This is a genomic window from Mesorhizobium sp. WSM4830 (genome assembly GCF_055811495.1).
On sequence record NZ_JBVVQI010000022.1, the window covers coordinates 1 to 114225 of the forward strand.

Annotated in this window: 101 protein-coding genes and 5 pseudogenes; 64 read left to right on the forward strand and 42 right to left on the reverse strand. The window is 61.3% G+C overall.

All coding sequences use genetic code 11. The features are described from left to right. The 4 genes from AC0L2Y_RS24135 to AC0L2Y_RS24150 form a co-directional block, all read right to left on the reverse strand. The coding region (locus AC0L2Y_RS24135; RefSeq protein ID WP_473559949.1) for an ATP-dependent DNA ligase at nucleotides 1–254 on the reverse strand (254 nt) is incomplete at its 3' end. Between the two features lie 119 nt (nucleotides 255–373). Then, nucleotides 374–601, reverse strand: coding sequence for a DUF6894 family protein (locus AC0L2Y_RS24140; RefSeq protein WP_473560103.1), 228 nt, complete (start codon nucleotides 599–601; stop codon nucleotides 374–376). Between the two features lie 16 nt (nucleotides 602–617). Next, on the reverse strand, nucleotides 618–1343 hold the full coding sequence (locus tag AC0L2Y_RS24145) for a Crp/Fnr family transcriptional regulator (RefSeq protein ID WP_473559951.1): 726 nt from the start codon (nucleotides 1341–1343) through the stop codon (nucleotides 618–620). Between the two features lie 200 nt (nucleotides 1344–1543). Then, nucleotides 1544–1870: a hypothetical protein gene (locus AC0L2Y_RS24150; protein ID WP_473559952.1), complete on the reverse strand. Its 327-nt coding sequence runs from the start codon at nucleotides 1868–1870 to the stop codon at nucleotides 1544–1546. A gap of 1056 nt (nucleotides 1871–2926) precedes the next feature. Between AC0L2Y_RS24150 and AC0L2Y_RS24155 the strand changes: the two genes are divergently transcribed. The 12 genes from AC0L2Y_RS24155 (at nucleotide 2927) to AC0L2Y_RS24210 (ending at nucleotide 30031) form a co-directional block, all read left to right on the forward strand. Beyond that, nucleotides 2927–3352: a YidB family protein gene (locus AC0L2Y_RS24155; protein WP_473559954.1), complete on the forward strand. Its 426-nt coding sequence runs from the start codon at nucleotides 2927–2929 to the stop codon at nucleotides 3350–3352. Between the two features lie 2716 nt (nucleotides 3353–6068). Next, nucleotides 6069–6782 carry an SOS response-associated peptidase gene (locus AC0L2Y_RS24160; protein WP_473560104.1) on the forward strand — a complete coding sequence of 238 codons (714 nt, stop codon included), beginning with the start codon at nucleotides 6069–6071 and terminating at the stop codon, nucleotides 6780–6782. A gap of 295 nt (nucleotides 6783–7077) precedes the next feature. Continuing rightward, a complete protein-coding gene (locus tag AC0L2Y_RS24165; RefSeq protein WP_352566612.1) occupies nucleotides 7078–7677 on the forward strand; it encodes an Lcl C-terminal domain-containing protein in 600 nt (199 codons plus the stop codon). 538 nt (nucleotides 7678–8215) lie between these two features. Beyond that, nucleotides 8216–9289 carry a hypothetical protein gene (locus AC0L2Y_RS24170; protein ID WP_352493284.1) on the forward strand — a complete coding sequence of 358 codons (1074 nt, stop codon included), beginning with the start codon at nucleotides 8216–8218 and terminating at the stop codon, nucleotides 9287–9289. Next, a complete protein-coding gene (locus AC0L2Y_RS24175; protein ID WP_473559956.1) occupies nucleotides 9286–10614 on the forward strand; it encodes a hypothetical protein in 1329 nt (442 codons plus the stop codon). The genes AC0L2Y_RS24170 and AC0L2Y_RS24175 overlap by 4 nt, the downstream gene beginning before the upstream one ends. Next, nucleotides 10611–14459 (forward strand): coiled-coil domain-containing protein, encoded by a 3849-nt coding sequence (locus tag AC0L2Y_RS24180; RefSeq protein ID WP_473559957.1) that lies wholly within the window; start codon nucleotides 10611–10613, stop codon nucleotides 14457–14459. The genes AC0L2Y_RS24175 and AC0L2Y_RS24180 overlap by 4 nt, the downstream gene beginning before the upstream one ends. Then, the gene (locus tag AC0L2Y_RS24185; RefSeq protein ID WP_473559958.1) at nucleotides 14456–15796 is read left to right on the forward strand and encodes a hypothetical protein; all 1341 of its coding nucleotides are present in this window, start codon (nucleotides 14456–14458) and stop codon (nucleotides 15794–15796) included. Before AC0L2Y_RS24180 ends, AC0L2Y_RS24185 begins: the two co-directional genes overlap by 4 nt. Beyond that, a complete protein-coding gene (locus AC0L2Y_RS24190; RefSeq protein ID WP_473559960.1) occupies nucleotides 15793–17838 on the forward strand; it encodes a hypothetical protein in 2046 nt (681 codons plus the stop codon). Before AC0L2Y_RS24185 ends, AC0L2Y_RS24190 begins: the two co-directional genes overlap by 4 nt. Nucleotides 17839–17857: 19 nt before the next feature. Next, nucleotides 17858–19978, forward strand: coding sequence for an RICIN domain-containing protein (locus AC0L2Y_RS24195; protein ID WP_473559962.1), 2121 nt, complete (start codon nucleotides 17858–17860; stop codon nucleotides 19976–19978). Between the two features lie 52 nt (nucleotides 19979–20030). Continuing rightward, nucleotides 20031–22868 (forward strand): leucine-rich repeat domain-containing protein, encoded by a 2838-nt coding sequence (locus tag AC0L2Y_RS24200; protein WP_473559964.1) that lies wholly within the window; start codon nucleotides 20031–20033, stop codon nucleotides 22866–22868. 25 nt (nucleotides 22869–22893) lie between these two features. Further along, nucleotides 22894–29352: an RHS repeat-associated core domain-containing protein gene (locus AC0L2Y_RS24205; RefSeq protein ID WP_473559965.1), complete on the forward strand. Its 6459-nt coding sequence runs from the start codon at nucleotides 22894–22896 to the stop codon at nucleotides 29350–29352. A 31-nt stretch (nucleotides 29353–29383) separates the two neighbouring features. Continuing rightward, nucleotides 29384–30031, forward strand: a complete 648-nt coding sequence (locus tag AC0L2Y_RS24210; RefSeq protein WP_473559967.1) for a hypothetical protein — start codon at nucleotides 29384–29386, stop codon at nucleotides 30029–30031. A 263-nt stretch (nucleotides 30032–30294) separates the two neighbouring features. Here the strand turns inward: AC0L2Y_RS24210 and AC0L2Y_RS24215 are convergent, their stop codons facing one another. Further along, nucleotides 30295–30555 carry a hypothetical protein gene (locus tag AC0L2Y_RS24215; protein ID WP_473559969.1) on the reverse strand — a complete coding sequence of 87 codons (261 nt, stop codon included), beginning with the start codon at nucleotides 30553–30555 and terminating at the stop codon, nucleotides 30295–30297. Between the two features lie 134 nt (nucleotides 30556–30689). Here AC0L2Y_RS24215 and AC0L2Y_RS24220 point away from each other — a divergent pair, with 134 nt between their 5' ends. The 7 genes from AC0L2Y_RS24220 (at nucleotide 30690) to AC0L2Y_RS24250 (ending at nucleotide 33806) form a co-directional block, all read left to right on the forward strand. Beyond that, nucleotides 30690–30905 (forward strand): hypothetical protein, encoded by a 216-nt coding sequence (locus tag AC0L2Y_RS24220; RefSeq protein ID WP_352493294.1) that lies wholly within the window; start codon nucleotides 30690–30692, stop codon nucleotides 30903–30905. Then, nucleotides 30880–31089, forward strand: a complete 210-nt coding sequence (locus AC0L2Y_RS24225) for a hypothetical protein (RefSeq protein ID WP_352566596.1) — start codon at nucleotides 30880–30882, stop codon at nucleotides 31087–31089. Before AC0L2Y_RS24220 ends, AC0L2Y_RS24225 begins: the two co-directional genes overlap by 26 nt. 162 nt (nucleotides 31090–31251) lie before the next feature. Next, nucleotides 31252–31578 carry a hypothetical protein gene (locus AC0L2Y_RS24230; protein ID WP_473559971.1) on the forward strand — a complete coding sequence of 109 codons (327 nt, stop codon included), beginning with the start codon at nucleotides 31252–31254 and terminating at the stop codon, nucleotides 31576–31578. A 155-nt stretch (nucleotides 31579–31733) separates the two neighbouring features. Then, nucleotides 31734–32024, forward strand: coding sequence for a hypothetical protein (locus tag AC0L2Y_RS24235; RefSeq protein WP_473559972.1), 291 nt, complete (start codon nucleotides 31734–31736; stop codon nucleotides 32022–32024). Nucleotides 32025–32688: 664 nt separating this feature from the next. Beyond that, the gene (locus tag AC0L2Y_RS24240; protein WP_473560105.1) at nucleotides 32689–32889 is read left to right on the forward strand and encodes a type II toxin-antitoxin system HicA family toxin; all 201 of its coding nucleotides are present in this window, start codon (nucleotides 32689–32691) and stop codon (nucleotides 32887–32889) included. Between the two features lie 4 nt (nucleotides 32890–32893). Beyond that, on the forward strand, nucleotides 32894–33295 hold the full coding sequence (locus AC0L2Y_RS24245) for a type II toxin-antitoxin system HicB family antitoxin (protein WP_473559974.1): 402 nt from the start codon (nucleotides 32894–32896) through the stop codon (nucleotides 33293–33295). A 193-nt stretch (nucleotides 33296–33488) separates the two neighbouring features. Next, nucleotides 33489–33806, forward strand: a complete 318-nt coding sequence (locus tag AC0L2Y_RS24250) for a YMGG-like glycine zipper-containing protein (protein WP_292654509.1) — start codon at nucleotides 33489–33491, stop codon at nucleotides 33804–33806. A gap of 25 nt (nucleotides 33807–33831) precedes the next feature. On the opposite strand, the gene AC0L2Y_RS24255 is transcribed toward AC0L2Y_RS24250, so the two are convergent. The 3 genes from AC0L2Y_RS24255 to AC0L2Y_RS24265 form a co-directional block, all read right to left on the reverse strand. Beyond that, nucleotides 33832–33999 carry a hypothetical protein gene (locus AC0L2Y_RS24255; protein ID WP_473559975.1) on the reverse strand — a complete coding sequence of 56 codons (168 nt, stop codon included), beginning with the start codon at nucleotides 33997–33999 and terminating at the stop codon, nucleotides 33832–33834. 283 nt (nucleotides 34000–34282) lie between these two features. Further along, nucleotides 34283–34522: a hypothetical protein gene (locus AC0L2Y_RS24260; RefSeq protein ID WP_473559977.1), complete on the reverse strand. Its 240-nt coding sequence runs from the start codon at nucleotides 34520–34522 to the stop codon at nucleotides 34283–34285. Between the two features lie 462 nt (nucleotides 34523–34984). Beyond that, nucleotides 34985–36166 (reverse strand): acyltransferase family protein, encoded by a 1182-nt coding sequence (locus tag AC0L2Y_RS24265; RefSeq protein ID WP_473559979.1) that lies wholly within the window; start codon nucleotides 36164–36166, stop codon nucleotides 34985–34987. A gap of 137 nt (nucleotides 36167–36303) precedes the next feature. Between AC0L2Y_RS24265 and AC0L2Y_RS24270 the strand changes: the two genes are divergently transcribed. Continuing rightward, nucleotides 36304–36894 (forward strand): HigA family addiction module antitoxin, encoded by a 591-nt coding sequence (locus AC0L2Y_RS24270; RefSeq protein ID WP_473559981.1) that lies wholly within the window; start codon nucleotides 36304–36306, stop codon nucleotides 36892–36894. A gap of 142 nt (nucleotides 36895–37036) precedes the next feature. On the opposite strand, the gene AC0L2Y_RS24275 is transcribed toward AC0L2Y_RS24270, so the two are convergent. Beyond that, the gene (locus AC0L2Y_RS24275) at nucleotides 37037–39427 is read right to left on the reverse strand and encodes a transketolase-like TK C-terminal-containing protein (protein ID WP_473559983.1); all 2391 of its coding nucleotides are present in this window, start codon (nucleotides 39425–39427) and stop codon (nucleotides 37037–37039) included. A gap of 129 nt (nucleotides 39428–39556) precedes the next feature. Between AC0L2Y_RS24275 and AC0L2Y_RS24280 the strand changes: the two genes are divergently transcribed. Further along, complete coding sequence (locus tag AC0L2Y_RS24280; RefSeq protein ID WP_473559985.1) at nucleotides 39557–40030, forward strand: Lrp/AsnC family transcriptional regulator; 474 nt, start codon at nucleotides 39557–39559, stop codon at nucleotides 40028–40030. 558 nt (nucleotides 40031–40588) lie between these two features. Here the strand turns inward: AC0L2Y_RS24280 and AC0L2Y_RS24285 are convergent. Continuing rightward, a complete protein-coding gene (locus AC0L2Y_RS24285) occupies nucleotides 40589–41035 on the reverse strand; it encodes a pyridoxamine 5'-phosphate oxidase family protein (RefSeq protein ID WP_473559987.1) in 447 nt (148 codons plus the stop codon). A gap of 489 nt (nucleotides 41036–41524) precedes the next feature. Here AC0L2Y_RS24285 and AC0L2Y_RS24290 point away from each other — a divergent pair, with 489 nt between their 5' ends. The 8 genes from AC0L2Y_RS24290 (at nucleotide 41525) to AC0L2Y_RS24325 (ending at nucleotide 46645) form a co-directional block, all read left to right on the forward strand. After that, complete coding sequence (locus AC0L2Y_RS24290) at nucleotides 41525–41674, forward strand: hypothetical protein (protein ID WP_473559989.1); 150 nt, start codon at nucleotides 41525–41527, stop codon at nucleotides 41672–41674. A 574-nt stretch (nucleotides 41675–42248) separates the two neighbouring features. After that, on the forward strand, nucleotides 42249–42791 hold the full coding sequence (locus AC0L2Y_RS24295; RefSeq protein WP_473559991.1) for a sigma-70 family RNA polymerase sigma factor: 543 nt from the start codon (nucleotides 42249–42251) through the stop codon (nucleotides 42789–42791). Continuing rightward, nucleotides 42788–43621 (forward strand): anti-sigma factor family protein, encoded by an 834-nt coding sequence (locus AC0L2Y_RS24300; RefSeq protein WP_473559993.1) that lies wholly within the window; start codon nucleotides 42788–42790, stop codon nucleotides 43619–43621. The genes AC0L2Y_RS24295 and AC0L2Y_RS24300 overlap by 4 nt, the downstream gene beginning before the upstream one ends. Nucleotides 43622–44002: 381 nt before the next feature. Then, nucleotides 44003–44200, forward strand: a complete 198-nt coding sequence (locus AC0L2Y_RS24305) for a DUF680 domain-containing protein (RefSeq protein WP_473559995.1) — start codon at nucleotides 44003–44005, stop codon at nucleotides 44198–44200. A 110-nt stretch (nucleotides 44201–44310) separates the two neighbouring features. Further along, nucleotides 44311–44532: a DUF680 domain-containing protein gene (locus AC0L2Y_RS24310; protein WP_473559997.1), complete on the forward strand. Its 222-nt coding sequence runs from the start codon at nucleotides 44311–44313 to the stop codon at nucleotides 44530–44532. A gap of 80 nt (nucleotides 44533–44612) precedes the next feature. Beyond that, nucleotides 44613–45584 carry an MBL fold metallo-hydrolase gene (locus tag AC0L2Y_RS24315; RefSeq protein WP_473559999.1) on the forward strand — a complete coding sequence of 324 codons (972 nt, stop codon included), beginning with the start codon at nucleotides 44613–44615 and terminating at the stop codon, nucleotides 45582–45584. Between the two features lie 28 nt (nucleotides 45585–45612). Continuing rightward, nucleotides 45613–46092, forward strand: coding sequence for a tetratricopeptide repeat protein (locus tag AC0L2Y_RS24320; RefSeq protein WP_473560001.1), 480 nt, complete (start codon nucleotides 45613–45615; stop codon nucleotides 46090–46092). Between the two features lie 52 nt (nucleotides 46093–46144). After that, nucleotides 46145–46645 (forward strand): DoxX family membrane protein, encoded by a 501-nt coding sequence (locus tag AC0L2Y_RS24325; RefSeq protein WP_473560003.1) that lies wholly within the window; start codon nucleotides 46145–46147, stop codon nucleotides 46643–46645. 166 nt (nucleotides 46646–46811) lie between these two features. On the opposite strand, the gene AC0L2Y_RS24330 is transcribed toward AC0L2Y_RS24325, so the two are convergent. Continuing rightward, nucleotides 46812–47054, reverse strand: coding sequence for a hypothetical protein (locus AC0L2Y_RS24330; protein WP_473560005.1), 243 nt, complete (start codon nucleotides 47052–47054; stop codon nucleotides 46812–46814). Between the two features lie 931 nt (nucleotides 47055–47985). Between AC0L2Y_RS24330 and AC0L2Y_RS24335 the strand changes: the two genes are divergently transcribed. The 12 genes from AC0L2Y_RS24335 (at nucleotide 47986) to AC0L2Y_RS24390 (ending at nucleotide 58142) form a co-directional block, all read left to right on the forward strand. Beyond that, nucleotides 47986–48135: a hypothetical protein gene (locus tag AC0L2Y_RS24335; RefSeq protein WP_473560007.1), complete on the forward strand. Its 150-nt coding sequence runs from the start codon at nucleotides 47986–47988 to the stop codon at nucleotides 48133–48135. 113 nt (nucleotides 48136–48248) lie between these two features. Further along, the gene (locus AC0L2Y_RS24340) at nucleotides 48249–48431 is read left to right on the forward strand and encodes a hypothetical protein (RefSeq protein WP_352464053.1); all 183 of its coding nucleotides are present in this window, start codon (nucleotides 48249–48251) and stop codon (nucleotides 48429–48431) included. Nucleotides 48432–48649: 218 nt separating this feature from the next. Continuing rightward, entirely contained in the window at nucleotides 48650–49582 is a 933-nt protein-coding gene (locus AC0L2Y_RS24345; RefSeq protein WP_473560009.1) for a sugar ABC transporter substrate-binding protein, read from the forward strand. Nucleotides 49583–49647: 65 nt separating this feature from the next. Beyond that, nucleotides 49648–50703 (forward strand): ABC transporter permease, encoded by a 1056-nt coding sequence (locus AC0L2Y_RS24350; RefSeq protein ID WP_473560011.1) that lies wholly within the window; start codon nucleotides 49648–49650, stop codon nucleotides 50701–50703. Nucleotides 50704–50706: 3 nt separating this feature from the next. Beyond that, nucleotides 50707–51486: an ATP-binding cassette domain-containing protein gene (locus AC0L2Y_RS24355; RefSeq protein WP_473560013.1), complete on the forward strand. Its 780-nt coding sequence runs from the start codon at nucleotides 50707–50709 to the stop codon at nucleotides 51484–51486. Then, complete coding sequence (locus tag AC0L2Y_RS24360) at nucleotides 51483–52442, forward strand: cyclase family protein (RefSeq protein ID WP_473560015.1); 960 nt, start codon at nucleotides 51483–51485, stop codon at nucleotides 52440–52442. Before AC0L2Y_RS24355 ends, AC0L2Y_RS24360 begins: the two co-directional genes overlap by 4 nt. Before the next feature lie 23 nt (nucleotides 52443–52465). Further along, nucleotides 52466–53941 carry an amidase gene (locus tag AC0L2Y_RS24365; RefSeq protein ID WP_473560017.1) on the forward strand — a complete coding sequence of 492 codons (1476 nt, stop codon included), beginning with the start codon at nucleotides 52466–52468 and terminating at the stop codon, nucleotides 53939–53941. Nucleotides 53942–54042: 101 nt separating this feature from the next. Continuing rightward, the gene (locus AC0L2Y_RS24370; RefSeq protein ID WP_473560018.1) at nucleotides 54043–54462 is read left to right on the forward strand and encodes a winged helix-turn-helix domain-containing protein; all 420 of its coding nucleotides are present in this window, start codon (nucleotides 54043–54045) and stop codon (nucleotides 54460–54462) included. A gap of 551 nt (nucleotides 54463–55013) precedes the next feature. After that, nucleotides 55014–55613, forward strand: a complete 600-nt coding sequence (locus AC0L2Y_RS24375; protein WP_473560020.1) for an OsmC family protein — start codon at nucleotides 55014–55016, stop codon at nucleotides 55611–55613. An 89-nt stretch (nucleotides 55614–55702) separates the two neighbouring features. Next, the gene (locus AC0L2Y_RS24380) at nucleotides 55703–56944 is read left to right on the forward strand and encodes an NAD(P)-binding domain-containing protein (RefSeq protein WP_473560022.1); all 1242 of its coding nucleotides are present in this window, start codon (nucleotides 55703–55705) and stop codon (nucleotides 56942–56944) included. Between the two features lie 124 nt (nucleotides 56945–57068). Further along, on the forward strand, nucleotides 57069–57299 hold the full coding sequence (locus AC0L2Y_RS24385) for a YjiS-like domain-containing protein (RefSeq protein ID WP_473560025.1): 231 nt from the start codon (nucleotides 57069–57071) through the stop codon (nucleotides 57297–57299). Between the two features lie 15 nt (nucleotides 57300–57314). Further along, nucleotides 57315–58142 (forward strand): alpha/beta fold hydrolase, encoded by an 828-nt coding sequence (locus AC0L2Y_RS24390; RefSeq protein ID WP_473560026.1) that lies wholly within the window; start codon nucleotides 57315–57317, stop codon nucleotides 58140–58142. Nucleotides 58143–58205: 63 nt separating this feature from the next. Here the strand turns inward: AC0L2Y_RS24390 and AC0L2Y_RS24395 are convergent, their stop codons facing one another. The 5 genes from AC0L2Y_RS24395 to AC0L2Y_RS24415 all read right to left on the reverse strand — a co-directional run bounded on the left by AC0L2Y_RS24395 (nucleotide 58206) and on the right by AC0L2Y_RS24415 (nucleotide 68891). Next, the gene (locus AC0L2Y_RS24395; RefSeq protein ID WP_473560027.1) at nucleotides 58206–62921 is read right to left on the reverse strand and encodes an alpha/beta fold hydrolase; all 4716 of its coding nucleotides are present in this window, start codon (nucleotides 62919–62921) and stop codon (nucleotides 58206–58208) included. A 233-nt stretch (nucleotides 62922–63154) separates the two neighbouring features. Then, nucleotides 63155–64648: a pyridoxal-phosphate dependent enzyme gene (locus AC0L2Y_RS24400; RefSeq protein ID WP_473560028.1), complete on the reverse strand. Its 1494-nt coding sequence runs from the start codon at nucleotides 64646–64648 to the stop codon at nucleotides 63155–63157. Nucleotides 64649–64772: 124 nt separating this feature from the next. After that, entirely contained in the window at nucleotides 64773–66047 is a 1275-nt protein-coding gene (locus AC0L2Y_RS24405) for an MFS transporter (RefSeq protein ID WP_473560031.1), read from the reverse strand. Between the two features lie 107 nt (nucleotides 66048–66154). Next, nucleotides 66155–67441: an ROK family protein gene (locus tag AC0L2Y_RS24410; RefSeq protein WP_473560033.1), complete on the reverse strand. Its 1287-nt coding sequence runs from the start codon at nucleotides 67439–67441 to the stop codon at nucleotides 66155–66157. An 871-nt stretch (nucleotides 67442–68312) separates the two neighbouring features. Continuing rightward, complete coding sequence (locus AC0L2Y_RS24415) at nucleotides 68313–68891, reverse strand: TetR/AcrR family transcriptional regulator (RefSeq protein WP_473560035.1); 579 nt, start codon at nucleotides 68889–68891, stop codon at nucleotides 68313–68315. Nucleotides 68892–68963: 72 nt separating this feature from the next. Between AC0L2Y_RS24415 and AC0L2Y_RS24420 the strand changes: the two genes are divergently transcribed. Both AC0L2Y_RS24420 and AC0L2Y_RS24425 read left to right on the forward strand, forming a co-directional pair. Continuing rightward, nucleotides 68964–69395, forward strand: a complete 432-nt coding sequence (locus AC0L2Y_RS24420) for an SRPBCC family protein (RefSeq protein ID WP_473560037.1) — start codon at nucleotides 68964–68966, stop codon at nucleotides 69393–69395. A gap of 717 nt (nucleotides 69396–70112) precedes the next feature. After that, nucleotides 70113–71060 (forward strand): DUF5996 family protein, encoded by a 948-nt coding sequence (locus AC0L2Y_RS24425; protein ID WP_473560038.1) that lies wholly within the window; start codon nucleotides 70113–70115, stop codon nucleotides 71058–71060. Between the two features lie 935 nt (nucleotides 71061–71995). Here the strand turns inward: AC0L2Y_RS24425 and AC0L2Y_RS24430 are convergent. Next, a pseudogene (locus AC0L2Y_RS24430) lies at nucleotides 71996–72265 on the reverse strand (ATP-binding cassette domain-containing protein); the annotation flags it as partial. 103 nt (nucleotides 72266–72368) lie between these two features. Between AC0L2Y_RS24430 and AC0L2Y_RS24435 the strand changes: the two are divergent. Continuing rightward, nucleotides 72369–72680: pseudogene (locus AC0L2Y_RS24435) on the forward strand (Lrp/AsnC family transcriptional regulator); the annotation flags it as partial. Between the two features lie 144 nt (nucleotides 72681–72824). Here the strand turns inward: AC0L2Y_RS24435 and AC0L2Y_RS24440 are convergent. Together AC0L2Y_RS24440 and AC0L2Y_RS24445 are read right to left on the reverse strand one after the other, a co-directional pair. Beyond that, a complete protein-coding gene (locus AC0L2Y_RS24440) occupies nucleotides 72825–73457 on the reverse strand; it encodes an acyl-homoserine-lactone synthase (RefSeq protein ID WP_473560040.1) in 633 nt (210 codons plus the stop codon). A 73-nt stretch (nucleotides 73458–73530) separates the two neighbouring features. Beyond that, nucleotides 73531–74280 carry an autoinducer binding domain-containing protein gene (locus AC0L2Y_RS24445; RefSeq protein ID WP_473560042.1) on the reverse strand — a complete coding sequence of 250 codons (750 nt, stop codon included), beginning with the start codon at nucleotides 74278–74280 and terminating at the stop codon, nucleotides 73531–73533. 127 nt (nucleotides 74281–74407) lie between these two features. Between AC0L2Y_RS24445 and AC0L2Y_RS24450 the strand changes: the two genes are divergently transcribed. Beyond that, the gene (locus AC0L2Y_RS24450; protein ID WP_473560044.1) at nucleotides 74408–74620 is read left to right on the forward strand and encodes a helix-turn-helix domain-containing protein; all 213 of its coding nucleotides are present in this window, start codon (nucleotides 74408–74410) and stop codon (nucleotides 74618–74620) included. 28 nt (nucleotides 74621–74648) lie between these two features. Here the strand turns inward: AC0L2Y_RS24450 and AC0L2Y_RS24455 are convergent, their stop codons facing one another. After that, on the reverse strand, nucleotides 74649–74909 hold the full coding sequence (locus AC0L2Y_RS24455; RefSeq protein WP_473560046.1) for a helix-turn-helix domain-containing protein: 261 nt from the start codon (nucleotides 74907–74909) through the stop codon (nucleotides 74649–74651). Between the two features lie 146 nt (nucleotides 74910–75055). Between AC0L2Y_RS24455 and AC0L2Y_RS24460 the strand changes: the two genes are divergently transcribed. The 6 genes from AC0L2Y_RS24460 to AC0L2Y_RS24485 all read left to right on the forward strand — a co-directional run bounded on the left by AC0L2Y_RS24460 (nucleotide 75056) and on the right by AC0L2Y_RS24485 (nucleotide 80699). Beyond that, a complete protein-coding gene (locus AC0L2Y_RS24460) occupies nucleotides 75056–75829 on the forward strand; it encodes an IclR family transcriptional regulator (protein ID WP_473560048.1) in 774 nt (257 codons plus the stop codon). After that, nucleotides 75819–77012 (forward strand): M24 family metallopeptidase, encoded by a 1194-nt coding sequence (locus AC0L2Y_RS24465; protein WP_473560050.1) that lies wholly within the window; start codon nucleotides 75819–75821, stop codon nucleotides 77010–77012. Before AC0L2Y_RS24460 ends, AC0L2Y_RS24465 begins: the two co-directional genes overlap by 11 nt. After that, nucleotides 77009–78301 (forward strand): threonine synthase, encoded by a 1293-nt coding sequence (locus AC0L2Y_RS24470; protein WP_473560051.1) that lies wholly within the window; start codon nucleotides 77009–77011, stop codon nucleotides 78299–78301. The genes AC0L2Y_RS24465 and AC0L2Y_RS24470 overlap by 4 nt, the downstream gene beginning before the upstream one ends. 160 nt (nucleotides 78302–78461) lie before the next feature. Continuing rightward, nucleotides 78462–79208, forward strand: coding sequence for an ABC transporter substrate-binding protein (locus AC0L2Y_RS24475; protein ID WP_473560053.1), 747 nt, complete (start codon nucleotides 78462–78464; stop codon nucleotides 79206–79208). A 106-nt stretch (nucleotides 79209–79314) separates the two neighbouring features. Then, nucleotides 79315–79971, forward strand: coding sequence for an amino acid ABC transporter permease (locus AC0L2Y_RS24480; RefSeq protein ID WP_473560055.1), 657 nt, complete (start codon nucleotides 79315–79317; stop codon nucleotides 79969–79971). Next, nucleotides 79968–80699 carry an amino acid ABC transporter ATP-binding protein gene (locus AC0L2Y_RS24485; RefSeq protein ID WP_473560057.1) on the forward strand — a complete coding sequence of 244 codons (732 nt, stop codon included), beginning with the start codon at nucleotides 79968–79970 and terminating at the stop codon, nucleotides 80697–80699. The genes AC0L2Y_RS24480 and AC0L2Y_RS24485 overlap by 4 nt, the downstream gene beginning before the upstream one ends. A gap of 45 nt (nucleotides 80700–80744) precedes the next feature. On the opposite strand, the gene AC0L2Y_RS24490 is transcribed toward AC0L2Y_RS24485, so the two are convergent. Together AC0L2Y_RS24490 and AC0L2Y_RS24495 are read right to left on the reverse strand one after the other, a co-directional pair. Further along, nucleotides 80745–81791, reverse strand: a complete 1047-nt coding sequence (locus tag AC0L2Y_RS24490; RefSeq protein ID WP_473560059.1) for a pyridoxal-phosphate dependent enzyme — start codon at nucleotides 81789–81791, stop codon at nucleotides 80745–80747. Further along, nucleotides 81788–82753 carry a GHMP family kinase ATP-binding protein gene (locus tag AC0L2Y_RS24495; protein WP_473560107.1) on the reverse strand — a complete coding sequence of 322 codons (966 nt, stop codon included), beginning with the start codon at nucleotides 82751–82753 and terminating at the stop codon, nucleotides 81788–81790. The genes AC0L2Y_RS24490 and AC0L2Y_RS24495 overlap by 4 nt, the downstream gene beginning before the upstream one ends. Nucleotides 82754–83044: 291 nt before the next feature. Between AC0L2Y_RS24495 and AC0L2Y_RS24500 the strand changes: the two genes are divergently transcribed. Then, entirely contained in the window at nucleotides 83045–83341 is a 297-nt protein-coding gene (locus tag AC0L2Y_RS24500) for a transposase (protein ID WP_473560061.1), read from the forward strand. A gap of 32 nt (nucleotides 83342–83373) precedes the next feature. Beyond that, on the forward strand, nucleotides 83374–83844 hold the full coding sequence (locus AC0L2Y_RS24505) for a transposase (protein WP_473560062.1): 471 nt from the start codon (nucleotides 83374–83376) through the stop codon (nucleotides 83842–83844). A 446-nt stretch (nucleotides 83845–84290) separates the two neighbouring features. On the opposite strand, the gene AC0L2Y_RS24510 is transcribed toward AC0L2Y_RS24505, so the two are convergent. Both AC0L2Y_RS24510 and AC0L2Y_RS24515 read right to left on the reverse strand, forming a co-directional pair. Beyond that, a complete protein-coding gene (locus AC0L2Y_RS24510; RefSeq protein WP_473560110.1) occupies nucleotides 84291–84791 on the reverse strand; it encodes a helix-turn-helix domain-containing protein in 501 nt (166 codons plus the stop codon). Continuing rightward, nucleotides 84685–85038, reverse strand: a complete 354-nt coding sequence (locus tag AC0L2Y_RS24515; RefSeq protein WP_473560116.1) for a hypothetical protein — start codon at nucleotides 85036–85038, stop codon at nucleotides 84685–84687. Before AC0L2Y_RS24515 ends, AC0L2Y_RS24510 begins: the two co-directional genes overlap by 107 nt. Nucleotides 85039–85460: 422 nt before the next feature. Here AC0L2Y_RS24515 and AC0L2Y_RS24520 point away from each other — a divergent pair, with 422 nt between their 5' ends. Then, entirely contained in the window at nucleotides 85461–86348 is an 888-nt protein-coding gene (locus AC0L2Y_RS24520; RefSeq protein ID WP_473560064.1) for a LysR family transcriptional regulator, read from the forward strand. 397 nt (nucleotides 86349–86745) lie between these two features. Here AC0L2Y_RS24520 and AC0L2Y_RS24525 read toward each other — a convergent pair. Continuing rightward, a pseudogene (locus AC0L2Y_RS24525) lies at nucleotides 86746–86961 on the reverse strand (IS110 family transposase); the annotation flags it as partial. An 85-nt stretch (nucleotides 86962–87046) separates the two neighbouring features. On the opposite strand from AC0L2Y_RS24525, the pseudogene AC0L2Y_RS24530 reads away from it, so the two are divergent. Both AC0L2Y_RS24530 and AC0L2Y_RS24535 read left to right on the forward strand, forming a co-directional pair. Next, nucleotides 87047–87266, forward strand: a pseudogene (locus AC0L2Y_RS24530) (hypothetical protein); the annotation flags it as partial. 244 nt (nucleotides 87267–87510) lie between these two features. Then, nucleotides 87511–88428 (forward strand): hypothetical protein, encoded by a 918-nt coding sequence (locus AC0L2Y_RS24535; RefSeq protein ID WP_473560066.1) that lies wholly within the window; start codon nucleotides 87511–87513, stop codon nucleotides 88426–88428. A gap of 1018 nt (nucleotides 88429–89446) precedes the next feature. Here the strand turns inward: AC0L2Y_RS24535 and AC0L2Y_RS24540 are convergent. Then, nucleotides 89447–90376: a DUF1236 domain-containing protein gene (locus tag AC0L2Y_RS24540; protein WP_473560068.1), complete on the reverse strand. Its 930-nt coding sequence runs from the start codon at nucleotides 90374–90376 to the stop codon at nucleotides 89447–89449. Nucleotides 90377–90879: 503 nt separating this feature from the next. Continuing rightward, complete coding sequence (gene gloA2, locus AC0L2Y_RS24545; RefSeq protein ID WP_473560070.1) at nucleotides 90880–91263, reverse strand: SMU1112c/YaeR family gloxylase I-like metalloprotein; 384 nt, start codon at nucleotides 91261–91263, stop codon at nucleotides 90880–90882. Here gloA2 and AC0L2Y_RS24550 point away from each other — a divergent pair. The 5 genes from AC0L2Y_RS24550 (at nucleotide 91250) to AC0L2Y_RS24570 (ending at nucleotide 93883) form a co-directional block, all read left to right on the forward strand. Further along, nucleotides 91250–91546 (forward strand): hypothetical protein, encoded by a 297-nt coding sequence (locus AC0L2Y_RS24550; RefSeq protein WP_473560072.1) that lies wholly within the window; start codon nucleotides 91250–91252, stop codon nucleotides 91544–91546. The two genes, gloA2 and AC0L2Y_RS24550, sit on opposite strands and share 14 nt — an antisense overlap. A gap of 271 nt (nucleotides 91547–91817) precedes the next feature. Then, a complete protein-coding gene (locus AC0L2Y_RS24555; protein WP_473560074.1) occupies nucleotides 91818–92384 on the forward strand; it encodes a hypothetical protein in 567 nt (188 codons plus the stop codon). 73 nt (nucleotides 92385–92457) lie between these two features. Further along, nucleotides 92458–92781, forward strand: a complete 324-nt coding sequence (locus AC0L2Y_RS24560) for a hypothetical protein (RefSeq protein WP_473560076.1) — start codon at nucleotides 92458–92460, stop codon at nucleotides 92779–92781. A 249-nt stretch (nucleotides 92782–93030) separates the two neighbouring features. Beyond that, nucleotides 93031–93387, forward strand: coding sequence for a DUF1194 domain-containing protein (locus AC0L2Y_RS24565; protein ID WP_473560077.1), 357 nt, complete (start codon nucleotides 93031–93033; stop codon nucleotides 93385–93387). Then, complete coding sequence (locus tag AC0L2Y_RS24570; RefSeq protein ID WP_473560079.1) at nucleotides 93296–93883, forward strand: DUF1194 domain-containing protein; 588 nt, start codon at nucleotides 93296–93298, stop codon at nucleotides 93881–93883. The genes AC0L2Y_RS24565 and AC0L2Y_RS24570 overlap by 92 nt, the downstream gene beginning before the upstream one ends. Nucleotides 93884–94385: 502 nt before the next feature. On the opposite strand, the gene AC0L2Y_RS24575 is transcribed toward AC0L2Y_RS24570, so the two are convergent. From AC0L2Y_RS24575 to AC0L2Y_RS24635, 13 genes are all read right to left on the reverse strand, one after another. After that, nucleotides 94386–97811, reverse strand: coding sequence for an acyl-[ACP]--phospholipid O-acyltransferase (locus AC0L2Y_RS24575; RefSeq protein WP_473560081.1), 3426 nt, complete (start codon nucleotides 97809–97811; stop codon nucleotides 94386–94388). A 604-nt stretch (nucleotides 97812–98415) separates the two neighbouring features. Continuing rightward, entirely contained in the window at nucleotides 98416–98643 is a 228-nt protein-coding gene (locus AC0L2Y_RS24580; RefSeq protein ID WP_473560082.1) for a DUF2274 domain-containing protein, read from the reverse strand. Beyond that, a complete protein-coding gene (locus tag AC0L2Y_RS24585) occupies nucleotides 98640–99848 on the reverse strand; it encodes a TraB/TrbI/VirB10 family type IV secretion system protein (RefSeq protein ID WP_473560084.1) in 1209 nt (402 codons plus the stop codon). Before AC0L2Y_RS24585 ends, AC0L2Y_RS24580 begins: the two co-directional genes overlap by 4 nt. Continuing rightward, nucleotides 99845–100843, reverse strand: coding sequence for a P-type conjugative transfer protein TrbG (gene trbG, locus AC0L2Y_RS24590; protein ID WP_473560111.1), 999 nt, complete (start codon nucleotides 100841–100843; stop codon nucleotides 99845–99847). The genes AC0L2Y_RS24585 and trbG overlap by 4 nt, the downstream gene beginning before the upstream one ends. 62 nt (nucleotides 100844–100905) lie before the next feature. Continuing rightward, nucleotides 100906–101592 carry a conjugal transfer protein TrbF gene (gene trbF / locus AC0L2Y_RS24595; protein WP_473560085.1) on the reverse strand — a complete coding sequence of 229 codons (687 nt, stop codon included), beginning with the start codon at nucleotides 101590–101592 and terminating at the stop codon, nucleotides 100906–100908. Continuing rightward, nucleotides 101589–102959, reverse strand: coding sequence for a P-type conjugative transfer protein TrbL (gene trbL / locus AC0L2Y_RS24600; protein WP_473560087.1), 1371 nt, complete (start codon nucleotides 102957–102959; stop codon nucleotides 101589–101591). Before trbL ends, trbF begins: the two co-directional genes overlap by 4 nt. Next, a complete protein-coding gene (trbK-alt, locus tag AC0L2Y_RS24605) occupies nucleotides 102956–103312 on the reverse strand; it encodes a putative entry exclusion protein TrbK-alt (RefSeq protein WP_473560089.1) in 357 nt (118 codons plus the stop codon). Before trbK-alt ends, trbL begins: the two co-directional genes overlap by 4 nt. Nucleotides 103313–103324: 12 nt before the next feature. Then, nucleotides 103325–104074: a P-type conjugative transfer protein TrbJ gene (gene trbJ / locus AC0L2Y_RS24610; protein ID WP_473560090.1), complete on the reverse strand. Its 750-nt coding sequence runs from the start codon at nucleotides 104072–104074 to the stop codon at nucleotides 103325–103327. Next, nucleotides 104071–106578 (reverse strand): conjugal transfer protein TrbE, encoded by a 2508-nt coding sequence (gene trbE / locus AC0L2Y_RS24615; RefSeq protein ID WP_473560092.1) that lies wholly within the window; start codon nucleotides 106576–106578, stop codon nucleotides 104071–104073. Before trbE ends, trbJ begins: the two co-directional genes overlap by 4 nt. Nucleotides 106579–106588: 10 nt before the next feature. Next, nucleotides 106589–106852: a VirB3 family type IV secretion system protein gene (locus tag AC0L2Y_RS24620; protein WP_473560094.1), complete on the reverse strand. Its 264-nt coding sequence runs from the start codon at nucleotides 106850–106852 to the stop codon at nucleotides 106589–106591. Beyond that, nucleotides 106852–107115 (reverse strand): TrbC/VirB2 family type IV secretion system protein, encoded by a 264-nt coding sequence (locus AC0L2Y_RS24625; protein WP_352492921.1) that lies wholly within the window; start codon nucleotides 107113–107115, stop codon nucleotides 106852–106854. Before AC0L2Y_RS24625 ends, AC0L2Y_RS24620 begins: the two co-directional genes overlap by 1 nt. Before the next feature lie 74 nt (nucleotides 107116–107189). After that, nucleotides 107190–108155 carry a P-type conjugative transfer ATPase TrbB gene (gene trbB, locus AC0L2Y_RS24630; RefSeq protein WP_473560112.1) on the reverse strand — a complete coding sequence of 322 codons (966 nt, stop codon included), beginning with the start codon at nucleotides 108153–108155 and terminating at the stop codon, nucleotides 107190–107192. A 545-nt stretch (nucleotides 108156–108700) separates the two neighbouring features. Then, entirely contained in the window at nucleotides 108701–109912 is a 1212-nt protein-coding gene (locus AC0L2Y_RS24635; protein WP_473560096.1) for a GSU2403 family nucleotidyltransferase fold protein, read from the reverse strand. Between the two features lie 1698 nt (nucleotides 109913–111610). Here AC0L2Y_RS24635 and AC0L2Y_RS24640 point away from each other — a divergent pair. The 3 genes and pseudogenes from AC0L2Y_RS24640 to AC0L2Y_RS24650 all read left to right on the forward strand — a co-directional run bounded on the left by AC0L2Y_RS24640 (nucleotide 111611) and on the right by AC0L2Y_RS24650 (nucleotide 113278). Next, nucleotides 111611–112285, forward strand: a complete 675-nt coding sequence (locus tag AC0L2Y_RS24640; RefSeq protein ID WP_473560114.1) for a Crp/Fnr family transcriptional regulator — start codon at nucleotides 111611–111613, stop codon at nucleotides 112283–112285. Nucleotides 112286–112428: 143 nt separating this feature from the next. After that, nucleotides 112429–112657, forward strand: a pseudogene (locus AC0L2Y_RS24645) (transglutaminase-like cysteine peptidase); the annotation flags it as partial. Between the two features lie 216 nt (nucleotides 112658–112873). Further along, entirely contained in the window at nucleotides 112874–113278 is a 405-nt protein-coding gene (locus tag AC0L2Y_RS24650) for a DUF3072 domain-containing protein (RefSeq protein ID WP_473560098.1), read from the forward strand. A gap of 205 nt (nucleotides 113279–113483) precedes the next feature. Here AC0L2Y_RS24650 and AC0L2Y_RS24655 read toward each other — a convergent pair whose 3' ends face one another. Together AC0L2Y_RS24655 and AC0L2Y_RS24660 are read right to left on the reverse strand one after the other, a co-directional pair. Next, nucleotides 113484–113609: a hypothetical protein gene (locus tag AC0L2Y_RS24655; RefSeq protein ID WP_473560100.1), complete on the reverse strand. Its 126-nt coding sequence runs from the start codon at nucleotides 113607–113609 to the stop codon at nucleotides 113484–113486. A 391-nt stretch (nucleotides 113610–114000) separates the two neighbouring features. Then, nucleotides 114001–114117, reverse strand: coding sequence for a DUF2905 family protein (locus tag AC0L2Y_RS24660; protein ID WP_473560101.1), 117 nt, complete (start codon nucleotides 114115–114117; stop codon nucleotides 114001–114003). Between the last annotated feature and the right edge of the window lie 108 nt (nucleotides 114118–114225).

Consider the following 114225-nt stretch of genomic DNA (forward strand, 5'->3'; position numbering starts at 1 on the left):
AGCGCGTCGAAGTCGGGCAGGCCGGCCGCATTGGTGACCACTGCCTCACCCTCGAAGATCGCGTTCTTGACGTCAAGTTCCCGCGCGGCTTCGACGAGGCCGGTGTATTTACTCGTCCAGTCTGCGCCGGATTTGGTAAAGGCGCGGATGTCGTCGCGGCTGTTGATGACGATCTGGGTGCGATAGCCGTCGAGCTTGATCTCGTGAATCCAGTGCTCACCCTCGGGCGGCTTGGCGACCAGCTTGGGCTCCATCGGCGGAATGAACTCGAGGCGGCCGGCCGCCGGTACCTACAATTTTACCCACCCAGTCAATACTAGGTACAAAGCTATATTAGCTAGAGTGAACGGAACGTGATTCCGCATGGCTGTCTTTAAGGGCGAGGATCAACAACATCGCTGAAGGGCATTGTTAGCACGGTCCTGCCGCTCTCGTCGGTGACCTCGAAGCTGCAATCGAACCAGCTTCGGATCGTGTCCATGCGGGTCCGGAAAACGAGGTCGTGCGCGGTCGCGAGCGCATGCCCGCGCACGGCGTCGTCATTTGCCAGTTCGTCGCCTTCGTAATCAGGGATTAGGCGACCGCGGTACCGCACATTCATAAAGTAGCGCAACACATCATCGCTCGCGCCTGATTGGGAACTGGAATACGTTAGAGTATTCCTTTTCGGCAAAGCCGTAGGACTGGCCGGCAATCTGTTCCAGCTTCGCTCGATTCCTCATGATAATGTGACCACGTGTGGCCCTTATCACCCCGGCACCCTCCAGCATCTGCACCGCCAAGGTCACGCCGGGGCGACGCGTACCGAGCATGACGCTCATAAATTCGTGCGTGATAGGCATGTCGTCCTGCTCCAGCCGGTCATGCGTCATCAGCAGCCACCGCGCTAGCCTCTCCTCGGTCGAGTAGCCCGCATTTGCATAGGCTGTCTGACTGACTTGCACGATGAAGGTATGCACGAAGCGGAGAACGAGCGCGCGCAGCGTGCTGCTGCGGTCCATTGCCGAAAGAAGCTCGCCCGCCTCAATCCGCAACGCTTCGCCTGCAGCCTGGACCATGCAGGTGTGGGGCGTGCGGTCCACACCGAGCACGACAGATGTTCCAACCAAACCCTCCCATCCCACCATGCCGACCTCGAACCGTCCTTCTTCGGTGTCCGCCACGATTGAAGCAATCCCACGTTCGGGGAACGTAACATGGGTGATCTTTTGTTCGGCTCTGAACAGGTGTTCGCGCAACCCGAACGTGACGGGTTCGAGATGTGGCTGCACGAGCCCAAAGTCGTCGGGCGACAAGGACGTGAGCAGACGGTTGCGAATGCTTAATTGCTGAAGCTGAGCCACGCTCTTGCCTCCCAGTTGGGGCAAGAGCACGAGCACCTCTAGCCATCTCTCAGCCGCTTGCGCCCGTGGACGTCGGCAAGCGATGGGTATTTATCTTCCTAAGTCCCCTCGCAAGCAACGATGAAAGCTACTGTCAGGGCTTAGGTACGAATTCGAACAAACCGCCGCGAGCCGCAAGATTCTGGCGGAAGACGGGCCGGTTAGTTCAGCGCTGGCGGCTTGCCGGGTCTGAACCCCTTCAGCGCCGCCGCGATGCCCATCATCACTGATTGCTCGGGGTGATCGAGAACGCGCAGGGTGCCCGGCTCGTCGCCACCAACGCCGCAGATCGGCAGGACCTGATAATCGCCCTCGAAAGGCTCCGTGTCACCATTCGCGAAGAAGTCGTATTCGGGGAAACACCTTTTCAGGAAGGCCTCGACTTCGCGCAAGACCTGTTCGGACCGATGTCCCAACGGTGGCAGGATGATGAAGCTGTCGACCTCATCGACTGCCGGCATGCCCGAAATATCGATGCCAGAATACATCCCAGACCCCCCGAATGGATGTTCCATTTTCGTTAGATGATCACGTAGCCATGTCAAGCCACGGCGAAGGCGAAATCGCCGCACCTTTTCGGTGCGTCAATACCCACGTCTTTGCGATGGAATTCCCCGGGCGGTCTGGCAAGCTCGGTCCGAAAGGAGTTCGCCATGACGTCTCTCACCTGCAGCCTTGCCGCCGATACCAACGGAACGTGGCGGGTCGTTTTCTTGCCTGAAGAGTCGCATCTCTATGTCGAATTCGGTCAGCCCCAAGTCAGTTCAAATCCGGTCGACTGGATGAGTGCGGACGATTTCCTTGCGAGACGCCCGAAAGGCGAGCTTCACGAAAGGCCGCTCGACCGGTTAGTCTCGATCCTTCGCCACGCAATGAGGGTTCAATAAACGCAGAAAAGGCTGGCCTTTTGAGCTGCAACGCGCCCGGCCCGACGGCGGAGAAGGCTATTGCAGAGCCGGGGGAGTGGCTACCCACAGAAGCAGTGCAACCCCGATCCCATAGGGCACCAGCACGACCGCCAGCGCTATCCAAAAGCCGAGGTCCCCCAGGACTGCCATTTCACTGCGAAGCTGTTCCATCGCTTGCGTCCAAGGAGGGTGTGTTTTCAGCCTTCAGCCGCTTCTCCCGGAGCCGAGCGGTCTTTGCGTCTCGGGCCGCGCGCTCAACATCGATTAATGACCGTGCAGCATCTGACGTGCGCTGCTGTCTCTCATCTCTCTGGGTCCAAGTGGCCAACCGGCGCTCTCCTGTGCGTGGCCCGATCTGGGCGGATACTGCAGATCGAACCATCGTCACAGGCGGGTGTTCCACTCAAGAGAACAAAAAGCCCGCCGACCGAAGCCGACGGGCCAAGTGTAGCCGACAGCTAGGCACAATTGCTGTCTGGCCGGAGTACAAGGCACCAACACGCGAAAAGGCCGAAAGTTCCGCAGATGCTAATATACAACAGGTTCGCGGCTAGCCCGGAATTCCGATGGGAGACCCGAACCGTGGAACCTTTCAAAAGCGCATGACTTTTGCCTTCTTGTGGAAGGAGATACGAAATGAGCCTTGACATAGGAAAGGTCGCCATAGCCTTGCTTGGCCTGCTTGCCTACAAGAACAGGGACAAAATCGGCGAGTTGATCGCGGGCAGGAAATCGACAGATCCCAACGCTAGCGCGGGCTCCCCCGGCGGCTTCGGCGACATCCTGGACCGTCTCAGAAATGTCGGTGCGGGCGATCAGGTAGATTCCTGGGTAGGAAAGGGATCCAACCGACCGGTTCAGCGCGAACAGGTTGAGAAAGCAATCGACCCGCAAACGTTGGATGACCTGGCCGAGCAAACCGGATTGTCCCATGACGAGCTTCTCGACCGGCTCACAAGAGAACTTCCCGATGCAGTAGACAAACTCACTCCCGACGGCCAGTTGCCAGCGAGCAAAGGTCCAAATCTCCTGGACGAGGTCCCAACGACTGGTCGTACTTAGCGCCATCTCGCCATCGACAGCTAAGGTCGTCTCGGGTCGCTTTCGCTCGCAATCAGGCGGTTCGGAAATGGTTGCGAATGTGGTCGTTAAGTAGGCTGCTCAGAACACTGGCGCCCTCGCCCTTAACGTCGGATCGCTCCAGGTGCTCCACGACCCGGCACAAGACGATGTTGGAGCGGATATCGGCAATCGCCTCCTCGAGCGTACGCGCAGCTTCAGCTCACCCGGACAACCTTTCGGGCCAAAGCCTAACGTCCCGACCGATAGTTTCGGTCCGGCGGATGGCCAAGCTCGCGGCGTTGTGAGGCGGCTATTTCCCGATTTGGCACAATCGGATTGGCATCTGAGTTGCCTAGCAAGAGTCGCTGGCGTTTAGCCGCAGCGCAAACGCAGGAGAGGGAAAATGGGTTTGGCCCGGGATTTGTCCGACGTTACGCTCACGTTCGAATGCCCGAATTGCTCGCATCCGATGGTAAGGAAGGGCTCTGCGATAAGAACGATCGCGCACTTTGTATGCGACGGGTGCAAAGCCAAGGTGCGGCTCACTTATCCGCAGAAGCTAGCAATCTTCGAACGGCACAACGGACTGGCCGCGCAGCCGCGAAAGCACGCGCGCAGAGACCGTACGCTACCCACCGGGGCTCGATTGCTGCAGACAAAATGACTCAGAAACGGGCAAAGTTAAGCTACAGACCTCACTCGCGCAACGATTTACGCCGATCCGGTGGGCGATATTTTTATACGACCTATTCCGATGCGTTGTGGTCAGCTCAGGACGAATCCCGCCAATAGGACCGTAAGGAGCAGTGTCAGTGGGACGGCCAGGAGACAGCACAGTTCAAAAGTGTTGTCTTGGCGCCCGTCCATCGTGCTGATCCCGCTTTTGTGCTTTGTCATGTGACAGCAACGGGCAGTGGCAGCCGGCGGTTCCATACCTGTCGGTTCATGAATCGCTTGCCCTTCGTATATTAGCAATACCTTGACTACCACCAAGGCCGCTCCACCCTCATTCCATGGCGCGGATCAGCATTGGAGATGAGGTGGCACTAACCGCTACAGTTCGGCGTCGGGTTTTGAAGGATCGCGTAAGCGTCTCTATCCCGGGGGCTACAAATTCCCTCATTCCATCAAGGACAGCACCTCGAAGCTAAAGCGAGGCCAGCAACTCGAGCTTAAAGGAGAAGTTACCCGGATCGATGAGGAGAAAGTGACGATCGATCTGGGACCGCTGGTGACAGTTGATCTGGACAATGTCCGCCTGGCGGAGAAATACCGTCCACAGCAGCGCAGAACGCACCTACACGACAAGACAGGCTAGGCCTGTTCGTCATCGACTGGCCCTTGCGTCCTTCATTCGCATGCTTCGCTTCAATTAGCGTGAGCTAATATTTCGATAGCCGGCGCTGCCCCTCTAACCCCGCCGGTCAGGCCCGGCATCTTGCTGACAGCCCCGCCGGGTGGGTGCCGGGCCGCACCGTTCCTCTAGCACGCAGCGTTTTGTCGAGCGTGGAGGCCGTGTTTGGGCCCCTATGTGCCTCGCCCATCCACGAGCTGCCAAAAGCCACCATTGCCGCAGGACAGCGCTCATGCGCTGACCAGGGCCGCAGGCCATTGCTGGATCTGGCACGCGGACCCTTGTTTGTGCACGCTTCAGATCGAAAGCGGGTAAGCTCAGGATCACTCGTCCGGCCAGAAATCCTGAACCGAGCCATGGGCGAATGTGGCTGCGATGGCCATGAAAGATGCTTGACGCGCAGCCTTCTCACACCAGGTTTGATCCAATGGATCACCGGCTGCATCTTTAGGGCGTCTAGCCGTGGCATAGAAGGCGATTCCGCGGCTCCGCAACGAAAGTAGTTGCCAGCGTTGCCGTTGATCCAAGCTGAAGGGGGGCCAGGATGGCTGACGGCTACAGCAAGCCGGATTTCCGAGATCGCACCCACGTATCGGCGCAGAAATCCATGAGGTGAAATTTCGCCGAGCAGAATGGCCTGACGCCAGACCAGGTTCGGCAGCTCATCAGGACCCACGGCAATGTCCGAGCCCGCTGAGGGAAGCTGCCAAGGCGCAGATGGCGCGTGGACTTCGGAGGGCAAGCTTGCGCGGTGCGTCCAGCTTTTCCACCGTAAATTTTCGCCCATTCTCAAATTTTTTCCTCCATTTCGCGCGACTCAATTAGCATCTGCTGATGGAACGTCGTCACGCCCTCCGGAGAGTCACGAACGGGTTTTGGGAGGTCTATGATATAGATGACGGCGAGGTTGTCTTCACAGACGGGGTAGCTCTGACAAATTTGCAGGGAGAAGAGGCACTCGACGCCCTGGAGCTGCTAAAGGGCGGATTCCTGATCCCGAGCAAGCGAAGGCGTTCCCGATACTGACCGGCGTGAACTGCTGTCCGACAAGGTGCAGCATGGAATTATCGCGCATTACAGATGCGCGATAATTCCTATCGGCGCTCTGGTGGCAAGGTTTTTCGCGCATCTTAAATGCGCGATATTGTTGCGCAGAGATCAGACTGGGCGTGGCCCGCTCCCTTCAGATCGCGGCAGCCAACACTGCCCGGATGCATTCTAGCGCTGCCAGGAGGGGCCGCCTCGTGTACGCTTCGCCAAAGCAAGTCTTGCTAAACTTCCAGCCATTTCAAGGGAATGGAAGCCGTGCCTATTGCCCTGTGGACGTTGCGACACAGCAGCGATTGGAGCACATTCCACGCCATGTGCAATCTCTACAATATCACGACCAGCCAGCAGGCCATCCGCCAGTGGACACGCGCCCTGCGTGACATCCTCGGCAATCTCGAACCCTCCATCGACATCTATCCCAACCAGCCAGGCCCGGTGGTGCGCAACGCGCCGGACGGCGAACGCGAACTGGCCAATCTGCTGTGGGGCATGCCGACGCCACTGGAGCGGGTCAAGGGCAAGGCCGACTACGGCACCACTAATATCCGCAATCCGCAATACGGCCATTGGCAGCAATATCTCGGCATCGAGAACCGCTGCGTTGTGCCCGTCACCAGCTTCGCCGAACCCAGTCCGACGCCCGGCGACAAGGACCCCGAGACCGGCATTCAGCGCAACTACTGGTTTGCACTCGCCGAGGACCGCCCGCTGTTCTTCTTTGCCGGCCTGTGGACGCGCTGGCATGGCATTCGTAAGGTCAAGGACGGCCCTGGCGATCATCAGGTCTATGGCTTCATGACGACCCAGCCCAACGCGCTGATCGCGCCGATCCACGACAAGGCGATGCCGGTGATCCTGACCACGCCGGAAGAAACCGAGACCTGGCTCACCGCGCCGTGGTCGGAGGCAAGGCACCTGCAGCGCACGGCGCCCGATGACGCGCTGGTGATCGTCGAAAAACCGGCGACACAGATCAAGTTCGCGGCAGCGCCTGAACAGGCGCCGGCGCAAGGGTCGCTGTTTTAGGTATGGATCAACACTCGCTCCGCACTTAAGCGAACGGGCCTTGTCGCGCCGTCGCGCTCGCGCTTTGGCGCCCCCGGTGTGGTCTAGTGAGTTAGTTGTGGTCGGCTGTTCGCCAATATGCTTCCAGGCTGTTGGCATACGCCACGCAACCAGTTCCCCGTGTATGGAAAACTCTTGCAGCAGATTTTCGGCCGAGCACCAACTGGGATGTCCGTCATGGTGGCAGTAGATTCAAGGAAGTTCCTGTCCTCTTCGAAGTGCAGGAACTTTTAATTGTTCGCCGGTTCAAGTACGCTTGTTCGGATGGCACGCGGAACGCGTGTGCAGGGAGGAGGAAGGCATGCTTCGGATTGCTACCCTTGCGACTTTCAGCATTGGCTTTGCCGTTTTCGCAACCATGTCGGCGCCGCAGTCCCAAGCCGCACCTTGCGGTATTGTGCATAAGCAGGCCCGCCAGCCGCTGAATGACCAAAATTTCTGGCTGCTCGCTGAACATGGCGGCAGGGCCTTCGTTGACCAACGCACTTGCCTCGTTGCCAGGATAGACAGGCTTGATCAGCCCGCCACGCTGAGCGAAGCGATGGGCTATTGCGCTACGCTCGGACAAGGCGGGCCGTACGGCGATATGGGCTGGCAACTTCCGACGATGGCGGAATTGACGAGCCTCGATTCGGCGGACTGGCCAAGGCAGCGCGAGGCGTTCGCGCAATACAAGCTGCCACCGCTCGCGCGTAGCGAAACCGAATACTGGACGCGCACTGAATGGCCAGGGCTGGCAGGGTCCTTCGCGGTCGTCACATTCAGTGCACCCACGACGCTGGTGCGTCCGCTTGAAGCGACCAAGAAGGCAAGCGCATGGTGCGTCTTTGGGGTGACCGCCACGGGCGTTGACTAGCTGCTGGCGTCACCTATTGAGCACCATATCGCTCTTATGCGAGCTAATGTTTCGGCGATCGTGGAAGGCATCATAGAGTCGTTATGAAGTTGCCAAATTGGCGACCGCCAGGCGATTGCTGGACGTCTGCTCTTCCTCAGCGCAGTTTCTCAGGCCAGATCGTGACCTTCCGCACTCGAACGGTGGCGGAGCGACGCTTGGACGAGGCCAAGCGAGCGGAAAAGACAATTCTTTACGATGTGTTAACTGCCTCGACACTTAGGCCGGGTTTTCCGGGATGGAATGCAAAAAGCCAGGTGTGTTGACAGAGAAACTGTTTTAACTTACTTTATTGAGGCGTTTTATAGCGAATGTGAGGTTGAATTGGCCACGCCTTTGGCTGCCAATTTTCGCTGTAACGAGCAAATACCAAAAGTAGCCTGCTAGATATTGCCAGTAAAAAAGCAATGGGGCCGCCGCTTCGGCGGAAGGGGAGGCTTTTGTGCATTTTCCTTTGGTCGTTATGTTGAAGAGATGCGTCTTCAATACAGCGATCATCTTGGCCGCCGTTCTTGTGCTCGGCGGAGGAGTTGACCTCGCGGCAGCCCAGCAAATGTGCGGCTCCGCGCTATCGCAGTGCGATCTGCAGACCGACTCCGCATGTCTTGAACGCACCTATGCGTGCGGCGAATATGATACCGTTATCCAGTCGCTATTCGTCGAGCGGTTCGAACCGACGCCCGACCAGAAATACTTTGTCGGTGCGTCGTTCTACGGACGCCATATTCGTGAACGCGCCGCCGGCGTGCAGTGCGAGATGGTGAAGTTCGCGCGCGAATACCTGACCGACTATCTGTCCGGCGTCGAGGCTGCGTTCACCACCAGCGGCTCCTTCGGCACCATGCGACAGATGGATCAAATCTATCATGCCGCGCAGATGCTGAATGACCTTGGCGGCGTCACCGGCTGTCCCGAATCGGCGCTGACACGCGCTACCGTCGAGGACATTGCCCGCAGCGAAGCCGTGCGCTATGCGCGCTCGGTGTTCCTGCAGCCGCCGCCGGAAGCCCGTTCCTCGTTCGACACGCTGCAACTGGCGCTGAGGAGCTTCGTCAGTCGAGCGTCCGATCTCGAGACGGGCATCGCTCTGCGCCGCGTCGAGATCAAATCGGCCGATACGCACTTGAAGGCGATCCGCGCCATTTTTGCAGAGATATTCGGACCGGTGAGCGGTGCGGGCGCTACGCTGGTCGCCAACACCTCGATCCTCGACGGGCTGGCGGCCAAGACAACGCAGATGCTGCGCTCCGTCGAAGTCTCGGAGGGGGAGTTCAAGCGGGCGCTCGGCGACGTCACACCTGAGCAATACGCTAATCTCAATCGCAACACTGTCGCAAGCGCAGAGGACTTTCTCAAAATCTCTGCGTTCCACATCAACATGATCGGGGTGCTGCTGCCGACCGATCCGGCAAAACCCTTCTGGCGACTGGACGCCGAGGTTCATGCCGACAATGCGGCACAGGGCGCATTCAACGATCTCGCCAAAATAAAGGCTGACTGGAAGGCGCACGGCGCCGCGACCGGAATTTGCGCCCAGGCTGGCGCGGCCGACAGGGTGTGGTACTGCCGATGACAAGCATCCGAGCCCTTGCGCTGTTCCTGATCGTCAGTTGCGTCCTGGCCGGCGAAGCCGGCGCCGCATCGATCCTGGAGCGCGCTTACACGTCGGAGAAGCTCGACAGTTTCTGGAACGCGACGCTCTCTGGCGCGACGCCCGAGACGACCCGGTTCAGCCTGCTCGCCCCTGGTCCCGCCGCCGTCGAACCGAGTCACGAGGCCACGCAGCCCGATTTCGGCCTGCCCGTCGCCGGCGAGGTAATCGGTGAGGCATCGGCCCCTTCCGGCGGCAGCCGCGGCGTCGGTTTTCCGGTCATCCCGCTTTCGGCCGACGATGCTTCGGTGCTGATGCGCCGCCTCGCATGGGCGGAGATTTATCTCAGCCGCTACCGCTTCTTCGCCCCAGTTTCGACCGATAGTGCCGAAGAGCTCGCCGCCCTCGTCGGCCGACAATACGCAGCCGCCGTCGAGGCTTATCTGATCACCGGGCGACTCTACTTCTCGGGGGCCGACTTGCCGGAGAAATGCCGGCATCTGACGAGAATGAACGAGATCGATGTCGGGCCTTTGTCGGGCGCAAGCGCGGATGCGCTGCCTGCCGCCTGGCGTCCGCTATTCCCGATCGTCGAGGCCGTGCGGGCACGACTCGGCTCGGACGCCTTGGCGAAGCTGGTCTGTTCGGCCAAGCCAGTGCGCGGGCGCGCTGAGACGACTGCGCTGATCGAGACGCGGGTGCGCGGCCAGATCGTCAAGGCAGTCAGGACGAAGGTCGACGATACGCTCAACCTGATGAACACCGCTTCGACCGAATACCAGTCGCTGGTCAACGAGATGGACGTGTCGATCAAGTCGGCCGAGGTGATGGAGCTTGAGCGTGTGCTCGGCAACGCGCAGGCCAACATGGTGCTCGTCAAGGCGGATCAGCTGAAGGCAGCCGAGACGATCGCGACGCTGCAAGCCGTCGATCTCTCCAGCCTCAACCAGCCGGATTCGCTGAAGGAGTTCGAAGAGGGGAAGGCAAGGATGGCGCAGATCGTCGGGCAGATCGAAGGGGTGATGACGGCCCTGTCCGACCTCACGCATGTTGTCGACGATCCGGCGATCACGGCTGAGCTTTCTTCCTGCGCAGGACTGGGCGGAGCCTATTCAGCGCTCGACCTCACGCTCGACACTGGCGCGCTGACCGCGAAAATCAGCAGTCCCTACGAGGACTGTATCAACCATGCCCGCGCAGTGGTGGCACGGTTCCAGAATCCGTCGCTTTCCAAAGCCCAGATGGCCGAACTTGCCCGGCATGTGCGCCAGATTTCCGAGATCTTTCTGACGACGGGGCAGCCATGAGACGGTTCTTGCTGCTTTGCGGACTGGTTGCCGGCATCGTCTTCGGCACTGCGGGAATGGCGCGCGCACAAGATTGCATGGCGCTCGACGTCGACGCGGCCGCCGGCCATGCCGGCGAGCTGACGACGCTGCTCAAGATCGCCAATTTCCGAGCCGACGTGAAATATATGGGTGAAGTCGCAACCGAACTTGAACAGTTCCTGACGACCTGCGGCGACGAGACGACCGGACGACTGGCGATCGTGTGCGATTTCGACTGCCACCTGCAACTCGGACGCTATCGCCTGTTCCTCGCCGCCGACATGCCCTTCCTGTCGTCGGCGAGCGGCGTCAGCCGCAACGATACGCCGGTTTCGCCGCAGGCCGCGCAGGAATTCGGCCGGCAAGGCATCGAGATCGTCGACCGGGGCCTTCGCATTCTCGCCCGACAACAAGGCGGTGATCAGGGCACCGCGGCGGGAGAAGATGCGAGCTACCGCACCTTCGTGCGGCAGCTCACGGCGCTGTCTTCGCTGAAGATCCAACTGCTCATGAACACCGGCGACGTGTGGTATCAGACCGTCTCGGAGGCTCGCGTCAAGGCGCTCGACTTCCTGGTCAGCGATACACTGGGCGCCGTCGGAGGCGCTGGTCTCGACAGCCAACCCAACCTCTCCAAGGCCTACACCAACTACGAAGCCGCCATGTGGGTGCTGGTCGAGACGCAAATGGATATTCCGGGCGAGTCCACCTACGACGACCTTCGCGCCGACCTGCTGCTGCAGCAGAGCGACCTCGATGCGCGCATGGACAGCGTACGCAAGGGCTTCCTCTTCCTCAATATCGACCCGATGCAGTTCACGACGATCCCGTTCGAGGACCTGCAGCAGGCCCTGACCGAGAGCGAGCAGCGGTTGACCGAGGTCGAGCGCAATGTCGAGGCGCTGGTTGAACGGTGGTACGCCAACAAGGAAGGGGAAGCCACGCGCGCGCTCGACGAGGAGCGGACGATCCGTAGTCAGGAAGTCAACCTGATCGCCCACAAGATCGGCAAGCTGGAACACGAGGCGCAGACTTTCGCCACCACTGTCCAGCAGGAGATCAACGCGGTCGACGCCGAGAAGGACACGTTCGGCTATCGCCAGCAGATCAGGTCGCTGGAGATCGAGCTCGGCACGAAGATCGCCGAGTTCGAAAACCAGCGCCGTCAGATCAATGACAGGCAGGAACTCGACCTGATCGTCCTCTCCAAGGAGGCCGAAGTCGAGCGGCGCAACGAACTGCGCTGGCTGCTGAACTGGGAAATGACGCAGATGAACCTCGATCTGCAGATTTCCTCGCTCGAGAGCCAGATCACCGAATATGCCCGCCAGACCGAGCGCAACGCCAACCAGCTCGAACAGGCAGTTCGCCAGCGGCAGATCCTTCAAACCCAGATCGCCAACAACCAAGGCGCGATCGCCCGCGCCAACGACGCAATCACCGAACTGCAACTGCGCCAGACCGATCTCTATCAACGCCGCCGGGCCGTCGACCGCGAGCAGCTTTGCGGCATCGAGAATCAGCTCGCCCTGATCGGAGATACGGCCGACCATCCGTTCACGCCGTTGCTCGCGGGCGAACAGGCATGCCAGACCGTGACGCCAGCCTTCACGCGCAACCAATACGTTGCCCAGATGTGCGGCCCGGACGGTCAGTCGGGTCTCAGGGCCCAGCTCCTGAACTCGCAGACACAAGCGAAAGCATTCCTGATGAAGTGCGTTATCGGCAGCGCCGACTTCGCCGATGTCGAGCCGCTGATCGCCGACCAGCAGATGATCACATCGAATATCTCGCTGCCGCAGGAACTTGCGAACGTCGATTGCGGGTCTTTTTCCCAGACGGAAACGGACTTCGCCAAGAAACTCTACGAAGCTGAGCGGGACCTCTATGCGAGGAGAAAGGCGGACCTTGAGGAGGCGCGTGACCAGGTCGACGGCCAGTTGTCGGAAGTGATCGCTTGGTTCGTCGCGTTCAACGGCACCACACAGGCCGCGCAGGTCATCCTGACTTCGGTGCAAGGTGCATACTCGATCGGCGCTGCGGTGCCCGAGATCATCACCTGCGCCTGCGGCTTGGGCAGTGGTGTCGCGACTGTGGTGGACGTCGCCAAACCGATCAGGGCGGCCTTGGAAGCGGCCCAATCCATCCTGTCGACGATCATCAGCACCGGCCAGATCACTCAGGCGAACATAAATGAAATCAACGCGCTGAAGCAGCGCCTCACGCAGCTCCGCCAGGCGATCGCGCAACTGGATCTCGACAAGGCGCTCAAGGCAAGGGCGCTGGTCGACACCCATTTCCAATTGGCTGGCCGGCTGGCGCAAGGGGCACAGGACATCAAGGAATTGGCGCTGCAAGGCTCGATGGCGGCGGTCGATTGCCAGAGCCAAGATCTCAGCATCGACGAGCAAGTGGCGCGACTCAAGTCCGACCACGAACGCATCCTCGCCGGACTCGATCTTCAGGCCCGCGAAAACGACATGCTCAGTTTCCAGGTCACCGACCAGCAACGCACGATCGACCGGCTGACCAACGAGATCGCCATCCTCAACCTCGAACTCGACAAGCTGTCCCTCTCGGAAGCTCAGCTCAACCAGGACAATGCGCGCGTGGCAGAACTGGTCGCGGCAACCAACGGCCGCATCGAGCGCGTGCGTGCTGCGCAGACGACCGTAACCGGCCTCGCCGAGGAATCGAATGCCTCGACCAACCTGATCAACGAACTGCGCGACCGGCAGAAGGACAAGATGCTGGCGCTGAGCGAAGCCGAGCTCGCCTTCGTCGAGCAGCGCATCACACAGTCGCGCGGCAACACCGAGGAACTCGTCGCGGGCCTGAACCAGGCCAAGGATCTCGGTCTCAAGAGCCGCGCGCTGCAGGACAGCATCCTGAAATTCCAGAGCAACGTTCAGGCCGAGGTGACAAAGCAACAGGAGGACATGACGAAGCTCGTCACCCAGATTGACGATCCGGCGACGCGCAAGAATCTGTTCATCGCTACCCAGGAGACCGTCGCCGACCTGATGAAGGGCATCCCCGAATATCTGGTGACCAAGCGGCGCGTGCTCGAGACCGCCAACCGGCTGATGCACCTGATGCGCCGTCGCTTCGAAGTGGTGCAGGCCTTCACCGGCGAGGCGGCGACTGTGCCCGCGGTCTATGTGCGTAACGCAACCCAGCTCCAGGCGATGATCGACGACATCGTCGCCAAGCGCTTCTTCGACGAGCGACAGATCAATATCGATGTCGCCCAGATCGTTGTGCCCGCCAATTCCGGCTTCGCTCGCAAGCTCGCGCTTGACGAGAATGTCGAGTTCGAGGTTTCGCCCTTCGCGTCGACCGAGGCGCTGATGAAGGCAAACGGCTATTTCGCGCTGTGGGCGCCCAACAAATTCCGTGAACGCAAGAACCTGACCCTGATCGACGTCTTCGTCGGTACCGACTACCAGTGCACAGGGACGCAGTGGAACCGCTTCGCGTTGCAACACCGCGGCAGCGGCTTCGTCCTCAAGCCGCTGACCAAGGGGTCGAGCGAGGTCCGCGCCGACATTTCGGTCGGGCCGGAGCGGGTCGCTTTGCAGACCTTTTTCAACCGGGCCGACAGCGGCGACGAGATCACCCGGATCATCCGCTACTGGGTTCAGGATCGCTACCAGGCGCGCAAGTTCCCGCGGGCGCCCGGACCGTCGAACGACACGAGCCTGATCCTGCCCTATCTCGGCGCGCCGCTGATCGGTTCGTACCGATTGTCGCTCCAGCCGAGCGACTGCCCGTTCGATGGCGCTGTGTTCACTCTCTATTTCATCTTCGCGAGCGCGCCGTGAGAGCCGTCGTTGCCGCAGCAGCGCTTGCTCTGGCGCTTGGCGAGACCGGAGCAGTCGCGCGCGACCTGTTCGTCGACAATCTTGCCGGCTATACGATCGAATCGCGCGTTCTCGACGCTCCCAACTGCGAGGGGCCCGCCATTCCGGATGGCACGCTGAAGACCTTCGAGCAAGGCATCTGCGTCTTCCACCGCCCGGCCCGCAGTCCCGACGACAGCCGACGCGCGGCGAACCTGATGCGAGAGGCGCAGACACGCGGACTCCCGCCCGTTCACCAGCAGCTCGCCGGTCTGATTTCGGGCTTGGCCAACTGCGCCGAGGCGACGCGTCACCTCGACGCCTATCGCGCTTCGGGCAACCAGAGCCGGATGGAACAGACGCTGTTTTGTCGCGACCGGCGGCACAGCCAGGCTGACTTGAATGCGATTGAATGGAACCATGCGTTGTTCGAGTATGCCGAAAGGCTCGGTTCGAACCGAACGCTCGACCAGAGGCTGGCCGAGATGAGCGCTTGCGAGGCCGGCCCCTTGAGTGCCGATTTCGACGCCCAGTGCGGCCTGATCTCCAATCTGTCCGACACCGAGATCGATGCCTTCGCCGACGGGGCGGCCGGCAAGGTGATCGAGAGCTACTTCGCCAGCGTCGAGAGCCCGATCACGGCGATGTTTTCCCGAAAGCTTAAGCGCGCCGAGGGCCTGATGCAGAGTTCGCGCGCCGGCATCGACGACATCAAGGCCGGTGCCGACGCAGTGAACAAGGAGTATGCCGCGCTGAACCAGGTCTACGAGGCGGCGCGCGACACCAAGATGGGGCCGATCTACAGCGCCTACCGCGAGGCGATCCTCAGGGCGACCTCGATCCTTGACGAGTTCGACCGCTGGAAAGGCGGGCTGTTCATAACCTCGGAAAACATCAACCTGATGCCGAAGATCACGGAACGTTCGGGTGAGATCACCGGCGAGAAGACCCGCGTCGAAGGCCTCGCCTTCGAAGCCAAGGCGGGCGCGCTGGTCGCAGACATCAAGCGCATCATCAATGCTGACGCCGAGAACCGCGCCACTGTCGCCGCGCTCTGCCGGATCTACTTCTGCGAACTGACCAATCGCCGCGCGATGGCCGACGTCATCCGCACCTGCCGCCGGCCCGCGCTGGCCAACAATCCGCTGTGCGTCGGCCAAAACGGGCAGATCACCAGCGGAAATCTTACGGTCGACTTCCAGGGGCCGCACTCGATCTCGGTCAAGGAGTTGTGCCAGTCGGCTGGCCTCGATCCGTTGATGACCGAGGTCAACATGGATCCAGCCCGCGCAGCAAGCTGCCTGAGCGAATTGCGATGAAACAGGCGGCCGCCTTGCTCGCCCTGTTTCTCGCGGGCGCTTCGGTGGCCCGCGCCGAGCCGCAGCTTGCCGCTTTCGTGACCGACCAGAACAAGGACGTCTATGTCGCGCTTTTCGACGGCAAGGCGGTGGAACTCGCCGGCTGCGCCAGCCCAGGCCAGGCGAAGCGGCTGCTGCACCTGCCCGACACCGCCACCGTGTCGCAGACGACGCTCGCCAAGCTTCAAGCCGAAAGCGGCTTCGGGGCGCAGCCACGGCTGCCATGCCTTGGCACCGCATTCGATATTGACTGGCCGGCGACAACCGCGATCTGGGCCGATGTCGCGGCATCGGGCAATTATTATCTCCCCTCCCCCTCGGGCAGCGGCTATTTCGCCGTGCCCACCGCCTGCGCGGAGATCAAGGCGGCGCTCGCCATCCGCGAGCGACTGCAACTGCCGGGGGTGCTCCAGGGCTTCGTCGCGCCGCCAAGCGTGGGGACACCGTTCGTACTCGATTGCGGGCGCGGCGATCTCGGCGGCCCGTTGGACCTGGCACTGCCGAGCGCGGCCCGCTGGAGCCTGCACCGGTTTGAAACCTTCCTCAGCGCCGACAGCATCGGCGACACGGTCTATGTCGTGCGCTACACGCCGCCCGGCGAAGGGGTGCAGCCGTCCTATCTGCCCATTGTGCGCCTCGACGGCAGGGCGACGCGCGACATCATCGTCGATGCGGCTGCGGCGGAAGCGGTAGAGAAGAAATTACGGGCATTCTTCGGAATCGCCGAGGCCGAGGCCGTAACTCTACTCGGTGCCGACGCGGTCGCCGCGCTTCGTTCGGCGCCCTTCGTCGACCTGTGTCTGTCGAATTGCGAGGGCTATCAGCGCGAGCACGCGGCCTTCGCGCAACCGGGCATCGACCTCGGCCTGTCGCCGCTGCCGGCCGGCCCGTCCATCAGCTCGCTTGACTCCCTCGGCAATGCGCGGCTGGACTGGACCTTCGCGGACGGGCGAAGCCTGTCCTTCACGGGCTGCCCGCTTCTCACCTCGGCGCTCGGCCTGTCTGCCCCCGGCATTGGCGATTGGATGGGCGAGACCGATCGAGCGCTGACATCCGCTCCGGCGCCGGCTACCGGCTTCGACTGTCGCGGCTCGGCCAGCGATACGTGCATTCGCCGCATTAATGATGGTGGCACGCTGACGCTGACGCAATTCTCCGCCGAGGGCGATTGCGCCGGGCGGATCAATCTCAGGCTCGAACTGCCCGCAGCGGTCCAGGTGCCGCAGAGTCTGATCCTGAAAGGACTGCCGTTCAAGACGGTGCACATGGCGCCGGCCCCCGGCATCACCCGCACGCGGCTCGTCGGCACCGCCAACCGCATACCGGGCGGAACCTCGTCATGCATCCTGTCCGCGACGGGCGTCATCATCGTCGCGGATGGATTGCCGCGGCTCGAGCTCGAGCGGATCGATCTGGCACGGGCAGCCGATCAAACGACCGACGAGGTCGTCGCCGTGATCGCCCAGAACGGCACTGTCGCGCTCGACAATGTGACCATCGGTACCGTGGCGGACGGGTTGTCGCCGGTGGCGCGTGGCGTGTCTCTGTGCCTGGCCGATCTTTATGCGCGCGGCCTCAGGGTGGAAGCAGACATGCTGGCGATCCAAGGCGTAAGGGCACGGCTGCTGATCTCGGCCCAGACGCCCGCCCGCTCCAGCATTGTCCGCGCGCGCTTCGGCGCGGTGCTTACCTCCGACAGCCTGATGCGGGTGGAGTCTACCGACGTCTCCGCGGCCAATCCGCTGGTTCTGCGCGGGGCGATCGTGGCGGGCCGCTCGGTTGGCTTCGCACCCGCGGCCACTGGCCTTGCGGTCGGCTCTGCGATCCAGCTCGAGCGTGGTTCGTCGGCGAATTTCACCACCTCGACGGTATCCGGCTTCCGCTGTGCGGTCAGTTTCGCAGACAGCGGCTCAAGCGCCAGCTTCCTGCTGCCGGGCAACGACATCGCACGCGACAATACGAGCCGGGCTTGCGGGCCAGGCCGCTTCACCCTGGTCGAATAGAGCGGAAAGGAGAAACCAGATGAACCGCATCGCTGGCTCGCTGCTACTCCTGCTGACGCTGCTCCTGGCGATCGATGCCGGTCCGGCCCGCGCCGAGGAGCCGAAGGTCGTCCTGTTTGAGGACCCGACGCTGAACGCCAGCCGCTTGCACTATCCCCTGCTCATCACCGAGGGACGCGGCTACCGCATCCGCTGCAACGACCAGGCTGACGAAGAGGCGGTGATCCGTGGACTGGGCTTCGCCACCGTTCCGTCGCAAGTGCTGACGGCCGTCGACAATGCGGTCATCGCGGCCGACCCCGCCGCCAATCCGCTGTTGTGCCCGTCCGACGAGAACTACCCGATCAAGGTCTTTGCGCACGACGGCGGCAGTGGGCTCGTCTACTACCTTCAGTTCCCGACCGATTTCGGGTCAACATCCTTTTCCGACCAACTCTACATTCCCGGCTGCGCGGGCCTTGTCGCGGAACTCGGACTCAACCTCAGTCAGGCGATAAACGCCGATCCCACCCCATTCTTCGCCGGAAAGGTTCATACCATCGCATGCGTCGCCGGCGCGCCGCTTGTCGGCAGGCCGACGACCTTTGCCAGCTGGTGCATCAAGGATGACCTCGATCCGGCTCAGCAGACGACAGTCGAGGAATTGCTTGCCCTGACACCCGGTGGTGCCTCCGCGCTGGGCAATCCGGCGGCGTGCGCAAGCGCGCAGGATTTTCTCGCGTCTAGCACGACGCTCGACCTTGCCGGGCGACGGCTGACCAACCTTGAGCCGCTGGCGACACTCACCCATCTGACGAGCCTGACCTTGTCCGGCAATGAAATTGCCGACACGCGCGATCTCGAAAAGCTGACCGAGCTCAGCTTCCTCGATCTGTCGCGAAACAGGATCGGCAACATCAACGTAGCGGCAGCAATGAAGAAGCTGACCGACGCCGACCTCAGTTCCAACCAGATCGCCGATCTGCGACCGCTCGCCTCGGCGCGGGCTTTGACGCGGCTGGTTCTGGCCAACAACAAGGTGACGGACGTGTCACCGCTGCGGTTCCTCCAAGAACTCACGGCGCTCGACCTGTCTAAGAACCGGATCGCAGATGCGCGCGCCTTGATGGGCCTGACGAAGCTTACCGCCCTTAACCTGCGAGCGAACCGCCTGGCCACTGTGCAGTCTGTCAGTGCTATCCTGCCATTCAATCCTTCGCTGGACGGCAATGCGGTCTGCATCAGTCGGCCCGAGCACCCAACCGCGGCCTCCGGCAAGATTTTCGAAGCCTGCATTACGGCAATCAAGGAGGCTGACGTGGTGCTGGCAAACATGCAGACCGGCAAATGCCTGGCTGTTGCCGAGGGGCGCCTCGACAACAACGCGCCGGCAGTACAGTTCGACTGCGACAGCGACCGGTGGCGCCGCTGGAAGCTGGTCGAGACGGACGACGGTTTTCAGTTGCAGAACGTGCGGACTGGAAAATGCCTGACGATTGCCGGCGGGGTCAGCACCGAAAACAATGTTCCGGCCCTCCAATTCAACTGCGACCGGGACGCTTCGAGACGCTGGAAGCTGACGGCGACCGGCGACGGCTTTCAGGCCGAAAACGTGCTGACGAAAAAATGCCTGACGATCGCCGGCGGGGTGAGCACCGACGACGACATCCCCGCCCTTCAGTTCAACTGCGACCGCGATCCGGCACGGTTCTGGAGCATACGGGCGGCCGACCCCGAGGTCGTACTGGTGAACAGGCAGACCGAAAAGTGCCTGTCGGTCGCGGAAGGAAGAACCGACAATAACGCGCCGACGGTGCAATTCGACTGCGACGGCAGTCAATGGCAGCGCTGGAGGCTGGTTGAAGCAGGGGACGGTTTCCGGATGGCGAACGTGGAGACCGGCAAGTGCCTCACGATTGCCGGCGGGGTCAGCACCGACAACAACATTCCCGCCCTGCAGTTCAACTGTGACGACGATCCTTCCCGCCGCTGGAATCTGGTCGAGACGCGCGACGGAGTTCAGGCAGAGAACGTCCAGACGGGCAAGTGCCTCACGATTGCCGGCGGGGTTAGCAACTTGAACAACATCCCGGCCCTCCAGTTCACCTGCGACCGCGATCCGTCTCGCTATTGGACCATCAAGCCGGCAGACGCGAGGTAGCGTCGCTGGCGGCTCGCTTGATCCGCATCTGAGCCTCGAAAGGAGAAACCAGATGAACCGCATCGCCCGATCGCTGCTCCTCCTCCTCCCGGTCCTGCTCGTGACCGCGGCCGCCGGCCCGGCCCGCGCGGACGAACCGAAGGTTGTGTTGTTCGAGGATCCGGCCCTGGAGGCAAACCGGTTGCACTATCCGCTGCTTATCTCGGACGGGCGCGGCTACCGTATCCGCTGCAAGGACCAAGCGGACGAGGAAGCAGTGATCCGTGGACTTGGCTTCGCGACGGTTCCCTCGGAGGTGCTAACTGCCGTCGATAGCGCGATCGTCGCGGCTGATCCCGCCGCCAACCCGCTGCTGTGCCCATCGGGTGAGACATATCCGATCAAGGTGTTCGCGCACGATAATGGCAGCGGCCTCGTCTATTACCTGCAATTCCCCTCCGACTTCGGCGCGACGACGTTTTCTGACCGGCTCTACATTCCTGGCTGCTCGCTGCTGGTCACCGACTTGAAGCTCAACCTCGACCAGGCTCTGAACGCTGACCCGACGCCGTTCTTCGCCGGCAAGATCCACACCATCGCATGCCTCTCCGGCGCGCCGCCGGTCAACAAGCCAACGACCTTCGCCAACTGGTGCGTCAAGGGCGACCGCACGCCGGCAGAAACGGCGACCGTAATGGCGGTGCTCGATTCAACGCCCGGTGGGGTATCGGCGCTTGGCAATCCCGCCGCCTGCGACGCTGCACAGACCTTCCTGGAATCAATCACGACGCTAAATCTGAACGGCAAGGGCGTGCAGTCGCTCGAGCCGATTGCGGTACTGACGAACCTCGCCAGCCTGTCGATTGCCGAGAACTCGATCGCCGATCTCGGGCCGCTAACCAAGCTCAAGGCGCTGACCTTCCTCGACATTTCCGGCAATCACATCAGCAACATCAACGCGCTGACGCCGCTGACCGCGCTGACGCGAGCCGACCTCTCCGACAACGACATCACCGACATCCGCGCACTGTCAGCGCTGGCGTTACTCACGAACCTTACACTCGACAACAACAAGATCGGCAACCTTGAGCCGCTGCAATTCCTGCAGGCGCTCTCGACACTGTCCATCGGCAACAATGGCCTTGCAGGCGACATGCTCGAACCGCTCAGCGCGCTCGGCGGCCTGACCAGCCTCAACCTTGCCAACAACAAGATCGAGACCTTCGCCAATCTCGGAAGCTTTCCCTCGACGCTAGCCATCAATCTCAGCGGCAATCCAATCGTAGCGGACGGCGGGCAGAGCTTCGTTGACCTATGCGTGCTGCACCGCGACGCCGCGACCCCGCTTGGGCAGACCATTCGCGCCATGGTCGAATTGGAGGGCGGCGGAACATGTTCGGCGGTCGGCAACAAGCTGCTGGCGACCACGGCGCTCGACCTGTCGTCCAAGATCGTCAGCGACCTGCGTCCGCTCGCCACATTGCCGCAACTCACCTCGCTCAACCTCTCGAGCAATAACATCACCGACGTCGCGCCGCTCGCCGGCTTGACCAATCTCGGCATACTCAACCTGTCGAAGAATTCGATCGCCAATGTCCGACCGCTGGCGGCGCTGTCGGGCTTGATCAATCTCGATCTTTCCGACAATCCTGTACAGGCGACCGATTTCCTGTCGGCATGCCTGATGCGCAACCAGACCGACTTTCTGACGCCCGCGCAAGCCGCCGAAGTAAACGCGCTGCTGTCCATCTCAGGCAAGACTGTCTGCGGCAAAGCCTATGACGATCTCAGCTCACGCCAGTTCGCCGACGCGAAGAACCGCGGGTTGACCAGCGTCTCGCTGTTCCCGGTGATGGGCAATCTTACCTCCATCGACCTGTCCGACAACCAGCTGTCCGATGTCTCGGTGCTGTCGGCGATACCGGGACTGACAAAGCTTTGGATTCGCAACAACCAGATCACCTCGATCCAGGGAATATTGCAACTGCGCCGCCTCGAACAACTGAATGTCGACGGCAATCCAGTGTCGAACCTGATCGGCATCGGGGTACTCAACAAGCTGACCAAGCTCTATTTCTCGAACACGCACGTGCAATCAGTAACGCCCTTGGCGGACCTGCCGTTGCTCGACGATGCCGGCATGCGCAACCTGCCGCTACAGTACGCCAGTTTCGCTGAATACTGCACCGTCTACCGGTTCGATTCGATCGCGCTCGGCGACGCGCGCGGTTTCATGGCGGCACTCGACAGCCGCATGCAGGCCGAGCATGTCGACAGCACCGATTGCAACGCAGCCCAGAACTGGGCGCAGTCACTGACCAGCCTGTCGCTGAACAAGAAGTCGATTATCGCCGTCAATCCTGTGGTCTATTTCCGAGCGCTGGGCGAACTCAACCTGTTCGACAACCTTATCACCGACGCCTCGCCGATCGCATCGCTTACGGAGCTTCAGAAACTGAACCTCGCCACCAATCGGCTGTCGGCGATTCCGCGCTTCGGCTCGAGCGGCCTCAAATACATCTACCTGAATGACAACCAGATCAGCAATGTCGGCAATCTATCAAACATGCAGGCGTTGACGGATGTCGATCTGCGCAACAATCGGGTCTTCGATGCGCTGCCACTCGGCTCGCTTCCGGCGCTGTCGGTCGTCGATCTGAGGGGCAACCGGATTGAAAACTTCTCTCACGTCCATCCGGTGATCGGAAAATCCTATCTCGGTAACAATCCGATCTGCTCGTTCCCGCAGCCGCTCCTCCAGCAAGTCAGCGAAGCCTGCAAGCGCGAGCCGTTGCGCATCTTCGATGGAAACATTCACCTGCAAGACGCGATTGCCGTCCAGCCCTCGGTCATCTGTCCACGCCCGAACTGCTTACAACTCATCATCGTGAGCCCGCACATTCATCAGTAATGCCTGCATCCGGAGAGGTAGCCCCATGTTCGCAAAGACCTTTGCCATCCTCGCAGCCCTGACCGCCAGCGCCGCAGTGCTCGGTTCCCCGGCACACGCCGAAGACAAATCGGCGACATCGATCGTCCAGTTACCTGCGGCCGGCGGCACCGTCACGCAGGAGGAAGGCAGCTTCACGCTGAACAACAACACCGGATCGGCGAACTTCACTTTGCCGCTACCCAACCTGCCGACGCGCGGCCAGTTCGGGCCGCAAATGAGTCTCACCTACAGCCAGTTCGCGGGTGACAGCGGCAACGGCCTCGGCATCGGCTGGCAGTTCAACACCCAGGCGATTGCCGTCAATGACGATCTCGGCACGGCCTTGCCCGGCACCAAACCCGGCGGCGACTTCTTCTCCCGCCTATCGTACATGGGCGCGCGGCTCGTCTTCGTCGGAAACCAGAACGGCGTCTGGGAGTACAAGCCCGAATACGCCGAGGATTTCGTTAAGATCCTCTACCACACTGGCACGTTCGACGTCGTTTCGCTCGACCTGACGGGTGGGCTGCACACCGATACCATCTCCTCGGGCTTCGAGGTGACAAACGCCGACGGAACGCGGCTGATCTTCAGCGGCGATCGATCCGTGGCGGAGGGCAATTTCGACGTAGCCGCGCCCTACGTCACGAAATGGCCGCTGGTTCTGCAGGTCAACGCTAACCGCGAAGCCGTCCGCTATGAATACCAGCGTTTCGGTGGACGCAGCTATCTCACAAAGGCCAGCTTCGCCGGCGGCCAGAGCAGCTATCAGTTCGACCTGATCGAAACGCAATCCACGCTCGTCAGCCACACCAATGGCAGCAAACAGGAGAACGCCCGGCTCTACGGCAAGATGACGGCCAAGTTCAAGGACACCGTCTACGCCCAATGGTGCATGGGATATGTCGGCCGTGACACGAATGACACCTCCAAATTCGTCGTCCGGGCGCATCCGGACTGCCTGGCGAAGGCCCAGGCCGACCTGACACCGCTCATCGACACGCAGTCGGTCAACGTGCTGGACCAGCTGCGCGTGCTCTACCGATATGGCGATACCGGCGGCGAGGCGCTGGCGCAATCGACGCTGAAGTTCCCGGATATCCACTTCGGCTATTCGTCGTGGACGAGCGCCGAGCTGGCGTCGCGCGCCGTCGTATTCGAAGCCCCGAAGATGGCGTTCGCTGGCGACATCCCTCCGCAGAATTTCGAGTTGGCCGACCTCAATATGGATGCGCTGGTCGACATCGTGCAAAGCAGGGATGATGGCGCGACCGTGCATCTTGGCAGCGGCGACCTGAACAGCGCCTTCGGCGACACGACCCAGCTCGTCCTGTCGCGTCCGACGGAGGCTGGACTGATGCGCCAGATCGCGCCCCGGCTCACTGACAACCGCTTCGCTTTTGCCGACATCCTTGGTGACAGCTTCGTCGATATCGTCGAAATCGAAGATGGGCTGATGCACGTCTATGACGGCAGGGCCGACGGGACCTTCCCCTATCTCGGCCGGTCGATCCCGCTGCCCGGCGTCTCGCCGACGACATTCGCGGGCGGCAACGGCCGCTTCAACGACGTCAATATGGACAGCCAGTCCGATATCGTCACGACGCGCCTCAACGCTGATGGGCGCACCGAATGGCGGATATTCCTCAATCTCACACGGCGCCAGGCCGATGGCGGTTACAGCGTCAATTTCGGCGCGCTGACCAAGGCGTTCCCATTCAACAGTCAGGACGGCCAGATACTCGGCCGCAACAATGTGCGGATGGTCGACATCAACGGCGACCGGCTGCCCGATCTCGTCGTCATCCGTCCAGCCGACCAGGGCTTCTGCCTCTACGAGAACGAGGGCAACATCTTCTCGACGGACCCGAATGCGCTGCTGTTCGGCGATGCCGCGATCAACGATCCGCTCTGCGGTCACGGCACCTTCTCAAAGATCGGGGGCATGCAGTCCGGCGATAGCCTCGCCACGATGTGGTACATCGACGCCAATGGCGACGGCATCATCGATTTCGCGTCGATGGGCGAGCGCACCGACCAGATGCGCATCTGGCTCGGCTTCGGCGACGGGACCTATCTGAAGGATCCGCTCAGTATCGCGCTCAATCTGCGCGTTCAACTCGGGACGTCGACGCAAACCTTCGCCTCGCGCGTCGCGGACATCGACGGCGACGGCCAGACCGAGATCATCGTATTCCAGAAGCCGTCCGGCGACGAGGTAAAGCCCGTCGTCGTCATCGACTTCAACCGCACCGCGACTATGCAACTCGTCAAGGCGAACCTGCTGACGGTCGTCGACTTCGATTCCGGCCGCCGGCACGACATTCGCTATGCGACCTCGATCGACGAGATGCTGCGCGACCGCGCCAACGGCCAGCCGACGCGCAACCTGCATTTCCCCGTTGTCGTCGCCAAGCAGCTCGTCACGTCGCAGGGCATACCAGGCCAGGTTCGCGCCCAGGTGCAGACCGACGAATATTTCTACCACAATCCCTTTTATGACGTGATCAATCGCCGCTTCATCGGCTTCTCGGAGGTCGAGAAGGTCGCTTACGGCGACGAGAACGCGGCCGGCCAGCGCGTCACGCAGCGTTCCAGCCTCGATCGCGAACAGTATTACACCTTCGCAGAAAGGGCGGCCGACCTGAACCTCGCCGGCAAACTAAAGATCCGCAAGACATACGAAGTAAAGCCCGAGGCGACGCTCGTCGCGAGCGCTGAGACAACCGAGACGCTCGATCCATCAGCGGCAGCGCTGCACTCGCTGTCGACCGCTACGCGCAGCCAGAAGCTGCCGACGACCGGCATGATGCTGAAATGCGAATCGTCGGCGTGGGAGGCATTTCCGCGTGGCGACGGTTCGTCCTATCTCAGGAAGGTCAAGGAGACGCTGACCGACTCCGCCGGCGAGGCCGAACAGCAGAATGCGGCCGATCCCGAATGCAAGGATCCGGTCAAGACCCAGACCTATGCCGGTTTTGACGAATTCAACATGCCTACGTCGGAGACGGTCGAGGTGCGCGACATTCCGGGACCGGAGCGCCTGACGGTTCCTGGCTTCAATCGTACAACCCAGACCGACTACACGCAGTCGCGCGCCGATCTGGCGGCGCTCGGCATCGTCAACGCGGCGTCCGAGCAGCGTATTCTGGCCGGGACCCGGTTGCTCAGCCGCGAGAGTTTCACCTATCTGCCAAATTCCGGCGGTCGGATGGGGTCGCGAACGCTGGAAGTACTGTCGGGGCTTGGCGCCCTGCCGCCCGCGTTCGAACAGTTCCGCAACGCCAGCCGAAAGCTGGTGAAGACTATGGGTTACGATGTCTTCGGTAACAGTATTTCGATCGCCGACGAACTCGGCGTCACCGAGTCGGCGATCTACGACCCAACCGGCACCTTGACGCTCAGCTACACCAAGGCGTCGGGCGGTGCGGCCGAGCTCGATCAGACGACGAAAATGACCTATGATGGGCCGCGCCAGGGCACCATAGCGACGACGACAACGCCCTTGGGCATGGTCGTGACGAACAGCTACGACGCCCTCGGCCGCAAAACCCGGGAAACGGCCACGGATGGCGCCGAACGTTTCTACACTTACAAGATCGGCGAGCATGGGCTGCCGTCGCTCATCCTTACGGCGCGCCGCCGCTACGCGAGCGCTGCCGAGACACCGGAAGGCGAGAGCGAGTTCATCGCGGACCTCGCCGCCTACGACGCCCGCAGCGAAAAGGTCGCCGATCTGGAGAACGTCGCTGAGGGTGGAGTGCGGGTCAATAACTTCTCACTCTACAACCGCAATGCAAAGCAGATCTTCCGCTGGACGCCTTTTGTGGTGAAAAGCTTCGGCGGCGTTGACAATCTCAACCTGCAGAAGGTGTTCGATCTTGGCGATGTTCCGCGCCCCGATCACGAAATCGGCAATGCCTACACCTATGACCCAGCCGGCCGGATGGTCCGCGAAACCCATCCGTCGGGCAAGGTGTCCGCCATGACCTTCCAACCGTGGGGCACGCTGACGATCACGACCTACAACGACCAGTTCGACGGCACCGTTCAAAGCAGTGAATATTCGCTGAAGAACGAGAACGGCGTGACAGCTTCCATCGCCAGCAATGGCGGCGGCACGATGCATATCTCCCGCTTCGTGCGCGATTCCTTCGGCTACCTGAGCGAAATCTGGCTGCCGGGCGAGACGACGCCGCGGCGGCTGATCTACAACTCCGTCGGCGACATCGAATTCCAGTCGATTCCGGGAATGGGCGACCGCTACGCCTTCTACGATGCGCGCGGTCGCCAATCGGTGATCGGGCGGATCGGCAACAATGGCGAAACGTCGGTCCAGACCTTCACCTACGACTTCCTCAACCGCAAGCTGACCGAGGTGAACGATGGCGTGGTTCACCTCGAATACCGCTATGACCGCGCCGTTCAAGTCGCCTCCGCGGCCGGGTTCGAAACGCCGATAGCGCTGCCCCTCGACAAGACGACCGAAGTGATCATTCACGATCCCAACGGGGCGTTCGACGCCGTCCAGCGCTACGCCTACAATGCGAACGGCCGGATGGTTACCCATGAGGTGGAGATCGATGGCGCGAAATACGCCGATCATTTCCACCACACGCTGGATGGCCGCATAGATTCGTCCGAAGGTCCGCGCGGCCTGGCGTCGAAATTCGCACTGGGGCCCGACAAGAACCTGCGGTCGGTGACAGTCACGCATCCCGATTTTTCAGGACCGGAGAAGATCATCGAGAATATCACCTACAATCCCGAATCACAGATCGAGCGGGTCGATTATCGTCTGGGCGCATTCACCCGGATGACCTACGATCCAGCCACCCTGTTCCTCACCCACATCGTTACGCAAGCCGGCGGCAAACCGCTGCAGGATTTGAGCATGACCTTCAACGCCAACGGCTCGATCACCCAGATCGTCGACGCGTTGGCGCAAGGCGCCGGCAGCGACGGACATGTCGACCGGTCGGGAACGTTCCACTACAATTTCAAGAACGAACTCGTGCGGATCGATCGTTACGGCCAGCAGGCCGAATTCGGCTATTCGGCGGCGGGAACGTTTGCCCGCAACGACGAGCTCGAGCCCGGCGCGCGGATAGCGCCGTCCGCCGGCGCCGTGACCGGCCTCATCCCGGCCGGCAGCGCATCGAAGCCCTACTCCTTCGACGGATTCGCCCAACTTGCGAAATCGCCGACCTTGACCGGAACGGTGTTCGACATCAACGGACGCTTGATCCGCGCTCAGACTGCGACCAATGAAGTGCTCTACGGCTACGATCAGACGGGGCGTCGCCTCTACAAGAAGGTCATCCCGACCGACGGATCGGGTCCGGAGCAGCTTTACCTCTACCCAGTCGACACGTTCGAGATCGGTCCGAAAGGCGAGGAGAGCTATGTCAACATCGCCTCCAGCAAGCTCGTTCGTCTGGAACACGGCACCGGCAAATGGTTCTACTATCTAAAGGATCATCTCGAGAGCAGCGACTATGTCATCGCCTCCGACGGCGTTCCCGTCGAGCAGATGCTCTACCGGGCGTACGGCACCGAACATGGGCCGGAGACGCTGGCCCCTGCCTGGGCCCAACACCTGACGGATGTCGCCGCGGAGCTGCCGCGTGAGAAGACCCACCATCGTTTCACCGGCAAATATCTCGATGACGATACCGGGCTCTACTACTATGGCGCCCGCTACTACGATCCGGCATTGGGGCGGTTCATTTCGCCCGATCCGCTTTACGTCGGCGATCCGGAGAAGTGTACCGGCAATTCGACGTCCTGCAATCTCTTCGCCTACGCCAACAACAATCCGATGGCCTTCCTCGACCCGACCGGCCTGAAGGAGATCGTTGCCGGCGACGCGGCCTACCGACGGCAGGTCGAAGAGGACATCCAGCGAATTGATCCGACCGCACGGGTCGACAGCAAGAGTGGCGAGGTATCGCAAAATTGGCTGCATGGCGCCTGGCTGGACGTGAAGAACTTCTTTGTCGGATCCAACTCCTTCGACAGCGGCCGCGAGTTGATGCGCCGGGTCATCGCCGACCCACAAACCACGACGATCCAGAACGAGCCGGGCGTCACCGCGGCCCGCAACAAGGATCCGTTGGTGAACCCGGAATCGACAAAGGGCGACGTGATCATCGGCTATGACCCGGCTGCGTCGCGCACACGCACGTCTGTTGAGTTCGACAAGTCCTCGGGCACGACTGCGTCCAATCCGGCGGATCCTGGCATCGTGCTCGGTCACGAGCAAATCCACGCCACGCACCGCATGGCCGGCCAGCATTCGGGGTTCAAGGATGCGCCCTACGTAGGTCTCGATGGCAAGTCATATGCTTTCCGCAACGAGGAAGCACGTACCATCGGTGTCGGCGGCACACGCCGACCCGACGACATAACGGAGAACCAGTTGCGCGACATGCTCGGCATCAAGCCGCGCGTCCATTGGTGACCGAGACAGCGACCAAGGAGGAGACTTTGACATGCGACTCCCGAAGCTTACGTCGATCCTCGCCGGTTCCGTGCTCATGTTTGCGGCAGCGGCAGCGGCGCAATCCATGAGCAAGCAACTCAAGGAACCGCAGGCCGTGCCGCTCGATTTCCTGACATGGATCCAGCGCGATCCGGCTTGGCTGCAGCAACAGATGGCTACGCTCGGCGCCGCCGGCGGGGTGAAAATCGGCAATGACATGCTCGAAACAACAGACGTGGAGGCGTTGAAGGCAGTTAACCGCATCCGCAGCTTCGCCTACCTCGCGGCGAAGGGATTGAATCCGCCCTATTTCGACCTGTCTGTCGCCGGCGCGGATAAGACCGTCCGATGCATCACCTCAAATCCCAGGAGCATCGCGCCCGACATCGGGCCGATGGACTTTGCGAGGACGTCATTTCCGGCGGAGGCCGCCGACCAAACCGAACTGAAATCCTGCACGGTCACAGGCAAGGGTGGAGACTATGCCGGCCTTGAACGGGCCGCCTTTCGAGACCGCTACTTCAACGCGTCAGGTACATTGAAGCCGGAATTCCGCGACCTCGGCGACGATCCAGCTTTCAAAGCCAAGGCGATTGACGAGGGCTTCTTCCTGACGACAGAGGACTATAGCGGCCTGTTGCAGCTGGACTTGCGGTAAGCGGCTACGAGTAGCAGCAACAGCCGCGAGCGTCTGGGCTGGCCCAGACGCTCGCGTCCTGCTGCCTTGAGTCAGGCATCGCTGGCTCGGCAAGCTGCGCCCTCTACCGTGTAACAGATCACCAATATGGCGAGCTGGAGGTGCCGCCGGGGCATCGCGACTTAACGCGAATGATCGCAAGATAGCGCTTAAGACCAGCCACACTCGACGATGAGCAGCATGTTGGCTTGGCGCGCCCCAAGCTGTCCATCGGCCCGCTGTGGTCATTTCCGCGTGGAGTATTCCTCCGGGAGTGGTAGAAGACCAAGGTTCGGCATGCGGTAGTCAGGCTCCTTCTCCGCGACAATGGCCAGCACCTCGTGCAATTTGTCGACCAGCCCACAAAGTTGCCAAAACAACGGGCCGCTTGCTTTCAAGTTGCGTTGCGCAGAAAGCACCGCGTCGCGGAGGCCTAGTGCCTCCCTTATGGTCTCCTCAGCGTCCCGAGCAAACAGTCTGTTATACCGGCCTTTTCGTCTGCCCATGTGTATCTCCTTGGCTGTAAGCACCCGCCAACACGCCGTCAAAATAGGAACATATTCCTCGCCGAGTCAATTTCGCTCTTGACATTTTTGTTCCCGTTTTGTTCAATTAAACAGAAACGATTGGAGGCATCGCCATGGACCACATCGTGACGCTGGACAGCCGCCAGGAGGCCGCCCTTCAGGCCATCGCCGACAAGTTCATTGCATTGCACAAGGGCGATGCGGTGAAGGCATTGAAGGAGATGATCGTGCTGAATGGACACTTGCATGAACGGCTTGATGAACTCTCGGCTCCGCGTCGGGCAAACATTAGGAGGAACGACAATGGGCATTATTCGCCTCGACGCTGAAGCCAAAGCTGAACTCCATTCTGAAGCGGTCAAGCTTATCGCCCGATACGAAAGCCCCCTTGAGACCGTAAAGGCGCTCATGGCGTATAACTGCGAGCTTGAGACTCAAATTCTGGCCCTCGCTCACCGGCACCCAGGACTGGTAGCGCTGGGTTACGACGACACGCCGCCAATCTTGGGATGAGCCATGGATATCGGAACGGCCGCCATGTCGCACGACGGGTATGGTGATGACGGCGAGTGACTCAGGATATTCGAGCCCAGAGGATTCGCGGCAAATATGCCAACCCGGGCCAGCCGGTGACGACAGCTCGCTTGTTTGCGGCATGACGGGGTCAAGTTGACCATGCAGGATCTTATCAGCTTTTTGGAAGCCAACTCCGCGCTGATGCTGGCCAACCCGGCCGCCTTTGCCAGTTTTGCGGTTCTTTTCGGAGGAGGCGGATTTGCGGTCGGCCGCTATTTGTTGACCGAGCGTCTCGCCAATCTGGAAAGCCGCATTGCCAGGCGTGACGAGGAAATCGCTGAGTTAAAAACCGGGAAAGTACAAAATGACGAGCCGTCGATGGTGCCCATAGTCGGCACCGCTGCAATAGGCTCACTCAGTCGAAGCGACCCTGTAGCTCTGGCCATCGGACGAGCCCAATGCATCCGGCCCGGCAACAGCAAATGAAGGACGACGAGTATACCGAAGGCCAGTTGTCCTCTGCAAAAAGGACGGAAAATGATTGTTTACTGCCTTCCACCCACGATACCTGCACCCTTGGCCAATCACGGTCCAGCTGAGCAGCAGAGCGAAGGCCGGATGCCATGCACCGGGTGACACCAATGACACGCCAGTCTGTTGCTGAAGATCTCGAAAGCGCAGCCCAGCGCATAGGCGACATCTCCCGCGCGGATTTGCAGATCCTCCTGCGTCGCGCTGCTTTGATGCTTCGAAACGTCGGTGGTGTGCCGCTGGAGCCCGCGACCGCAGATGCACTCGATTCCGTAGCAGCCGAGATGAAAATCGGCAGGCCAGACCTTATTCAGATCATTTTGCGAGAATGGCTGGAAACCAATGCCTATTTGCCGGTTCGGACGATCGATGAGGAAAGCGAGACGGACGGGAGCGCGTAACTACCCTCAGCTAGGCTGCGGAACTCATAAAAGCGAAGCGACGGTCTGATGACCCCCAAGGTCATGCTCGACAAGAATGCGCCACTGGCACTTTCATCGGTATAAACGGGCTTTGGCGCCAACGGCCCGGTGGAGAAACTCTACAAACCGTTCAATATGCCGCAGAGCCGGTACCACATATCGACCGGCGGTCTGTATGCCCATTTCAGGAACACCGGCTCGATGATTCCCAGCACGCTCGAAGCACAACGCGAGCCTGCATCGCAGCACACACCCCCGACGACTTCAGGCCATGGCTGCGGCCCCCGTCGGCTATCTGGTGGACGAAACCCTATGGCATTCTGGTCCGACGGAACGCCATTGGGCGGCCTCAAGCACTGTCGCCCCAGTTCTCCCACAACTAACGGCACCGGCATGGCATTGAAGGAGAAGACGGTTCGGTAGGCGCCGCCTTGTCCGGTCGTTCCGGCTATCAGCCCTGCCTTGGGTGGGGCGAGGCTGGCTTCTCTGCGGCGGCACGCGAAAGCGTCCGGGGAAGGCCTCGGCTCATTTGGTTTTGGTTTCTCCGTGTTTGAGGATTTGAGGAACGGTTCAGCTTGAGGACTGCGGCATGTAACCTGCGGCAATTCTCATGGACGATCGGCTATGTGTATCTATACACAACATGAAGAGTGCCAATGTCATTCACAGGGTCATTCACAGGCTGTTGGCGGATGGTTGGTGCGAAGTGGCCCGAAAAGGAAGTCACGCCCAGTTCAAGCACAATGCCAAGCCGGGCCGAGTAACAGTACCGCACCCCAAGCGCGACATCCCGATCGGCACTCTCAAGAGCATCGAAAGACAATCCGGCGTGAAGCTGAGGTAGAGAAATGCGCAATTACATCGGACTGATCCACAAGGAAACGGACAGCGACTTCGGCGTCTCCTTTCCCGATTTTCCGGGCCTGGTGACGGCTGGCGTCAGCCTGGATGATGCCCGCGCCATGGCCGAGGAAGCACTGGCCTTTCATGTCGAGGGGTTGGCCGAGGATGGCGAAGCCATTCCCGAGCCGTCCTCCCTCGACGACGTGATGTCGGACAAGGACAATCTGAGCGGTGTCGCCATCCTGGTTCCCTTGAAGGCCGAAGCGGCGAAGGTTGTGCGTGTCAATGTCACCATTCCGGAAGATGTCCTCGATCAGATCGATCGATATGCGGAGCGCCACGGCTACAGCCGATCCGGATTTCTGACCGCTGCGGCAAAAAAGGTTATGCAAATCGAGGCAGCGTAGCCCCTCGAAGGTCGATTTGAGATGAAGCTCTGTGGTCTTGCTCGTTACATTTCTTTCCCAAGCCGAGCCGTCAGACAAAAACAACCATGTCTCATTTCGTGAGGCTCGGTGCCTATGTTCCGCCGCAAATGCGACCGTACTTGGCAAAATCAGCCTGCGTATTAGTTCATAAACTTCAAGGGAGTATCAGACGATGACCATGTCCAGAGCCATTGCCGCCATGTTCGTAACCGCCGCGCTGGCAGGCTGCGCGCAGACCGAAGCACAGCAGAGAACCAGCACCGGTGCGCTGCTCGGCGCCGGCGCCGGTGCGCTTGCCGGCCAGGCGATCGGCGGCAACACCAAGAGCACGGTCATCGGTGCCGGAGCCGGCGCCTTGCTGGGCGCCGTCGTCGGCAACGCCACCACGCCGCAGCCGCGCAGCGAACAGCTTTGCCGCTATCAGGATCGCACCAGCGGCCGCATCTACACCGCCCCTTGCGACGACCGATACTACAACGGCGATTACTGACCGTTTGCGCCTCTCCCGTTCACTATTACGGGGAGAACGCCCAACATGGGGGTGAGGGGCAGTGCAGTTCTGAAATGCTGGCACCGCCCTCACCTGCCTGTCGGCAGATCTCTCTCTGATCGAGGCTGTCGATCGGCGCCTCGTCGAGCACAGCGAGCGCCATGTTGGCGATGTCGGGCGGGATGATGGGCATGGCTCAGGCCTCCGGCTGTGTGGTTGGTCGGGGAAACGGGGCATGGTGCCTCCACGGCAAAAAGCCGCTTCAAGGCGGCTGGGGACTTGTGATTTTGATTGGGCAGAACCTTGCACGTCTCGTGCATGGAGCGGATCACGACGCGAACCGCCCGTCAGGAAATGGCGTGGCAGACGCTGCGTGATCCGACTTTTTCCCATTCGACCAAGTAAGACGGCAATGCTTGGGCTATTGCAGTTTCACGACACCGCCGCGCAACGCGGCGATGTCTTGAGTGAATGTGTCAGCCGATGCGTGCGCTGGTCGAGATCCCTGCTTCGGATGACTTGGCAAAGGCGCTTGCTTTCATCCTTCCGGCACCTCCCGCCATAGCCAAGCCCTTGTCCAGGGCATCCTGAAGAGTTGGTGTGTAGTAGGCGGTGTTTTCGAGGCCGCTGAAGAAGTTTATGCGATGAACTTCCCCCTTCTTGCTCATGACAATGCCCGCTTTTCGGAGCACTTCCTGAACTGTTTTGTACTTCATATTCAAAGTTGCCTCCCTTGCCCAGACAGGCAGCATCGCCCTTTCTTGTAACTGTTTGGTGCCGTCAATTGAGCAAAGGGCAACATGATGTTGTGGCGAATAAGTTAGTATCGATCTGGTACAGCGCAGCGGGTGAACTTGGGATTCGCCAAAGTGGCCGACCTGGCGTCCCGAAGGGGCGGGACGTCGGACGCCCTCCCCTTCGCCCGATCAGGCCTCGGTCGTGTTCAGCGCGAAACTCGACGCCGTGCGGTCCCAGTTGGCCGCCAGCGCTAGCTCGGCGTCGTTGGCGAGTTCGCCGGCCGAACCCAACGATTGGGACGCGGTGTCCCAGCGACGCGATGGTGGCGGCGCTCGCCACCAGGACCGCGCATCCCTTGGCCTACAAGGCCAGCATGATTGACGTCGCCCGCAGCTCCAATGACAGAGCGCTGGAGCAGCTCGAACCCGCCTGGCGGCTGGTCATGGGCCGGGCTTGACCGCCTCGAGCGCCGGGCTCCGGCCAAAACGCTGCACGACCAAACGACCCATCTTCTGGCCGGGCACTTCGATCAGCGTATAGGTGATCCAGGACAGCAGGCAGACCACCGGCAAGACGACGGCAACAACGATCGCAAAGCGCACCGGCGCCGACAATTCGTGGCCGAACTGGGTGATGACCAGAGCCGCCACCGGCTGAAGAACCAGCAGATGGATCAGATAGATGCTGAAGGAAAGCTCACCCATCAAATGAAAGAACCTGTTGGCGAGCGTCATGGCGATCTTTCTGGCCACGATGCCCATCATTCCCGGCAGCATCCGGTAGAGAACCAGGGCAAAGAAACCGACGACGAGCGCTTCGCGCATCAAAAACTTGCCAAGCCCGTAGCCGCCGCCGAAGGGCAGCGCGGCCAGAGCCATGGCGAATGCCAGATGCACGAAAGGCCGCTTCTGCCTTTGATGGACGACGCCCGCAAGCAGCATCCCACACAGGAAAATCTGCATCTTCAGCGGCAGGAACGACGGCATCGGAAAATGAACCGACAATTGTCCCATCAAGAACACGATCGCACTGCCTATCGCCGCGACCAGGATACCGCTCCATATCCAGTCAAGCCTGCGCACCACCAGCATGATCGCCGGAAACACCGCGTAAAACTGCATCTCCAGCCCCAGGCTCCAGTCCGGCAGCGGCGTGCGATAGGCGAAATTCGGCACCAGGCCGAACAGGAACAGCAGATGGGCGCCGATATTCTTCAGGCCGCTGTCGAGATAACGCTCAGGCGCCTGCGGCGACCGCAGCAGGAACTCGTCGATGACCATCCTGGACTGGTAGAGATAGGGGCCAAGCGCCAGGGCAGCGAAGAGCATGACATAGAACAGCGGCGCTATCCTGAAATAGCGGCGGGTCCAGAATTTCAGCCAGGTTTCCGGCCTTTGCCAGGGCTCCTTGTCCTGGCGCAACTGGTAGTGGAACACCATCAGGAAGCCGGACAGCATGATGAACAGATCGACGCCGAGGTCCGGTTCGCCGAGGATAGGAATCTGCCAGCCGGTCAACAGCAGGCAGTGCCCTATCAGCACCCAGATCGCGGCGAGCGCCCGAAGCCCGTCAAGGCACTCGATGCGCGATGCTTCCGTCATGCCGGACTTTTCGATAGCCATGTTGCAATGCAGCATGGCGGCTGAGGGAGGAATGTCAACCGTGCGGAAGGAACACGAATTGCGCTCGGTTGTTACGCAAAATGTGCAAGGCCATGATTTGCATGGACGCACATCTGTATGGTTGACTGCAATCTAAAATGGCGATTAGGCTCGGTTACGACGAGTTAATCCGAGCTGCTCTTGAACGACGTGCCGCGCCAAAGCGTCGATCGGACGTGAGCCGGATGCCGATTGCCCTGCTGAAAGGCAATCGTGCCGGTCAGCATTTGATCCGCATCAATGATCAATTCCCTGCCTGCTTTCGGTGGGTAGCTGGAGCGGCAGAGGATGTAGCAATCACCGACGTCACTAAGGATATCCCGACTGTCGATGCTCTTGGCAAAGAACCAAACCAACCAACCTCTCGCTCACTCCCAGGGAGCTTAACGATGTTGAACCTCGACGCCCCGATCCATCCGGGAGAAATCCTTCGCGAGGAATATCTCGCACCGCTTGGCCTGAAGCCCTATACGCTGGCGAAGAAGCTGCATGTACCGCGCACCCGCATCGAGCGCTTGACGCACGAGGCGACCCCGGTCACTCCGGATACCGCTCTGCGCCTGGCCAAGTTCTTCGGCACCACACCCCAGTTCTGGATGAACATGCAGGCTAGCTATGACCTCGCCGTCCAAGGCCGAGCGAAGCAAGCCGAGATTGCTAAGATCGAACAGCTCGAAGTCGCGGCCTGAACAGTTTTGCGATCGCGGCGCCCGATTGAAGACGAACTGGCCCTGGAGCCCGCATGGCTACGAAGAGCCAGGCGGGCGAGGCCGCATCTTGGGCATACTATTCGCCCTTCCGGTCTGCGACAGCCGTGAACGACATCATCGGTCAATCCAGCGCGCGGAGATAGCGGATGGGGCGCCCACCAGCAATCCGGTCGGCGGCTGTCGCTATGGAATTGGCGTCGATTCCGAAGTGCCGGTAAAGATCACCGATTGTCCCCGACTGGCCAAAGTGCTCGACGCCGAGACTACGCGTGCGATGGCCGCAGACTGAGCCCAGCCAGCCGAGCGCGGCCGGATGGCCGTCGGCGACGGTGACGATCGCACAATGGGCTGGAAGGTCGGCGAACAGCCGTTCGATATGGCTTCTGGCATGAACAAGGCCGCGTTCGCGTGCGCGGCTTGCCGCCGTCCAGCCTGCGTTCAACCGATCGGCCGAAGTCACTGCCAAAAGACCGACGTCGCGACGATCCTCCGCCATCATGCCGACCGCCTCGATGGCTTCCGGCGCGACGGCGCCTGTATAAGCGACGATCACCTCGGCATTCGGACCCGGACGCCGCAGCCAATAGCCGCCGTCGACAATGTCCTGCTCAAGGTCCTGCGTCATGGTACGAATGATCTGCTCAACCGGGCGCGTCGAGAGCCGCAGATAGACCGAGCCGCCGGTCTCGTCACGCAGCCAGGTGCGCTCCGACTGGACGGCGTCGCCGTCGCGCTGCATGTAATCCAGTGCAAAACGCGTGATGATGCTCAACTCATCGACGAATGCCGGCTCGTAAGCCGCAAGCCCGTCCTGCGCCATGCCGATCAACTGGGTGGCGATCGACTGATGCGCGCCACCCTCCGGCGCCAGCGTGACGCCCGACGGGGTGGCAGCTAGCAGAAAGCGCGCATCCTGGTAGCAGGCATAGTTGAGCGCATCGAGACCGCGCTGGATGAACGGATCGTAGAGCGTGCCGATCGGCAACAGCCGTTTGCCGAAGACCGAATGCGACAGCCCGAGGGCCGACAGCAGGATGAACAGATTGTTCTCGGCAATGCCGAGCTCGATGTGCTGGCCGGCGGGGCCGAATTCCCATTTCTGCGCCGTGGCTATGCGTTCGCTGCGGAAGGTGTCGGCAAGCGAGCGACGCGCGAACAGGCCGCGCCGGTTGACCCAGGGTCCGAGATTGGTTGAAACGGTGACATCGGGCGATGTCGTGACGATAGCGTCGGCAAGCGGCCCGCCGGCCCGTGCAATTTCATCCAGTATCCTGCCGAAGCCGACCTGGGTGGAGACGCTGCCCTTGGCTTCCGGGCCGAGGCGATCAGGGACCAGGATGCGTTGGGCGTGCCGGCGGCGTCGGCCTTTCGCCGCAAAAGGTACCGCATCAAGGAAACGTCGGAGGTCAACCTTGCCGATATCCAAGCCTTCGAAGGCATCCCACTCCCGCCCCTCACCGATCGACATCGAGGCGCGAAAGACTGCCATCTGATCCTTGGTCATCAGCCCGGCATGATTGTCTTTGTGGCCGGCCAGCGGCAGGCAGAAACCCTTGATGGTATAGGCGATGAAGCACGTCGGCCGGTCGTTGCCGCGCGCCCTCTCCAAAGCTTCGATCAGGCACTGCAGGTCGTGGCCGCCGAGATTTGTCATCAGCGCAGCAAGTTCGGCATCGGAGCGCCGGTCGAGAAGCGATTTCAGGCCCGGCTTTTCGCCTATATCGGCAAGCAGCCGCTTGCGCCAGGCGCCGCCGCCTTGAAAGGTCAGCGCCGAATAAAGCTGGTTCGGGCAGCCGTCGATCCAGGCCTTCAACGCCTCGCCGCCCGGCTCAGCAAAAGCGGCTTCGAGCAGCTTGCCGTATTTGAGGATGACCACATCCCAGCCGAAATTCCTGAAGATGCTTTCGAAGCGTTCCCAAAGACCTTCGCGCACAACGGCATCGAGGCTCTGGCGATTGTAGTCAACGATCCACCAGCAGTTGCGCAGGCCATGTTTCCAGCCTTCGAGCAGCGCCTCGAAGATGTTGCCTTCGTCCATCTCGGCATCGCCGATCAGCGCCACCATGCGGCCCTCGGGCATGCTTTCGTCGCGAGCGCTGAGATAATCCTGCACAAGGGAGGCAAACAGCGTCTGCGCGACGCCGAGACCTACCGAGCCGGTAGAGAAATCGACGTCGTCGACATCCTTGGTCCGCGATGGATAGCTTTGCGCGCCACCGAAGGCGCGAAACCCTTCGAGCTTTTCCCTCGTCTGATTGCCCAGCAGATACTGGATGGCGTGAAACACCGGCGAGGCGTGCGGCTTCACTGCGATTCGGTCGTCCGGCCTCAGCACCAAGAAATATAGCGCGGTCATGATCGTCACCAGCGAGGCCGAGGACGCCTGGTGTCCGCCAACCTTCAAGCCGTCCGTGTTTTCGCGCAGGTGATTGGCGCTATGGATCATCCATGTCGACAGCCAGAGCACTTTCTTCTCCAACGCCGAAAGTGCCGCCAGTTTTTGTTTGTCCATGCTGCAAGTCTCCCGGTTGCGATCGCCACAATTATAGGCCTGAGCAAAAACCGATTGTCGCTAAACTTGCATGAGATTGGCAGCTGCATTAGCTGGTTTCGGCAATATCGACCGATGGAGTAAAGTTCCATGCCAAAACGCCGACTGGACGATATCGACCGAAAGATCATTGCCGCGCTGCAGGTCGACGGGAGGATGACGGCGCAGCAGCTTGCCGACCGGGTCGGCCTTTCGGCCTCGCCCTGCGCCCGCCGGGTCCGCCTGATGGAGGATATGGGGGTGATCACTGGCTATGCTGCCCTGATCGACCAGGACATGGTCGATCTGCCGATCTCGGTGTTCGCCTCGATCAAGCTTGAGCGCCAGCGCGAGAGCGAGCTGAAGCGGTTCAACGCGGCGATCGCACGCTGGCCGGAGGTGGTCGATTGCTATCTGATGACTGGCCAGCGTGATTATCTGCTGCGTGTGGTGGTGCGCGACCTGCACGCCTATGAGCGCTTCCTGAAGGAAAAGCTGACGCGGCTCGATGGCGTCTCCTCGATCGAGTCCAGCTTCGCGCTTGCGCAGATCAAGCGGTCGAACCGGTTGCCGGTCGAGACATGATTTTTTCGAGCGAAAGGGGAACCGCATCTCGCTTCGGAGCAAGTCGGCAATATGGGTTCGGAACGGCCGATACTGTTTGCGAGGTCGGCCATTTCGCCTGGCTGCAGTTGCACCTTATCCATCATGCTTGCAGCGATCACATGGAGGTCTTCTCTTGAGCCTCAATGCTGTCAAGGGGCTTTTGACGAATCAGCTGCCGGCGCGCGCGGACGGCTCAAGCAACCGACTGGCCACTAAACCTACCCAGCCGATGGCTCGGGAGGCCAGTATGGTCTCTGCAGGCTGATGCGAACGATCGGGAAGTCCCACACTGATCCGGGTCGGATTGTTCTCGCGAGGCTCCGGGGTTCTGGTCGCTTCGCTGTTGCCTCGTCATTGTGCGTCTCGACCCGAGTTCGCGCGATCTTTGGCTTCCCCTTGCCACCGGCACGTTCGCGATCATCGGCGTCGATCGAAATGTCGAGCTGAGAATTCAAAGGCTGAAAACGATCGGGCCGGCGCAACCCACTGTCGGCCAGGTGCTTGCATCCGTGCAACGCGTCATCTGTCCTAAACAGCCTATTCTATTGCCTCCCGGCCCGAAATTTCTTCTACGAGAATCCGGAAGAAAACGTGCGGCGAGCTGTCTGACACGGGAGGTGTGATCGGCCTGAGGGCACCAGGCTCCCACCAGTCCGTGTGCTTGCTCAACACTGCCCACGCGTGACCGCGTTGAAACTCGTGGCCGGTCCGGTCACTCAGTTCTTCAAAGCGGCCCTCGACAATGACGCTTCTCCATCCGCGTCCTTGGCCGTGTTCCTCGACCTGGGCGCACACCAAAGGATTGGCTCTCATCCATTCGATCTTCTTGCCAAGCAAGGAAAACGCATAGAGGTGAGTGTCAGCGTAGGCGTAGTTGAAACAAACGACGTAGGGTTGCCCGTCCTTCGCGCATGCCAAGTGGCCGATACGATTGGCCGCCAGCAACTTCGTACATTCCAATGAAGACAGCGTGCGGATCAGCATCGATGCGATCTCCTGTTTTTCGCCACTGACCCCACAATTTCACACCTTGGCAGCTGCACTTCAATGACGTGGATCAAACTGCGGCCGCGCTCGTTCGGGCAGATCGTCAAGAGCCGGTGCCGAGTAGATGAGAGCCCCAACGGTGGCATCATGGACAGTGATGGTGGCGCGTCCATCACCGATGTGCGCGTATGCTGAGCGAGACAGATGCCCCTTGACTCACGTTAACAGGCGTCGCCGCGACCCCGCTGGCGTGGAAGCCACCATCGCTGCGCAAGTGGCCCCCGGCTCCTCTGCGATGGCTGACTTCGAGGGTGCATGTCGATCTGGACGGCCGCGCGCGCCCGATCGGCGCGTGGCTTCAGGATCCGCACCCTTTTCCGCTGGAGCCGGCATTTGTACTGATGCGTGGTGCCTTTGGTCCTACTGCCGGACTGGGGACCTTCCGTTCCATAGGCGACTCGGCGCCGGATAGCCGGGTCGTCGCCCATGCAGCAAGCAGCATCGCCGAACGCGAAGATGGTGCCCGTTCGCGCCCTTGCGAAAAGCGACTACCTGTTCGGCGCAGCCGAAGAGGCGCGGCTTAGCGCGCTCAGCTTCTGCTCGGTTGGCGACGACGGTTTCCAGGCCGATCCGTAAGTTGCTGCCCTGATCGAACTTCGTCGGTTGCTCCAAGTCGTCGAGCGGATTCTCCGGAAACGCGGACACGGATGAGGACCGGCTGCGGGTGGAATCCTGCGCGAGCGTAGTCCCGGCCCCACATTGCCGTGAAAAGAACAAGACACGAGGGAATAAACCGCGTCCTGCCCTGGTCTTCCATGCATACGCTGCTGATTGACCCCGACGGAGCACCACACTGCAAGCCCCCACACTGACGAGCGCCACCCCGTCGGACGGCGGATGCTGGAAGCCGCTAGAAGGCGACAGGTTTGTCGCCTTAGGTTGGTTGGCTCCGCCCCAGTTCATCGTGAGACCCTGCTCCGGTCGGGGTAGAGAATGCCCGGTATTCGCGGGTGTGGTCCTGATCGTGAATGCGGCAATCCTTGCGCTCCGAACGCTTGCATCGTTGCAGTCCAGAGGGTGATTGACATCGATGAGACATTTGCCTTCACATTCACGGCTGGCGCCCCGGCAAAGTTCTGCCGGATTCATTCGCAAGGAACCACCCTTGCTCCACGAGCACTCAAGGCCGGGCGCATATGAAAGCGCACCCATGCCGAGTAACAATGCGCAGGCCGATCGCTTCGGCGAAGTGGTGATGCCTCATCTCGCCGACGCACTTTCGCTTGCCCGTTGGCTGACCGGCAACGCCACGGACGCCGAGGATGTCGTGCAGGACGCCTGCATGAAGGCGCATGCAAGCATCGCCAGCTATGCCGGCGGCAATGCACGAGCGTGGCTGCTCTCCATCGTTCGTAATTCCTGCTACACATGGCTGGCGCGAAATCGCCCGCGCAGCATCGTGTCCGTGGGTGACCTCCACGATCTCGACGAGATGAGCGCCGCTCACGCGGCGGATGGACCCGAAAGCGAAAGCCCGGAGGCGAGCCTCATCGCCAAGGCCGACATATCGGCCCTCGAATCGGCGATAGCCGCCTTGCCGCATCCCTTTCGCGAGACGCTCGTGCTGAGAGACATCAATGGTCTCTCCTACCGCGATATCGCGGCCATGCTGGACGTGCCAATGGGTACCGTGATGTCACGGCTGGCGCGAGCGCGCGGCCTGCTGATCTCTGAATTTGGGAGGGCGCAATGAGTGCGCACAATGACGGATTGCCCGAGGACGCTGCAGGCATGAACCTGATGCTGCACGCGTTGGTCGATGGCGAGCTTGATGCCGCGGCAGCAATAGCGGTCGAGCGTCGCATGGCCGCCGATCCCAGTCTCGCGGCCGAACATGCCCGCATCGTTGCCTTGCAAGGGCTTGTGAGTTCGCTTCCGAAGCCGAAAGCAAGCGACGCCCTCAGCGCACGCATCGCAGCCATGGCCGACAATGTGCAGGTGCTGCGGCCCAGGGCGGCCCCGGCACAGGCGAAGCCCGCACGAACGGTGTGGTCGGCGCGAAGCTTCGGCTCATTCGACTGGCGTGCCATGGCGGCCTCGATCATGATCAGCGCCGTGCTGGCCAGCGGAGCGACGCAATGGGCGATGCGGAGCGCGCCCGATAGCTTCACCGCCGGCGTGGCCAGCGGCCATCGTCGCAGCCTGCTCGCGACCAGCCCGGTGGATGTCGTCTCGTCGGACCGGCACACGGTAAAGCCTTGGCTCGACGCTAGGCTCGGGCTTTCACCGCCCGCGCCAGACATGGCCAAGGAGGGATTTGCGCTCGTCGGCGGCAGGGTCGAGGTCATCGGCGGCCGCCCGGTGCCGGCATTGGTGTATCGCCATCGTGAGCACTTGATCACACTTGTCGCCGAGCCTCAAAATGGCGGGGCGGTAACCGAGCCGGTCGACCTTTCGGAGGGCGGCTTCTCGCTGGTGCAATGGAGCGACGGCGCGTTCTCCTATTGGGCGATCTCCGACATGGAGCGGCCCGAACTCGACGATTTCGTGGCGCGCTTCCGCGCCGCCGCCGTGACCGGCTGATTTCCGTCTTTCCAGAACACACGTGCAATGCGCCGCCGTGGTAGCCGCAGGTCCTACGCGCCCGAAGCTGACGGGCCCTACCGGCCCAATCATATCGACTTCGGACGCGAGGCGCATGCCCGCAATTGATCTCTCGGCTTGACCTAAACTGCCAGCCGAGTGCGGCGCTCCGGAGCGCGCTCGCCAGCTCATTTCATCCATCCCATCGCCGGCGTGTTCGGGTCGCGCCTGCCAGCATAGTCCACGCCCGCCAGCCGCTGGATTTCTCCCGTCCAAAAATTTCTTGGCAGCTCGGGAATAAAGCGAAGCCCCGCCGGGTCTTGCTGTGTAGCGGGGCCGTTCTCCGCACGTACTTCAATCCCAAAACAAGGAAACCTCGAAATGAACAGAATCACATTCGCTGCAGTCGCGATGCTGCTCGCAACTGGCACTGCATTTGCTGGCAGCGACCATTACGGCTCGAGCAGCGCCAACCAGCCGGCCGCGACTGTCGACCATAGCTATACCGCTTCGATCCAGGCCTCCGACATCGGGCGCCAGAACGGCGTGACCAAGGTGACGACCGGGCGAGCCAGATGACTGTTCAGGACATCATCGCCCAGCACAACCGCGACGGCATCTGGGGCCGCTGATCGCGTCCGTCAATCAACTCCAAAACATCTCAACTCTCGAAATCAGGAATTATCGACGTGAAAAAGATCGCTCTTACCGCTGCCGCCATCCTCGTTGCGACGAGCAGCGCTTTCGCTGACAGCGACCATTATGGCTCGAATAATGCCAACCAGCCGGTGGCCAATGTCGACAAGTCTTACACGGCTTCGATCCAGAAGCCGGCCATGGCTCAGCACAAGCTCGAGCTGACCACGAAGTCTGACGCGGACGAACCCGGGCAGGGCATCTGGGGTAACTGAGGTCGAATCCGCATTCAGGGACGGAGGGCCAGGGGCGCTCCCTCATCCCTGGAAATCACCGTTTCCCACAGGAGATCACCATGTTCAACATGACACGCCGCACACTGCTTGGATCCGCTGCCGCCGCTGCCGCCTTCGGCCTTGCCGGAAAGCTGGAATTCACACGTCCCGCATTCGCCGAAACGCCGGTCGAGCCTGCCGTTGGCTTCTATAAATACAAGGTCGGCGATATCGAGGTCACCGCCATCTACGATGGTATCTGGCGCAAGCCGCACGACCCGGCCTTCATCAAGGATGTCTCCGTCGAGGACACCAAGGCAGCGCTTGCCAAGGCCGGCTTGACCACGGACTTCATGCCCATCCCGCTCACCGTCGTCGTTCTCAAGATGAATGGCAGGCTGATCATGATGGATGCCGGATCGGGCGTTGGCCAATGGCAGACCAATGCCACCCATCTGCCGGCCAACATGGCCGCGGCCGGCATCGACTACACGACGATTGACACCATCATGATCTCGCATTTCCATCCCGATCACGTCTGGGGTCTGATGGAAAAGGGCACCAGCAAGCCGGTCTTCCCAAACGCCGAACTCATCGTCCATACGACGGAATACAATTGGTGGACCGACCCTGCCCGCCTTGCAAAACTGCCGGAAGGCCGCAAGCCGGCCGGCAAGCGCATCGCCGAGAACTTCCCGAAATGGAAGAACTGGAAACTGGTCGAGGATGGGGCCGAAGTCGTGCCCGGCGTCCAGATCATCGCCGCGCCCGGCCATACGCCCGGCCACTCGGTGTATCTGGCGAACTCCGGCAAGGAACAGATCATGATTTCGGCCGACACCATGTATGTGCCGGCGCTGCTGGCGCCGCATCCGGAATGGCAAGGCAGCTACGACCAGGACGGGCCGACGGCGATCGCCACGCGGCACAAGTTGATCGATCGCGTCATTGCCGATGACATACGAATCGCAGGATCGCATTTCCCCTTCCCTGGCACCGGCACCTTCGTCAAGGACGGCAACGCCTATGGCTTCTCCCCGGTGCAGATCTGAACGGGAGCACAAGAAAGCGAGAGAGACAATGAACCACAAAGTTTTCGGGAAACCTGCCCTTTTCGGGCTCTTAGGTGCCCTGACGGTCCTGACCGTCGTGCCCGTCGCCGTCATCGTGCCGGCCTATGCCGTGGACAACATCGAAGGCGACGACGCACCGGACCTCACCGGCATCAAAGCCAAGATCGAGGCCAAGAACTATACGGGCGCGCTGGCCGACCTTCGCGACCTTGCGCAAGACACCCAACAGGCCGACGTCTACAATCTGCTCGGCTTCACGTTGCGCAAGACCGGCGACTACGAGACGGCGCTAACTTACTACAACAAGGCGCTCGAACTGAAGCCGGACCATAAGGCCGCGCGCGAGTACCTCGGCGAGCTGTATGTCGCGACCGGCGATATGGCCAAGGCCAGGGAGCAGCTAGCGTCGCTGACGCAGTTGTGCCCGGCCGGATGTGAGGAGCGCGCGGACCTGCAAAAGGCCATCGACACCAAAGTGACCAAGTAGCCAAGGCAGGCGCCTCGGGGCGCCTGCCATTTCTTTCCGTCTGGAGCCAATCGTGACAACGATACAAATCGCCTCGAAATTACACCTCACGGACTTGACCCTGCTGATTGGTCGGCTGCTGCTGTCACTGCTCTTCGTGCATGAAGGCCTTGAGTTGGCGAGCCACTTCGACAGTGCCGCAAAAGCCATGGCGGCACTCGGCGTCAGCTCGCCGCTTCTAATCGGCACCATAGCGCTTCAGCTAGGAGCTGGGCTTGGCGTTGGCCTGGGCCTCCTGACCCGCCTGTGCTCGGTCTGCCTTGGACTGTTCTGCCTGGCAACGGCCGCCCTATTCCACACCAACTTTGCCAGCCAGAACGAATTGCTGCATTTCGAAAAGGATCTCGCCATAGCCGGCGGCATGTTCGCCCTCGCCATAGCCGGCGCCGGCGCGATCTCGCTTGGCAGCGTGGTGACTAGCTTGGTGAGGCGTCGGCGGCGGGAGAGAGACTATGCCGCGCTCATAGCGGCGGGCCGCCCGTGGTCGGCGGGCGATATCAAGCTTACGTACTAAAATCGGCCAATATCCCGGATCTCATTTCAACCGCCGCCTGGACGGCGGCTACAAACTGATGGCGCACGCCGCTCGTGACTGGCGCGGATCATCTAGCGGGCGATATCGAAGTCGATACCCACGTGATCGTCAGGCATCATGCCGCGCTGGGAGGTTGTTGCTTCGGCTACCAACTCAAAGTGATTGTCTGGGACAGTTCGGCGATGTCGCCATAGATCTTCGAACCTGGGACGAGAAAACATTTGTCACCGAGGACTTCGAAGAGTGAGCTTGACGCGGTGCAAAACGGCAGGTTCTTCGAATTGGCGTACGTGCCCAAGGTCGCGGTTTCGACCTTAAGGTCCTTGGCTTCGGCACAGCCGACACTGATCGCGAGAATAGCGATAGCAAAGAGAATCGTCTTGCTCATATTTTGTGCCTGGATCCAGCTCTTGTCGGGTAAGTGCCGCGATGCACCAAAGTAGCACCGGCCCACGATCGGCTTCATCCATCGATTGGAGGAAGCGGGCTCATCCATAATTAGCAATATCTTGAGGAAGGCGCGGGCGCGCCAGACTCATGGAACGGCGGACGGAAATTTCTATGGTGACGAGCGTGGCGATCACGGCCAGCGTTCGCAAACGGTCACTCAGGACGGCGTAAACGTCTCGACTCCGAGCTATGCTTTCCGCTTTCCATCATTGACCGTACCAAAGCGTCGCGCAGCATAGTGCGTGGAAGCGACTCCGGCGTGCCGCTAGAGCCCGCAACAGACGGCACTCTAAGCTCTACCGCGGCTGAAATGAAAAGTTCCGGTCGGAACTCGTTCAGTTTGGGGTCCCAGTGGCCATCGCTAGACATTTCGAGATTTGCGTTCGAACCGGCTCGCTTCATCGGCATGAGCGGGTTACGGCCTACATCCTCAAAGCAAGACAGCCCGCATTCTCGCCCCCTTCGGTCGGTCGGTGCGCAAACCTGTCATCACTGGTACTGCCGCCTCACCCCAGCTTCGAGCGTGCACCCTGGGCCCATGTGCGCTTCACCATTCTTTCACTTTATTAGCGTACGTTCATATACGGACATGTTGATGTAGCTTGTACGTGCCCAAAGCCCCGGCGCAACGACCCAGCGCTGGGGCTTTTTTGTCCGCCTGGTAATCCGCGTGTTCAATCCGCCGTCGCTCTCGATCCGAGTGCGAGCGAATTACGCCGCAAAGTCTCTGAGGCAAGACGCTGTGGGCGCCACCGCGGTGCGAAGCGCGAGTGCGGAGGAACTTTCTGGCACTCCGCCAATTATTGTGCATGTCCCAAACAGCACACGTCGAACCGCCCCTTCTCTCCCAAGACAGCCCGGATAGGAGCGTGAACTGCGCAGTCGCCCTCGAGGGCGCGTACGCCGCTCTGGTGTCCTCTTGCATCGAGCAAGGCTGGACGGCTGAAGAGGCTGCCACCGCACTTTTCAACCTCGCCAAGGAACACCTCGAACAGCTCAAGGCGACGCCATCGACTTGAGCATAGCTGTGCGTGTTTCGACATTTCGACGTCGCGGCGTCGGATTATTTGCATGCAAACCAGTTTTACGACGCTATCCTCCCATCCTCAACGGAAGATCCTGGGAGGAATGCATGGCTGCGCATGAGCAACATGCCGTTGAAATTGTTAGGGACAAAGAGTGGTCAGTTCGCGTGACGGTCAACGGCACCACCACCACGGTCCCTTTTACATCAGAAAGCTACGCGCGTTCGTTTGCAGATGGTCAGGCCTTCCGGCTGGGCGTTCAGGTCGCGGAGATCAAGAAGGCGGCCTAGCTGCGCGCTTGGCCCCAGGCCGCATGGCGATTAAACCTCGAGTGACCAAAGCCGGTTGAATTAGCCGTTGCGCGGCATAAGAGCTTGTGCCTATAGTTAGTACGTGGCTCGCACGAACAAACAGACCTGACTGTGACGACCTGTAGATGGCGGCCAAGCTGGGCTGCTGCACGGTCTGGAGGTGAGCCGGAGCACTCCGTCAACAGGGGATACGCACAGTGAACCGCTTTCAGAAACTCTCGACCGCAGCTCTCGTCGCAGCATCCTTCACGTCGGCCGCCCTCGCCGCGAATGACAAGCTGACGATCGGCATCGTCACCTTCTCGACCTCCGATGTCGACACAAACCAGATGGTCGACACGATGAGCCAGGAAGCCAAGTCCAAGGGCTGGTCGGTGGAAACGCTCAATGCCAATGGCGATCCTTCGCAGGCGATCACCAGCATCAAGCAGCTGGCAACCAAGAAGGTGGACGCCATCATCGTCACGGTCTTCGATTCGACCGGCCTGGCGGCAGGGCTCCAGGCGGCGGCGGACGCAAAGATCCCGGTGCTTTCGGCCGGCGGCGGCATGGCCGACGGTATCGCGCTTTCTGCAAGTACCGGTGCTGCGCAGCCGCTGATCGACCTGATGCTGAAGGATATCGGCAAGTCCGGAACTGTGCTCGACCTCACCTACCATCCCGGCATTCCGTGCCGCGAACGAGCCGACGCTTTCGATGCGGCGGTCAAGGCAAATCCGGGGCTCAAGGCGACCTCTCACGAGATCAGCATCCCGGGTGCTGCCGAGTCCTCGCAGGCCGCGACCAACGCCTGGCTTGCAGCCAATGCCAACGCCAAGGGGCCGTTCGCCATCTTCAACTGCTATGACGACAACGCTATGGGCGCGATCGCGGCGCTGAAGCAGAACGGCCGCAGCGACGTGAAGGTCTATTCGTTCAACGCCACAGCACCTGCTGTCCAAGCCGTCAAGGACGGGACGATGACCGCCACGCTCGGTGTCGATCTGACTTCGGCAGGCAAAATGCTAGTCGATCAGATTCCCGATATCCTTGCAGCCGGCGACCAGTGGAAGCCCAAATCCTTCGTGCCGGGCTATACGCTCGTCACCAAAGACAACGTCGATAAGTTCATGAAGGACAATCCGCAGTAAGTTCTGCCGATTGAGGTCCGGTCCGGACTTGCCGGGCCGGCCGGAATGCCGTCATGAGAGCCACCATGTCCGCTGATCATTTACTGCCCGAAACCAGCGCTCCGGCAGAGGCGCCCCGCGTCCAGCCGTCAATGCAGTCCGGCTATATCTCGCCCAGTGCCCGACAGCGGCGCGCGTTGCTCATGCGCCTGCTCGGGACCTACGGCACCATCATCGTGCTGGCCTCGATGCTGGGGATCTTCTCGGTGCTGGAGCCGGGCACCTTCGCAACCATCGGCAATTTTCGCAATATCGTAAACGACATGGCGATCGGAACCATTGTCGCGGCCGGCCTCACCGTGCCACTCGTCGCCGGTGATTTCGACCTCAGTATCGGCTATGTCGCGAGTTTCTGCGGGCTGCTCGTGGTCGGGCTGTTGAGCAGCAGTGGCTTGCCGATCCTACCTGCCATCTTCCTTGTCGTCGGCCTCGGAACGGTCATCGGCATTGTCAACGGCATTGTCGTTTCGAAGATCGGCGTGAACGCCTTCATTGCCACGCTTGGCACGGGCACCATCGTCGTCGGGCTGAACTACGCCTATTCGGGCGGAATTCCGCTGCAGCTCACGCAATCGCGCGAATTCACCAATATCGCGATCGGCCGCATTGCCGGGGTCCCGCACCTCGTCATCATCATGGCCGTCGTGCTTGCGCTGCTGTGGGTGATCCTCAACCGCACGGTGCAGGGTCAACACATCAAGGCCATCGGCGTCAGCCCGGAATCAGCGCGCCGCGCCGGCGTCGCCGTCGATCGCAGCCGCATCGTTGCCTTCGCCATCGCCAGCACCTGTGCTGCTATCGGTGGCGTGCTGATGGCCTCCAATCTCGGCTCCGGCCAGGTGACGGCGGGTGACAGCTTCATGCTGACCTCGTTCTCGGCCGCCTTCCTTGGCTCGGCGGCGCTGCGAGAGGGTCAGTTCCATATCCTCGGCACCTTGATCGGCGTGCTGACGGTCGCCGTTGGCAACAACGGGCTGGCCATGATCGGCGCGCCGATCTTCACGCAGTTCTTGTTTACGGGCTGCCTCCTGGTGGTCGCCGTGGCGCTCGGCGGCATCGGCCGCCGCTATGCGAGGGGATAGGCCATGGCGCACAAAATGCTGCTCAGCCTGCGCGGGATCTGCCGCAGCTTCGGCGGCATCCAGGCACTCGATGACGTTTCTTTGGACGTCGCCAAGGGCGACATACTCGGCCTCGTTGGCGACAATGGTGCCGGCAAGTCGACGCTGATCAAGATTCTGGCCGGCGCGCACGACCCGACTTCCGGCGAGGTGATCCTCGAAGGGCGGCCGCAAAAGCTGTCGCCGCCGTCCGAAGCGCAACGTCTCGGCATCGAGACGGTCTATCAGGACCTGTCGCTGATCGGCACGTTCACCGCCGCCGAAAATTTCTTTCTCGGCCGCGAGATTGCGCTTGGCCGCGGCCCGGCGCTGCTACGCTGGGTCCGCCGCAAATCGATGGGCGACATCGCGATGCGCGGCCTCGAGGACCTGCACATCGATATCCCCGGGGTGCGCAGCAAACCGGTGGATCGCATGTCCGGGGGCCAGCGCCAGTTGGTGGCCATCGCGCGAGGTGCCTTTTGGGGCCAGAAGCTGCTGCTGCTCGACGAGCCCACCGCGGCGCTCGGCGTGCGCGAATCCCGTGAGGTGCTCGATCTCATCAAACGACTCGGCGCCCAGGGGCTGACGATCATCATGGTCACCCACAATCTCGATCATCTCTGGCAGGTGTGCAACCGCGTGGTGGTGATGCGCAGGGGCCGCAAGGTCGCGGATCTCGCAAGTTCCGGCACCAACATGGAGGAGGTCGTCGCTTATATCACCGGCGCCAGGCAGCCGGCGACCGAGCAGGCGGTCGCATGAGCGCGACTGAAACGATGACGCTGCGCCGGCTGCTGGCCAACGCGCCGAGCCGCTGGGGCCATTGGGGTGCCGACGACGAGATCGGGGCGCTCAACTATCTGACCGCCGACGAGGTCAAGCGCGGCCTGGCGTCGGTGCGGGAGGGCCGCACCTTCACCCTCGGCGTGCCGGTCGCGACCTCCCAGGGCGATGCCGTCTTTCCCGGCCGCTGGCCGGCGAAGCACTTCATGGTCGCCGACAAGGCCGGCTTCGAGAACGGCCACTGGCAACCGCTTGCCGGCGGCCTCGAATTCGCAGACGACTATGTCACCGGCTTCGCACAGGCCGGCACGCATTGCGACGCGCTCGGCCACATGTGGTTCGACGACACGCTTTGGAACGGCTTCGCAGCAAGCAGTACCAATGGCGGCATGACCAAAGCCAGCATCATGCCGATCGCGGAGCGTGGGATCGTCGGACGCGGGGTGCTGCTCGATATCGCCCGGTTCCGCGGCAAACCGGTCCTGGAGCGCGCTGAAACATTCACGCATCGCGACCTCATGGAATGCGCCCGCACCCAAGGGGTCGATATCCTGCCGCGCAGCATCCTTCTCGTTCGCACCGGCTGGGTCGGCGCACTGGCGGCGGGAAGCCAAGGCGTTGGCGATGGATATTGGGAACCCGGACTGACCTTCAGCCTCGACCTCGTGCGCTGGTTCGACGAGATGCAGATCCCCTGTCTGGTTACCGACACGCTGGCCAACGAGACAACCTACGAGCCCGAGACCGGGCTGATGCTGGTGCTGCACGCCGCGCTGATGCGCAATCTGGGCGTGGTGTTCACCGAAATGGCATCGCTCGACCTGCTGGCCGCCGACTGTGCCTCCGACCGCCGCTACGAAGGCTTCTACTGCGCCAGTCCGGTCAAAGTGAGCAAAGGCACCGGCGGCGCGGCAAATCCAGTGTTCATCAAATAGCACCCAACAAGGTAGAATGGCTTATGACTTCTGCAGACGATCAGATCTGTTTCCTGCCGGCCACGGAACTGGCCCAGCGCATCCGGCGCCGCGACCTGTCGCCAGTCGAAGTGACCGAGGCTTATCTGCGCCGCATCGAGGCGCGCAACCCGTTGGTCAACGCCTATACGCTGGTTCTCGGCGATCAGGCGATGGAGGCCGCGCGGGCCGCCGAAAAGGCGGTGATGACAGGCGGTCCGCTTGGACCGCTGCATGGCGTCCCCGTCGGTATCAAAGACCTCGACGATGTGGCCGGCGTGCCCTCATCGATGGGTTCATTGGCGGTGCACGACCGGGTGCCCAAGACAAGTGCTGTGGCAGTCGAGCGCCTGCTCGACGCAGGCGCCATCGTGCTCGGCAAGACCAACACGCCGGAGTTCGGCCATAAGGGCATCACCGACAATCTGCGCTTTGGGCCGACCAGTACGCCCTTCGCGATCGGCTACAATTCCGGCGGCTCGTCCGGCGGCAGCGCGGCAGCGGTCGGCGACGGCATGGCGGCCCTGGCGCAAGGCACGGACGGCGGCGGTTCGGTCCGCATCCCCGCCTCGTTCAGCGGCACCGTCGGCTTCAAGCCCTCTTTCGGCCGCATTCCTTCGGTGACTCGGCCCGACGCCTTCCTGTGGGGACATCCTCTGGTCCACATCGGACCACTGGCCCGCACCGTTGCGGACGCGGCGCTGATGACCAAGATCATGGCCGGGCCACGCAACCGCGACCCGTTCTGCCTGCCGGACGACGGCGTTGACTATGTCGGCGCCGTTGCCGGGCCGACACGGAAACTTCGCGTCGCCTACAGTCCGCGACTAGGCAATTTCCCTGTCGATGCTGAGGTCGCCACTGTCATTGCCCGTGCCGTCGATGTCATGCGAGGACATGGCATCGAGGTTGACGAGGTCGAGCTCGATTTCAGGGCCGATCACAAGGACCTGGCGGCGCTTTGGGTGCGCACGATCTCGATCCACTATGCTGCCATCGCCGTGTACTGGAAACAGGAGGGCATCGACCTAATGGGCGAGCACGCCGAGGTGCTCACCCCGCAGTTCCTCGCCATGCTGGAGGGCGCTTACAAGGTGTCCGCCGTCGACCATGCGCTCGACGATGTTTTGCGCACCGGCGTGCATGATGGCCTCGAGGATGTATTCGAAACCCATGACCTGATCGTCTCGCCGACGCTGGCCGTTCCGCCCGTCAAGAATGCCACGGACGGCAACACGATCGGGCCGACATCGATCAATGGCGAGGCGGTCGATCCGCTGATCGGCTGGTGCATGACCTATCCAATCAACTATACCGGCCATCCGGCGATTTCGGTTCCGGCCGGCCTGACGGCGCAGGGCCTGCCGGTCGGCCTCCAGATCGTCGGGCGGCGGCATGCCGACGAAACCGTTCTGGCGATGGCGGCTCAGTTCGAACGGATGCAGCCCTGGGTCCAAAATTATCCGGGGCTCGCCGGATAGTGGGTGTCGGAATACCTAGCAGAATGTCTTCGCTTTCGTGGCCAAGTCGGTGCAGCTTTTAGGCTGCCCCGTTTTCCCCGGGCTATAGACGGGAGCGGTCCGTGATACGGCTTTGGGATCAGGCGGCTCCTTACCATCTGCTGGTCTTTCGATTATCATCGGCTGTCGTTTCGATTTTCTCCCAGAGCCCCGATGCTGCAGAACTTCGCTCGCTGAGGCTGCGGGGAGCGGCACAGAAGATCCAACCGCGCGTCTTTGATCTTTTAGCCTACCTGGTTAGGAATGCGGGTCGGGTGGTGCCGAAGGACGAGCTCATGGATGCCCTTTGGCCGGAGCTGACGGAAGCTTCCCTTCACCGCGCCGTAAGCCTGGCCCGTCGCGCGCTTGCCGGGGTTCGGCGACCTGCATCCGCAGCTTCGTCAGGCACGGCTATCGCTTCGGGGTCGATGATCCCGGTCTCGGCCAGATTGCGCCGACTGAGCCGACCGATGACCTGGAGATCTCTGCCGCACGAGACCTAGTCCTGCGGCGGGACTGGGCGGGCGCGGCCGAGCGGTTCGATGTCATCTCCCGGAAGCGGGACGTGGATCCGGGGGATCTTGATCTCTGGGCCTTGGCAGTCGAGTGTCATGGCCGTCCAGTCGCGGCAATCCCGATACTTTCTCGTGCAGTTGCGGCTCATATGCGGATAGGTCAGTCGGTGCGGTACGTGTGGATCTTCGCAATGTGGGCGAGCACCTCCGGCTTTATTGGTCCGCGAACTATCACTGCCCAGTCGGTCGAAGACGGGCGGGTATCCATTCCAAACGAACGAGACATGGTCTGATCTCCTGTGGTTTCGGTTGTGACGCCCGTCTCGGCGCTTACGGGAGGATCGCAGCGTGGCGGCGAAGCAAGTGTTTGAAGACCCGTCGTTTCGCTGACTGCAGACCAGCGCGGCTCACCCTTGGCTGACGCAAAAAACCTCTTGTTTTCCCACTGTCGTTCCCACTGCACGTCAAACGCTACCGCCCGAGGGTTAGCCGTCCGGGGCGATCCCGGTCGAGCAATATCCGAACCAGGAGTGAATGACATGCAGGACGATACAATGGTCATGGAGAAGTCTTCCGTTAAGAAGGCGCCGCGGGAGCCAAGGAACGGCGTTGACACGCCCACCCTTCTGGCCACCATCAACGCAGTCGCGGGGCAGCCCGAGCTTGCCAAGTTCCAGTTCCGTGCCAAGAGCCGCTGGATTGCCGGCACGCACAGCAGCAGCACCATGGCCAACTTCTTCGGCGCCGGCACCGAGCAGTCTCACAAGATGGCCTACCAAGCTGACAGCGACCATCCAGCGGTGCTGTGCGGCACGGACAACGGACCGACGCCGGTCGAATATCTTCTCCACGCGCTTGCTTCATGCCTCACGGCCGGCATCGCGAACATCGCGGCCGTGCGCGGGGTGACCCTGCATGAGGTGGAGTCGACCGTCGAAGGCGACATCGACCTTCGCGGCATCCTCGGCATCTCGAACGAGGTCCGCAACGGCTACCAAGGCATCCGTATCTCCTTCAAGATCAAGGGCGATGCTCCCGCTGAGAAGCTTGAGGAGATCGTGATGCAGTCGCGCGCCCGTTCCGCCGTGTTCGACGTGCTGACCAACGGCGTGCCGGTCTCGGTTGTCGTGAAAGGCTGACTTCGGTCCGGACGAGCAATATCGCCGGCCTCGTCCTGGAAAGGATGGCGCCGGCGATCTTTTGCCCCTGTTTGCAAGGCGCGGATTCCATGCAGCGTACAGACGTGGCCATTATCGGCGCCGGACAGGCGGGTCTCGCCATGAGCCGATGCCTGTCCGAGCGCGGCGTCGACCACGTCGTGCTGGACCGCGGCCGGATCGCGGAGCGCTGGCGCAGCGAACGGTGGGACTCGCTCCGCCTGCTGACGCCGAACTGGATGACGCGCCTGCCCGGCGGCGGCTATCGCGGCGCCGATCCCAACGGCTTCATGACAATGGCTGAGACCGTCGGGTTCCTGGAGGATTACGCGAGCTCGATCACCGCGCCGGTGGAGGACGGTGTGGAGGTGCTTTCGGTCGAAAAGATCGACGGAGGCTTCCGGCTGCTGACCGATCGCGGCCAATGGAGTGTGCCTGCGGTCGTGGTCGCGACCGGATACAGCGATCGGCCCCGCATTCCATCAATTGCAAAGCACATCTCCTCCCGGATCCGGCAGGTCGTGCCGCGGGACTACCGCAACCCTCGGCAGCTGGCTAAGGGCGGCGTTCTCGTGGCCGGTGCCTCCGCGACCGGCATACAACTTGCTGAGGAGATCAATCGCTCCGGCCGCGCGGTAACCCTGTCGGTCGGCAGTCATACGCGATTGCCGAGGCTTTATCACGGGCACGACATCCTGTGGTGGCTCGACCGGCTGGGAACGCTTGCCAAACCCATCGCCGAAGTTTCGGATCTCGCCGCCGCACGGCGGCAGCCGTCTCTGCAGCTCATAGGTACACCCGAGCGCAGGTCTCTCGATCTCGCCGGCCTTCGTGAGCAAGGCGTTCGTCTTTTCGGTCGAGCGGTTGCCGCCTGCGATACGCGCATTCGGTTCAGTGGCGATCTCGCCGACACGACCGCGGCGGCGGAACGCAGGCTGAGGCGCGTCCTGGCCAACATAGACCGCGCGGCCGCCGGCAAAGCCTGCTACTCGATCGACCCCGGATACATTCCGAGCTTGTTCCTGAGCGCCGAACCGACCGAAATCGATCTCATCGACCGGGGTATCGAGACCATCATATGGGCCACCGGCTATCGCCGGGAATACCCATGGCTGAAGCTGGATGTGTTCGATTCCTGGGGCGAAATCCTGAACGACGGCGGCGTCTGCGCGTATCCGGGACTTTACGTGCTCGGCCTCAATTTCATGCGCCATCGAAGCTCCAGCTTCCTCGACGGCGTCGGCCGCGATGCCGAGGCTTTGGCGGCTCACATGGCAATGTTTCTCGACGTCTCTCGCCGAGCCGCGGCCTGACCGCCGAATACAACGCTGGCGCGGCAAAAATCGACGTTGCCATAAACGCTGACACTCACGCCCGACCACGACAAGCGCTCCACTGGCGCCGTAGTCAGCGCCCGCAACCATGGAGAAAATCAAAATGAGTGCAATGGTGAACCCATCCCTGTCCCTCACCACAACGCGAGGTTTGCGCTGGGCCGGCGGAACGATGCTGGCCGCAGTCTGGCGTTTCATTCGCATCCAGCGGGACCGTCGACAGCTTCATGAGTTGCCGGATTACCTCCTGCGCGACGTCGGCATCACCCGCTTCGAGATCAACTGGGTCACCTCGTTTGCCGCGCGTGATGCCAGCCGCCGCTCTCGTTTATGAGGCGGGAGGGAGGGAATGATTGCCTCATCGACGTTCCACGTCTCGCATAAGGCGTGCCACGCACCGCTTGTCATCGCCCTGCACTGCTCCGGCGGCAGCGGACGTCAATGGCGCAAGCTGGCGGAGCGGCTCGATGAGAGCTACCGGTTCATCGCGCCCGATCTGATCGGGGCGCCGGGCGGCGGCACCTGGACAGGCGCCGGCGCTTTCCGTCTGGCCGACGAAGCCGTCGGGATCCTGGAGATGATCGACCGCCATGACGGGCCTGTGCATCTTGTTGGCCATTCCTATGGTGGTGGGTTGGCCCTGCATATAGCAGCGACGCGTCCAGACCGGCTGGCCAGCCTCTCGGTTTATGAGCCGTCGGCCTTTCATCTGCTGCACGAGCTGGACTCTGAGGGCCACGAGGCGCTCGGCGAGATCTCGGCGATCGCAGGCGCGATCCACGACGGCTTGATCAACGGTAGCTATCTCTCCGCAGCAGCTCGTTTCATCGATTACTGGAGCGGAGCCGGCACCTTCAACGCGATGAAGCCGGAACTTCAGGCGGCACTCGTGCGGTTTCTGCCGAAGGCCAGCCTCGACTTCCACGCGTTGATCCATGAGTCGATGCCGGCAAGCGAATATGCCCGATTTGACTTTCCGGTCTTGGTATTGCGCGGCGAATTTGCACCAGTTCCGACGCGGCTTATCGCTCGCGAACTCATTTCCCGCGTTCCGGCCGCGATCGGGGCGATTGTTCCTGGCGCCGGACACATGGGGCCGCTGACCCACGCAGATTTGGTGGCGGATCGTTTCCGGCAGATTTTGTTCCATGACACCGCGGGGTCGCGAGCTGCCTGACCGCGGCTTGCTTGCCCTACAGGCAGCGCCAACCTTCAAAGCAGATCCTTGGATATGGAGGAATCACACCGTAGCTTCTATGCGATCACGCACGATATTTCCGGCTGGGTCCTCCGTGTCGGAGAAATCCTCGCGCATCCGCATTTCTGTGTAGAGCCTGTCCGCTTCCGCGAGAGTGGCAACCGCGCCAGCGATCTTGCCGCGCCGCTTCGCGAGCCCGAGAGCTAGCAAGGAGCGGGCAAGCTCTGGCCGCAATTCAACCCGCCTGGCAAGGCTGCAGGCCTGTTCGAGCAAGCTAATGGCCGATCTGGAAGGTTTCAGCTCGGCAAGGCCGCGCAGTACGATGATCTCGCTCCACGGATCGCCGCGTCCCTGTGCAAGCTCGAGCGCATGGCCGAGATTGGCCGCAGCTTCCGGCTCACAGAGGCGCGCGCGCACGCATGCGAGCACGGCGCGCGCGTGACATTCGAACTGGGCAAGATCGAGCCGCTCAGACTCGGTCACCGCCATTTCCAAGGTGGCGCCCGCGTCGTGGTTGCGGCCGAGCAGGAATTCCGCATGCCCGAGCACCGTCAACAGCCACGGCCGCAGTAGAATAGATGCGCTGGTCGCGGCTTCGGAGGACCAAAATTGCAGCGCCTCGACAAGCGTCGGCTCCGGCCCGCGCAGGATGCCCACGACACCGGTGAAATAGGCGGCCGCGCAGCTGTCGATCGGGCGCGCCACTTCGGCAGCGACCTTCTGCAACTCGCCAAGCGAACACTCCGCATCATCGAACCGGCCAAGGCGCGCTTCCGCCTGCGCGCGGTGCCCCAGGTACCAAACCGCACGAGCACCGAGCTGTCCGAAACGCTCAAGACGCCAAGCTTTGGTGAATCTCTCCTCATGCGGAACAAGCCGCTCCAGCACCTGCCGCGCCTCGCTGCGGATCAGAAGCGCCTGTGAAGCGGCCAGATCCGACTCGCTTATGCAGCGCTGCACCCCGTTTGCCGTCGCGCCGCGCTTGAGTGTATCGGCCGGTTCCAGCGCCTCCTCGTAGCGGCCGTGGGAGCTGTTGAGATAGCTCAAATGGAGCAACACGTCGGAGATGAGTTGCGGATCGCCCAGTTCCATGGCCAGTTCGCGCGCTTCCAACAACTGCGGCAGCGCTTTCCGGTAGGCCCCAAGGGCTCCGTAGGCGGGCCGCATCCGCACCCGCAGGTTGATTGCCTGGGCGAGTGTTTTCGGATTTCGGGGCAACGCGGCGACGGCCTTGCGGGCGCTTTCGAGGAACTGGACCGCGGCCGAATAGGCCGAGCGTTCCTCTGCCCGACCCGCCGCTTGCAGCAGATAGTCAGCGGCCGGTTCCCATGCCTCGGCACGAAGCGCGTGTTCGGCCAGTTCCTCGATGTGGTGGTTCAGAGATCCGGCATACAGTCTGTCCATCGCAACCAATGCAGCCCGATGCAGCCTTTTTCGATCCTCCGCCAGCAGGGATTCATAGGTTACCTTCAGGGTCAAGGCGTGCTTGAACGTATATTCCACATGAGGATAGCTCTGGACCTCGAACAGGAATTCCAGACTCTGCAGTTTGGCCAGGCATAGCTCCAGCTCCGTCTCGGGCAGCGGCGATAGTGCCCTCAGCAGCGGATACGGAACATTCTTGCCGATAACCGAAGCGAGTTGGAGTGCCTGCCTTTCCGAGTCGCCCAGCTGCTGAATCCGTGCGGCGATGAGCGATTGAACCGTCGACGGGATGGTGATGGACTCCACCGGCCTCTTGAGCTCGTAGCGGCCGGACTGGCCAGCAAGGGCACCGTCCGCAATCAGTCCGCGCACCATTTCTTCCAGGAAGAGCGGCGTGCCCTCGGCGCGCTCGGCGAGCGATTGCCGAAGTTCCCCTAGGCTGGGATCGGATCCCAGCAGTTCGGTGAGGAACTGCTCCATTTCATCCCGCGCGAACCGCTCCAGCCTTATCTGCTGGAAATAGCCGCGGCGGTTCCATTCGTGCCGGTACTGCGGCCTGTAGGTGGCGAGCAGCATGATACGGTTGGCCCCCATGACCTCGACCAGCCTGTTCATAACGGCCTCGCTCTCGTCATCCATCCAGTGCAGATCCTCGATAAGCACGGCTACGGGCGCGGTTCGGCTCAACGCAACGAGAAAAGCGCTCATCGCCTCGGACACCCGTGAGGTCCGCTCCCGCGCATCGAGATGCCGCCAGGAGGAATCGTTGACCGGCAGGTCCGCGAGGAAGGAAAGCGGTGCCGTATGACGTGGATCCAGATCCAGTTCCGCCTGTTTGAACGCGAACAGGCGCTGGGCTTCCGCCAAGCCGTCTTCGCCGCGGATGCCGCAAGCCGAGAGCAACAGCTTCTTTACAGCGCCGAGAGTAACTGACGAATCAAACTCCAGACCGCCGCATTCAAGCACGGTAAAACCGGCCACCTCGTCGAGGGAGAGAAATTCATGGGCAAGCCTCGACTTACCCATGCCGGGATCGGCGACGATCCCGACGACCTGGCCGTGGCCCTCCCTGACCCTGCGCCACGTTGCAAGAAGGATTTTGAGTTCGAGCTCGCGCGCGACCAGTCCGGTGAGGCCGCGGTTGGCCCTCAGGTGCCAGCGCGACAGAGCGTGATTTTCGCCCAACAGCTCGTAAATGCGTTCGTCGCGGCCAAGGTGCGGATGCTCCGAATGCGCTAAGCGGTGCATCTGCACATAGCCTCCGGCGGCTGCGCGCGCCCGGCCCGTCGCGGCGATCGTCGCACGGTGCAAGGCACGCATCAGCCGGTTGGCCGCACGCGGCGCGGCTCCAGCCAGTTCAACCTTGCTGGCTTCGGTCGTCCATTGCTGCCGTACGATCACCTCGCCGGTGTCTATTCCGGCCCTCAACTGGATCCCGCCCTGGGAAAGCTCCTCCACTGCCAGCTTGGCCGCAAGCGCGGCGCGGCATGCAAGATAAGCGTGATCCTCGGTGGCGCGAGCAAGGCCGAATGCTGCGGTGATTGTCCCGTCAGCAGCCGAGGTGACGACGCCGCCGTGGCTCTCCACGACCTGTATCACCCGATCCTCGACGGGCTGGAATTCGCGGATCGCCTCTTCCGGATCTTCCGCTTCGAGGAGATGCAGGGCACTGACCACTTCCGCAGCGAGTACGGTGATGTACTGCCGAGAGCGGTTGATTCCCAAGGACGCCGGAGGGCCGGCCAATTGCTGCGTCTGTTCAGGGTCGGCAAGGAAACGGCGCGTTTCGTCCGCGAAGATCGCAAATGCCGGTTCATGACCAAGCAGCACATGGTTGACGCTGTCGAGCGCGACGAAACGTGCGCCGGGGATTTTGCCAGCCATCGCCTGGCCATGATCGAACGGAATGACTGCGTCCCCCGTGGCATGCATCACCAGGGTCGGAACGCGGACCCGCGGTAACAGCTCGTCCACGTCGATGACGGCGCCTTCCTCGAAGATGCGATGGGCAATCTCGGGCGAGACAGTATTGCGTTGCAGCTCGTTATACCAATTCCTCTGTTCCGGCGTTGCTTGCGGAATGAAGAGGGAAGTGAACATCTGCCGGAACACCGGGTCGTCTTGGCCCCAGCCTTCCTGTATCAGCGCTCCCATCGCTTCGCGGCGCGCTATTTCGCGCTCATTGCCCCGTTTGCGCCAGCCTTTGGTAAATCCGCCATACAGCACCATCCCGGCCACGCGCTCGGGATGCCGGACGGCATAGGCTATCGAAACGGCGCATCCCTGGGAAATGCCAAGCAGGGAGACGCGGCGCAGACCGGCCGCATCGATGATGCTCTCCAGGTCGGCGACCATGGCTTCGAAGGATAGGTCGGCGGGATACCGGTCCGATAAGCCGTTGCCACGCTGGTCGTAGCGTATCAGCTGGTAGTGCGCGGAGAGGCCCTCGATCCAATGCTTCCACACCGGACTGTCCCATTCGAGCTCGAGATGGGACATCCAGTGCGCGGCCCTTACCAAAGGCGGGCCTTGACCACTCAAGGAATAGGCGAGGCGCGCGCCGTCGGGTGTCGTGCACCGGCGGATCTCCTGCGCGAGGACCCGCTCCGGCGCGGGGCGGAGCTGTATCTCCGCCGCCGGCCAAACCTGTGGGGTGACGGTCTCGCCGGTGGGAGCGGCCTCGGGGTCGGTTGTCGAAGCGCGGCTCTGTACCATGGCGGATTGCCGTGCTGCCTCGCTCAGCCGACGGATGTCGGCTCGAAGAGCCTCGTCTCTGGGCTCCAGCCCGTGCAGGACATGGGCGAACGGAAGCGCCCGCGCCGGCTCATCCGCTAAACGGTCGACGAGTACCCGAAGGATGCGCAGATGCGTCACGTGCAGTTCGTCGGCGGTCGCAATGCGCCAGGCTTCGAATTCCGGACAGCGCGGCAGTGAGACGTCATCCAGGAAACGTCCGCGAAACGCTCCGGCGAGGGCCTCCAGTTTCTCGGGTTCGAGAGCCTCTATGTCGCGAACCCCAAGGCCGCGGAGCGGCGCGATGTCCATTACGATTTCGCTGGTGTTCAGGCGAACTGCGTTGCGGTCGGCTTGCAGGACCTCGCCGTCCCCGAGGTCGACGACCTGTCGGATTTTGGAGAGACTCCAGCGCAGGGCGCCGCGCGGATCGTCCGGTACCTCCCAGAACATTTCGCAAAGGCGCTCGCGCCGCTGGGGGCGCTCTACCAGCGCAAGATAGGCCAGCAGCGCCCGCGTCTTTTTCGAAGGCGGCAAGGAAACGACCTCGCCATGGCGAAGGACCGTCAGATCTCCGAGAACGCGAATTTCGAGCGACACTTTGTTGATCCTAGTGCGCCTGCCAAATTAGCGATGGATTGTATCAAGTCCGTGCCGCTGCCGAAAGCGTTCGTTTCCGGAGCGCGAGATTCCCGCCTGCGCTGATTTGCTCTTCTCTTGGTGGGAAGGCCGACACGGATAAGTACAGGTGAAAGCCGAGCCGGAAGGGATCACGCCCGTTCCGCTCGCTTGACGGTGGCGACGGCACTCTGAAAAGCTCCGGAGGCGAGATCTCACGCTGCCGCGCGCGCCCATCGAGGCAGCAGGCTCTCGGGATTTGCGCATGCGCCGGGCGTGTAGTTTGCGCCGATGAACTCCAGCCGGGCGGCGAGCATGCCTTCCCGCCAGGCGGCAAGCGTATCCATGCAGCCACCGATATGCTCGCCGCCGACAAAGACCTGCGGAATTGTAGGTGAACCGACCCGGGCCCTCAGGGCTTTGCGGATTTCTCCGTCCAGGCCGTTCTTCTGGAATTCAGGAGTATCGATTTCGATGGACCTGTAGGCGATTCCAACACGGTCGAAAAGCTTTCTTACCGTCCAGCAGAATTCGCACCATGTCAGAGCGAACATGACCATCGGACGCTCCGGATCATTGATCGCCTTGTCGACAAGCGCATGCGCTGACTGATCGATTTGGATTTCGTTTACAGGTGCCGATGAAAGGGCGAAGGATGGCGGCCGGTCGAAGCGGTAGCCGGGTGTGGAGCGAGAGATCGCCTCTTCGGCGGGCGACATTTCCTCGCTGATGTGATCGAACAAGATCGTGCTGAGATACCGCTCACCCGTATCAGGCAACATACAGAGCACGTTCCGGTCTGGGCCGACGCGTCGAGCAATTTCCAGTGCCCCGCTCAAGGTTGCTCCGCCGGAGATGCCCGCCAATATTCCTTCTTCCGTCGCAAGCCGGCGCGCGGCTTCCAGAGCACTGGCGCCTGAAACGGGTAAGATCTCGTCCACAAGATCGTCAGCCATCGCGTTGCCGACGATCTGTGGAATGAAATCAGGGCTCCAACCCTGCATCGGGTGTGGCCGGAAGCGAGTATGCGCCCGAGTCGGCAGTCCCTGTTCGTCGAAGGTTTGGGGAATGCCACTCGACAGCAGCGCCGAATTGTCGGGCTCGCAGACTATGATCCGCGTTTCCGCCCGCTCGCGCTTGAGCACTCGCGCCACACCGGCAAGCGTTCCGCCGGTCCCGGTGCCGGTGACCCAGTAGTCGAGTGGACGGTCCTGGAACGCCGCAAGAATTTCGAGCGCTGTCGTGCGGGCATGAATATCGGCGTTGACGGGCGTCTCGAATTGCCGGCAGAGGAACCAGCCGTGCGCTCCGGCCAGTTGGACCGCCTTGGCGAGCATGCCGCTGCCTCGCTCTACCGCAGGGGTCAATACGACCTTGGCACCGAAGAAGCGCATCAGCTTGCGGCGTTCGAGGCTGGCGTTTTCCGGCATGACGATGACGAGAGGGTAGCTTTTCCTCGCGCAAACCATGGCAAGTCCTATCCCCGTGTTGCCGCTTGTCGCCTCGATTACCGTCTGGCCAGGGCGAAGTGCACCGGAACTCTCCGCCTCTTCGATGACCGCGGCGGCGAAACGGTCCTTGACCGAGCCGCCAGGATTGAATGCCTCGAGCTTGGCATAGAGGGAAGCGGAGCCGTTATTGATGCGGGAAAGGCGGACGACCGGCGTGCCGCCGATCGTGTCGAGAATGCTGTCATAGATACTGCTCATCTCAGCTGTCCTTGCTTGGTGACGACGGCACGCCGTCGATTCCTTCGGTCTCTTAAAATGGTAGGGAAGCCGTGGTTTGCTGCGTTCGAACCAACGTGGAATTGAACGGATTTCGACGTTTGAATCAGCGGCTCATCGCCGGGTCGGGAAGGCGGCCGCATGGGACCTGCGCTCTCGCGCCATATGATGCGGCCAATACGCCCAGAACCACGAGATTGGCCGCACCTGCGACAAATGCCGCCAGGAAAGCGGGCCCATAGCTGCCGAAGGTGTCATAGACAAAGCCGCCGAAATAGCCGGCCACGCCCATGCCTACCCAGGCAATCAGCATGACGATGCCGAGTGAATGGCCGAAGCGTTCGGCTGGCGCAAATTGGCGCACGCAAAGGATCAGGCACGTCATGTTTCCGGCAAAGCCGAAGCCAAAAACCGCCGACAGCGCCAGCAGGCTGAGCTGCTGGTCCAGCGCGGGAAAAATCGCGACGCATGCAGTCTGAATAAACGACGCCAGGGCGTAGGCAGAAATGTTACCTGCCCGGTCGGCGAGGAGCCCGAATGCGATCCGCCCGATGGCGCCGAACAGCATGGCGATCAGCAGGCTGAGCGATCCGACATCCGACGATCCGCACACGGCCGTGACGAAGCTCGTGAGATGCATCAGCGGCACGCCCATGCAGGCGCAGCAGAGGAAGGCTGCGGCAGATAGCAGCGTGACCGGGGAAAGATGGCCGCCCTGGAAGCCTGGCTTCGCTGAAAAATGCGCCGGTGCGGCGAGGATCCGATTGACCGGCGGCGCCTGAACCGCCGGCATGAAGATCGCCAGCGCAGCCGTCGTCGCCACAGCCATGATCGCATATGCGAGGCGCCAGCCGACGGTGTCGATCAATGCATTTGCGGCGTAGGGCAGTATACCCTGGCCCAGGGCTCCGCCTGCTGTGACGATCCCTATCGCCAAGCCGCGGCGGCGGTCGAACCAGAGCCCGGTCACAGCAAGTACGGGTGCATAGAGACAGGCAAAGCCTAACCCGCCTAAAGCGAAGTTCGCGGCATAGATCTGCCAGAGCGAAGTGGCGAAGGAAAGCGCGGCGAGCGCGATCACCATGCCAGCCGAGCCGATAAATAGCAGGGTCCTGATATTCAAACGGTCCGCAAGCCGGCCCCAGAACAGCCCGCCCAGGGCCATGCCGACGCTCGACAGTGTGTAGGCAAGGCTTATGTCGGCTCGCGACCAGCCAAACTCAGCCTCAAGCGGCCTGATGAAAACGGATGTGAGCGCCAGGCTGCCAAATCCGAAAGCCATGGCGATCGTGGCGCCGGCCGCAGCCAACAGGCCGCGCAGCCGTATTGCGCTGTCACGAACCTTCCTGCCTGCCGCTGGTGATATTTGATGATTCCACATGTTCCTGCCTCGAAAGACCTCTTCGAAGCGGTCATCGGCCAGCGGTATGGAAGCAGGCGTGTGCGTCAGCGTGGAAAGCTCCAACGCAGGCCGTGGAAACGGCGGTACTAGATGGGGAGCTGCAGCAGCTCGGAAATGACCAGACCGGCTGCTCCTAGGAGGGCGGCCCGGTCACCTGCATCGCCGGCAATGAATTCGATCGCGCCGCCCGGTCGTGACGGAACCATGGCGCGGACATGCTCCGCGATTGCGCCGAGCAGGCAATCGCCGCCGAGCACTACATCGCCATGAATGATGAAAATGTTGGGCGCGACCGTCTGCTGCAGATTGGCAATGCCCACCGCCACATTGCGGGCATAACGGTCGAGCAGCTCAGCCGCCCCTGGCAGCCCCCGTGCCGCCATGTCGACTAGGCGGGCCGAGTCGATCAGGTCGGGTTCGGGCAGAGCCGCGCGGGAGGCCTCGCGCCGGAGCCAGCTCAAGGTGGCGATTGTGTCCCAGCAACCGCGCCTACCACAGCGGCAGGGCTCGCCGTCGAGCTGCACGAAAGTGTGTCCGAGTTCGCCGCCTGCGCCTGCTGTGCCGCGATAGAGATGGCCGTCGAAATAGAGTGCGCCGCCCAACACTTCGCCCGTGTAGACGACCGCGAACTGCCTGACGCCGCGCCCGGCGCCGAACCAGCGGTCACCCACCAGCAAGGCGCGCGGATGGTGGTCGAGCTTGACTGGCAGGCTGAAGCGTCGCCCGAGATCGTCGGCAAGCGGGTAGCGGTCGAGCGCCGGCGCGAGATTGACAGCGACGATCGACCCGCGATCCGTGTCAACCATGCCGCCGACGCCAACACCGATGCCGAGGGGCTTGCGTCGCGCCCTCGAGAGCGTGTCGCCGACGCATTCGGCGATCGCCTCGATGATTGGCTGTACCGGCCCCCTGCCGTCCGGCAGGGCGATCTTGCGTTCCGACTCGATCTTGCCGTCGAGCGTCGCCACGCAGGCGTGCACGGAATCCGGCATAAGCAGCACGCCGCAGATCGGACGGGCATTGGGCGAGAACCATAGCGGCCGGGCCGGCTTGCCGCCGCCTGGACTGGCAGGAATTGGGTCGCTCTCGACCAGTACCTGATCGTCGATCAGCGGCTGCACGATTCCAGAAATAGTGGTGCGGTTGACGCCGGCGATGCGCGCCAATTCGGCGCGACTGGTCGGTCCGAGATCGAACAGGGCTTGCAGCACACGGCCGCGATTGGTCGAGCCGACCATCGAGGAAGACAGCAGCGCCTTGCGCCGGCGCGAAACCCGCTCCGCGCCGGACGCATCGCCGGGCGGCGTGAACAGAGCGCTGCGTCCGCCATTCGGGCGCCCATCGTCGGAATCGTCCATCGTCGGGTTTTTCATAAGGGACATCCTGCCAACTCTTCTAACCTAGGACCTTACCGCTTTCGAGCACTTTGTGCGGGCAAGCAACAAACTATGCATTGCCGGGACAAGATGCGTCGCCAATGTTCAAAGATACGCCATCTATCAGCTCGGCGTCGCCTGACCCGGCCGTTTCCCTATTGGTCGGCGTTTGCCTCTTGAAGAAGCAAAGGCGTTCGCGTTTGCTGCGCCAAAGGTTCCAAGCCTGTTGCTGCTGCATGGTAAGATTTCTGCGATGTCCCCATCGCAACTCTTCTTCGGCTTTGGACGAAGCTCCACCAGAACGGCTTCGTCGGAAACCCTTGCGTTCCAGTCGTAAACTAGTGAAGCAGTGACGCTACCCGCGAGCGTGGTCCCCCAGGTTGGGCGCCATTGTGTTAGCGAAGCCGCGCGCCGATGCAGCATCGATCGTCATGCGGCCGGAAGCATCGAGACCCTGGTCAACCATCCCCGTTTGAGGGATGCTGCAAAACCTGCTCTACCGGCAAAGCGTGAGGCGATAGCTGCATCTCGAGGCAGCAAAAGTGTTACAAAGCACCGGGCTATGCGTGCGACGGACCGGGCGCCGATCCGGTTATCAGCCAATGACACCGAGGGACGGGTCAGCTACGCTGACGCGGCGGCGGACCTGATTCCGCCTGGCCGGCACCTATCCCATGCCCTCCCTCGCTCCCGATGGGTGCCGGCCATCTCTGCACAACGCGAGCGCTTCAGTTCCTCCGGAGCTTAGTGGATCCCACCCTCACCGGCCGGCGCTGTCGCAGCTCGTGCAGACTGCGCTCCCGATCGTGCTGCTGCCGGAGAGTCAGGAACTGGCGCAGACCGGTGCCGCTTGGTCGGCGAGCGGCGTTCATCGGCGATCAAGTAGTCTCGTCACCGCCTCGCGCACAAGCGCGGGGACGCTTTCGGCATCATCCAGATAGGCACTTTCCATCAGGCCGTCCGAAAGCGCGACGAGGAGTGACGCGGTGACGGAAGGAGCTGGATCGCCGTCCTCTGCGAGAAGGTTCTCAAGGCTGTTGTGATACCAAACGCGGCGCGCATTGATCGCCTGCCGCACAGGGCTGGCCGGATCGGGATATTCGGCCGCCGCGTTGAGGAACGGACAACCCCGCCAGCCTCCCGCGGTCACAGCCTCGCTGATACGCGCCATGATAGCCGAGATCATTTTCCGAGGAGATTGCTTCGGAAGCGCCGCCACTGCCGCTCGCCCGAGCCGGTCTAGCTCTTCGAGATAGGCGAGGACGAGGTCATCCTTCGATGGAAAATGATTGTAGAAGGTCGCTTTGGCCACGCCGGCTTCCGCGATGATGCGGTCAATGCCGACGGCATGGATGCCCCCTTCGTAGAAAAGTCGTGTTGCGGTGTCGAGCAAACGATGACGCGCGGAACCTGCTTCAGGGTGGCTTTCGGATTTTTTTTGCCTCATCGCTTGACGTTAACAGACAGGTCTGTATGCTACAAGCAGACAGACAGGTCTATCCAGTGAGGAGTTTGCGACATGGCATCGGTAATCAGGGAAATCATCGTGGAGGCGCCCCCGGAAAACGTGTGGGACGTAGTCGGCGACTTCGCGAACGGGCCGCCGCGCTTTGCGCCCGGCATGCTTGTGGACTGCCGGGTGGACGAGGCCGGCGTCAGGACCATCACCTTCGCCGACGGCACGGCGGCCCGTGAGCGGCTTATCGCTCGCGACGAGCAGGCTCGCCGGATCGTCTGGGGCTGGGTGGCCGACGAAGTGGTTCATGACAACACCTCTATGCAGGTCTTCACGCAGGGTGAAGCCCAAAGCCGGCTCGTCTGGATCCACGACACGCTGCCACATGAACTTGCCGGATGGCTCGCAACCGCGATGGATCGACTGGCGCCGGTCTTTCAGCGGACTTTCAAGAACCGCGATGCCAGGTCCACTGGGAATCGAGCAGCAAGTTAGGAGAGAAAGAAGATGGAACAGCTCGACACAGCCGAAGTTATCCGCCGGTTCAATCAGGCATTCGAGGAACACAACCTGCGATCTTCGAGAACTTGGTCGCACCGGATTGTGTCATGGAGCGCACGCGCTACGAAGGATACGATGTCAACCTGGCGTTCTGCAGGCGGTGGTGGCCGACCGCGTTGACCGGTTCGAGGTCGAAGACACTTTTGTAATGGACGACCGCGCCAACATCCGCTGCTCTGGTCTTTCCCGCTCGCGATAGGTAAGCAACTGAAATCCCTAGCGCCGTATTTGCGACTGGCGGCCGCTAGGTCCGCCAACCAGTTGTAGGCCTGTTCTATCGGTCAAAACCACTGACGCTGAAGCCTCCCATCACCTTGAGGGCAACAACGCCAATGTTCGCCAGCCTGCCACCATTCTCGACCAAGAACTATCAACCGTTGGCTTCCCTTGGGGAGGGATCGGGCGAGAATGCTGGATCGACGCTGCGTAGCTCCTTGCGATGGCGGATCTAAGGTGGTCGCCACAAGCCGTTCATGCCCGGGCTTATGGCGCCATGTCGCAATTGGGCCGAAATCTGCGGTTCGTCTTCGAAACACATCTGCCTGAAGGGGACATTTCCGCAAAAGAGCCATATCTGTCGCGACTGACTCATTGCCGGTGATATGAATACGGCCGGTGGTGAGACTCTATTCAATAAAGTAAGCTTGGCCAATGAATGAACGCATCCAGGAAAGGTGGCCGGATATACCGTACGGTCCTTGGCGCAGCACGTGTTCCGCGCTGCATCTTTATATTCAGATCATAGGGAAATATCGGCTCGCCCGCTCACCGTGGGTGAACCATTCCTGGCATGCGACCCTTTACACTGACGCTCGCGGTTTCACCACCGGGCTAGTGCCAGATGGACCAGGCGGCATCGAGTTGAGCCTCGATCTGATCAACCATGAAGTGGTCGGACGAGCAACCGATGGGCGCATTGCCCGGTTCCCGCTTGAGCCGATGTCGGTCGCCTTCTTTCGCGGGCGCGCGTTGGATCTCATTCGCACTCTCGGTGGGACACCGGAGTTCCATGGCAGGCCGAATGAAATTCCGCAGGCTATTCCGTTCGCCGAAGACAGGATGGAACGCCCCTACGACGCCGATGCTGTGACACGGTTCTTCAGGGCATGTGTGGCAGTGACGAACGTGCTCCAGATTTTCCGTACGGCGTATCTCGGCAAGGTCAGCCCGGTGCATCTCTTCTGGGGAAGTTTTGACATTGCCGTGACACGTTTCTCCGGTCGACAGGCGCCCTCACATCCAGGCGGTATTCCGGCGCTGCCTGACCAAATCACCCGCGAGGCCTACAGCCACGAAGTCTCCTCAGCTGGCTTCTGGCCAGGTGGGGGTGCAATCGACTTTCCCGCATTCTATTCCTATGCATACCCGATGCCGACCGGTTTTGCGGCTGCAAGAATTTCCCCTGAAGCCGCATATTACCATGAAACTCTTGGAGAATTTCTGCTGCCCTATGATGCGGTCCGGCTGGCCAACAATCCAGAAGACATGCTCATGACCTTTTTGGAAGGCACGTATCGCGCCGCTGCTGAACTCGGTGATTGGGACAGGACTGCGCTCGAGTGCAAGGTTGGGAAACCTCGACAACCTCGGCCCATGTGAGGCACAGAGGTTCGACTTAACTGATGACTTTTCCCGACTACTATTCTTCGTCGTTCCGGGCGAACTGGGGCCGACAGCGGTCGGTTCGCTTAGGACATCGCAAAAGCAGAAGCTGCCTTTCGTGCAGCGAACCACCGAGTGTGCGACCTTGAACGAGGATCGACCCGACTATCCGCTATTCAGCGATCAACCTGCAAACAGCCGGAGCGGCAACCATCATCGGCTCCTTTCCGCAGTCTCTCGGTCAAGGAAAAGCCGACCAAGGCCGGACCGACTAGTACAGGGAATTCCCGTTCTTGGGCCGCTGAGCCCCAAGGCCCTGCGCAACTAACCCAACAGGATGTGTCGCAATGAGCGACGAACAGATCATCCGCCTTCCCGGCGCCCTAGAGCACGTGGCGCTCCCATGAAGAACCTGGCCCGTAGCGCATCCCTTGATTCGGAGGACAAGGATGCTCATCAGAATCTGGGATCAAACACTAGGCAACTATCTGATTGGTTCTGTTTCGACCACCGTTCCGATGGCGGGGATCTCTGAAAAGAGAGAATGATTTCGGCCTAGCCTCCGCCTAATTGTCCGGAATCAGACAGAGCCTTGAAGGCCGCCGCACCTTGCCAGTAAATCGTATTGGTCAGGGTTTCAGGGAGGAATTCTCGATGCCTCACTCGTTTCACACAGTCACGATTGAAACAGTAGCCGAAGTCTACGTTCTCTCCAGAAGCAAAGGCCGCTTCCTGTCCATCGGACAGGCAATTTGTGCCCTTCGGAAACTCATGCCGGCTTGCAAGGCGACCGACCACGAGTTGGAGGAGATATTGGCGGCAGCGTGCGTGATTCACAGCGTGCCCGTCGCTTTCGACGCCAAAACAGCCGATGGCGCATGGCTCCATTCGTAGAGGCGGAAATGCCCGCGCTATGATGCGCGCAGGAAAGGCGTTCTAATGACCATGATCCGGTCCGCAAAAAGGTGCACGATCGGCAAGTCATGTGTGATGAAAATATAGGAGAGACCGAGCCTGGTCCTGATGTCGGCCAGCAGATCGATCATCTGCGCCTGGATCGAGACGTCGAGCGCGGAAACCGCCTCGTCGCAGATGATCAGTTCCGGTTCGCTCGCGAGCGCACGCGCAATGGCGATGCGCTGTCGCTGCCCGCCGGAGAACTGGTGCGGGTAGCGGTCAGCGTGCTCCGGCAACAGCCCCAAGTCCGGTCGATGATCACTTCTGAGCCGACATTCGACGCGAGAAGGATCAGCGTGTTCTTGGAATCGATGCGTCTGCCTTCACTGTCGTCCATCATCCCTTACCTATGCTGCCCTGATAGACCAGGACATGGTCGATCTGCCGATCTCGGTGTTTGCCTCTATCAAGCTTGAGCGCCAGCGCGAGAGCGAGCTGAAGCGGTTCAACGCGGCGATCGCACGCTGGCCGGAGGTGGTCGATTGCTATCTGATGACTGGCCAGCGTGATTATCTGCTGCGTGTGGTGGTGCGCGACCTGCACGCCTATGAGCGCTTCCTGAAGGAAAAGCTGACGCGGCTCGATGGCGTCTCCTCGATCGAGTCCAGCTTCGCGCTTGCGCAGATCAAGCGGTCGAACCGGTTGCCGGTCGAGACATAATTTTTAACAAACATTGGCAAGTCAATCACTTAGGTTCCCTCGGTTTTCGAACGGCACGATTCGCCCGGTAACTGGAGCGGCCGTTTTGTCTGCCAGGCAGCATGTTCGTTCGAGGCGTGAGGCCCAAAAGTGGACGGCCCCCGGTCAGGCCAGCCGCTTGAATGGCGTTTCGACCCAAAGCACTGGGTCGGTTATGCGATAGAATTGTCGCGTCGCGGCCAAGGCGGACGGGCCGACATCGACCATGAGGCCGATAATGGTCATGTCATCGCATTTGAATGAAGATCCAAGCTGCCTTGGGCACCAGCCGATCGATGCCAAGCGGTCGAACCAGTAGTCCTCGCAGACAATCGTCAGATTGCTTATGCCTCTTTGAATGCAGAATTCAAGAATTCCGCAGTAGATCACGCCGGCGGCCTGGCAGGGTCGGCCGGGCTGGCGAAAATCCCTGGCCACGAAAAACCTGGTCCACTCATAGATATGGGGTCGGCGCGGAACGCCACCTTCGGCAAGTTGCGGAAAGATTTCGCTCATCAGATGCGGTCTGAGGCTCGGCACCAGGCGTGATCCGGCAACGACACCCCTTCCCGGCTGGATGCCGAGCAGATGAATGGCTTCTGGTGTATCAAACGGGTCGATCTCGCGACTGTCGGGGCGCCTCAGCTCATGCCAGCCACGTTCATCGACATAGATCTCATGTCGCAGGCGGAAGTAACTGTCGAGATCTCCTCGATAGGCAAGGCTGTTTGACGCGTCGACGACGTGGACCTGAATCATTGCTGTTCCTCAAGATGGAACCCCATCCGATCACGCGACGAATGCCCATGAAATACCCAGATCTGGGGATGGATCAAAGTTCGATTTCGCGCCTGCGATAAGCCTCGACGATGGCGTGCACGACATTGGCGGTGCTGAGCTTCTGCTTGATGTTGCGCAGATGGGTCGTCACGGTGTTTTCCGAAATACCAAGTATTCGGGAAACCTCCCATGCGGTCTTCCCGCCAGCGACCCACTGCAGGATTTCACGCTCCCGTTGGGAAAGCTTATGTCTCGGCCGCCTGAGCGAGCTGCCAACGAGTCGTTCAGCAGCCGAGTAAGCATGGCGCGCAAGTGCATGAACGGTGCAGCGCACCGTCGGCGCCAAATCAATTTCGCGTCCGGCAACCGTTACACAGGCCGGATCGCCAAATGAGGCCTGGATTGGAATGCAGATCCCGTCCCAAAGCCCAAACTCTTTTGCCTCCTCCATCACCTTCCTGGCGTTGCCGTTCGTCAGGCCGTGATGGACGTCGCTCCAAAGGAACGGCCCGATCGCACCACGGCACAAAGCAACACAAGGGTCATGGCGATAGTGTCCGGCAGCCATGTAGTGGTCGTACCATTCGCCCGGCCAACCGTTGACAAGGATGTGTCCATCCAACGATCCGGTGTCCTGGCGTGGCAATTCGGTGACGAGACAGGCTGCATAGCCGTGACGTTCGATGCTCTTGCGCAGTTGTCGAACGATTTCGGCGACGCTGCTTGCACGATCAATCAGCGCGGTTGCTTCAAAGATTTGCGTTAGCTGCTGCTGTAAGACGCTCCCATGAACCGCCGACATTTCACGCCCCTTAAATGTACTGAGACAAAGAAAGAATAAATAAGTTGGGCCCGACTGCAAGCTGCGGCATGACGTTTGACTACTATAGTAGGTGGCACTAAAGGGCGCGTTCTGACTGCCTCGCCGTATGAGGCTCAGGTCGGTTTTTGCTCGCAATCTGAGGTTGCTTCGCCAAGGCACCGGCCTGTCGCAGGAACAGCTCGCGGACCTTGCCGGCCTTGATCGCAACTATGTCGGCAAGCTGGAGCGGGAGGAGAACTCACCGACCGTCGATACCTTGGAAGTACTGGCGTTGGCATTGCAGGTTGACGAGGAGCAGCTCATCCGTCGCAACCCTTGATCCACCGGGCCAGGAGGCGCCGGGAGGATCACGATTTTCTGCTACGTCGCCCACGCGGCGTCACTGCTGGGGCATCTTTGCCTGGCCGTTTGATCAATTCCTCGATGTCGACGCTTAGTGCAGTGGCAAGCTTTGCAAGCGATAGAATTGTGGGATTGCGCCGGCCGGCCTCGAGACCACTCAGATAGGCGCGCGTGAACCCTGAACGGAACGACAGTTCCTCTTGAGAAAGGGCTTGTGCGCGCCGGATCCTTTGTACGTTCAAGCCGACAACCACCCGTAGGTCCATGAGGGCATGGTCGTCGTTGCGTACACTTTAGGACGACACACTATAGTGAACATTCGTCATTGACAGGCGCCGACATTGCTGCTTTTCTCATCATATTGCGGAACGCCATTCCGAAATAAGGAACGCCAGTGACAGGAAATCTTTCGTTGGAACGTGGGCTTGCGGTTCTCAATGTCCTCAAGGACGCGGACGAAGCTGTCGGGGTGCGCGAGCTCGCCCGCCGGCTTGAGCAGAGTGCTCCCGCCGTGCAGCGAATTCTCAACACCCTGGCAGAACAGGGCTATGTCGAGCAGTCGCCAGACTCGCGGCGCTACCGGCTCGGTCACTCCGTCCTGGCGCTGGCGCGGAAGATCCTGGGCAGAGATCGCCTGGTCGGCTTGGCTGAAATCGAACTGCAGGCGCTCGCCGCCGAAGGTTGCTTCAACGCATTCCTGGGCATCAGGCGGGGCAATCGCGGTATTTATCTCCTGACCGTGCAAAGCAAGAGTCCGGTCGTCATTCGCTCGTCACCCGGCGAAACGTTCCCATTGCACTCCACCGCACTCGGCAAGGCACTCCTGATGGAGCTGAGCGGCGAAGCAGTCGTTGGAATTCTCGGACGGGGTCCGCTGGAGCAGGTTGCCGTACGCACCGTCACGGACCCGCACAAGCTCGTGGTCCAAATCAGAGCCTCCGAGTCTATCGGCTACACAACCTCCCTGGACGAGAACTTTACCGGGTTGATCGCGGTCGGCGCACCGCTTCGCGATGCATCAGGAATGATCATCGCGGCGATAAGTGTGGCCTACCCCCGGTCTGTAGGGCCGCATGTGGAGATCGCCGAGATTGGTGAGGCAGTAATGGCGGCTGCGGCGCGCATCTCTGCCGGCCTCGGCTTTCCGGAAGCAAAACAGGCTCGGGAATCCCACCATGTTGCTTAACGAAGCCCGCCTGAAACAACGCATGTCGGCAGCCGAGCTTGATGCCGTTATAGCCACGACGCCGGAAAACGTGACCTATATGAGCGGCTTCTGGGCTCTGCCGCAATGGATCCGTCGTGGCCCGCAGGCCTATGTGGTTTGGCCGGCGCCTGACAAGGGCGCGCCTGAAATCATCGCCAGCACCAGCACTCTCGACCTCGTTGCCGATCAGGACGTCTGGGTAAGCAAGGTGCGGCGCTATGGCGACTTTTACGCCGATGTGGGTTCCTCGACCGCCATGGACCGCGCCAGTGAACGACACCTCCAGCTTCGCGAACTGCCGAGGCATCGCGATGCCATTACGGCTCTGATCGCCGCACTGGAAGAAGCCCAGCTCGGCCGCGGGCGGATCGGCGTAGACGAGGCGGGGCTCGCGCCAGGATACCTGGAAATCCTCAGAGCCCATTTTCTCAATGCGTCGTTCCTACCAGCCACCGCGTTGCTTCGCGAGGTTCGTGCTATAAAGACGGCAGATGAGATCGAACGGCTCGGCCAAGTTGCCCAGATTGCCGAACGCTCCATTCAAGCAGCACTCGCCGTTGCTCAGGAAGGCGCCACCGAAGCAGATCTGGCGCGCGCTTTTCACGTCAGGACGGTCGAGGAAGGCGCCCTGCCCGTACTGGGATGCATCGGCTTTGGCGAACGCAGCGCACTCATGAACGTCCAGCCGTCCGACCGCAAGTTGCGGGCTGGAGAAATCATCCGCTTCGACGTCGGTGGCCGGTTTCGGCACTACCGGGCCGACATTGCCCGCATCGCCACGCTGGGCGAGCCGCCGCCGCAGGCGCATCGGCTTCAGCAGGCCCTCCTGCACGGCGTTCAGCATGCCTGCGACATTATCCGGCCCGGCATGGCAGCAGCACGGCTCTTCGAGGCGGTGGTGCGTGTGGTCCAGCGCGAAGGAATTGCCCACTACGAGCGCGATCACGTCGGCCACGGCATCGGCCTTGATGGTTACGATGCGCCGACGCTCTCGGCGGGGAGTACCGACGTCCTTGAAGAAGGAATGGTGCTGTGCGTGGAGACCCCCTACTACGAAATCGGCCGCTGGGGGCTCCAGGTAGAGGACATGGTGGTTGTTCGCCAGGGCGGAGTGGAGCGGCTGACAGAGACGCACGATGCAATCACCCGGGTGCCGTCATGAGCCGCGCGGCAGGTTTTTCCTGTATTCGATGCGGCGCCTTGTTCCCCAGCGATACCAAAATTGATTCACGCGGCTGCCCGATATGCTGCGCCGAAGCGCCAGCCAATCTTAAGGTAATCTACGATCCATCCAGCGCAACATCGGCCGGTTCCGCAGCGGGCGCCGCGCTGCCCTCGCTGTGGCGCTATGCCGACATGCTTCCTTGTGGGCTCAGCGATGCAATCTCGCTGGGCGAGGGCCTGACGCCGCTGCTGAGCGCCGAGAGGCTGGGAAAGCAGCTCGGAGTCCCCAAGCTTCTTATCAAGGACGAGGGCGCAAACCCCACGTGGTCCCACAAGGACCGCTTCTCGACCGTGGCGGTGTCCATGGCACGTTTGAGTGGTGCACGCGTCGTGGCGACTGCTTCGTCGGGCAACGCCGGGGCCTCACTTGCCGCCTATGCTGCACGGGCGGGCCTGAAATGCGTCGTTGTCACATTCTCAGGCACCGCCGGCGCAATGTTGGCGCAGATCCGCAAATACGGTGCAAGCGTCATATCCCTGGCCGACAAATCCCATCGCTGGCCCTTGCTTGCCGCTGGTACTGAGCGCCTCGGATGGTTTGCGACGTCGCCGTTTCACAGCCCCGTGGTGGGCAGTCATCCGGTCGGGATCGAAGGCTACAAAACCCTCGCCTACGAGATCGTCGAACAGATGCATGGAGCCGTGCCGGACTGGTGCGCCTTGCCTGTTTGCTATGGCGACGCGCTTGCCGGGCTCTGGGCGGGATTCAAGGATCTTCTCAGCCAAGGCAGGGTCGATCGGTTGCCGAGACTCGTGGCGGCGGAAGTGCACGGGTCTTTGGCCAAAGCGCTTGCCGACAATGCCGATCTGGTTGCCGAGGTTCCCGCTGGCTTCGACACGCTGGCCATCTCGATCGGCACCACACGAAGCACGTTTCAGGCGCTCAACGCGCTGCGCGAATCTGGTGGCATGGCGATGCCGGTCGGCAATTTCGGCCTGATAGCCATGCAGCGGCAGCTTGCGGGCACCGAGGGGGTTTTTGCCGAGCTCGCCTCGGTGACGCCATTTGCGGCTATTGAATCCCTGAGACGCGAGGGCACGATCGCGCGGTCGGACAGCGTCGTTGCCATCGTAACCGCGAGCGGACTCAAGGATTTGGATCGTTCGAGCGGCCCTGACCAAGCACAACAATCGTTTCGGTCAGTTGCAGAAGCCTGGGAACACCTTGCCGGGGACCGTGACTATTTCACGTCCTCTCATGAACAACGCGCGACCAGGATATCCTGAAGAGAAGATAGAGGCGATCATGAACAGATGCGACTTCTGATCGACTGATGATCCCGTCCGCCACCGGACGGTATTGCGACTTCCAAAAGCTATCCACGAGAGGCAAATTCAACTCGCTTGGCGAGCGGAACCTTGATTCAATAATGGAAGGGGAATTTTCATGCTTCGCAAAACGCTCATTGGCTGGCTCGCTGCCATCGGTATCGCATTGGCAACTCAGGCGATGGCTGAGGAAACCCTCAGGGTCGGCGTCACGCCAACCGGGGTGCCGTTCACGTTTGTAGATACCGCAACCCGAAAGCCGACTGGCGCGATGGTCGATCTGGCAAGTGCGATTGCCGCGAACCTTGGCACGACCGTCGACTTCCAGGTAAACGCTTTTCCGGCCCTGATCCCGGCACTGACGACCAACAAGATCAATCTGATTTCCGCCAGCATGTTCATAACGGACAAGCGCAAGCAGGTGATCGATTTCAGCACGCCGGTTTACGCCTATGGCGAGGCGATGTTTGTTGCTGCCGGCGACAGCAAGAACTACACGATCGAAGAGTTGAGAGGAGAGACTGTCGGCGCGCAGATCGGCTCGACCTACGCCGACGCTCTGGAAGCGCTTGGCGTCTTCGGTCAAGTCAAGCTCTACGACTCAATCGCTGACATGATGCGAGATGTGGTCCTGGGCCGCATCAAGGCCGGCTTTGGTGACGCCCCGATCGTCGCTTATCAGCTTTCGAAGAACCCCGAACTGGGTGTTCGCCTCGTCGACGGCTATCGACCGATGAAGCAAGGCGAAGTCGCGTTGGCGGTCGCCAAGGAAAATCCGCAGCTTCTCGAAAAGGTGAATGCCTCCATCGCCAAGCTGAAGGAAAGCGGCGAATTAAGCCGAATTTTTGCCAAATATGGCCTCTGAAGCCATCCCCATCGAGCTCGAAACAAGCGTCGGCTGGCAGGACCATAGGATCGCATAGCAATGACCGGCTGTGAGAGCCGGGGAACGTGCCAAGAGGAAGCCGGCCATGACCAATTTCATCGCGCACGCAACGGAATATCTACCGCTTCTTCTTCAAGGCGTTTGGCTGACCGTCATGATAACCCTTCTTGCGCTGTGTCTGGCGACAGCGCTCGGACTTGTCTGGGCGCTGTTCAGGACATCGGGGATACGCTATCTCGCCGTGCCGACGCGGCTCCTTGTCGACTTCGTTCGCGGCATACCACTGCTGGTGGTTCTCTTTTATATCTACTTTGTCGCGCCCGAGATCGGCATCAACCTGACCGCGCTCCAGGCTGGCACGATCGGACTGGGCCTGGCTCACTCCTGCTATCTCGGGGAAACCTTCCGGGCGGGCATCGAGGCGGTCGACAAGGGTCAGGTCGAAGCGGCAAAGTCGATCGGGATGAAGCGTCCGTTGATGATGCGCCGCGTCGTGCTGCCGCAGGCAGTTAAGATCATCCTGCCGCCTTACGCCAACAACATGATCATGCTGCTGAAGGACTCCTCGCTTGTGTCGGTGATTTCGGTTCAGGAGTTGACCATGCAAGGTAAGATGCTTGCGTCGTCCACTTTCGACAACATGACAGTTTTTACCCTGGTGGCACTGCTTTACCTGTGCCTGACGGTTCCGCTGAACCTGTTTATGCGCAGGGTCGAGAGCTATCTTGGAGCGGCGGGATGATCACCTTCGACGACGTGCACAAGTCCTTCGGCGCCCATGAAGTCCTCAAGGGAATCAACGCCGAGATCGCCAAGGGACAGGTCGTATGTCTGATTGGGCCCTCGGGTTCCGGCAAATCGACGCTTTTGCGATGTGTGAACGGGCTTGAGACCTATCAGCGCGGTCGCATCAGCATCGACGGCACGGTGGTGGATGCCGCCTCGCCACAGGTTCACGCCATCTGCACCCGAGTTTCCATGGTCTTCCAACGCTTCAATCTGTTTCCGCATCGCACGGCGCTGGAAAACGTCATGGAAGGTCCGCTCTACGTGCTGAAGGAAAACAGGAACCAGGTCCGCGAGCGGGCCATGGCATTGCTAAATCGCGTCGGGCTGGCCGACAAGACGAATGCCTATCCCACATCATTGTCGGGGGGCCAGCAGCAGCGCGTGGCCATCGCCCGCGCCCTGGCGATGCGCCCGCAGGCCATTCTTTTCGACGAGCCCACCTCCGCACTAGACCCCGAAACGGTCGGCGAGGTCCTGCAGGTCATGCGCGCGCTGGCAGACGAGAACATGACCATGCTCGTGGTTACGCACGAAATTCAGTTCGCGCGAGAGGTTTCCGACAGCGTCCTCTTTCTCGACGGCGGCAGGATCGTTGAGCAAGGCCCGGCGAAGGAACTGCTTCGACATCCGAAACACGAACGCACTAGGGATTTTCTTCACCGGGTCATGCACCCGGTCTGACTACTGGCCGATGTTGGCTTATCGCCTAGTCTGGATTCGGACCTGTCACTGCGTATTGGACAGGCCGCCCAGCCCTGCGAGGACGGCGTTTAAAGTTCTGCGGTTCCAAGGGAATCTCGTCCATGCCGTCTCTTCGGCCGGACGAATTTGCGTGAGAACAGTTGGTTCAAGAGGAATTGAGATTGGCCAATCCTTCAAACCGGCGAGCCAGTCGGGGTTGTAGACTGTATCGGAATGACGATGCCCTTCATCTGGCATTATCACGACGGTGGAGGCTTCCGGATTTTGCCTGGCGAACCAGGCGGCGACCAAGGCTGCGGCGCCGCTGGTCGGCCCCATGAAGAGCCCGTGATCGCGAAACAGCCCATGCGCCATCGCGTAAGCCGGCAATGCGCCCACCCAATGAATATCGTCGATCATCTCATGACGAACATTGTCCGGCAAAACGCTGTTGCCGAGCCCGCGCAGCATGCGACGTCCGACAGGCTGGCCAAAGAGCATGCTTCTGTGGGTATCGACAGCAATCATCCTGAGATCAGGAAAGAGCTCACGCAGGAAGCCTCCGGTTCCACAGAGCGATCCGCCAGTGCCCACGCACCCGACGAGGCAATCGATACGGCCGAATGATCGAACAACGAGGTCGGCGAGACGCGCGTAGGCAAGGCGGTTTTCCGGACTATCGTATTGTCGAGGCCAATACGTGCCCGGGCTATCTTGCAGGGTCTGCTGAAGATACTGGAGCCGGCCGCGCTGATTGCCGTCTCCCTGAGGATCGTCGATGGCCATGACTTTGGCACCAAGTTGTTCCAGTCGCCGCCTGAGCTTCAGGTCGATGAGGCTGGAGGCCGTGACAAGTGTAAGCGCATAGCCACGAGCCGCAGCCAGCATGGCGATGGCGAGGCCGAATGTTCCCGACGTCGTTTCGATGATGTGACCTTCCCGCCTGAGGCGCCCTGACGCTTCCGCCTGATCGACCATGAACCGGGCGGGGATCAGCTTCATGAGGGAAAAGCAGGCGGCGTTGAGGTTGGGTGCGAGTTGGGCAAATCGCGGCGTCTCATAGGCGCGTAAATAGTCTTGCGCCGCGCTCACTGGATTAGCCCCATTTCGGCATTAAGGGCAAACATATGGACGCCTTGGAGGCCTGCGCCGCTCACCTGCCTTGCGAGCTCAGCAGCGCGCGTGGCGGCCCTGGGCGCAGCCGCATCCACAAGGATGCCGATCAATGTTCCGCTGTGGGCCACCTGCACGCCGCACGCGTCATGCGCCCGCGCTATATCCAAAACGGTATTGAAGGATGCCTTCGGCAGATGCCTCTGACTGATACTGGCGCTGATGGTTGCGACACGTCCAAGCAGGCGGGGATCTTGTTCCCGGATGGAGCGGTTCGCCAGTCCCCGCAGAACACGGAACAGCCCGATTTCCTCACCATCATAGCGTGCCCGCGGCATGCTCAGCGTATCGATCGGCCGGGCCCCGCCGTCCCTGAAACCCACCAAGAGAAGGGGCGGGAACTCGCCACCAAAATGTTCTATCGTACGGCCCTCCCGGTGGGCGAAAAGGATAGGTTGGTCGCCATAGGCAATGGCGTCACTTGCGCCTTCCGCGGCCACCGCCAGTCGCGCAATTGTTGACTGGCGCAGCGTGAGGCCTGCTGCAGCTGCCACCGCACGAATTGCAGCAATGACGTCTGCGGTCGAGGAGCCATAGCCGTGCCCGATCATAATAGGGCTTTCGATCGTAAGTTCTCCACCTCCTCCAGCTACTCCGATATGCTCCAGCGTGAGGGCCGCGGCGCGTGCCGCTTTGGTCCGGTTTGCAGGCCGCGGTCGAATCCCAATTTGTTCATGCGGCCAGAAGGTCGCTAGCGACTCTTGCGAAGTGAGCGGCAGGGTTAGAAGTCCGCGACAAAGCCTTCCGTTTTCCCCCTCAAAGGCGCCTTGGAGGAATTCCCCATGATGGGCGTGCGCTCGTCCGACTCCTACCGCCAGAGGCAGCCTGATAGTCTCGTTGTTGATGTTGCTCGAATTTGTCCGATGGCCGGATCTCGGCATCCCTGTCTTTGTCACTACGTCATCTCCTCACCTGGAACTTGGCAGATGATGCGTATGACTGATCCATGCTGTCACTCGCCAAATCTTGGTAGCGCCACTGGCGGCGCATCATGCAAAGATACCGACAAGATCGCCCCATCAATTGGACCGCTTATCCCGTTCGCTTAGGTGCTAACCATATCTAGCGATTGTTGCTGACGGATCGCCTCGCCTGCCCTATTGGCGTCGGCATGGCGAGGCGCTGTTTCCGACCGGTGGAAGAACGACAAGCCACCGTCGATCGAGAAGTTCGTGGAGACTTTCCGCGACGATTACGCATCCGCCAATTACCTCTTCAAAAAGCGCTGGCCGGGCGGCTTCGCATGCCCACGCTGCGGTTCCAGGAAAGCATGGCCCCTCGAGGCGCGGCCGTGGCTTTTCGAACGCGCGGGCAAAGGGGAGAGGCCTGGGTGCCGCAAGCAGACCTCGGTGATCGCCGGGACGGTCATGCAGGGCACGCACCTGCCGCTGCGCAAGTGGTTCCTGGCTGCGTACCTGATGGCGACGCACTCCAATTCCATTTCGATGCCGCAGCTCCAGCCTAACTAAGCTGGGCGTCTCCTACACAAACCGCCTGGCTGGTGGACGAGTCCGCCATCCCGTATTGGCGCAAGGAGGACGCGCTGGAGAGGGGTGGCGGAGCAGCACAAGCAAACCAGATATGGATCGCTGGAGCGGTCGAGACAGTCGGCAACCATGGGGTCGGACGCATCAGGCTCGCGCGCATTGCGGACCGGTCGACTCAAAGCATCGTTCCGTTCGTGGTAGCGAACACCCTTCCCGGAGCGGCGTTGCAGACGGATTCCCTTGCGTCGTACGGCAAGGTGCCCGGCCGTCGTCTCAGGAGGGTCAATCTGAGCAATAGGACCATGCCCGCCGACATCCTTTTCAAGTGGATTCACGTCGTTTTTGCGAACCTGGAGCGCTGGGCGCTGGCACAGTCCATAGCTTCCGGGAAAAGCATCTCGACGCCTACCTCGGCGAGTTCGCTTTCCGCTGGAACCGGCGGCGCCATTTTCAGCGCAATGGAAACGATGCTCGGGATAGGCTAGCGACTCGAGCCCGTCACCTACCGCGGCATTGTCGGCGATACGACGCAGTGAAAGAAAGAGCATATCGGCGAAAACGTGCCACCCGAACAAACGGATAATCGTGCAGGATCTCGCGAGCTACTACCGCGTCCACAGGATGAAGGTACTGGAGGAACTCACCTGGTGGGTGGGTCGCCTCAAGGAGGAGGATCCTGACGCGTATGGCGGCTTCCAATGGGATTTCGACGGCGTGCGAGAGTTCGATGAGCGGCGCCATTACACGCGCCGAAAGGCAGAGCGGCCAGTGCTGGCGCAGCGGCGGCCAGGCGAGGAACGGCTGACGGGAAGGCGCTACACCAGGCCGGATCCGCTCATACCCGGATACTGGCGTTGCCTCCCGTCCGGCGGCCCGCCGCGTTGGCGACCGAGTAGCCGCGCGCTGGAGTGGCCGTTCCGACGGCCCCTCGCTATGGCGGCGGGGCAGCCACTTCGTCCTCCATGTCGAGGGATTCTTCGACTGCTCCTGGGTTCCGGGCAATGGTCCATAGGAGCGTATTCGCCGCAGCATCCGGTTCCGAGCGACCTTGCTCCCAGTTTCGAAGCGTTGCCAGATCGAGGCCATACCTCACGGAGAACGCCTCCTGGGATAGCTTCGTGCGATCCCGGACTTCGCGAACGCTTATCGGCCGCGGCGCATGAACCTTCGCGATCACTCCTGCGGACGAGAGTTCATCCTTCAGTGCCCGAAGGTCGTCGACGCAAGGAACCGTCACGAATGCCTTGCCTTGATCAACCATCGCCGTCAGGACCGCGTGGGCCGTCCTCAGCGGCAGCTGTCTCCTGACGAGAGCCCGAGCAGCCTCAGGAGTATTTGCGCCGTGTAGAAAGCTGAGGCTCAGCCGGACGGGAGAGCCTGACGACACCCGGACGACGTCCCGGGTTCGCACCCGTTGTCCGAACCGCTCCATGAACTTCGATGTAGTCGACATTAAGCTTCTCCGCGATCACTCGACCGAGCTTGCGCAATTTGGACCAACCCCACTGGACCTGGGCATCGCCCCCAATATGGAGGTCACGGACGACCAGATGGTTGCTGCCCATATCCACGTCCCCCAAGAGCTGAAGCACGCCATCCGGCGTGACGACATCAAAGAGGAGGCATGGGTCCTCCGAAATGTCAGCGTCCAGAATGAGTTCGATATCATCGGGCTGCACATGCGATCTCTACGCAAGTTGCTTATAGAAAGTATGTCGGGTGCTGGCGAGCGTCAAGGCCTAACCGATCCCCGCTTGGCGGGATGCTGGCCCGAATCGTGCCACCTTGGCCCAGTCTACGCTAATCGACCGGGAGAAGGGGGACAGACGCAGCACGCATATACTGTGGCCACGTGAGCGAACGGGATAAGCGGTCCAATTGGTGCGTCAAATACTGGACTAGATACAGCAACACTAGCAGACATCGGTTGGCCATGCGGACAACCGTTCCGAAATCAGTGCGCCATGCACCGTGTCTTCATTATTGTTCTTGTAAGGAGGGTCGGACTGCTCACCTCGTGTCAATACTGAGATTTGGCGATAGCCGGCAGCGGCCAAAAGCGCTCAAACGCGTCTTGTCGCCAACTTGACTTTGAGCAGAGATGCGGAGCTCCATCCAACTTGCGACCCTCAATTATGCACTTGTGGTCGCGGAGGAGGGCAGCTTTCTTCGCGCCTCCCGACGCACAGGGATCGATCACACCGCGCTCAGCCGGCGCATCCGCGACCTGGAATTCGCGGTAGGTACGAGGATATTCCATCGCCATGCTCGCGGCGTCGGCCCAACCCCGGCCGGCGAACGCTTCCTGGAGCGTCTGCGCTCCGTGCTGCTCGAGCTCGACAACACGCTCACTCTGGCCAGGTCCGGCACCAAAGATGAACACCAAAAGCTTTGCATCGGCTCCAACGGGATCATCCTCGCCGGGCGGGCCTTGGATGCAATCATCGAGTTCGGGCAATCTCATCCCAATGTGACCGTCAGCTTGACAGAGAGTCCTTATCCTTCGCCTGAGGCTGCTCTGGGTGCCACCCGGGTCGACCTGGTCGTGACCTCCTCCTCCCGGTTTACCGGCGGCGCGTTCGAATTGACGCTGTGGAAAGACACGCTGGCTGTCGTCCTTGCCTCAAATCATTCTCTAGCCAGCCGTTCCGTGATCGAGTGGCACGAATTGCACCAGGAAACGTTGCTGGTGCGCAGGGGCGAAGCATTTCAGCTCGCCGACGCTGTTGGACGCGGCGTGCAGTTTCCTCCAATCGTCGAACATCACGTCAGTGCCGGCATCCTTTTGCGCCTTGTCGGAAACGGGCTTGGAGTCGCTCTGATCCACGATCGAGATGCCGACAGTGTTCCTCACGATGCGGTCTGTCGCAAGCTGCGGATCGGCGGCAAACCAATCCAGATCTCCAGTTTGGCCCGTTGGCACCCCGACAACGCCAATCCTGCCCTGCCGACCTTCATCTCATTCCTGCGCGATCGATATTCGTCCTGACAGTCATCCGACCCGCATAACCCGAACAGTCACCCGGTTTCGGAGTGTGTCGGGCCCCGGCAAACGCACTGTCAGTTGTCATGAACCGGGTCAGCATTGGCGGGATCGGTTCAGGCCAATCTCGCCAAGACGTCGGCGCTATTAACGCCCTTGCCTTGCAAAGCTGGAACTATACTCCACAATTGCAAGGATGATCGAACTCCGGATCAGCACAGAACTTACCGAGACGCTGGACAGCATGCCCGCTTTGGCGCTGCTCGGGCGACTGGTCGGTAGGACGACCGAGAAGTTCCGCCCAACCTCTGAGTCTTTGGACGCCTGAGACCGCGCCGAAACTGTCGGAGCGGCACGTCGAACTGACTCACCGTCCATTTGCTTCTCCTTTGTATCACGGCGCGCGCATGCACCGTCTCCAGGCAGATCGCCGGCAGGCCGAGTTCTTCAGTTCCTGATGCAGCCACGGCGACAGCGGGCCGGCTTCGTGGCCGACGCGGCGCAGGCGCGCTAGAAACGGCTTCAGCACCGCAACAGCGCCTCCTGGATCGGTCACCACGGCTGCCTCCAGGTGCACCGCGCCATGGTCGTCGTCGACGCAAACCGCCGTCTCGTCCATCGCCACGTCCAGTTCACAAAAGAGAGTTCCATCGTCTGCCTCCGGCGCTGTTTCACAGCCGCAGCATGTGCAGCCGAGTCGCCACCCCGGCCTGACCATGCAGCGCTACAAGGGCCTTGGCGAAATGAACGCCGAGCAGCTCTGGGAAACGACGCTCGACCCGAATGCGCCCGCTCTTACAGGTCAAGGTCAATGACGCGACCGATGCGGACTCATTGTTTTCACGGTTGATGGGCGACGAAGTCGAGCCAAGGCGCGAATTCATCCAGGAAAACGCGCTGTCGGTCGCCAATCTGGATATCTGAGCCGCGATCCAGAGCCCGATCGGCAGATATGATGTACATTGGTGCGCGTCGGCGCACCAATGCTGTCTGCTGCATTGCAACAGAGACCACAAGGGCCGCCGGAACGGAAAAGCTTTCGAGGCATTGTAGTTGATCACAATCCCCGCAGGAGGCATCCATGGGACGTGGCATTTTGCTCTGGCTTCTCGGAGTCCCGATTCCGATCATTATTCTGATCATGCTGTTCGCAAGGTAGGGGGCTTCGATGCCGTCCACCCTAACGACTGTCGACGTTTCCGCACCGACGGAGTCCTCTTCCCCCGCCGTCAGCTGGGGGCCAATCGTCGCCGGGGCCTTTGCTGCCTCGACACTTACCTTCATTCTGATGCTGCTCGGCTCCGGGCTTGGGCTGAGCATGGTGTCGCCATGGTCCGGCTCGGGTGCGTCAGTCACCACTTTCGCCGTTTCCACCGCCGTTTGGCTGATCGTCGTGCAATGGCTGTCATCGGGCGTCGGCGGCTACCTTGCCGGGCGGCTGCGCACCAAATGGGTCGGCATCCACACCGATGAAGTGTTCTTCCGCGATACCGCTCACGGCTTCCTGGCCTGGGCGCTTGCGACGCTGCTCGTCGCCGGGGTGCTCGGCACGGCTCTTTCGGCCGCGATAGGCACCGGTGTGCAGGCTGCTTCGACTGTGGCATCCGGCGCGGCAATGGGCGCTTCGGCAGGTGCAACTGCAAACGCTGGTGGCGCCTCGACCGACAACGCCACATCGTATTTCGTCGATACGCTGTTCCGCCCGGCCGATCCGGCAAGGCTCGCTGCCGCCAACCCGGAGAGCGACGCCGCGGCAACGGCGCAGGCATCGCGCATTCTGATCGCGAGTGCCGCAGCAGGCGAAATATCGGCCGAAGACAAGACCTATCTGTCGCGGCTGGTGGCCGCCCGCACAGGTCTGTCCGAAGCCGATGCCACCGCTCGTGTCGATGCAGTAATCGCCAAAGCGCAGGACGCCAAGGTTAAGGCTCAGCAGGCGGCCGACACTGCCAGAAAGGCAGGCGCCACCTTCTCGCTGATCGGCGCGCTGTCGCTGGTCGTCGGGGCCTTCATTGCCAGCGCGGCTGCAGCACTTGGCGGCAGGCAGCGCGACGAAGAGGAAGCGATTTTCCTGACCAATCGTTGATCGGTGACTCATGCAAATTCGATCGTGAGGCTTGCCCGTCGATTTGATGACGAATGACTAGTGGGCCGAGCATCCCGAGGCATGGTTGCACGGGCTCCGACGGCCTGCCGATCGGCGGTGAGCCAAAGCCGGTCAGCGATACGCTCGAAGGCGACCCCGACGAGGTGACGTGGTCCAGCGCTAACCTTGAAAGGCGCATTGCGCCAGCGCGCCGCACGGTCAGTCCGCCCCAAAGAGACTCGGAACGGGGCGACGAAGCGGGCGGGTGGCCACCCCGGAAACCAAGCGAAGGCCCCATCTGAATTCCGATGCGCGAGTGCGTCGATCAAGCTTGCCCCACATGAGATTCGTGCATCCCGACCTTCTTCACCAGAGCCCGCAGTCGGCTGGTGGGGCGAGGCAGAAACTTTGAAAAGCTTCCAGGAACCCCAGTCGATCGCGAATTGCAGAACCTTTCAACGACGGGTATGGGGCCGGAGAACGAGCCCGCTGCGCGCGATTGGCGCGTGGGGTAAGTAGAGATCGCGAACCGCACGTCGCGCTCGCATTGAGGGCGGTTCGGCTGCGTGTGCGGTAGCCCCGAGTAGGCTAGCTGCCAGCACAAGGGCGATCCGGGATTTAGCCAAGATCGGGGAGCATGTCACCGAGGCCGATCGCCTCGAAGGCGGCCCTCATTGGCGGATCAAAGCCGGGATCGATCCGGGCGCTCCCGTAGCCCTGCTCGACATGCCAAGCATCGGTCTGGCGTAGGGCTGCGGCGAATTCCTCGGGCGTTTCGGCCTCGCGCGTGGCCCTCGCAATAGTTAACGATCGTCAACGCGGTCGGCGAGGTCTAGTGCCGTCCCGCTTGGTATCGATTACCCCCGCCCGATCGGCCGGTTGGAAGCGAAACGATCGGCCGCTCGTCTTAAGCCATTCGGTTTCATCCGGCATCCCTCGCATTTCGCGGCCGGGCAAAAAGATGCCGCCGAGCCTTGCGGCACGGCGGACCTTTTGCTTTCGCAATGTTCTCCCCCGATCAGGCCTCAAGGATCGCCACGATCTCGTAGGTGTCCGGATCGACGATGACGATGCGTCCGTCGGCCAGCACGAAATACTCGTAGCGTTCATAAGCCGGGACGATCTTGACGATACGGGGCGGCAGTCGGTGCAGGCGGATCTTATGCCGCGGCACCTCGACGCCGACTGAGACGTCGAAGTCGACACTCGCGACCGGCTGGACGTGGGTCTCGTGGATGATCTGCGTGATCTGCGTCTTCTGCTCGACCGTCACGTTGTTGATCGAGGCCGTCTTGTTCTCGTCGGTCTGGACCTTGGTGTTGCCCTGGGCGTTCTGCTCGGTGGTTGTACCGGTCTTGCCCTGGGCATTCTGCTGGGTCTGCATCTTGGTCGTACCCTGGGCGTTCTGCTCAGTGGTTGTGCCGGTCTTGCTCTGCGCGTTCTGCTCAGTGGTTGTGCCGGTCGTGCCCTGGGCATTCTGCTCAGTAGTCTTCATCTTGGTCTTGCCCTGGGCCTGCTCGTTCGTCTTCGAACCCTTCGGGCAGTTGGCCATGCCGGTCTGGCACTTGGCCGTACCCTGAGCCTGCTCTTCGGTCTTGGTGCCAGCCTGACCCTGGGCCTGCTCGCTGGTCTTCATCTTCGTCTTGCCCTGAGTCTGCTGCTCGGTGCTGGTGCCGGCCTTGCCCTGGGCCTGCTCATCGGTCTTTACCTTGGCCTTACCGTGAGCCTGCTCCTCGGTGTTGGCGCTGGCCTTGCCCTGAGCATTCTGCTCGGTCTGCGACTTCATCTTGCCCTGGGCCTGCTCGCCCGCCTTGCCGCCCTTCTGGCAGTCGGCCTGGCCAGCGGCGCAATTGTCGCCTCCGCTCGGCTGCGCGGATTCAGTCTGCGCCATCGCGGCGCCGCAACCGACGCCGAGCGCGATCATGCTCGTGATCAGAAGATGTTTCATCTGATTTCTCCTCGGAACCTCGGTCCCTTCATCCTGATAAACCCCAGCCGAAAGGCATTGTTCCGAATTTGTCCGCAAACCCCGGTTACGTTTTGTTAAAACGCCCACGGCAAATTTTTCAGGAACAAGGCCCGGCCGGCCGTCGGCTTGGTCAGTTCTTGAGATCGCAGGCGCAGCGTAGAAGGCAATTTGCCGGTGCTCTTCTAGCCCCAAGGCGGGGCCCTCTATATCGCCGGCAAGGCGTCTTTAGGGGACGATGTCTGCCGTCGAGCATCTCGCTGGCCGCCCTCGGCGGTCGATATGAGGCGCATTGCAGTTCGCAGGCTGGTTGTATCTGCGGACTGACGCCGGTCGAAATCATCGGTCAGGGCGGTCACTTCTAGCAAGAGACCGTCGTTGGAGGAGAGGAGCCGAGTGCCGTTCCTGCAACCAGCCGTTATCAAAAAGGCGGTAGATTTGGCGCCCCCACCTTCGACGACGTGGTCGCGAAGGCGAATCGTTCTTTATGGGGCTTCGTAGAGCTCCAGCGGCAATCCGTCTGGGTCGCTGAAAAAGGTAAACCGTTGGTCTGTATATGGGTCGATCCGGATTGGCTCAACAGCAACGCCAGCGGCTTCCAGGCGCATAATTACAGGATCAAGCTTCGCCACGGCAAATGCCAGATGTCTCAGGCCTGTCGCCTCTGGGTGGGACGGCCGCATCACTGGTGCAGGGAAGGAGAACAATTCCAGCTGGACGGACCCGATCCGCAGGTCGGTCTTCCATGACTGCCGCTCTTCCCGATAGACCTCCCGGATCAGATCGAGGCCGAGGAGTTCGACGTAGAACCGTCGCGACCGGTCGTAGTCGGTGCAGATGAGCGCTACGTGGTGAATGGCTTTCAGCATGCTACGAACTCTAGCCAAGCTGGGATATGAGGCCAAGGTCATCATCGGGTACGCGTCACTTTATTTAGTCGCCGTTTATGTCGCCGTTCGCGAGGGGCGTCTCGCCCTTACGGATCTTCATCTCCATCCAATCGGCAGCATGATGTCGCCGCCAGACAGTAATCAAATCCGTCATGTCGGCGTGCCTCCCGATAGGCAGCTATTAACGCCGATCCTGCCAAAAGCTGTCGAAGGGGAAGTCCCCTTCTCGGTGCCGTCCGAGCGCAACATCTGCCGAAGATGAACGCACGGCAGCTTCCAGGATGGCGAACTGATGGCTGGACGGCGACAATCAGGCGCTTAGCCGCCAATTTTTCGCGCCCAAGATTGACCGGTCCGCGTCAAGGGCCAACCTTTGCAGCGGATAATCGACCTTAACATTGTGCTGATTAAACGGCGCCCCGAAATGGCTGGCCGTGTCAACCCCTGAAGATCCGACCGGGATTCTTGGTTTTGCCGGATCTGTGGTACTTATGAACGCGTGTGGTGGGCATCCATCGCCAGGGTAGACTTAAATGGCTGCCAATAGGGCAATCGCGCCCGCGATCGAGGATTGCTACGACGCCGCTTTCGAATTCGGACGGTGGCCGGAGGCGCTTCAAAACCTTGCCGATGCCCTAGGCGCTACGAATTGTGTCATTCGCGCCTGTGACGACACCTATCCTTTCCGGAGCGACCAGCGCAAGCGGACCACACCGACGGCCGATTCGACGGAACATGCTGAATTTTCGGCGCTCTGGCTCAAGAACATCGAAGGTGCTCCCGATCCCCGTTGCGAGGGGTTGAGGCTGCGGGCGAAACCCGCAACCTGCTTCACCGTCGAGGACGAACTCACCACCCCGAGGAGAGAAGGTTTCTCCCCTACTATCAGGAATAGCGCGCCCTGGGCACCGCGAGTGGTGGGCAGCCGTCTACTTTGGGTGAAGAAACACAAGTGGTTCCTGTCGATGTTTCGCGATGCCCGCACCGGGGCCTTCAATTCGTCCGAGGCCGACCATTTTCTGCTCGTGGTGCCGGATCTGAAGCGGATCATCAGCCTTGCCGAGAAGAATCTCGCTGGACCCGACGCTGGCAGTTCTTAACCAATTCAATTTTGGCGCGGCGCTGCTTGATCGTCGTGGCTGCCTGATGCGTTGCAACGAGCATGCGGATGCTTTGTTCGGCTCCGGCCTTGTGGTCCGCCACGGCCGCATCCACGCAACGGATCGGGAGAGCAATACCCGTCTGCAGCGGATGATCGGGGCTGCCGTCTCAAGCGCACTGGACGGGCCGTTACTGGTCGAGCCTGAAATCATCGCCCGCGAAGGATCGTTCTGGCTTCTAGCCGAGGTCGTGCCGATGACTTCATTCGTGCGTGACTTGTTCAACGGCGGCGACTTTCTGCTTTGCTTCACCGACCTAGTGACGGAACGGGCGCCATCGGAACGATTGCTCGGTCAAACATTTCAATTCACGGCGGCCGAAGCGCGACTGGCCTAAAGCCTGAGCTCCGGCGATGGAATCGATGCGGCGATTGGCCATGAAACCGCGCGAACCCAACTCCGGGCAATCCTCGCCAAAACCGGAACGCATCGCCAGGCCGAGCTCACGGCGCTGCTGTCGCGCTTGCGAACGCATTCACACCCTAAATGGCGCCCTCACCCAATCGGGTGAAGCGCGCAGATAACTAGCCAAAGCACACTCTCCTATTGGGTCTGAGATCGCGCCTATGGCGCCGGGGAGCGCCGAATGAAAACGTTGTTTGGCCGGAAATTTCGAGGACATCCGCCGAAGATAGAGCGGCTCACAAGGGCGTTCGTCATCGCATTGGCGCTGCTTGCCAGCTATCCCTGCTTACCATCGGCGGGGGTCGAACCAGGAACGCTCGGCGTAGATCTTGAACTGGTCCTCGCTGTGGACGTCTCATCCTCGATGAGCCTGTCGGAGCAACGGATGCAGCGCGACGGGTTACGTCAATGCATTTCGGCACCCGGACCTGGCGAGAGCCATAGGATTGGGCGCACGTGGCACGATCTCGGTTTCGTATTTCGAATGGGCTGGGCCGAACTATCAGCGCGTTCTCCTGCCCTGGACGACTGTCGGTAGTTACGCCGACGCAAGACAGTTCGCCGATGCGCTGGCAATCAAGCCTATAAGCGGACAGCCAGGGACCTCCATTTCGGGCGCGTTGCTGTCGTCGGGTGACCTGTTTTCGCAGAGCCGCACCGTAGGCCCGCGCCGGATGATCGATATATCGGGAGATGGTCCCAACAATGCCGGCCTGCCGGTCGCACCGATACGGGACAGACTGACGGGCTCCGGCATCACTATCAACGGCCTGCCCGTGTCGCTGCGGCGCGGTGGTTCCAACCCCTTTCAATCCTATGGTGCGCGCTATCTCAATCTTTACTACGAGCATTGCGTCATCGGCGGCCCAGACGCATTCGTGATAGGGATTGACGATCTCAACCTATTCGAAGTCGCAATTCGCCAAAAACTGGTTCGGGAGATCGCTGGCCTTGCCTCGCGACCCAGGCTCGCGTCCTATTTGGCAGGCGGCCCCGTGTTCGACTGCTCCATGGTCGGAACCACCGCGCGGTAGCCCACAGCCGGCCTGACAATTTAAAAATGGCCTTTCTCTGTTCTCATCGATGCACCACCCGATCGGCACCTGGGAGAGACGACCCCGGCGTTCTGGATCAGCCGCTAGCTCGCCTGTCTGCGTCTCAGCTTGGAGTGGCACTTGGCTCCAGAATTTGGTGGCTGGCCACTCGTGTTTTGGTGCGCCGGCAGGTGGTCCGCTTCGAAATCAAACAAGCCGCTCTCGTTGGCAACGCCTGATGCTGGCGCAACCGCAACCCCAGAATGTCGCCAACAGGCAGCGCCAGCGGTTCACCTCAATGGCCGGAACGCGGCGCTTTGCTGCCATTCGAAGGATGGGAGATGAAGTTCTCTAATCAGGCGCAAAACTGCCGCTCACTTCGTGATAGATTTTAAAGCCGGCTTCAATTCAGAACCGCCTCGGCCAAAGGCTATCTTTGAGCCAAGACGATGTTGGTTGCATGTGATTGGGCAAACAGGCCGACTTCCTCGGTCGGCTATAGTCAAGCCGCCTGGGTTTTCATGTCTTCGCCGCTAACCATTTTTGTCACAGCGGAGAAATCGAGCTTGCCTGAGCCCAGGACCGGCACTTTCGCAACGACGCGCACCTCGGCCGGCACCATCAGGTCCATGGCGCCGTTGGCCTTGGCGAAGGCCAGGAATTCGGCACGCGTGGCGTTGGCCGCCTCGGTGATGAGGATAAGCTTTTCGCCCTTGCGCGCATCTGGCACGGCGGCGACCGCCGAGAGCGAGCCTTTCCACAATTCGCCCGCCAGCGCCTCGACGGCGGCCAGCGAGATCATCTCGCCACCGATCTTGGCAAAGCGCTTGGCGCGGCCGCGAATGGTGATGAAGCCGACGTCGTCGACGGCGACGACGTCGCCGGTGTCATGCCAGCCGTCTTCGAGCGGCTCGAGCACGCCCGGCTTCTCGGTGCGCAGATAGCCTGCCATGACGTTGGGCCCGCGCACGAACAGCCGTCCGCCATCCTCGACGCCAGGCACCGGGTCCAGGCGATACTCCATACCCGGCATAATTTTGCCGACACTGCCGGATCGGTTGTACATCGGCGTGTTGATGGAGATCACGGGCGCGGTTTCGGTCACGCCATAGCCTTCGAGGATGCGCAGGCCAAACTTTTCCATGTAGGTGGCGCGGGTCGAAGGCTTGACCGGTTCCGCTCCGGCAAAGCAATACCGCACTGAGCGGAAGTCGTAAGGGTGTGCGGTGCGGGCATAGCCGGCAAGAAACGTATCGGTGCCGAAGATAATCGTTGCGTTCGAGGCGTAAACCAACTCCGGCACGATCCGGTAGTGCAACGGCGAGGGGTAGAAATAGACCGGCACGCCCGAGATCAGCGGCAGCACTGTGCCCGCCGTCATGCCGAAGGAATGGAAGATCGGCAGCACGTTGAAGACCTTGTCGCCCGAATGGAAGTCGATACGCGAGGCTGCCTGCGCGGCATTGGCCAGGATGTTGCGGTGGGTGAGCACCACGCCCTTCGGCGTGCCTTCGGAACCTGAGGTGAACAGGATCACCGCTGGATCTTCCGACTTGCGGGCGACCCGGGGTGCGCTTTTGCGCAAAAGGGCGAGCAGCTTGTCCTTGAGACCAATGGTGGCCCGCAGCTCATCGAGCCAAACGATGTCGACCGATCGGCCGAGTTCCTCGATCACGGCGCCGAGTTTCGCTTGTTCGACAAAGGCGCGCGAGGTCAGCACCGTGCGCACCTCGGCGGCTTTGCAAGCGGAGACGATGTTGGCTGCACCGGCAGTGAAGTTCATCATCGCCGGAACCTTGCCGGCCGACATGACGCCGAGCAGCGTCGCACAGGCGCCATTGGCGTTGGGCAGCATGATACCGAGCGTCTGCTGGCCGGCATAGAGAGTCTTGAATTTGTCGCCAAGCACTGCGGCGGCTGTCAGCAGCTTGCCGTAGCTCAGCGAACCGGTGACCGGGTCCTGCACGGCGAGCTGCTTCATGCCGCGTTCCTCCGCCGTCTGGATGATCTTCTCCAGCACGGTCTTGTCGATGTCCTGGGTGCGGAAGACGAGATCCGACATGACCTGGTAGAGGGCAGCGCCCGCCGCGGCGCGGCGTTTCCGGCCCTTCAGATCCTGCGCTACTCGAAGTTTGACAGGCTCCAGAATGGTCACCTTGACTTTCGGGAACAGCCGGCGGCGAACATGCTGCGAGGTCAGCCGCGAAAAATAGCTCTTCTCCAGCCCGTCGATGCGCACGGGCACGACCATCGAGCCGGTCTTGTCGGCCACCATGGCGGCACCGTCATAGACCTTCATCAGGCCGCCGGTCACGGTTATCCGGCCTTCGGGGAAGATGACAAGCGGATCGCCGCCTTGCACGACCTTGATAAGCGTGCGGGTCGACATCGGCTTGGCCGGATTGAGCGGCAGGGCGCGCGCAAGTTTCATGAACGGCTTCATCCACCAGGCCTGGGCGATGGTGTAGTCTATGGCAAACACCGGCTCCTCATCGGTCAGCGTCAAAGCCAGCGGACCGTCGAGGAAACTGACATGGTTGAGCGCCAGGATTGGTGCCGGGCCGGCCGCCTTGAGGTTTTCCAGCCCCTCCACCTCCAGCCGATGGAAGGCTCGGAACAGAATGGAAACGAAATCGCGGAAGGCGTTTGTCGGCAGGTATTTCAGCATCAGCCAGGCGGCGACCACGTTGAGTAGGGCGAGGCCGAACAGGATGCCTCCCGTGGAGACCCCTGCCGCCTGGATCGCGGCGACGAGTATGCCGCCTACCGTCATGAAACCTGCATTGACGATGCTCACCGCGGCGACCACGCGAGCGCGGCTGGCTTCCGGCGCCCAGGCTTGCACGGCGGCGAAGGTCGGCACGACAAGAAAGGCGCTGGCAATAGCCATGCCGGCAAGGTCGACCGCAACATGGACCGTGCTTGGTCCCGCGAAGAATGTTGCGAGCGTTTCGGCCCTGGGCGAAGGCTGCATGCTCCAGATGGTCCAGGCCAGGTCCAAGCCGAATAGTGCCATCAACGTCGTGCCAACCGGGGCTGGCAAGAGCACGATGCGGCCCTGCGACATCCATGCAGCTATGGCAGAGCCAATGGCGATCGAGATGGCGAACACCGCTAGATAAGCCGTGACAGCGATTTCTCCGCCACCGAGCGCATCCTTGACCAACGTAGGCAGGATCGAAAGGACAATGGCCCCGATCAGCCAGAACCACGACGTCATCAGTCCGGCGCGCCAGATTCGCTTGTCGGCACGCAGGCCGTTGACCTGTCGCCACGTCGAGCGAAAGATGTTCCTGTCTATGACGAGGTCGGGTGCAGCAGAACCGGTTGACGGAATGTATCGGCTGACAAACCAGCAACCGATGGCGAGGATCATCATCATCGGCCCGAAGACCGAGACGCCTATGCCATCGGCCGAGACGACGCCTCCGGCGATAGTGCCGCCGAGAATGGCGGCGAAGGTTGCCGATTCGATCCAGGCATTGGCGCGAGGCAATTCCTTGCGCTCGAGATGATCCGGCAGGATGCCGTACTTGATCGGTCCGAACAGTGCCGAGATGACGCCGAACATGAGCAACGCCATCATCAGCACCGGGATCGACGACAGCGCGATCCCAACGACTGCGACAGCCGCAGCGGCGATCTCGGCGAATTTCAGCCGACGGGCGATGAGCGCCTTGTCGAACCGGTCGGCGATCTCGCCACCAAGGGCGGACAGGAGCAGGAAGGGAGCCATGAAGACGGGACCCGCCAGGCTGACCAGCGATGCTGCCGTGTCCGCCGCGAGGGTGAACAGAATAAGGAACACCAGCGTGTTCTTGAGCAAATTGTCGTTGAAGGCGGACAGGAACTGCGTCCAGAAGAGAGGCGCAAATCGCCGTGACGTCATCAGATGACTGTTGGTATGGCCGTTCGTGGCGATTTCCATAGCGGCGACTTCCATTGGGCAGACCGTTGAATTGCTCGATCAGCAGTCTTGTGCGGTTTGAGCTCTTGTAGTGGGAACCCGGTTACACTTCGTTACTGCGGCTCGCATCAATCAGCGGCTTTGGGTCTTGGCGACTTCCGGCCGGTTCATGAACCGGCTTGCCTCTTCCGCGTCTCGCAGGGTTTGGCGATGGTGATCGAGGGATCCTGGACGCCTGGTCGCGGCCGAACCGAAGCCTTGCCCCCTGAATTTGATGCGCTCGTCATCCAAGCGGCCATAGCGAAAGTGGCGTGGTCAATGTTTGCAGGCGCTTGAACCCCTGGGAGCTAGCTGTTGGAGGTCATCGATAGTGCCGTTTGGTTTCAGGTCTAGGTTGGGCCGGCCCTGGTCTGTTTCAGGTTCGATACAATCAAGCCGGTCTTGCTACAGTCTTAGTGTTGACGCAGCGGCGCGTCTCGCTCATCTGCGTCCACTGGCTGCGGCACACAACCCGCGATTAGACCTGCTCCATGCGGACGGGGAGCAGACGATGATTGCGTGTGATTGGAGAAGCTGCGGGGTGGCTCTCTGTGCAGACTACCATCAGACCGACCGCTGGCTTTCATTACGCTGACTTCGTGTCAGAACGCATTCGGCCAAATGCCCTGTCGGTTGCCATGAAGCGTGCCAGCATCGGCGCGATCAGCTTTGTCGGATCTGCGATTGTCTGGCCGCTTTCACGGCCAAGCACATCGGCATAAGCGACAAGGTCGCGATGAACGGCGGCAGGCAGTTCGACCGTGATCTTGACCGGACGGTCATCGGGAATGGCGGAAAGTCTCAGCTTGGTCATGATGGATCCTTCGCGCCGTACGGCGCCAGCACCAGGTCGTGATTGACGATGACGCGAACCGGGAAGCCGGGCCGCACGGTGAGCGTCGGCTGGACATTGAGCTGACTGCGCACGAGCTGCTGGCCAATGTCGGAGGCCGAATCATGCGCGCTTTCGCGAATGGCCTTGGCGATTTCGCTTTCGTCGTCGCTGGACCCAAGCGACGTCCCAATGCCCAGCAGTGTCGAGAGTGCCGCGGCACGGAACATCTGGCCCCAATGATGGTCGACCTCGTCTTCCAGCCCGGAAAATCCTTCAGCGTCTGCGCCCTGCTGGCGCTCCAGCACGATTGAAGTGCCGTCAGGCATGATCAGCCGGCTCCAGACCAGCAGCACGCGCGACTGGCCGAAGGCGACGTGGCTGTCGTACTGGCCGATCAGCCTCGCACCCTGCGGGATCAGGAGATGGGATCCTGTCGGGCTGTCGTAGACATTTTCCGTGACTTGAGCGGTGATCTCGCCGGGCAGGTCTGAGCGGATGCCGGTGATTAGGGCAGCTGGAATGACCGTGCCGGCTTGCACCACATAGGGCGAGGCCTTCTCGGCGAGCCGATCGGTACTGACGGTGCGACGGTCTGGCTCGGCATTGACGAAGGCCAGCTTGCCATCCTGCATGTTTTGCGCGGCACCAGGATCCATCGGTGGCGGCCCGGGCGGCAGAGTCAGACCAGATAGGATGTTGGGTTCTGTATTTCTGCTGCCAGCACCCTGTCGTGCGGGACCAGCTCTCGTGCTCGTATCGGTGAAGAGCTTCGCCACGCGTGCGGCCTCGATCTCCGCCAGTCGGCGCTGCTCCTCCGGACCAGCGCGCGGTCCATCGTTGGACCCTCCAGCCGGCTGGCCGCGCTCCTGGGCACGCAAGATCGGCCGGCCCAAATCGCCAGGCAGAGCGGGGCCGAGTTGCGGAACACCGGCATAGTCCTTCGGCAGCTTCTGCAGCCCGTCGGCCGTTGAGCGGTTTTCGGTGGTGAAGAGCTCGGGCGGCTGTTCGGTCCCGCGCTGTCTGGTGTCGAGCGCCCAAATCAACGTGCCGAGGATCGCAGCGCTGACAACTCCACCAACGCCAATCAGCACCTTGCGCGACAGTCGCGTGACCCTGGCCGGTTCGGGCCGCAGGCGCAGTTCGGCTCGAATGTCCTGGTCGGGTGCGTTTACAGATTCGCTCATCGGAAAAGCCTCGTGCTGGGCGAGGTTCGTTTGCCGTCCGTGCGCACGATGCGGACGCGCTTTTCGCTCGTCTTGTCGCCGAGCCTCAGTTCAGCGGCGGCAAACAGCCGATCAACGACGTAGTAATTCTGGCGAGCACGGTAGTTGACCAGTTCCGAGCCGCCCGATGGGCCGATGACGAAGAGCGGCGGCATTTCGCCCTGCCCTATGCCTGACGGGAACTCGATATAGACTTTTGCGCCGTCGTCGAAGGCGCGAAGCGGCCGCCAGGGTGCTGCGTCGCCTTCGATGCGATAGCGGAAATTCAGCTTCTGGATGTCGACGCCGGACGCAACCGGCTGTGCGGCGGAAGCCTGCGCGTTCTGGCGCCGCAGCGCAATCAGCTGGTCCTGCGGATACTGCCAGGAGACGGAAGCCATGTAGGTGTTTTCGGTCGAGCGCAGCTCGAGATGATAGGTGCGGCGGTCGCTGTTGATGACGAGATTGGTCTGTAGATCCGGCCGTGTCGGCTTCACAAGAATATGGACCTGCTGACGCTCCCCTGCCCCGCTTTGTGTGTCGCCGATGATCCAGCGCACCGTATCGCCGGCCGCCACAGGCCCGGAGCCGACAAGCTCCTCGCCGGGCTGCAAGGCGATGTCGGTGACCTGGCCGGGCGCGGCATAGATCTGGTAGAGCGCGCCCTCACTCCAGGGATAAAGCTGGATGGCATTGACGAACCCGTCGCGAACCGGCTGCATCCTCGCTGCCTCGTTCGCCTGACTGATCCGCTGCTTTGGATCGGCCGGCTCCGGCTTCAGCTTCGTGGGCTCGACCGGTTTCAACTGACCCGGCAGCGGAAGCGTTTTCGGCACCTCCACCACCTTGACCGGACCAGGCGGGTCGATCTTGCGCACGGCCGGCACCGCATCGTCATAGGCGATCTGCGGCGGAATGTATTTTTTCGAAGCACAGCCGACGAGCGTCGTCGCTGACAGCAACGCCAAGGCAAGCATTTGTGCCTTGGGTGCATTGCGCGTGGCCGGTCTCGCCGATCTTCTTGTTCGTGCCACAGGCATCATGAAAGCTCCTTCGACCAGCTGATCGCATTGACATAGACGCCGAGCGGATTGGCTTTGAGCCGATCGGCGTCGCGGGGTTGCTGAATCACGATCGTGAGGATTGCGGTCCAGCGCTCGGTGCCGGCCAGGTTGCCGTTCTCATAGCGGCGCTCGATCCAGGCGACGCGGAAGGAATCCGGCGAAGCACGGATGACGCTGGAAACCTCGATCGCGATCTGGAGTTTGCCCACTTTAGCAAAAGGGTCATTTGAGCGGGCGTAATCGTTGAGGGAAACGGCGCCTCTGTCCGTGGTGTAATCGTAAGCGCGCAGCCAATTTTGGCGAACGATGACCGGGTCGGCCGGAATGCTTCTGACCTGTTCGATAAAGCGGGCGAGATGCCAGGCGATCTGGGGATCGGTAGGCCGATAGTCGGCAACGGCCGGGGCGACAAGCTGCGTCTCGCCAAACTTGTCGACCTGAACCACCCAGGGAACCACGGAGCCGCGCGTCGATTGCCATACCAATGCGGACGCAAAACCGCCGGCCAGGACGAGAGAGCTGAAGGCCATCAGCCGCCAGTTCTTCGCCTGGACGCGAGCCGAGCCGATGCGCTCGTCCCAAATCTGGGCTGCACGTTGATATGGCGTCTCGGGGTGAGGCGTTTTTGCGTAACGAACGAAAGGGCGTCTAAAGGGGGTCATCGGCGGTCGTCCTGATCGAGGGAAACATTCATCGAGCCGCCGCCATCATCACTCGAGTGGACCGAATGGGCGGCGATGCTGGCGCCATGCCTCATGGCCTGACTGCGTTTCATGCGTTTTGCCCATGCGGGCGCAGAGTCGGCGCTGGCCTCGGTGGTCGGCCAGTCACCGGAGGAAGCGGTGCCCGGCGAGTGGATTCCACTCGTCGCAGTCCAAGCCGCAAAGCGCCCGGCCTCATAGCTGTCGGACAGGGCCGACGCAGCACGCGACATGGCCTGCCTCACCGGTCGAACGGCAGCGCTGGCACCAGCCTTTGCGAGCCCCGCCATGCCGGCGGCGACCGAGCCGGCGCCACCTCTTCCAGATGTCGCCGCGCCAAGTTCCCAGGCGGCCGAAGTGCTGCCGGCCAAGTGTGCGCCGCCGCGTGCCGCGGCGGCCGATATGCGCCCACCGGCATTGAGCGCGCCCGCAGCACCGCCCACTGCGGCGTGGGCACCCACAGCGCCAGCCACGCCAAGGCCGCCAGCGGCGAGGCTTGTGCCAACAGCGGCGCCTGCGCCCAGCTGCGGGGCGCCGGAGACAAGTCCCGTCGCAATGCCGGGACCGAAGATCGACAGCCCCATCAGCGACAGGGCGCCCAGGACAAGCGACAGCGCATCCGTGATTGTGGGCTGTTCGGCGCCGAAGCCTTGGGTGAACTCGCCGAACAGGCCGGAGCCGATGCCGACGATGACGGCAAGGACCAGGATCTTCACGCCGGAGGCAACGATGTTGCCGAGCACTTTTTCGGCGAGGAAGGCGGTCCGGTTGAACAGCGCGAAGGGGATCAGCACAAACCCGGCAAGCGTCGTCAGCTTGAATTCGACCAGCGTGACGAAGATCTGGACGGCCAGAAGAAAGAACGCAATCAGTACGATCGCCCAGGCGATCATCAGCACTACGATCTGGACGAAATTCTCGAAGAACGAGACGTAGCCCATCAGTTGGCCGGCGGCCTCGAGAATCGGATTGCCGGCATCGATGCCGACTTGCGCGACGCGGCCCGGCTGCAGCAATGCCGAGCCTGAAAGTGCCGAACCTCCAGCCTTCAGGCCGAGCCCGGAAAAGCTCTCGAAGACGATGCCGGCCAGACGATTGAAGTTGCCGATGATGAAGGCGAAGAAGCCGATATAAAGCGTCTTCTTCACCAGGCGATGCAGCACGTCCTCGTCAGCACCCCAGGCCCAGAACAGGCCGGCCAGTGTGACGTCGATCACAATCAGGGTCGAAGTGAGAAACGCAACTTCCCCGCCGAGCAGACCAAATCCGGAATCGATGTAGCGAGTGAAAGTCTCGAGGAAACGGTCGATGACGCCGGTGTCGTTCATGGCGCTACCGTTTCCGGATCGAGCCGGTCTTCCGCGCGAGGCGGTGTTGGCGGTTGGAGCGGCGGCAGGCGACCTGGGTCCTTTTCGATCATCGGAGCGGCGTTTGGCGGGGATGGCCGCAGGAAGCGTCGGCGGCCTTCCGCCCAGGCTTTTCTGCAGGCGTCGTCATCAATCGCCGCGATGCCGATGTCCCGGCATCGGGCAAGGACCCTTGCCGGCTCGCCGCCCGGACGTGCTGAGCGCGGGGAGGACGCGTCCTGCGAGCCGTCGCCGCGCAGCGCCATGAAGGCGGCGGTCATGGCGGCGCCAAGGGCAAGAACGGCTATCATCCGGGCGGCGATCTTGAGATCCATGCGGCTTTCACCTCAGTCGTGGAACATTTTTACGGATGACGGGCTGTAGCTCCTGCCCGTCATGAAACGGCTGAACTGTTCCCTTGCCTGCTCCTGTGCGGCCGCCCTTCTCGCTTGCTCAAGGGCCTCGGCTCTTCCTTGTGCCGCCAGCATCGCGGTGAGATCGGCAACTTGCTTGGCCTGCACGGCAAGAAGCTGGTTGCCGGCCTGCGCCGCCTGCAGCACGCCGACAGCCGACTGGCTGGCGCTGATCAGCGCGCTCGTCTGCGCTTGTGTCCCTGCGATGTTGTCGACCGCGACGGCGCCGGTCTTCAGCGAATGCTCGAAGGCAGACACCGAGGTCTGCCAGCGTTGACGCGCGCCCTCGACAAGCTGCTGGCTGGAGAGATCCGAACCGAAATTCTCGTAAGTCGAGGTAAACTGGCTCTCGATGTCCTGGATGCTGTAGGCCAGCTTCTCGGCCTCGCCGAGCAGGCTCTTCATCTCGGAAAAATTGCCCTCGATCTGGCCAAGCAGCGAGGTCGGCAGCGACGTGAGGTTCCTCGCCTGGTTGATCAGCATCTGTGCTTCATTTTGCAGCGAGGTGATCTGATTGTGGATCTGCTCCAGGGCACGCGATGCCGAAAGCAGGTTTTCGGCATAATTCTTCGGATCGAACACGATCAGCGCTGATGCTGGCGCCGATGACAGCGCCGTGGCGACGGCAATGGCGCCGACTGCCGCCATGCGGCGGATACGGCTGCCCGTAAGAATGGAATTCATGACGAAATCTCCTCTCTGGACTGGTCGATCACATTGGTGAGACCTGGGATGAGGTCGGCCGCCCAGGAGAGACCGCGCTCCACTAGCCAGGCCTCGAGGAAATGGTCTCGGCCGGCCTCGGCGATTATCCGGTCGATCGCGGCCTGGTCCGATTTGGACGATGTGGCGCAGAGTGCCAGCGCGATCGGACCGAGCCCCAGTTCGAACAGACGGTTGCCGCGGCGGCTTTGACAGTAATAGTCGCGCTTCGGTATCGCCCGGGCGATGATCTCGATCTGGCGATCGTTGAGGCCAAAGCGCCGATAGATCTCGGTGATCTGCGGCTCGAAAGCGCGCTCGTTCGGCAAGAACAGCCGCGTTGGGCAGCTTTCAACTATCGCCGGCGCGATGGGCGATCCGTCGATGTCGGAAAGCGACTGCGTGGCGAAGACCACGCTGGCGTTCTTCTTTCTCAGCGTCTTCAGCCATTCGCGCAGCTGGTCGGCGAAACCGCCATCGTCGAGCGCCAGCCAGCCCTCGTCGATGAGCAGCAGTGTTGGCCGTCCATCCATCCTCTGCTCAATGCGGTGGAACAGATAGGCAAGCACCGCGGGAGCAGCACCTGTGCCGATCAGGCCCTCGGTTTCGAACGCCTGGACGGAGGCCTCGCCAAGACGCTCATGCTCGGCATCAAGCAGCCGGCCATAAGCACCTCCGATACAATAGGGACCAAGCGCCTGTTTCAGCGCCGAGGACTGCAGCAGCACGGACAGGCCAGTCAGCGTCCTCTCCTGGACTGGCGCAGAAGCCAGCGATGTCAGTGCCGACCACAGATGTTCCTTGACCTGCGGTGTGATGGGCACGCCTTCGCGCAGCAGAATGTCGAAAAGCCAGTCGGCCGCCCAGGCCCGCTCTGGCGTATGATGGATGCGGGCAAGCGGCTGCAGCGAGACGGTATGAAGGTCGTCCGACAGATCGGCCAAGGCGAGGAAGGGCAAGGGATCGTCAGACCCCTGCCCGCTTGCGGCATTACTTCCGAGACTGTGCCAATCACCGCTCATGGCGAGCATGGCGGGACGGATTGAGCCGCCGAAATCGAAGGCAAAGACCTGGCTGTTTTCGTAACGCCGGAACTGAAGCGCGATCAGCGCCAACAGGACCGACTTGCCGGCGCCCGTCGGGCCGATGACGAGGGTGTGGCCGACGTCTCCAACATGCAGGCTGAACCGGAACGGTGTCGCGCCTTCCGTTCTGGCGAAGAACAGCGGGGGCGCCCCAAGATGCTCGTCCTCGATCGGACCTGCCCAGACCGCGGAGAGCGGAATCATGTGCGCCAGGTTGAGCGTCGATAGCGGCGGCTGGCGAATATTGGCATAGATGTGGCCAGGAATACCGCCCAGCCAAGCTTCGACGGCGTTGACGCCTTCGGCGATACAGGTGTAGTCCCTACCCTGAACGACCTTTTCGACCAGACGCAGCTTTTCTTCGGCAATCGAGGGGTCGGCATCCCAGACAGTCACGGTGGCAGTGACATAGGCTTGGCCGATCTGGTCAGAGCCCAGGTCCTGGAGCGCCGCGTCCGCATCGGCCGCCTTGTTGGCGGCATCCGTATCGACCAAGACGGACGCCTCGTTGGTCATCACCTCCTTGAGGATCGCGGCGACGGATTTCCGTTTCGCGAACCACTGACGGCGTATCTTCGCCACCAACTTGGTCGCGTCGGTCTTGTCCAGCATGATCGCCCGCGTCGACCAGCGGTAGGGGAAGGCAAGGCGATTAAGATCGTCGAGAATCCCCGGGAACGTCATCGTCGGAAACCCGGTCACGGTGAGTGTGCGCAGATGCGCATCGCCAAGCCTCGGCTCTAACCCGCCGGCCAACGGCTGATCGACAAGCAGGCTATCGAGATGCATCGGCGTTTCTGGCACGCGCACGCGATGGCGCTTGGTCGAAATGGTTGAGTGCAGGTAACTCAGCGTCTCTCCATCGTCGAGCCAGTCAGCTTCGGGAACGAAGCCCTCGATGAGGTTGAGCACGCGGTCGGTGCGATCGACAAAACTTTTCAGGAGCTCCCACGGATCGACGCCGGTCTTTTCGCGGCCTTCGTAGAGCCAGCTCTCCATGCGCGACGCTTCCTCGGCCGGAGGCAGCCACACGAAGGTGAGGAAGTAGCTGCTTTCAAACAGCACAGCGGAGTCTTCGAACTGTTCGCGACGCTCGATTTCGAAAAGTGCGGATGCGCAATCCGGGAACCGGCTGTCCGGGTAGCCGCTGGCAGGATTGCGCTGCGCTTCGACAAAAATCGCCCAGCCGGAGCCGAGCCGGCGCAGCGCGCCGTTGAGCCGCGCGGTCGTGCCGACCAGCTCGGCCGGCGTCGCGGAGTCCAGATCCGGCCCGCGAAAACGCGCTGTCCTTTGAAAGCTGCCATCCTTGTTGAGCACCACGCCCGGCGCCACCAGGGCAGCCCACGGCAGATAATCGGCGAGACTGGCACTCTTCTTTCGGTATTCCGCGAGGTTCATCATGATGAGGACCTCAACAGCCGAAGTGCGAGGGATAGCGAAGGTGCCGGCGGGCCACGTCGACGAACTGCGCATCACGCCTTGCCGCCCAAACGGCTGCGAAATGCCCGACGGCCCAGATGACGAGCCCGGCGATCCATAAACGAAGCCCCAATCCGATCGCGCCGGCCAGCGTGCCGTTGGCGATGGCGACCGCACGCGGCGCGCCGCCCAGCAGGATCGGTTCGGTGAGCGCGCGATGCACCGGCACGAAAAAGCCGCGGACTTCCTCCTCCATCAGATCAGCGCTCCGCCGCCGAAGGAGAAAAAGGACAGGAAGAACGAACTTGCCGCGAAAGCGATCGACAGCCCGAACACGATCTGGATCAGCCGGCGAAATCCGCCCGATGTGTCGCCGAAAGCCAGCGACAAGCCGGTGATGATGATGATGATCACCGCCACGATCTTGGCGACTGGCCCTTCAATCGACTCGAGAATTTGCTGAAGGGGCTCCTCCCAGGGCATGGATGAACCGGCAGCATGGGCGGGCGCGATCGTCATGATCGCGGCGGTCGCGGCATACGAAAGCTCCACCGCAAATTTGCGGATAGCCGATGAACTGAGGCGGATCGGGGTCATTCTGAAGCTCCAAGGGGCGAGTGGTGATTGACGGGCATTGTGGTCTCGAGATTTGCTTCCAGCGTGCGGTAGTCGCCGGTGGCCGGATCGAGCCCGTCGACCAAGGCGATTTCGACGAGCCGGCGCGAGGAGCCGCGGCCGGCGAGGACGGCGATGAGATCTATGGTTTCGGCTATCAGCGCCCGCGGGACCGTAACGACGGCCTCCTGTACGAGCTGTTCCAGTCGCCGCAGTGCGCCAATGGCTGAATTGGCGTGAATGGTGCCGATGCCGCCGGGGTGGCCGGTGCCCCAGGCCTTCAGCAAATCAAGCGCTTCGGCGCCCCGTACCTCGCCGATCGGGATGCGGTCGGGCCGAAGCCGCAATGATGATTTCACCAGATCGGACAGCGAGGCGACACCGTCCTTGGTGCGCAGCGCTACAAGATTGGGCGCAGCACACTGCAACTCGCGTGTGTCCTCGATCAGCACAACCCGCTCGGCTGTTTTAGCCACCTCCGCCAAAAGCGCGTTGACCAGCGTGGTCTTGCCCGTCGATGTGCCGCCGGCTACCAGCACGTTCTTCCGTGTCTGCACGGCAAGCTGCAGGACGTCAGCCTGGCCATCAGTCATGATGCCGGCGGCGACATAGTCTTGAAGCTTAAAAACCGCGACTGCCGGCTTGCGGATGGCGAAGGTTGGTGCCGTGACGACAGGCGGCAACAGGCCTTCGAACCGTTCACCGGTCCCGGGCAGTTCAGCCGAAACGCGCGGCGAGCCCGAATGCACCTCCGCACCGACATGGTGCGCGACCAGCCTGACGATCCGTTCGCCGTCGGCCGCGATCAGGATTTCATTGCTTGCAACAAGTCCTTCAGTGAGCCGATCAATCCAAAGGCGACCGTCGGGATTGAGCATCACTTCGACGATGGCCGGATCGTCAAGGAAGGCTGCAATGGCCGGGCCGAGAGCGGTGCGCAGCATGCGCGCGCCGCGCGACACTGCTCCCTTGGTGGCATGATAATTGGTGGCCACGATGGTCCCCGTTTCTCGCGGCGGACTGGTTGGTGCCGCGCTCGGGGATAATTAGAAAAAGCATGAACACCGACCCTGCAATAAGTAAAACCGGCTATCGTGGCATGACGTGCAGAGACTTGCGAAATTCGGTGCCAGGATTGCGACGCACAAGTCACCCGGTGGACGAGAGGACATCGCCGCTCCAGCAGAACAGGCGACCGTATCTAGGAGAAGGCAGACTTACTGCTCGGGATCGACCAAGCCGGATGGCTTTGGCCTAGACCACCGACCAGTGTCATCGATGCTCCGAGGCTTCAAGGAGTGGCGTCCCAACGAGAATTAACGGCTCGTTAAGCATGTCTGTCAGGATGGGGGGATGGCTGCCACCGCTCATGGACGGTTGCCGGAACGCTCTCTATTTATGAGGCCGATATGCATCATCTACCAGTAAGTGTCGCCTTGGCCATTTCGCTTCTGTTCGGTTTGGTTGTCGTTGCGATAGCGTCAAAGGATCAGCCGGAGAGCGCTGGGCGGCAGGCGGCGCACCGGCTGGTAACGCTGCCTTGAGATCTCCGACCAGGGATCCAGGCGCGTCCGACAGGCCACTCGTAGCTCACACATTCACGGCCGCGACGCTGGTCGCGCGAATAAATGATGAGCCTCGTCGAAAACGACCTTTGGCAGGACCCGAAGCTCGCTTGCTTCGTAGGAGATGCTCGAGATATTGCGTCGTCAGCGGGCAATGAGTTGCGCTTGGGCCAGGTCGCGACGGCGCTTGATTGGGTCGCGATCAGCTCGTTTTGAGACCAGAATTTATGAGCGGCAAAAATACGCGGATCGGGAACCACGAACCGCAACGGTCTGCCTTCTTCATCTATGGCGATTGCTTCGAAAGCAGGGGCATTTTCCAACCATGCCAGGCCGGCAATCTCGTCGGCCACCAATTCGTCGTCGGCCTTCCCGACAGTTTCCCGACTCTGCTTCCACGCCGGGCTTGCGAGCGGTTTGATCAGATCGACGAGGTATCCGTCGCGGTTTACCGCGCGGAACGGGGCGGATGAACGTTCGAAAGAGCGATCGACCTTGCGCAAAAGGTTGATGAGCGCCCCATGTTCAACGTTGGCGACAGACACGATCCTGAGGGACTGGCGCGAGTCCATGAGGCGATCGATATTTTGTGTCGATGTGATTCCGGGATCCACGAACACTCCGGCCGCGGCCTCATAGGCGAAAATCGCATTCGTGCCTGCGATACGAATGCCTCCCCCAAGAAGACCGGCGCCGTCCATTGCCCTGATAATTCTTGCGGCGATCAGGGGAACACGTCCGAGCCGGAGCGCCCGAATGACAGCAGATTGGCGCTCCATCTGCTGCTGTCGCGCAGACAGCGTTTCTTGGGCGAACGCGCGAGCTGCTTCCCAATCCGCCTTGAGAGCTTCGCTCTCCGGCGAGCGCCGGCCCTCTGTCTTTTGGTGTCGTACGCCCGCGGAGTCGTAGTAGCTTCGCATTAAGTGGTCGATGCCGTTCACGGTGTGCCAGACTAGGGATCCCCGAAAGCTCTTCGCCTTCCGTTGGGCCTCTTTGAGCGCAATGAAGCGTTGGTCGGAATTGACTTTCTCCCGACGTTGATCGTTGTTTAATTCAACAAAATCAACGAATTCAACAGTTACCCTGTGTTTAGCTCCGAGCTGTTGCAAGACAGAATAGGTAGCGGAGCGGCACATTCCAACAGCTCTCACGTGATTCCATCGCGGCTGTTGAAGTGTCTGTATTAATTAAAATAGATGACGGAGCAGCTTTTCCGCGGCAGCGCACGAGGCAATAGCGCCGCTCGAACCCGGCCTCGCTGCATCCGTTCGATCCGCAGAATTCGTCTGTTTTTGATGTCGAGGCGCAGCGGCCGAATTTCCCCGAATAGCTCTCCGTGCTGCGCAGCCCGGCATGCTCGAGCGCTCGAAATCGAACAGATCATCGCCCCGATCCGGCGATCTACTTCCGCCAGCGCAGCTCCGGCAGATCGGAAAGCTCGGCGTCGAGCCATCATTTGGTCGCGGCCGGCTTCCCCCAGCTAATGCCTGTACAGACGGAAGGCCGACCGGTGAGCTCGGCACCCCCGCGCCACCAGCCGCTCGAATAGGGGCCGGCTTAAGCGGGCGATCGCGGTCCTGCGGGTCTTGGCAGGTAGGGAGTCTTCGGCGAGCAGGATCGCCACCTTTTCGTCGGCATCCCTGCGGCTAAGTTTCGGTTATCGCTGACGCGCCAGATCCAGATGGTGGCCGGCGCCGCCGCCGCGGCGCGGGCCTTGGCGAGGCAGCAAGTATGTTGACGATTCTGGAGGCCATCGTACAAAATGCTAGCAAGCTAGATTTTGGAGTTTCTCGTGTCCCTGAACATCAAAGATACGGCCACCGTGGCTCTCGCCGACGAGCTCGCGCGTCGCCAGGGTGTCCCTCTGAGCTGGCGCTGCTGGGCCGCGTCTTCGATCAGTTGAGAGTTGAGGGCCAATCCGCCCATCAGCGTGAAGTCCTCGCGTCCCGGATCATTGCAAACTACATGGCCGGAGTAGTGGACGAAGCAGACCTTGCTGCGACTTCCAAACAACTGCTGGGACGGTAGAAGGCACCCATCTCAGAAGCGCCAAGCGGATGTTGATTGAGCGCCATCAGGTCGCTGGCGGCCTGGCATATAAGACCGTTACTTCGGCCGGCCCGCTCTTCCCGGCGGCCTTGGGTCCCCAATCGGTAGTGAGAGTGGACTGGAAGACGATCTTACCGTGCTGAAGGACGAAATTGTCCGCGCCACCAGTGGCCTCGAACCTTGACGAACTGGCAGATCAGCAGTGTGAAGGGACCGCACGCCTGTTTTGAGAAACATAGTCGAACTCACCTTCGGGCAATTGGTCGCGCAGACGTTTGGACGACAGGCGAACGGCATCATGGCTCACCAGTTCGAATTAGCGGTCAAAGCGACTACGTCCTCGGCATAGTTGCGCCTGAGATCCTCCTCGAGATCACCGGTGGCGCGCAGCTTAGATGGCCTTCGAAAACCTGCTCTGCCGAGCGCGCCATGCAACCTCTCCATTTTGCGACACCGAAGAGACTGCATGCAGCCTCACAGTCCTGGTGGTGCCGAACGGATGCCACGACAGGGCGCAAAGGTAGGGTGGAGATGCCGCATCGACCGACGGGTTAAGTATTTTCGGGACTCTCGGGCTTGAAAGGCTTAGTCTGCTTGATCGGCGATAAACATTCAGGGCATCGTCGGCTGTGAGCGAGCATCGTGCTTCCGCCCCAATTCGGGAGGGAGCCATGACCAGCCCCAACAATTCGAAAATTGGACTCGCATACTCAGAAGACCGCGATCGGGCGCCACAGCCAGTTCCTGGCGCAGAGCCTGCATACAGAAACGAACTGCTGCGGCGCATGTCTCCGGCCGATCTTCAATTGCTCAGCCCTCACCTTCACAGCAGCTTTGTGCCATTGAGGACCCAGCTCGAGACGGCAAACACTCCGATAGACACGGTCTACTTCTTTGAAACGGGAATCGGCTCGGTGGTGGCGAAACTCCGGCCGGAGGTCGACGCCGAGGTTCGCGTCATTGGTTTCGAGGGCATGACCGGCTCGGCGCTGATCATGGGTGGCGATCGATCCCCGCACGACTGCTACATTCAAGTGGATGCCGAGGTTCTCAGCATGGACGCCGAGCCATTCACAAAGGCGCTTTCCGACAGCCCGACGCTGCGGCTTTTTCTGCTGCGTTATGTGCATTACGCCTGGATCCAGGCAAGCTATACAGCGCTCGCCAATGCGCGTTTGAAACTGGAAGAACGATTGGCCAGATGGCTGGTCATGTGCAACGACCGCATAGAAGGCGACCGGCTGCCGATTACCCATGAATTCCTGTCGGTGATGTTGGGCGTACGGCGGCCGGGCGTCACCGTGGCACTTCAACTGCTGGAAGGCCGCGGCCTAATCAGGTCAAATCGTGGTGAGATCATCCTCCGCGACCGAGCTGGGCTCATCACATTGGCAAACGGTTCGTACGGGCAGCCGGAGGGGGAGTATGCCCGCCTGATCGGCGAGCCGGCATCTCCATGATCCAAGCCAATGTCGAATGAGCTCTGCGGCGCCAGAACGGTAAGCATTCCCTGCAGACGTCGTTGTTTCGGCCTCAGCGGCGGCGCCGCCGGCAACAATTTCACATTCGATGGCAGTTGGAGGCCTCACCTCTCAGCCAATCCGATGGCGAAGGACATGCAGTGCTGAGGGTTCGAACCGACAACGGCGACTACATTCTGAACAATCTGACTGACGAAGTTCGTCGATGGAATGAGACAAATTACAGCTATCTGAAGCGGCAGGGCATCGCTAGGGCGGTGGGTCTCGATCCGCGGAGGGCAAACCCTGCTGGTTGCGGCCTTGAGTAAAAGACGCCGAGTCTCTCCCTTCCCGCAAGCATCGATACGTTGAGGCTGGAGCCTCGACAGGGCAGCTGTGGAGGAGAGCGGGATATGCCTATTTGTCCCCGGCGCGGGAACCACCTTTCAGCCACGGTCGAAGTCTTACCCGTGGCATTGCGGATCCCGAAGGAGCGGGCGGTCGAGGGAGCACCGATCCTTAGGTTGCGATGAACATTGGCCGAGCGGACCTGGCCACCCGCTGGAGCGTACAAATAGGCAAATTGGAGTGGAACAGTTTTTCGCCTATCTCAGAATACGGCATGCGCAAGCCAGCGTCGACGTTACTCCGACCGATCCCGCACACTCCACAGTCGGTGACGTGCAGCCGCGCAACCGTGTGAGAAAGCATACCAATGCGGCGGAACAAATCATGACCATTTCTCATTGTGGTGATCACCAAGGGAGATTGATCATGGGCGACCGGCATAACCCAAAAATCGAGGCATCGGCAAATGTCGAAAAGGATCCGGAAGATTGGGTCAGCGGAGATGACCCAATGACTCCCGCACAAGCCTCCTATTTGAAAACTTTGACCGAACAGGCCAATGACCCTGATGCCTATGCTGACAGCCTAAGCAAGGCGGAAGCTTCTAAACGCATTGATGCGCTCCGGGAGAAGTTAGGCCTGTAGCGTCCGCTCGCGGCTTTGCGTCTCCAGCGAAGGACAGCCAGTCGGGTCGGATTGGGACCGTTTTGCTGCAGATTGTGATCCGCGCAATTAATCTTTCTGGATTCAGCGCGTTGCTGCTCGAACTTACACGGTGGAACAGCCCGGCATCCGCCCTAAGCTCACCAAGACCTCGCGCCCGCCGGTCCAATCCTGCTGTCGAAACAGATCAGGACGTCCCGATGAGGGCGATCGTCAGCAGAGACACAAAAAGGACAAGGGCGATTGCGGCGCCCCAGAAGAAAACTTTTTCGGTGCCGCGTTGCTCTTCCTCGCGAGATATGTCTTTCGCCATTGCCTGCATCCTTTGCGAAGGTCAGCGACTGAGCAACGTGCCGTGCCAAGACTCGGTTCCCGGTAAACGCACTGTGAGAAAGCTCGCGGAGGGAAACTCCAACCGTCGGTTGGTGGACGCATTGCAGCTGATGCATCTAAAGTTCGCGTGATCCGCGCGCACAGGGCATGCCCGACCCCGAGCCCCCGCCCGGTGCAACAGCGCTTGATCGGCCCCGCCGCATCAAACTGTGCGGCGGGCTTTTTTTATTCACGCGATGGAACACCGGCGCGCAGGGAAAGTTCTGTCCCGGCAGCAAACTCTTTCCCTCATATTTTTTGCTGCCAGATCGGATATCTCCGATCGGCCCGCGTCGTTCTTATCCTCCGGCGACGCGGGCTGGCTGTCCTTGCTATCGGTCGAGGGGCCACAGAACAAACGAAAGCACGATGCTGATCAGAATCCCGGTGCCGATCGGAGCATAAAACGTGGAGTTCTCACGTTGGAGCTTGTCGCCGGTCCCGGTCAAGGTCGCGGCATATGTGAGGCGGGAGCGCCATTCTTTTTATCGAGCCGGTGAAACATTTCTCATGGATCGCAGTTCTTGGATCCAGAGGAGTTGAATAAGGGCAACCTG

Bases quoted from the DNA above. Each gene is read 5' to 3' on its own strand.
- AC0L2Y_RS24375 (WP_473560020.1), top strand. From the start codon at position 55,014: ATGCAGGACGATACAATGGTCATGGAGAAGTCTTCCGTTAAGAAGGCG.
- AC0L2Y_RS24280 (WP_473559985.1), top strand. From the start codon at position 39,557: ATGCCAAAACGCCGACTGGACGATATCGACCGAAAGATCATTGCCGCG.
- AC0L2Y_RS24250 (WP_292654509.1), top strand. From the start codon at position 33,489: ATGACCATGTCCAGAGCCATTGCCGCCATGTTCGTAACCGCCGCGCTG.
- AC0L2Y_RS24240 (WP_473560105.1), top strand. From the start codon at position 32,689: ATGAAGAGTGCCAATGTCATTCACAGGGTCATTCACAGGCTGTTGGCG.
- AC0L2Y_RS24580 (WP_473560082.1), bottom strand. From the start codon at position 98,643: ATGACCAAGCTGAGACTTTCCGCCATTCCCGATGACCGTCCGGTCAAG.
- AC0L2Y_RS24300 (WP_473559993.1), top strand. From the start codon at position 42,788: ATGAGTGCGCACAATGACGGATTGCCCGAGGACGCTGCAGGCATGAAC.
- AC0L2Y_RS24155 (WP_473559954.1), top strand. From the start codon at position 2,927: ATGAGCCTTGACATAGGAAAGGTCGCCATAGCCTTGCTTGGCCTGCTT.
- AC0L2Y_RS24230 (WP_473559971.1), top strand. From the start codon at position 31,252: ATGCAGGATCTTATCAGCTTTTTGGAAGCCAACTCCGCGCTGATGCTG.
- AC0L2Y_RS24330 (WP_473560005.1), bottom strand. From the start codon at position 47,054: ATGAGCAAGACGATTCTCTTTGCTATCGCTATTCTCGCGATCAGTGTC.
- trbE (WP_473560092.1), bottom strand. From the start codon at position 106,578: ATGATGAACCTCGCGGAATACCGAAAGAAGAGTGCCAGTCTCGCCGAT.
- AC0L2Y_RS24555 (WP_473560074.1), top strand. From the start codon at position 91,818: ATGGCTGCCAATAGGGCAATCGCGCCCGCGATCGAGGATTGCTACGAC.
- AC0L2Y_RS24305 (WP_473559995.1), top strand. From the start codon at position 44,003: ATGAACAGAATCACATTCGCTGCAGTCGCGATGCTGCTCGCAACTGGC.
- AC0L2Y_RS24425 (WP_473560038.1), top strand. From the start codon at position 70,113: ATGAATGAACGCATCCAGGAAAGGTGGCCGGATATACCGTACGGTCCT.
- AC0L2Y_RS24575 (WP_473560081.1), bottom strand. From the start codon at position 97,811: ATGGAAATCGCCACGAACGGCCATACCAACAGTCATCTGATGACGTCA.
- AC0L2Y_RS24405 (WP_473560031.1), bottom strand. From the start codon at position 66,047: ATGTGGAATCATCAAATATCACCAGCGGCAGGCAGGAAGGTTCGTGAC.
- AC0L2Y_RS24275 (WP_473559983.1), bottom strand. From the start codon at position 39,427: ATGGACAAACAAAAACTGGCGGCACTTTCGGCGTTGGAGAAGAAAGTG.
- AC0L2Y_RS24550 (WP_473560072.1), top strand. From the start codon at position 91,250: ATGGCTTTCAGCATGCTACGAACTCTAGCCAAGCTGGGATATGAGGCC.
- AC0L2Y_RS24365 (WP_473560017.1), top strand. From the start codon at position 52,466: ATGACTTCTGCAGACGATCAGATCTGTTTCCTGCCGGCCACGGAACTG.
- AC0L2Y_RS24585 (WP_473560084.1), bottom strand. From the start codon at position 99,848: ATGAGCGAATCTGTAAACGCACCCGACCAGGACATTCGAGCCGAACTG.
- AC0L2Y_RS24350 (WP_473560011.1), top strand. From the start codon at position 49,648: ATGTCCGCTGATCATTTACTGCCCGAAACCAGCGCTCCGGCAGAGGCG.
- AC0L2Y_RS24445 (WP_473560042.1), bottom strand. From the start codon at position 74,280: ATGTCGGCGGTTCATGGGAGCGTCTTACAGCAGCAGCTAACGCAAATC.
- AC0L2Y_RS24440 (WP_473560040.1), bottom strand. From the start codon at position 73,457: ATGATTCAGGTCCACGTCGTCGACGCGTCAAACAGCCTTGCCTATCGA.
- AC0L2Y_RS24635 (WP_473560096.1), bottom strand. From the start codon at position 109,912: ATGTGCCGCTCCGCTACCTATTCTGTCTTGCAACAGCTCGGAGCTAAA.
- AC0L2Y_RS24340 (WP_352464053.1), top strand. From the start codon at position 48,249: ATGGCTGCGCATGAGCAACATGCCGTTGAAATTGTTAGGGACAAAGAG.
- AC0L2Y_RS24620 (WP_473560094.1), bottom strand. From the start codon at position 106,852: ATGGAGGAGGAAGTCCGCGGCTTTTTCGTGCCGGTGCATCGCGCGCTC.
- AC0L2Y_RS24390 (WP_473560026.1), top strand. From the start codon at position 57,315: ATGATTGCCTCATCGACGTTCCACGTCTCGCATAAGGCGTGCCACGCA.
- AC0L2Y_RS24140 (WP_473560103.1), bottom strand. From the start codon at position 601: ATGAATGTGCGGTACCGCGGTCGCCTAATCCCTGATTACGAAGGCGAC.
- AC0L2Y_RS24655 (WP_473560100.1), bottom strand. From the start codon at position 113,609: ATGGCGAAAGACATATCTCGCGAGGAAGAGCAACGCGGCACCGAAAAA.
- AC0L2Y_RS24475 (WP_473560053.1), top strand. From the start codon at position 78,462: ATGCTTCGCAAAACGCTCATTGGCTGGCTCGCTGCCATCGGTATCGCA.
- AC0L2Y_RS24210 (WP_473559967.1), top strand. From the start codon at position 29,384: ATGCGACTCCCGAAGCTTACGTCGATCCTCGCCGGTTCCGTGCTCATG.
- AC0L2Y_RS24200 (WP_473559964.1), top strand. From the start codon at position 20,031: ATGAACCGCATCGCCCGATCGCTGCTCCTCCTCCTCCCGGTCCTGCTC.
- AC0L2Y_RS24290 (WP_473559989.1), top strand. From the start codon at position 41,525: ATGCAGCAAGCAGCATCGCCGAACGCGAAGATGGTGCCCGTTCGCGCC.
- AC0L2Y_RS24480 (WP_473560055.1), top strand. From the start codon at position 79,315: ATGACCAATTTCATCGCGCACGCAACGGAATATCTACCGCTTCTTCTT.
- AC0L2Y_RS24295 (WP_473559991.1), top strand. From the start codon at position 42,249: ATGCCGAGTAACAATGCGCAGGCCGATCGCTTCGGCGAAGTGGTGATG.
- AC0L2Y_RS24495 (WP_473560107.1), bottom strand. From the start codon at position 82,753: ATGCCGAGATCCGGCCATCGGACAAATTCGAGCAACATCAACAACGAG.
- AC0L2Y_RS24625 (WP_352492921.1), bottom strand. From the start codon at position 107,115: ATGACGATCGCGCCCGCCCATGCTGCCGGTTCATCCATGCCCTGGGAG.
- trbL (WP_473560087.1), bottom strand. From the start codon at position 102,959: ATGAACGACACCGGCGTCATCGACCGTTTCCTCGAGACTTTCACTCGC.
- AC0L2Y_RS24205 (WP_473559965.1), top strand. From the start codon at position 22,894: ATGTTCGCAAAGACCTTTGCCATCCTCGCAGCCCTGACCGCCAGCGCC.
- AC0L2Y_RS24235 (WP_473559972.1), top strand. From the start codon at position 31,734: ATGACACGCCAGTCTGTTGCTGAAGATCTCGAAAGCGCAGCCCAGCGC.
- trbF (WP_473560085.1), bottom strand. From the start codon at position 101,592: ATGACCCCCTTTAGACGCCCTTTCGTTCGTTACGCAAAAACGCCTCAC.
- AC0L2Y_RS24565 (WP_473560077.1), top strand. From the start codon at position 93,031: ATGAAAACGTTGTTTGGCCGGAAATTTCGAGGACATCCGCCGAAGATA.
- AC0L2Y_RS24320 (WP_473560001.1), top strand. From the start codon at position 45,613: ATGAACCACAAAGTTTTCGGGAAACCTGCCCTTTTCGGGCTCTTAGGT.
- AC0L2Y_RS24455 (WP_473560046.1), bottom strand. From the start codon at position 74,909: ATGGACCTACGGGTGGTTGTCGGCTTGAACGTACAAAGGATCCGGCGC.
- AC0L2Y_RS24355 (WP_473560013.1), top strand. From the start codon at position 50,707: ATGGCGCACAAAATGCTGCTCAGCCTGCGCGGGATCTGCCGCAGCTTC.
- AC0L2Y_RS24360 (WP_473560015.1), top strand. From the start codon at position 51,483: ATGAGCGCGACTGAAACGATGACGCTGCGCCGGCTGCTGGCCAACGCG.
- AC0L2Y_RS24225 (WP_352566596.1), top strand. From the start codon at position 30,880: ATGGGCATTATTCGCCTCGACGCTGAAGCCAAAGCTGAACTCCATTCT.
- AC0L2Y_RS24260 (WP_473559977.1), bottom strand. From the start codon at position 34,522: ATGAAGTACAAAACAGTTCAGGAAGTGCTCCGAAAAGCGGGCATTGTC.
- gloA2 (WP_473560070.1), bottom strand. From the start codon at position 91,263: ATGCTGAAAGCCATTCACCACGTAGCGCTCATCTGCACCGACTACGAC.
- AC0L2Y_RS24285 (WP_473559987.1), bottom strand. From the start codon at position 41,035: ATGCTGATCCGCACGCTGTCTTCATTGGAATGTACGAAGTTGCTGGCG.
- AC0L2Y_RS24255 (WP_473559975.1), bottom strand. From the start codon at position 33,999: ATGCCCATCATCCCGCCCGACATCGCCAACATGGCGCTCGCTGTGCTC.
- AC0L2Y_RS24265 (WP_473559979.1), bottom strand. From the start codon at position 36,166: ATGGCTATCGAAAAGTCCGGCATGACGGAAGCATCGCGCATCGAGTGC.
- trbJ (WP_473560090.1), bottom strand. From the start codon at position 104,074: ATGAATTCCATTCTTACGGGCAGCCGTATCCGCCGCATGGCGGCAGTC.
- trbB (WP_473560112.1), bottom strand. From the start codon at position 108,155: ATGCTGCGCACCGCTCTCGGCCCGGCCATTGCAGCCTTCCTTGACGAT.
- AC0L2Y_RS24195 (WP_473559962.1), top strand. From the start codon at position 17,858: ATGAACCGCATCGCTGGCTCGCTGCTACTCCTGCTGACGCTGCTCCTG.
- AC0L2Y_RS24220 (WP_352493294.1), top strand. From the start codon at position 30,690: ATGGACCACATCGTGACGCTGGACAGCCGCCAGGAGGCCGCCCTTCAG.
- AC0L2Y_RS24385 (WP_473560025.1), top strand. From the start codon at position 57,069: ATGAGTGCAATGGTGAACCCATCCCTGTCCCTCACCACAACGCGAGGT.
- AC0L2Y_RS24470 (WP_473560051.1), top strand. From the start codon at position 77,009: ATGAGCCGCGCGGCAGGTTTTTCCTGTATTCGATGCGGCGCCTTGTTC.
- AC0L2Y_RS24450 (WP_473560044.1), top strand. From the start codon at position 74,408: ATGAGGCTCAGGTCGGTTTTTGCTCGCAATCTGAGGTTGCTTCGCCAA.
- trbG (WP_473560111.1), bottom strand. From the start codon at position 100,843: ATGCTTGCCTTGGCGTTGCTGTCAGCGACGACGCTCGTCGGCTGTGCT.
- AC0L2Y_RS24315 (WP_473559999.1), top strand. From the start codon at position 44,613: ATGTTCAACATGACACGCCGCACACTGCTTGGATCCGCTGCCGCCGCT.
- AC0L2Y_RS24175 (WP_473559956.1), top strand. From the start codon at position 9,286: ATGACAAGCATCCGAGCCCTTGCGCTGTTCCTGATCGTCAGTTGCGTC.
- AC0L2Y_RS24465 (WP_473560050.1), top strand. From the start codon at position 75,819: ATGTTGCTTAACGAAGCCCGCCTGAAACAACGCATGTCGGCAGCCGAG.
- AC0L2Y_RS24420 (WP_473560037.1), top strand. From the start codon at position 68,964: ATGGCATCGGTAATCAGGGAAATCATCGTGGAGGCGCCCCCGGAAAAC.
- AC0L2Y_RS24245 (WP_473559974.1), top strand. From the start codon at position 32,894: ATGCGCAATTACATCGGACTGATCCACAAGGAAACGGACAGCGACTTC.
- AC0L2Y_RS24535 (WP_473560066.1), top strand. From the start codon at position 87,511: ATGCCGTCCACCCTAACGACTGTCGACGTTTCCGCACCGACGGAGTCC.
- AC0L2Y_RS24150 (WP_473559952.1), bottom strand. From the start codon at position 1,870: ATGTATTCTGGCATCGATATTTCGGGCATGCCGGCAGTCGATGAGGTC.
- AC0L2Y_RS24540 (WP_473560068.1), bottom strand. From the start codon at position 90,376: ATGAAACATCTTCTGATCACGAGCATGATCGCGCTCGGCGTCGGTTGC.
- AC0L2Y_RS24485 (WP_473560057.1), top strand. From the start codon at position 79,968: ATGATCACCTTCGACGACGTGCACAAGTCCTTCGGCGCCCATGAAGTC.
- AC0L2Y_RS24160 (WP_473560104.1), top strand. From the start codon at position 6,069: ATGTGCAATCTCTACAATATCACGACCAGCCAGCAGGCCATCCGCCAG.
- AC0L2Y_RS24380 (WP_473560022.1), top strand. From the start codon at position 55,703: ATGCAGCGTACAGACGTGGCCATTATCGGCGCCGGACAGGCGGGTCTC.
- AC0L2Y_RS24410 (WP_473560033.1), bottom strand. From the start codon at position 67,441: ATGAAAAACCCGACGATGGACGATTCCGACGATGGGCGCCCGAATGGC.
- AC0L2Y_RS24190 (WP_473559960.1), top strand. From the start codon at position 15,793: ATGAAACAGGCGGCCGCCTTGCTCGCCCTGTTTCTCGCGGGCGCTTCG.
- AC0L2Y_RS24215 (WP_473559969.1), bottom strand. From the start codon at position 30,555: ATGGGCAGACGAAAAGGCCGGTATAACAGACTGTTTGCTCGGGACGCT.
- AC0L2Y_RS24510 (WP_473560110.1), bottom strand. From the start codon at position 84,791: ATGGAGCGGTTCGGACAACGGGTGCGAACCCGGGACGTCGTCCGGGTG.
- AC0L2Y_RS24180 (WP_473559957.1), top strand. From the start codon at position 10,611: ATGAGACGGTTCTTGCTGCTTTGCGGACTGGTTGCCGGCATCGTCTTC.
- AC0L2Y_RS24415 (WP_473560035.1), bottom strand. From the start codon at position 68,891: ATGAGGCAAAAAAAATCCGAAAGCCACCCTGAAGCAGGTTCCGCGCGT.
- AC0L2Y_RS24520 (WP_473560064.1), top strand. From the start codon at position 85,461: ATGCGGAGCTCCATCCAACTTGCGACCCTCAATTATGCACTTGTGGTC.
- AC0L2Y_RS24640 (WP_473560114.1), top strand. From the start codon at position 111,611: ATGTCTCCGGCCGATCTTCAATTGCTCAGCCCTCACCTTCACAGCAGC.
- trbK-alt (WP_473560089.1), bottom strand. From the start codon at position 103,312: ATGGATCTCAAGATCGCCGCCCGGATGATAGCCGTTCTTGCCCTTGGC.
- AC0L2Y_RS24400 (WP_473560028.1), bottom strand. From the start codon at position 64,648: ATGAGCAGTATCTATGACAGCATTCTCGACACGATCGGCGGCACGCCG.
- AC0L2Y_RS24270 (WP_473559981.1), top strand. From the start codon at position 36,304: ATGGCGATTAGGCTCGGTTACGACGAGTTAATCCGAGCTGCTCTTGAA.